This is a genomic window from Dietzia lutea (assembly GCF_003096075.1).
Classification (GTDB): domain Bacteria; phylum Actinomycetota; class Actinomycetes; order Mycobacteriales; family Mycobacteriaceae; genus Dietzia; species Dietzia lutea.
This window is the reverse complement of record NZ_CP015449.1, coordinates 513,934-629,276: the sequence shown is the minus strand read 5'-3', so window position 1 is coordinate 629,276 and position 115,343 is coordinate 513,934. Positions and strand designations below refer to the sequence as shown.

Here is a 115,343-nt window from a genome sequence, read left to right as displayed (position 1 = left end):
TCGGACGGCGCCCTGTGGGTGCTGGGCCGCGTCGACGACGTCATGAACATCTCGGGCCACCGCATCTCGACCTCCGAGGTCGAGTCGGCACTCGTCGGTCACCAGGCGGTCGCGGAGGCGGCCGTGGTCGGCGCGAACGACGAGACCACCGGCCAGGCGATCGTCGCGTACGTGATCCTGCGCGGCAGCGTGGGCGCCGAGGAGGACCACCAGAAGCTCATCGACGAACTGCGCGCCGAGGTGTCGCGGGAGATCTCCCCGATCGCCAAGCCCCGCGACATCACGATCGTGCCCGAACTGCCCAAGACCCGCTCCGGCAAGATCATGCGTCGACTGCTCAAGGACATGGCCGAGGGCCGCGAGGGCGGCGACACCTCGACCCTGGCGGACCCGACGATCATGGACCAGATCCGGGAGAAGGGCACGCGCGGATGACCGGGTAGCGGGTGAAGGCCGCCACGTGACGTGGCACGATGGACGACGGTGCAGCCGTCGCCGGACAATGGAGGAACAACCGTGAGCCACGCCCAGGGAACGCACAAGCCGACCGAGGCCTCGATCCCCCTGCACGACGCGGACTCGATCGGCCGGGGCGACGCCAGCATCGGCACCCTGGTCAAGAACGCCTCGACCCACGTCTCCACGCTGATGCGGGCGGAGATCGAGTTGGCGAAGACCGAGATCACCGAGCAGGTGAAGAAGGCCGCCACCGGGTCCGGGTTCTTCGTGGCCGCTCTCGTGTTCCTCCTGATGTCCTTCTTCCCGTTCGTGTTCATGTGGGCGAAGCTCATCTCGCTGTGGTTCGGCACCGAGAGCTGGGACTGGATGGGCTTCCTCATCGTGTTCGTGGTGCTCGTCCTGCTGGCCGCGGTGTGCGGACTGCTCGGGTACCGCAAGGTCAAGAAGATCCGTAAGCCGCAGCGCACCATTGACTCGGTGTCGGATCTCAAGCTGGCCATGCCCAAGGGCTCCGAGCCGCAGCGTCCCCACACGGTGCGGATCACCAGCACGCCTGAGCCCCCCGTCCGCAACTGAAAACGCCCGCTCACAGGCCGCCCGACCCGTCGATCGTCAGGATCGACGGGTCGTGGCGGCATCGTGACGTCTCGGCCAACGGCATCCGCCTTCACGTGGCCGAGGCGCTCCCCGCCGACGCCGACGCCGGGGAGTTGCCGCCGCTGGTCCTGCTCGTCCACGGCCTGAGCGGCATCTGGTGGACGATGCGCGCGCCCATGCTCGCGCTGGCGGAGGCGGGCTTCCACGCCGTCGCCGTCGACCTGCGGGGCCACGGCGACTCCGACAAACCGCCGCGTGGCTACGACGCCTGGACCCTCGCGTCCGACCTCACGAATCTCGTGCGGGCGCTCGGCCATTCCTCGGCCGTCATCGTCGGACAGGGCGAGGGCGGTTTCTATGCGTGGACCGCCGCGTACCGCCGGCCGCGCGCGGTGCGGGGCCTCGTCGTCGTCGGATCCCCTCACCCACTCGCCACACGCCGCGCCGCCCTGCGCGACCGCCACCAACGTCGCGCGCTCGTGCCCCGTCTGGTCGCGGACCAGGTGCCCCGACTGCCCGAACGGCGCCTCACCCGCGACGGGGCCGCCGACGTCGAGGAGATGCTCCGCAGCCGCTCCGCCCCGACGTGGCCGGAGACGGATGACTTCCGCGAGACCGCGGAGCTGCTCCGGCGGGCGATGCTCATCCCGAAGGTCGCGCATCTGTCGCTCGAGAGTCGTCGCTGGATGGTGCGCAGTCAGCTCCGGCCGGACGGCCGCGACTTCCGGCGGGCGGTCTCGGGTGTGCTCTCGCAGCCCGTGCTGGGGATCAGCGGCGCCGAGGACCGGTTCATCCTGCCGGAGACCGTCCGCTCGTCGTCCGCCTGGGCGCGTGACTTCAGCAGCGGACTCGTCCCCGGCGCAGGCCACTATCCGGTGATGGAGGCCCCGGCGGAGACGTCCCGCCTGATCGTCGACTTCGCCCGCCGCGTCACGCCGTCCTGAAGCTCAGCCTTGGGGCGCGGCCGAGGAGCGCGGCCGAGGGGCCGCGCCGATCGCCGTCATATCGGATTTGGTCGTAACCATCGTGGTAACACGCCGGAGCAACATGGCTACGTCCAAAATCTCCCTGATTACGTCCAGATCGCGGCGCGGGCCGGCGGGCTGGCGCGGGTGAGTCAGCGGACGCCGACGCAGGGGCCCGTCGGCACCGCGCCCGGCGCGTCGACCGCCGCCTGCAGCTGCGGGAGGACCTGCTCGACGGTCAGCGCGTACCCGGTGTCGGCGGCGTCCATCGCGGCACCGAACACCACTCCCGCGACCTGCCCCTCGGGCGTGATCAGCGGACCGCCCGAATTGCCCTCGCGGACACTGCCCCGCAGGATGTAGACCTCGCGCTCGACGGTCTGCTCACGGTAGATGTCCGGGCCGCGCAGGGTCACGCGCTCGCGGATCCGCGCCGCGTCCGGGCGGTAGGGCCCGTTGCCGGGATAGCCCACGACGATCGCGTTGTCGCCCGTGCGGGCGCGGGTCTCGGCGAAGGGCAGGACCGGCGCGTCCAGCCCGGGCACGCGTAGGACCGCCACGTCCACCGAGGAGTCGTAGACCACGACCTCGGCGTCTAGCTCGTCGTCGCCCGCGACCACGCTCACCGAGCCGGTGCCGGCCACGACGTGCGCGTTGGTCATGACGAGCCCCGGCGCGGCCACGAAGCCGGACCCTTCCAGCGCGCGGCTGCACGACTCGGCACGGCCACGGATCTTCAGCACCGACGGCTTCACCCGGGCGACGACCTCCGAACCCGCGAGCACGGGATCCGGCGGCGGCACCTCCTGCAGCGGGGTGGTGCCGAACGGGCCGAGGATGTCCGGGAACCCGGTCGTGCCGAGGACCTGGGTGAACGCGGCCGGGATCCGCTGCAGCTGCTCGGGGGCGACGTCGTCGATCTTCGCCAGCACCGACGAACCCCGCACCGCCTTACCGGGCCCCGGGCCCTCCTGGGCGGCGATGGGCACGGCCACCAGCCACGCCACCAGCAGCATCGCGGCGGATTGGAACACCGCGCCCAGCGTGCTGTCGAGGAGCCGGGCGCCGGTTCCGGAGATGTAGCGTCTGGCGGCGCGGCCGATCGTCACACCGGCGACCTGCCCGATGATGACCATCACCGCGATGATCGCCAGTCCCGCCACCAGGCGGCCCAGCGGCGAGTCGACCTCGCGGACCAGGTGCGGGGCCACGAGGAGCCCGGAGGTCGCGCCGATACCCACGCCGAGCAGGGCGAACCCCGAGGCTGCGGCACCGTTGATCCAACCGGAGATCGCGGCGGCGGCGGCCAGGGCGAACAGGGCGAGGTCGAGCCACTGTGAGCCCGTCACCGAAGTCCCCTCCGGGGGTTGTCGGCGGGGAGGTCGAGGGGCTCTTCGCCGTCGGTCCCCGCGGCACCGCCCGGAGCGTCCCCGTCGGTCTCCGCCGCACCGCCCCGAGCGCTCCCGTCGGCCCCGTCTGCGCGCCCGGCCGTCACCCCGGGCACTCCGGCGACGGTGCGGTCGGCCAGCGGATCCGCGGACTCACGCCGGGCCTCCTCCGCCGACATGCGGTGCTGCTCGCCGTTGGCAGACGCGGCCAGGGTCTTCTCGAGATCGCGGATGTCGTCGGTGTCCCAGTCCAGGTCCCAGCCGGCGGAGTGGAACATCGCGGCGAGGATGCCGGCGGTGAAGCCCCACACCACCAGGTCGTCGTGCTGGAAGGCGGGGCCGGTCCACCCGGTGGTGTGCCGCAGCAGGAAGCGGTTGGCCGGGTCGAGTAGCTCGTTGACCGGGACGGTCATCACGCGCGCGGTCTCGCCCGGGTCCACCACGCCGACCTCCATCGGCTCACGCCAGTACCCCAGCACGGGCGCGACCGAGTAGTTGGACACGGGGATGTACAGCTCGGGCAGCACGGCCAGGACGTCGACACCGGCCGGGTCCAGGCCGGTCTCCTCCCACGCCTCGCGCAGAGCGGCCTCGACGGGCCCGCTGTCGGTATCGTCGACCCCGCCGCCGGGGAAGGAGATCTGTCCGGAGTGGTTGCGCAGGGTCGGGGCGCGATGGGTGAGCAGGACCCGCGCGTCCTCGGGCGGCTGCGGGCCGGGCGCGTCCGGGGAGCCCGAGAGCAGCACCAGCACGGCGGCGTCGCGGTGCGGGCGGCCGACCTCGTTGGGGCCGCGGTCCTCGGGCGGGCGTCGCCGCGGCAGCAGCCCGTCGAAGCTGCCGTCGGTGCACGCCGACATCAGCGGGTCCATCCAGCCGGGGTGCGGGACGCCGGTGATGTCGCCGGGCCGGGGCGCCGGTGCGACCGTGGGATCGCCGAAGGCGGACGGGCGGGCGCCGGAGTCGCCCGGGCGGTCGTCTGCGCGGTCCTTCGCGGTCTCACTCACGCGGTCACCCCCAGGTGCTCGGCGACGGCGTCCAGCACGTCCTGTTCGCTGTCCATGGGCTGCACCAGCACGTGGGCGACCGTCCCGTCGGCCCGTACGAAGAGCGTCAGCGGCAGGACGGGCGGCGCGCCGAGCACGGTGGGAAGCTCCTCGTCGTGGTCGGAGACCGACACGAGCTCGTCGATCCCGAGCGCGCCGAGCGTGTCGAAGCCCTTGGTCTCGGAGGGATCGGTGTGCGAGAGGACCACCCGCACCTCGTCACCGAGCGTGGCGGCCGCGTTCCGGATCGCGGGCAGCTCGCGTCGGCACGGCTCGCACCAGTAGGCCCACATGTTGACGACCATGGGCGTGCCAGCCTGGATCTTGCCGAGCGTCGTGGTGGAGCCGTCGTCCATGCACCGCACCATGAGGCCCGCGACGGGGCCGGTCGTGGTGGCGGGCGCGGCGCTGTCGCGGCAGGCGGGCAGGTCGGCCGTGGCGCGGGTGTCGGCGTCCACGACGGTGTGGGGCTCGTCCGCGGGCGGCCCACCGACCGGCGGCGCGGCGGGGGCGCCCGCGGGGGGGACGGTGGGGGCGGCGGTGGGGTCGCCGGAACCGTCGCCGGAGTCACCGAAGGTGGTGAGGAGGGCGACGACGACGCCGACCAGCGCCACGAGCGCGACCAGCGACCAGCGGGTGGAGGCGCTCACGCGTGATCCCCCAGTCCCACCAGTTCGAGGAGGTGCTCACGCTCGGGTCCCGCCACGAGGCGGGCGGCCGCGACCGGATCGAGCGGGCCGGCCTCGCCCGCGGACGGGCAGTCGTCGGCCAGGACACACGCCCCGCAGGCCGCGGTCCGCGCATGGCACACCCGGCGACCGTGGAAGATGATCCGGTGACTGGCGTCGGTCCAGGAGGCCCGGGGCAGCATCTGCGACACCTCCCGCTCAATGCGGACCGCGTCGGTGGCGTCGGTCCACTTCCAGCGGTTAACCAACCGGATGAAGTGCGTGTCGACGGGCAGTCCCGGGATGCCGAAAGCGTTGCCCAGCACCACGTTCGCGGTTTTACGCCCGAACCCCGGGAGGGAGATCAGCTCCTCGAGCCGCTGCGGCACCTCGCCGTCGTACCTCTCCACCAGGGCCGCGCCGAGGCCCTGGATGCTCCGCGCCTTGTTGCGGTAGAAGCCCGTCGGGCGGATGAACTCCTCCAGCTCCTCGCGGTCCGAGCCCGCGTAGTCCTCCGCGGTCCTGTAGCGGCGGAACAGTGCCGGCGTGACCTCGTTGACCCGCTTGTCCGTGCACTGCGCGGAGAGGATCGTGGCGACGGAGAGCTCGAGCGGGGTGGTGAAGTCGAGCTCGCAGTAGACGTGCGGGAACGCCTCCTCGAGAGTGCGCAGCATGCGCCTCGCGCGCCGGGTGCGCCCGAGGTCGGTTTCCACCCCCCTCGCGGCCACCCCTCGTCTGCGGCGCTTCACGGCTGGAGCGGGGTCGGGCATGAGTCCACATTACGGCTCCGCGTGCACACGGCGCCGCGCCGCTCCGGACGGGCACGTGTGCGCCCGCGCGGTCGGCGGTGGATAATCATGGGCATGCAGGGAATCCTCGTCGTCCTCGTGCCGGTGCTCCTCGCCGGGTTCGCGCTCCTCATGGACCGCTTCGAGAACGCGGTCCTCGACGAACCCGAGCGGATCGAGGCCTGAACCATCCCGCTGACCGCGCGTTGACCACACCTCGACGCGCGAACGACTACAGTGGCTTTCGCCACACGCACGCCATGGCGCGGACGCGCATGTCCCCGCCCAGAACGGAGGGTCACAGACTGTGACGATTGATCGCCGCACGGACCAGTCTGCCGACGACGTCCTCACCCGGGCCGGAATCTTCCAGGGTGTGGAGACGGCGGCCGTCTCCGCTCTGCGTGCCGATCTGACCCGCGAGGAGTACTCGAAGGGTGACGTGATCATCCGCGAGGGCGAGCAGGGCGACAGCCTGTACATCGTCACCTCCGGGAAGGTGAAGCTCTCCCGCAAGGCGCCCGACGGCCGCGAGAACCTGCTGTCCATCCTCGGCCCGTCGGACATGTTCGGCGAGCTGTCCATCTTCGACCCGGGTCCGCGGACCTCCTCGGCCGTGTGCGTCACCGACGTCACCGTCCAGGCCATGGACCGCTCCGCCCTCAAGCGGTGGATCGCCGAGCGGCCGGAGATCTCCGACCAGCTGCTGCGCGTGCTGGCCCGCCGCCTGCGGCGCACCAACAACAACCTGGCCGACCTCATCTTCACCGACGTGCCCGGTCGCGTCGCCAAGGCCCTGCTCCAGCTGGCGCAGCGCTTCGGCACGCAGGAGGGCGGCAACATCCGCGTGACGCACGATCTCACGCAGGAGGAGATCGCCCAGCTCGTCGGCGCCTCCCGCGAGACGGTGAACAAGGCGCTCGCCGAGTTCGCGCACCGCGGCTGGCTGCGGCTCGAGGGCAAGAGCGTCATCATCTCGGACACCGAGCGCCTGGCCCGCCGCGCCCGCTGACGCGGACCGGACCCTCTCGGCCTCACCCGGCCCGGCCTCACCCGGCACCTTTTCCGAAATCCGCTACCCTGCCTCCGGATTCGCTAGCCCGATATGGGTAGCGAATCTTGGGTCGGAGTAGCGGATTTTCCGGATCAGGCAGCGTTCGGGCCCAGCCCGAGCCGTTCCTGCCGCCACATCTCCTCACGGACTCGACGCACGATCGCCCGGGGATCCCTGAGGTCCGCCCACGTCCACCGGATCACCACATATCCGGCGTCCTCCAACTGAGCCTGCCTGCGCCGCTCGGCCGCCCAGTTCCGGCGGATCTCCTCCGGTTCCGTCCCGTACTTGCCGAAGCCGTCCGCCTCGCCGATCAGGCGCCACTGCGGCCAGCAGAAGTCCACCCGGAATCTCTTGCCTCCGCGTACCGCCAGCCTCACCTGCAGCTCGGCCTCCGGCAGCCCTGCCATCACCAGGATGAGCCGGATCAGAGTCTCCAACACCGACTCGGCCGATCCGGAGGTCCGCTCAGGCAGGGCGCGCGCCCGAGCCACCCCCGTCCTGCCCTTCGCTGCATCGGCCTCCACCTGCAGGTCGAACCGGGTACAGAGGCCTCGGCGGATTGCCTGGTCCGCCGCGCACACCCCGCTCTCCAACCCGGACGTCCGGGCCACGTCGACGATCGTTCGGGCCGGCGAGGTCACCGGTATGCCGTCGAGCATCTGCACCACCCCGTCGAGCGGCAGGTTCGCGACTATGAGCGCGGAACTGCGACGACTCCCACCGCCCGCGCGGTGACGAGTGGCGGTGGGACGATCGAGAACCATCCCGTGAAGCGGTAGCCCTTGCAGGGCCAGCGCCGAGGCGTGCGAGAAGACCGTCCCCGGTTCCACCGCTCGCGCTGCGGCCGCCGTGCGTTCGACGACTATCCGGCGACGTCGCTCATAGGCGGGTTCGCCGGGCAATCGGCCGTCCGGACCGGCGTCGTCTGCGGCGTGAGCGTAGACCCCGGTGCGGACACGTCTGAGCTCGCCGCTCGCGAGCAGCCTTGCGATGTCGGCGTGGGTCAGACCGCCCCTCGCCAGATCGGCGTACGTCGACAGGCGGGTGGGGCGGTTCTGGGCGGGTATCGAAGTGTTCATGCGGACATCGTCCCGCCGGTGTTGCCACACCCCGGCGATTCAGGGCCTCGCGGGCCGGCCTCCTGTGGAGACGCCCGGCCCTGTGGACAACGCGAGTCGCCGTCCCGGCCCGTGACCCGCCCTCCCCCGGGATCCGCTACTCCCGCACGGAATCCGCTACTCCTGTGAAGGTAGCGGATCCGGAGGGTGGGTAGCGGATCCGGGGCGGGAGCGCTGGGCGGCGTGTGCGGGGGCCGCGGGAGGTCCGGGCCGGGTGCGCGGCGGGGCGGCGTGGGCGGCGCGTGGGGAGCGCGCCGGCGGGCGGGGCGGGCCGACGGGGCCGGCTCAGGCCTCGGCGTCGAGACGGTCGAGGTAGCGCAGCGCCACCTTCGTCGACTGCTCGGCCACCTTCAGCAGGAACGGCGTCACGTCGCGGTAGATGTGCTGCGTGATCGCCTCGGCGGAGGCGTCGCGGCCCAACTCGGCCCGCGCGGCGACGATCTGCTCGAGCCGATCGCGCCGGTGCTGCCCGAGGACCTGGGCGGCGAGCCCGGTGTTCTCGACGTCGGGCCCGTGGCCGGGGATGCCGATCACACCGTCGGCCCGCGCGGCGAGCAGGTCCATGCTGCCCAGGTAGTCGCCGAGATCGCCGTCGGTCGAGTCCAGCACGGTCGAATCCCTGCCGAGGATCGTGTCACCGAGGACCACGCAGTCCGGCCGGGCGGTGAACCCGGCGCCCGCGGGCCGCACCTCGAGGCTGACCGAATCGGCCGTGTGCCCCGGCGTGCCCAACACGGTGATGTCCAGTCCGGCGGCGTGGATCACCTCGTCGTCGTCCCCGTCCGTCACCAACGGCGCGGCGTCGCGACAGAACCGTCCCTCCGCGGCCCGCACGGGGGCGGTGGTGAAGGCGCGCAGGTGATCGATGCCGTCGGTGTGGTCACCGTGGCGATGGGTGACGACGACGAGCTCGACCTCCCCCACGATCGCCGCGATCCGCTCGGCGTGCGCGCGGTCGTCGGGCCCGGGATCCACCACCACACACGTGGGCGACCCGGGGGCCCGCAGGACGACCGTGTTGGTCCCCTCGAAGGTCATCTCGGAGGGGTTGTCGCAGAGGATGACCCCGGACAGGTCCGTGACGGGCCGGAGCGTCTCGTACGCCGGGAAACTGATCGGGGTCAGCCCTGCTGTCATGGCGGCTAGACCTCGACCTCGACGACCAGCTCGACCTCGACGGGCGCGTCGAGCGGCAGCTCGGAGACGCCGACGGCCGAGCGGGCGTGGACGCCGGCGTCGCCGAAGAGCTCGCCGAGGACGTCGGACGCACCGTTGACCACCGCGGGCTGCCCGTTGAAACCGGGCGCCGAGGCGACGAAGCCGACGACCTTGACGATCTTCACCACGGCGTCGATGCCGACGAGCGCGTCGACGGCGGCCAGCGCGTTGAGTGCGCACGTCCGGGCCAGGTCGGCGGCCTGCTCGGGGCCGACCTCGGCCCCCACCTTGCCGGTGGCGGCCAGGTCGCCGTCGACCATGGGCAGCTGGCCCGAGGTGTACACGAACGTGCCCGCCCGGACGGCGGGGACGTAGTTGGCGACCGGCGGGACGACCGTCGGCAGTTCCACGCCGAGCTGCTCGAGCTTGCGGCTCCAGTAGCCCCCGGACTCGGCCTCGGGCATCAGATCCGTCGCTTCATGTAGGCGACATGCTGCTCACCCGTCGGGCCGGGCAGCACGGAGACCAGCTCCCAGCCGTCGCCTCCCCACTGGTCGAGGATCTGCTTGGTGGCGTGCGTCAGCAGCGGCACGGTGACGTATTCGAACCGGTCTGTTCCGGTGGATTCGCTCATGGGCCCCACTCTAGGTAAGTGACGAGCGTCCCGCGCGCGGTGGTGTGAGCGCTTAGTGTGGGGACCATGCCGTCCACTGAGAACCCAGGTACGCGGTCGACACGGGCGACCATCGCCGATGCGCTGTCCACCGGATGGTCGGACAGCTCCGAGCGGGCCGAGTTGCACTACGTGTCCGGGAAGGGCGGGACGGGCAAGACGACGGTCGCCACGTCACTCGCGCTCGCCCTCGCCTCGACCGGGAAGCGCGTCCTGCTGGTGGAGGTCGAGGAGCGCCAGGGCATCGCCCGGACCTTCGACCGCGAACCGCTGCCCTACAGCGAGGAACTCGTCGCGCGGGTCGACGGAGGCGGCAAGGTGTTCGCGCTGGCCATCGACATCGAGGCGGCGATGCTCGACTACCTCGACACCTTCTACCGCCTCGGCGTGGTGGGCAAGGTGATGAAGTCGGTAGGGGCCATCGAGTTCGCCACCACGATCGCGCCCGGGCTCAAGGACGTGCTCCTCACCGGCAAGATCTACGAGGTCGTCACGCGCGAGCACGCCAAGCGCGAGGTCGTCTACGACGCGGTGGTCGTGGACGCACCTCCCACCGGGCGGATCGGCAAGTTCCTCGACGTCACCACCGCGATGGCCGACCTCGCCGGCGGGGGCGGGCCCATTCGTCGCCAGGCCGAGGCCGTGTCGGAGCTGGTCCACTCGCCGAGGACGGTCGTGCACCTGGTGACGCTGCTGGAGTCGCTGCCCGTGCAGGAGACGCTCGAGGCGATCGACGAGCTCAAGAGCCACGGCCTGCGCGTCGGCCAGGTGATCATCAACCGCGCCGAGACGCGGCACCTGGACGACGAGGCGCTCGGGCGGATCGCCGAGGAGGACATCGACGCCGAGTCGGTGCGCGCCGGCCTCGAGGAGACCGGGGTGGAGGTCGACGACGAGGGCTTTCAGGGACTGTTGGTACAGGCCATCGAGCACGCCCGCGTCGCCCGCGGACAGCTCCGAGCCGGCGAGACGCTCACGTCGGCGGCCTGCCCCACCCTCGTCCTGCCGGCCCTGCCCCACGGGGTGGAGGTCGCCGACCTGTACGACCTCGCCTCCGCCCTCGTCGACCAGGGAGTGCACTGACATGACTCGTCGTCTCGACATCACGGCCATGCTCACCGACCCCGCCACCCGCGTGGTGGTGTGCACCGGCGCCGGAGGCGTGGGCAAGACCACCACCGCGGCCGCGGTCGCGCTGCGGGCCGCCGAACTCGGCCGCGACACGGTCGTGCTGACGATCGACCCGGCCCGCCGCCTCGCGCAGGCCCTCGGCATCGACGAGCTCTCCAACGAGCCCGCGCCTGTCGAGCTGGGCGGCGCCGGGGCCGGTGGCGCGGGCGCGGACGGAATCGGGGCGGCCCGAAACGGGCCGACCGGCAGCGGCTCGCTCCACGCCATGATGCTCGACATGCGGCGTACGTTCGACGAGCTCGTCGTGGCCAACACCTCCGAGGAGAACGCCCGCGCCATCCTCGACAACCGCTTCTACAAGACCATGGTCACCTCGTTCGCCGGGACCCAGGAGTACATGGCCATGGAGAAGCTCGGGCAGCTGCTCGACGACTCGGCGTGGGACCTCGTCGTCGTCGACACTCCTCCCTCGCGCAACGCGTTGGACTTCCTCGACGCCCCGCGCCGCCTCGGCGCGTTCCTCGACAGCCGTCTCATGCGGCTGCTCTCGACTCCCGGGCGCGGGGTGGGACGCCTCGTCTCCGGCGCGATGAGCACCGCCATGCGCGGGGTGTCGGCCGTGGTGGGCTCGTCGATGCTCAAGGACGCCTCCGAGGTCGTGGTGGCGCTGGACTCCACGTTCGGCGGCTTCACCACGCGCGCAGCCCGCACCCAGGCGATCCTGCGTCGCAAGGGCACCGAGTTCCTCGTGGTCTCCTCCGCGGAGCGGCCCGCGCTGCGCGAGGCCGCGTACTTCGCCGAGCGACTGGCCGAGGAACGCATGCCGCTCGCGGGCGTCGTGGTGAACCGGACCCATCCGCGGCTGACCGATCTGAGCGCCGAGCAGGCCTGCGCGGCCGCCGACCGCCTGAGCGGCCGGAACGCGGAGGCCGAGGCGGTCCTGCGCACCCACGCCGACCGGGCCGGCACCGCGAAGCAGGAGCTGCGGCTGCTCGAGTCGTTCACCGATACGCATCCGGACGTGCGGATCGTCGGCGTGCCGTCCCTGCCGTTCGAGATCTCCAACCTCGAGGCGCTGCGCTCGGTGGGCGACCAGCTCTGCGGCTGAGCCGGGGGCCGGGTGGCCGTGTCCGCCCCGCCGGGTGCGTTGCGGTATCGGCACCCCGGCCGTCGCGAGGCGGGCCACCCGGCCGTCGCGGGTCGAGAGGCAGCACACCCGGCGGTAGATGCGCTGCCCCTCTGACCCGCGCTGCCGGAATGCTCGAACATCGCCGGGGTGCGCTGCGGGAACGGACCAGTCGGCCATCGCATGCCGAAGAGGCAGCACATCTGAGCGTGCGTGCGCTGGCGGTATGCCCGCGCGAGCCGGCGCGGGGCGGCGAGGGGCGGCGCGGGGCGGCGAGGGGCGGGTCATCGCACTCGACGGCCCGCGAGCCGGGAGGCCCCACCAAGCGGACTGCTCCGCGCCGGCCGCGAGACGCGAACCCGGATTCGCCGGGCGGACTGGTCCGCGCCGGCCGCGAGACGCGAACGCGGCCTCGCCGGGCGCACCGATCGGCTCCGGCCGGGATACGCGAACGCGGCCCGCGTCGGATGTCGCGGGCCGCGTCGGGAAGCCGGTTGGGGCCTGATGGGCGACGACGGGAAGGCGCGTCGGCCCGGCACTGAGAGGACTCAGTAGGCGGCGGAGTGCCGCTCGATCTGCTGGGCGAAGAAGTCGGCCCAGGACCGCACCTCGGGATGCTGCTTGAGCAGGGCGCGCCGCTGACGCTCGGTCATTCCGCCCCACACGCCGAACTCGACGCGGTTATCCAGCGCGTCCGCCCGGCACTGCAGGAGCACCGGGCAGTGGCGGCAGATGGAGGCGGCCTTACGCTGGGCGGCCCCGCGGACGAAGAGCTCGTCGGGATCGATGTCCTTGCAGCGGGCCTGGGCGACCCATTCCTGACGCCCCTCACCGACGATGACCTCCTCGGAGCCGAGGGGGTTGCTTGAGCCGGGGCGAACCCCGTTACCGGAGGAGCGGGTGGTCCCGGGGAGGGTAGCCGTCATCGAAAAACCCCTAGTCTGTGTGGAGGCGTGGGCGGGTTCACCGCACACGCCTCCGGCCTTCTGAGCCCGCCCGGCGCGGCGGGCTCACTGTGTACGCGGTGCGCCCGCACCGGGGCCGGAGGAGTGCGACCCCATTTCGGTCCGGAACGTCCCGCGTTCCCCCATATTGTTACCGCAGTCACACAACAGAAGTAAAGAGTTGACACCCGAACCCCGCTCTCCGGGTGGCCCTGCGGTGCCTGTCACGTACTCTGGGCGCGTGTCGGCTATGAGTTCGCTGGGAAAGCTGGTCGCGACCTGTGTGGCGGCCGGGGTGGTGGCGGCGGGCTCGCTGTTCCCCATCGCCGGCGCGGCAGGGCTCGCGTCCAACAAGATGGCCGACTCCCTGGCCGGGACGTCCGCCGATCTCATCAAGGGCGACCTGCCCTCGATCTCCACTGTCACCGACGCCGGCGGGCAACCCATCGCGTGGCTCTACGACCAGCAGCGTGTGCCGGTACCCAGCGAAGAGATCTCGCCGCAGATGAAGCTGGCGATCATCGCGATCGAGGACCGACGGTTCGCGGACCACAACGGCGTCGACTGGCGGGGCACCGTCCGTGCGGCCCTCACCAACGCCACCTCCGGAGAGGTCGAGCAGGGCGCGTCGACCATCGACCAACAGCTGGTCAAGAACTACCAGTTCCTCGTCTCCGCCAAGAACGACGCGGAACGTCGCGCCGCAGTGGAGACCACCCCCGCCCGGAAGATCAAAGAGATCAGGATGGCGCTCACCCTCGACGGGGAGCTGAGCAAGGAGGAGATCCTCACCAAGTACCTCAACCTGGTCTCGTTCGGCAACGGCGCGTTCGGCGTGCAGACGGCCGCCCAGACGTACTTCGGCGTCGACGCCGCGGATCTGACGGTCCCGCAGGCGGCGATGCTCGCGGGCATGGTGCAGTCCACCAGCCGCTTCAATCCGTTCACCAACCCCGAGGACACCAAGCAGCGCCGCGACACGGTGATCGACACGATGGTCCAGACCGGGGCGATCACCCCCGCCGAGGGCGAGCAGTACACGGCCGAGCCCCTCGGGGTGCTCGAGCGGCCCAACTCGCTCCCACGCGGGTGCATCACCGCAGGCGACAGCGGTTTCTTCTGCGACTACGCGCTGCAGTACCTCGACGAGAACGGGCTCAGCAGGGAAATGGTCGAGCAGGGCGGCTACACGATCCGCACCACGCTGGACACGACCGTCCAGGACAACGTCCAGCGCGCCGTCGACACCTATGGCAACCCCACCGCGCAGGGTGTGGCCGAGGTGATGAGCGTCGTCCGTCCCGGCAAGGACTCCCACAAGGTGGTCGCGATGGCCTCCAGCCGGCAGTACGGCCTCGAGCTGGGCGACAGCCAGACCGTCCAGCCGCAGCCGTTCTCACTGGTCGGCGACGGTGCGGGCTCGGTGTTCAAGGTCTTCACCGTGGCCGCCGCCATGGAGAAGGGCATGGGCACCAACACCTCCCTGCCGGTGCCGCGCCGCGTCCAGGTGGCGGGCCTCGGCTCCGGCGGCGCCGCGGGCTGCCCGCCCGGCCAGTACTGCGTGGAGAACGCCGGCTCGTACCCCTCGTCCCTGCGGGTGCCCGACGCCCTGGCCCAGTCGCCCAACACCACGTTCGTCAACCTCATCAAGGACGTCGGAGTCGCGCCCACCGTCGACATGGCCGTCCGGTTGGGCATGCGCTCCTATGACCGCAAGGGCACCGCGGCCGGTGGCGACTCGATCAGCGGCTTCATCAAGAAGAACAACCTCGGCTCGTTCACCCTCGGCCCCACCGCCGTCAACGCGTTGGAGCTGTCCAACGTCGGTGCCACCCTCGCGTCCGGCGGTGTGTGGTGCCCTCCCAGCCCCATCGAGTCGATCACCGACCGCACCGGGAAGTCCGTCGAGCTGAACGAGCCGCAGTGCGAGCAGGTGGTCGAGGAAGGGCTCGCGAACACCCTCGCCGTCGCCATGTCCAAGGACCACGTGGGCGCCGGCACGGCGGCCGGCGCCGCGGCGGGCGCGGGCTGGAACCGGCCCATGTCCGGCAAGACCGGCACCACCGAGGCCAACCGCTCGTCGGCGTTCCTCGGCTTCACCAACAACTACGCGGCGGCCGTCTACGCCTTCAACGACGGGACGACCACCACCGAACTGTGCACGAGCCCGCTGCGCCAGTGCTCCTACGGCAATCTCTTCGGCGGCCTCGAGCCGGCGCAGACCTGGTTCTCGGCCTTCTCCCCCATCGCGGACGTCTACGGCCCGGTCCAGCTGCCCGCACCCGACCGCGCCTACGAGGCCGGGACCAGCGGCGAGGGCACCCCGGACGTGGAGGGCATGAGCCAGTCCGCCGCCACCTCCCTGCTCACCAACGCGGGCTTCACCGTCAACACCCAGTTCGTCTCCGGCACCGGCCGCCCGTACGGCACGGTCATCGGCGTCGACGGCGGCACCGGCATCCCCGGCTCCCAGGTGACCCTTCGCGTGTCCGACGGGTCGGGCGGGGGCGGCGGGACCTCCGGCGCCTCGGGACAGGGCGCCTCCGGGCCCGGCGCCGCGGTCGGCGACCAGCCCCTCGTCCTCAACGTGCCCGGCCTGGCGCCCATCACCATCTCGCCGCCGCGGTAGGCGCGCCACACGCGGGCTCGCTCCCGGCGGCGACCCCGCGCGGCGTCGGTAGTCTGGGAAGATGCGTCGTCCCCCACGGAAGAACCAGGCTTCGCCGACCTCCCCCGCCCGTGCGGCCGCCGTCCTCGCCGGCGCCGCCGTGGCCGGGACCGTCTACGCCAGCGGCTGGGAGCGCAACGCCTTCACACTGCGCCGCCACACCCTGCCCCTGCTCTCCCCCGGCTCCGAGCCCCTGTCGATCCTGCACATCTCGGACCTGCACATGATGCCCGGCCAGAAGCGCAAGCAGCAGTTCGTCTCCTCGCTGGCCGAGCTGCGGCCGGACATGGTGGTCAACACCGGCGACAACCTCTCGAGCGACCGGGCCGTGCCCTCGGTGGTCCAGGCCCTCGGCCCGCTGCTCGACCGGCCCGGAGCCTTCGTGTTCGGCTCCAACGACTACTTCGCGCCCGTGCCCAAGAACCCCCTGTCCTACATCGGGCTCGGCGCCAAGAAGCACTCCGCCGTCCCCCTGCCGTGGCGTGACCTCAAGGCCGCCTTCACCGAGCGCGGCTGGGTCGACGCCACCCACCGCCGCGCCGAGATCACGGTGGACGGGCGCCGCGTGCTCGTGGCCGGCGTCGACGACCCCCACATCGGCCGCGACCGCTACGACGAGATCGCCGGACCCGCCGGGCCGGCGTTCGACCTGCGACTCGGGCTGCTCCACTCGCCCGAGCCGCGCGTACTCGACCGGTTCGACGCCGACGGATATGACCTGGCGGTGGCCGGACACACCCACGGTGGCCAGCTCTGCCTGCCCACCGGCGCGATCATCACCAACTGCGGCATCGACCGCTCGCGGGTCCAGGGCCTCTCCGCGTGGGGCCGGGACCTGGTCCTCCACGTCTCCGCCGGCCTCGGGACCTCGCCGTATGTGCCGATCCGCACGTTCTGCCGACCGGAGGCCACGCTGCTCGAACTGGTCGCCGTCCCCGGTGGTGGGGACGGCGGATCCGAGGTTCCCGTGACCCCGCAGCGGGAGAAGGTGCCCCTGCCCGCCTGACCCGGTTTCGCGATTCCGGCCACGGGGCGCTACAGTAATCCTCGTTGTCGACCGGGGTGTGGCGCAGCTTGGTAGCGCGCTTCGTTCGGGACGAAGAGGCCGTGGGTTCAAATCCCGCCACCCCGACAATGGGAGGGCCCGGATCACGTGAGTGGTCCGGGCCCTCCGCTCATTTCCCGGCCCGGCGGCGATCTTGCGGTGCACAGAGCGGACGACCCTCCGTATTCTCGTGGCATGACCTCCGAGACCGACGTCCAGAACGCCGCCACTTCCGGGGATTCCGCGCCCGAGAGCGGCGCGCCGGTGCACCCCAACTTCGGCCGCATCACCACCACCGGGGCAGGAGATCCGGCCCTCGCCGCCGCGCTGCAGAAGGTCCTCGACGGAACCTGGGCGGACGCGCGCGAGTTCACCCGCGACTCCATGACCCCGGACATGCTCAACCCGATCGGGCTGACCATGGAGGAGCACCGTGACCACGTCCTCGCACAGCTCCAGCGACTGGCGGACTCGGGGATGCCCAAGCTCGGCTTCCGCGAGGAGGACGGCGGCACCGGTGACACCGGCGGCGCGTTGACGTCGTTCGAGATGCTCGGCCACCTCGACCTGTCCCTGATGGTCAAGGCCGGCGTCCAGTGGGGTCTGTTCGGCGGCGCGATCGCCAACCTGGGCAATGCCGAGACGCGTAAGAAGTACCTGCCCGACGTCATGTCCCTGGACCTGCTCGGCTGCTTCGCCATGACCGAGATCGGTGGCGGCTCGGACGTCCAGAACCTCGAGACCACGGCGACGTACGACCGGGAGACCGGCGAGTTCGTCATCAACACGCCCACCCCCAGCGCCGAGAAGGCGTACATCGGCAACGCGGCCCGCGACGGCCGGATGGCCGCCGTGTTCGCTCAGCTCATCACCCATGAGGACGGCGAGGAGCTGCGCCACGGCGTGCACTGCCTGCTCGTGCCGATCCGGGACGAGTCGGGCAACGACCTGCCGGGCGTGAAGACCACCGACCACGGCCACAAGGGCGGCCTGCAGGGCGTGGACAACGGCCGCATCTGGTTCGACAATGTGCGCGTGCCCCGCGAGGCACTGCTCGACCGCTTCGGTGCCGTCGATGAGAACGGCACGTACTCCTCTCCCATCGATTCGGTGGGGGCCCGCTTCTTCACCATGCTGGGCACGCTCATCCGCGGGCGCGTCTCCGTGGGGGCGGCCTCCGGCGCGGCGGCCCGGACCGCGCTGGCGATGGCCGTGCGGTACTCGCTGGTCCGCCGGCAGTTCGACCACCCGGAGACCGGCAAGGGCATCCCGCTGCTCGAGTACCGCGAGCACCAGCGCCGTCTCATGCCGCGGGTCGCCCGCGCGTTCGCCTACGCGTGCGCCCAGAACGCGATCATCGCCGAGCTCGACGAGTTCGAGCGGAATCCGGAGGCGTTCGACGAGGTCAAGCGGCGTGAGATGGAGACCCACGCCGCGGGCATCAAGGCCACGGTCACCGCGTTCGCCAACGACACCATCGTCGAGGCCCGGCTCGCCTGTGGTGGCGCGGGGTACATGGCGGAGAACCGCATCACCGAACTGCGCAAGGACTGCGACGTCTTCTCGACGTTCGAGGGCGACAACGTGGTGCTCACGCAGCTCGTCGGCAAGGAGCTGCTCACCGCCTACGCGTCCGAGTTCGGGAACATGGACCAGCGCGAGACGGTGGCGTTCGCGCTGGGCACCGCCGTGGACGTGGTGCAGGAGAAGGCCCGCGCCTCGACCCTGTGGCAGAAGCTCGTCGACGCGGTGACCGACCGCGAGCACACCGACCTGCTCGACCGCGGTAACCAGCTGGAACTGCTCGTCGACCGCGAGGAGCACCTGCTCGAGACGGTCGCCCGCCGCCTGCGGAAGGCGCAGGGCCAGGACGGTTCGGCGGCGTTCAAGGTGTTCAACTCTGCGCAGGACCACCTGCTGCAGGCCGGCCGCGCGCACATGGACAGCTGGGTGTTCGCCCGCTTCGCCGAGGCCGTGGACGCCTGCGAGGACCCGGAGGCCAAGGAGGTCCTGGGGATGCTGTGCGATCTGTACGTGCTGGACATCGTCGACCAGGAGAAGGGCTGGTTCCTCGAGCACAACCGTCTCACCACCGAGCGCACCAAGGCGGCCACGGCAGCCCGTAACCGCCTGTGCACGAAGCTCGCCGGGCGGGCGCGCACGCTGGTCGACGCGTTCGCGATCCCCGAGTTCGTGTTCGAGGTCCCCATGCTCACCGACGGCGGCGTCGACACGCTGACCGATGAGCCGGCGGACGAGCACGAGGTCGCGGGCCTGGCCGACTGAGCCCCGCCGCGGAGCCTACCGGCGCGTGCGGGGCCCTACCGCCGCGGAGCCTACCGGCGCGTGCGGGGCCCTACCGCCGCGGAGCCTACCGGCGCGTGCGGGGCCGTCCGGCGAGGCGCACCGCCAGCAGCGAGCACACCGCGACCGCCGCCAGCACCGCCGCGCCGGTCCACGCCACCGACGCGGGCCCGGCCAGCAGCAGGGAGTCGAGCGCGGCGGTGGCCTGCCCGGTGGTGGTGGCGGAGGTCGCCGTGACGAGCGCCGACGGTGCGCCCCCGGCGACCCACACCCACCACGCCGCGCCGGCCGACGCGGCGGCGAGAAGGGCCGCCACGATCCGTCCGGGCCACGCGCCGAGCACCGCGACCAGTGCGCGCCACAGGGCGGAGGAGGCGACGACGACGAGGGCGACCACCGCCACGACCGCGGCCACCCCGGGCCCGGAGAGACCGTCCGCGGTGGCCAGCGCCCATGCGGACAGGCCCGCGGTGAGCAGGGTCAGGGCCAGGACGGACTCGGCGCGCGACGAGCCGGGCCGGCGGACGAGCTGGACGAGCAGGGCCCCGAGGACGGCCGCGGCGGCGACGCCGAGGATCCCCGCGGAGGTGCGCCGCTGCGCGTCGTCGGCGGCCGCGGCGGCGGCCGGCGCGGCCTCGCCCTGTTCGGCGGCCAGCGCGCGCCCGGTCCTGCTGACGGCGTCCTGAGTGCGGCCGGCGGAGTCGGAGACGCTCGCCGCCCCGTCGCGCAGGGCGTCGGCGCCGGTCGAGAGTTCCCCCGCCCCGGTTGCGAGTTCGCGGGCACCGCGGGTGGCCTCGTAGACGCCGTCGCGCAGGTCCGCCCCCGGCTGGGAGAGCTGGCGGGCGAGTTCGGCGGCGCCGGAGTCGAGCCGGTCGAGATTGCTCAGGGTGTTCTGGTCGAGCCCCTGCGCGGAGAGCTGGTCGCGCAGGCCGGTGAGCGCGTTGCGGGCCTGGACCACCTCGGGCGCGTCACCCTGGAGTCGGGACAGGGCGTCCTCGATCGCGGTGGAGACCTGCCCCTGGATTACGGCGACCCCGCGGACCGCCCCCACGACCTGCCGGACCCCGCCGGCCACCTCGTCGGCGCCCGTGCCGGCCTGGCCCATCCCGGCCTGCAACTGCTCCATCCCGGCGGCGAGCTCGGCCGAGCCGTCGCGGAGCTGCCCGGCCCCGTCGGCGAGTTCGGCCGAGCCGTCGCGGAGCTGCTCGGCGCCGGCGACGGTGAAGGACGAGTTGGCCGACGCCTCGGACAGCGCGGAGCGCAGGGGCCCGCCGGCTCCGGGGGCGGCCTCCTCCTGCTGGGGCGTCGGGCCGACCACCGCCCACAGCGCGGCGAGCACCAGTGGGGCGATGACGAGCACCAGGCCAGCGAGCCGGCGGAACAGTCCCGGCCCGCCCGCAGGCGCGGCGGGGGAATCGGACTCGGGGTCGGCGACACCGCCGCCGCCCGACCCGCGCCCGCGGGCGGACGGGGGGTCGCCGACCGGGGGGATGACGTCGGTGTCCGCTGAGGGCCCGGAGGGGGCATCCGAGGAGGTCATGGGCGGATCGTAACCCTCACGTGGCCGTGTTCCCGCAGGTCACTCGGCATGCCCCCGCATCGGTGTCCGAGGCGGTTGGTAGGATTCCAGAGGAACGCATGCCCCTCACGCACTGCTTCACCGAACCGCTTCACCGCACACCCCACCGCACTGCGACCTCTACCGCGCCGCGCAGGAAGGAGCCATGAGCCCCGTCCTCGCGATCGCTTCAGCAGGTCTGGCGACGCTCTTCGCGTGGCCGCTCACGAGGTGGCTCGGGCGTGGTGCGGGTTGGCCGCTCGCCGCGCTCTACCTCATCGGCGCGTTCGCTCTGCTGTCGCCGCTCTCGCTGGCCCTGTCGGGGATGCCCACCGAGGTCGTGCGCATCCCCTGGGTGCCGGCGCGCGACTGGACCCTGGACCTGTTCGCGGACCCCACGGGGCTGCTCTTCGCGATGCTCGCGCTGGTGATCGGCGCGGTGGTGTTGATCTACTCGTCGTCGTACCTGTCCGGCGGTGACACGCGCGGCGGCGGCCGGGCCCGCACGCGGGGCCCGCAGCACTACGGCTTCTTCCAGCTCATGACCCTGTTCACGGTCTCGATGCTGGGACTCGTGCTCACCGACTCCATGGTGCTGCTGTACGTCTGCTGGGAACTCACGTCGCTGGCGTCGTTCGCGCTGATCGCCAACTCCGGCCGGCCCGCGTACCCCGCCGCCCTGCGGACGCTCACGATCACGGTCGTCGGCGGGCTCGTCCTGCTCGTCGCGCTCGTGGCCATCTGGATCCGCACCGGCACCACCTCGATCTCCGAGGCCCTGTCCCACGACGTCTGGTACACCGATCCCGGGTTCACCGCGGCGGTCGCCGTGGCCGTGGCGGTGGCCGCGTTCACCAAGTCCGCGCAGTTCCCGTTCCATTTCTGGCTGCCCGACGCCATGGCCGCCGCGACCCCCGTGAGCGCCTACCTGCACGCCGCCGCGGTCGTGAAGGCGGGCATCTTCCTGTTCATGCGGTTCTCCCCCGCATTCCACGACGTCCCCGTCTGGAACGCCCTGCTCGTGTCCGTGGGCATGGGCACGGCCGTGATGGCGGCCGTGTTCGCGCTGCAGAAGACCGACCTCAAGCAGCTCATGGCGTACTCCACCGTGAGCCAGCTCGGCTGGATCACCGCGGCTATCGGCGTGGGGACGCAGGAGGCGCTCGCCGCCGCCGCGCTGCACACCGTCGCCCACGCGTTGTTCAAGTCCGGCCTGTTCATGCTGGTCGGCGTGATCGACCACGAGGCCGGCGCGCGCGACATCCGCGACCTGGGCCCGCTGTGGCGGCGCATGCCGTGGGCGTTCGGCGCCACCGTTCTGGGCGCGGCCGCCATGGCCGCCGTCCCGCCGACGCTGGGCTTCGTGTCCAAGGAGTCCATGCTCATCGCGTTCGGCGACGTCGCCGGCGGGCAGCCGGTCGCGGTGACCGCGCTGCTGGCCGGCGCCGTGATCGGGGCGATCCTCACTTTCCTCTACTGCGCGCGCATCGTGCTGGGCGGGTTCCTCGGCGCCTACCGCGATCCCTCGCGTCCCGCGAAGGACGTGGACGAGGTCCACGAGGCGCCGGTCCGCCTGTGGCTGCCCGCGGCCCTGCCCGCCGCGATCGGGCTGCCGCTCGCGCTGGTGGTGTGGATCTTCGACGTGCCGATGTCCGCGGTGGCGGAGGCCGCGGCCGGGCCGTTCGGCTGGCCGCCACACGAGCCGGGCATCGGCGTCGTCTATGGCACCCCGCCCGCCGGGACGATCGACGATCTCACCCACGAGGCCCACTTCGTCTTGTGGCACGGGCTGACCCTCGAGGTCGGGCTCACCGCCCTGATCCTCGTGGCCGGGGCCCTGCTGGTGTGGCGCCGCCGCCCGGTCGACCGCCTGCTCGACCGCGAGTTGCTGCCGTTCACCGGTGCGTCCGTGCTGGAGTCCCTGACCTCGGCCCTGACCCGGGCCGGCCGGGCTCTGGTGCGCCCCACCGCGTCGGATTCGCCCGCTCGTCACGCCGGCGCGCTGTTGGCCGTCCTCACCGTGTACGCGGTCGGGATCGGCGGCTGGGCACTGGCCGGCGGCACGACGATCCCCCCGCGCGTCGGGGGCCTCGACAGGTCGATCGACATCGTCCTGCTCATCGTCGTGATCGTCGGCGTCCTCGGACTGTGCACGGCCCACTCCCGACTCGCCGCGGCCGTGCTGCTGTCCGCGGTCGGTATCGCGGTGACCATCCAGATCTTCGGTCTCGGGGCGCCCGACGTCGGCATGACCCAGCTCCTGGTCGAGGCTCTCACCGTCATCATGTTCGTGCTGGTCCTGCGGCGCCTGCCCCGCGATTTCATCGCCGCCTCGCTCCCCAGGAACACTGCCGCCATCGTCCTCGCCGTACTCACCGGTGTCACGGCGACCATCGGCGTCCTGGTCTTCACCGGACGCCGCGAGCGGTCCCCGGTCGGCATGTACCTGCTCGAGAACGGGCCGGAGATCACGGGCGGGAGCAACGTGGTCAACACCATCCTGGTGGAGTTCCGTGCGCTCGACACCTTCGGCGAGGTCGCCGTGCTCGGCGTCGCCGGCATCGCGATCCTCGGGGTCCTCGGCTCGGTCCGGGCCACCGCACTGGCCATCGACCCGCCGCCCGCCGACGAGCCGCTGCCGGGCACCGTGCAGAGCACCGGGACGGCCGCGGAGGCGCTCGAGGACGCCACCCGCAACACCGTGCCGCTGAAACTGCTCGCTCGCGGCGTGACGCCGATTCTCGCGCTGGTCTCGGTGATGCTGCTGTGGCGCGGCCACAACGAGCCCGGTGGCGGGTTCATCGCCGCCCTCGTCGCCGCGTGCGCGTTCGCGCTGATCTACCTCGCCCGCGAGTCGGACCGCCCGGTGAGCCGGCCGTCCACCCCGGTCGCGCTCATCGGCGGCGGACTCGTCGTCGCGGGACTCACCGGCATCGGTGGTTACTTCCTCGGGCAGTTCCTCCAGCCCGCCCACTGGTACGTGGCGGGGCAGCACCTGTCCAGTGCCCTCATCTTCGACCTGGGCGTCTTCGCCGGCGTCCTCGGCCTGGTCATGACCGCGTTCAACACGCTCGGCGCCGGACGCGCACCCATCGAGGTCGTCCCCGGCCCGGATGAGCCCGACACCGGTCGGCGTGCGGCCGCGCGCGGGCGCCGCGGCCGGCGGGACGCGGACCTCGGCGGCGCTCGTGACGAGGGCCGCGACGTGGGTCGCGGTGCCGAGGAGGTCGCCCCGTGACCATCGCGATCATGATCGGCGTCCTCACCGCGGGCGGCGTCTACCTGATGATGCAGCGCGGGATGGTCCGGGTGGTGTTCGGGCTGTCGCTCATCAGCCACGCCGTCAACCTCACCCTGCTCAGCGCCGGCGTCGCCGCGTGGCGCGCCGAGCCACTGGAGGGCGTCAACGGCCTCGACGTCTCCGCCGACCCGCTCCCCCAGGCCTTCGTCCTCACCGCGATCGTCATCACCCTCGCGGTGACCGTGTTCATGCTCTCCCTCGCCGTGGTGAGTCGCGACGACGACACCCACAACGTCCCGCCGACCGGTGAGGAGCCCGCGCCGTGACCGCCCTGCTGCTGCCGCTGCTGGCCGCCATCCCGGTGATGGCCGCCGCCGTGACCGCGATCCTGCCGTCGCGCACGGCCGGGCGGCTCGTGACCCTGGCCGTCCCGGCGGCCACCGCGGTCGCGGGAGTCGCGCTCCTCGTGCTGCATCGCTCCGAGCCCGTCATCGCCGGCTCGGTCGGCGGGTTCGTCCCCGGCGTGGCGATCCCGTTCGTCTCGGACTCCTTCACCGCCCTGATGCTGGTCGCCACGGGCGTGGTCGCGCTGGCATCGCTGATCTTCTGTGACCGGACCGGGGAGTTCGGCCGCAGCCGCTACTTCGCGCCGCTCGCGCTGCTGCTGCTCGCGGGGGCCAACGGCGCCCTGCTCACCGGCGACCTGTTCAACCTCTTCGTCTTCGTCGAGGTCATGCTGCTGCCCTCGTACGCCCTCATCGCCATGACGGGCACGTGGCGGCGCCTCGGCGTCGGCCGGTTGTTCGTGGTCATCAATCTCCTCACCTCGACACTGCTGCTCGCCGGCGTCGGCTTCGTCTACGGGTCCGCGGGCACCGCCAACCTCGCCGTACTCGCAGGTGCCGCGCAGGAGGACGGACGCGTCGCCGCCGCGGTGGGCGTCGTGCTCATCGCGCTGTGCATCAAGGCCGGTGCCGTGCCGGTCCACGGGTGGCTGCCCCGCGCCTACCCCGGGACCTCCTCCGGCGTCATGGCGCTGTTCTCGGCACTGCACACCAAGGTCGCCCTCTACGCGGTGATCCGCATCTGGGCGACCGTCTTCGACCTCGACCCCGCGTGGGGGCGGGTCCTGCTGGTGGTCGCGCTCGTGACGACCCTGTGGGGCGCCGTCGCCTCGGCCTCCCCGGCCGGGGTCCGCGAGATCCTCGCGTGGCAGATGGTCTCCGGCGTCGGCGTCATCCTCGCCGCGCTCGCTGTGGCACAGGCGCCCGGCGGCGCGATCGTCTACATGATCCACCACATGGTGACCATCGGCGCGCTGGTGATGCTGTTCGGCGCCGCCGAGCATGTCTACCGCAGCGGGCAACTCGGCGCGCTGTCCGGGCTGTGGTACCGCGAGCGCCCGCTGGCCGTCCTCATCGTGATCGCGATCGCGGCCCTCGTCGGACTGCCCCCCACCTCGGGCCTGATCGGCAAGCTCGAGGTCGTCGACGCCGCCCTCGGGGCGGGCGGCGCGTGGGGGGTCGTCACCGTCGTCGTCGTCCTCGTCGCCTCCCTCATCGGCCTCGTCGCCATGCTCCGACTGTGGCGCGGCACCATGTGGGGCGGCCCGTCACTCGGACACACGGGTGACGCGGATCCCTGCGACGAGGACGAGCAGGGCGACGAGGACGGCGACGAAGCCCGCCCGGCTCCCCGCGTGCCCGCGGGACTGCTCGTGCCCGGCGGTGCACTCGCCGCCGTGTCCGTGGTGTTCTTCCTCGGCTACGGGGCGGTCGCGCCCGAGGTGGACCGGGCGGTCACCAGCCTCGTCGACACCGACGCCTACGTCACGGCCGTCCTCGACGGACCGGAGGCCGTGACGGAGTCGACGATCGGGGGCGCCTCGTGATCCGCCGCGTGCTCCGCGCCCCGCTCGTCCTGGGCTGGCTGCTGTGGAACGTCGTCTTGTCGTCGTGGGCGCTGGCCAAGGAGGCCGTCACCCCGGGCCCCATCGGCACCCCGGTGCTGGTTCGGTACCCCATGCGCTGCCGCACCAACGTGGAGATCACCGCGCTGGCCTGGGCCATCACCGTCACGCCGGGAACTCTCGTGACGGTCATCGGCGACGACGAGATGTGGGTCCACGTGGTGCTGGGCGGTCCACGGGAGGAGATGATCGAATTGCTCGGTCAGACGGAGAACCGGGTGCTGTCCGTACTGCGAGGTGATGACGCGTGAGTCCGCTTCTGACGGTTCTTCTGGGGGCGTCGACCGTGATCGTCGTCGCGAGCATGGTGGTCGCGGCCATCCGGGCCGTGCGCGGGCCCGGAGACGCCAACCGCGCCGTCATGGCCGATCTGAGCTACTTCTGCGCGGTGGCGCTGTTCGTGCTGTTTGTCATCCGCCAGGGGTCCGCGGTGGCGCTGGACGTCGTCATGCTCGGCTCCCTCATCGGGATCCTCTCGACCGTCGCGCTCGCGCGGTTGCTCTCCCGGGGACAACGGTGATCGCGGTGGACACCTCGATGATCACGGACCTGCTGATCGGCGTCCTGGCCCTGCTCGGGTCACTGTGCTTCCTGGTGGCCGCGGTGACCATGTCACGCGCCGGCGACGCGCTGACCCGCATCAACATCCTGTCCGTGGCGACGGGCCTGGGCATGATGCTGTTCATCCTGTCGGCGTACGTGCACGAGCTGACCACCGGGTTCACCTGGGTGGCGACCCTCATGGCACTGGTGGCGCTCGGCGCGACGGTGGTCGTCACCACGGTCGCCTCCGTCACCCTCGCCCGGGCCGCCTACCGCGCCGACGGCCGGCTCGACCCGCTGACCGCCTACGACGACATCGCCGACGAGGGGTGACATGACCGAGCCGGAGGACGCGCGCTCGACAGGAGCCGTGACCGTCCGCGACCCGGCCGAGGCCGCACGGCGGCTCGACGCCCTCATCGGCGCGGAGAATCTGCACGCCGCGGCCGACATGGTCGAGGCTCTGCCGCCGTCGCTGGTCGTGGACGTCCTCGAGCGCAGTGGCGCCAGGGACCGGGCCGTCGTCTTCCGGCTCCTGCCCAAGGGCACCGCCCTGGTGGTCTTCGAGGCGCTCGACCCGCCGCTGCAGTCCGAACTGATCCGGGAACTGCACGCGGATCGTGTCAACCAGCTCTTCACCGACCTCGACCCCGACGACCGCGCCGGGCTCGTCGACGAGCTCCCCGCCCACGTGGCCACGCGGCTCCTGCGGGAGCTCGACCAGGACGAACAGGCGCTCACCGCGGCGGTGCTCGACTACCCCACCGGCTCGGTGGGCCGACGGATGAGCCCGGAGTTCGTCTCCACCCACCCCGACGTCACCGCCGGCGAGACCCTCGAGCGGGTCCGGCGGCGTATCGACCACGCGGAGACGATCTACGCCATCCCCGTCACCGACGATCAACGGCGGCTGGTCGGGATCGTGGGGCTGCGCGCGATCATGCGCGCCGAGCCGGGCACGCCCGTGCGGGACCTCATGAACGAGGCGATCACCGCCCGCGCCCGCGAGTCCGCGGAGGCCGCCGCCCGCCGCTCCGCCGACGAGCGCCTCATCGTCTTGCCGGTCGTCGACGACGAGCACCGCCTGGTCGGGATCCTCACCTTCGACGACGCGCTGCGGATCCTCGAGGACGCCGAGACCGAGGACACCGCCCGCGCCGGTGGCTCCGAACCGTTGCGGCGCCCCTACCTCGCCACGCCCGTGCGGGCGCTGGTGCGTTCCCGCGTCGTGTGGCTGCTCGTGCTGGCGTTCGGCGCCGCGCTGACCGTGCAGGTCCTCGAGGTGTTCGAGGCGACCATCGAGCAGGTGGTGGCGCTGTCGTTGTTCGTCCCGCTCATCATCGGAACCGGAGGAAACACCGGCAACCAGGCCGCCACCACCGTCACCCGCGCGCTCGCACTCGGCGACGTGAGCCCCCGCGACGCGCTGCGGGTGCTCGGCCAGGAGATCCGCGCCGGGTTCACACTGGGTGTCATCCTCGGCGCCGTGGGCCTCGCGGTCACCGGGCTGGTCTACGACACCGACCTCGGCCTGGTCATCGGGCTCACGCTGCTGGCGCTGTGCACGATCGCGGCGACCGTCGGTGGGCTGATGCCGCTGCTCGCCCAGGCCGTCCGGGCGGACCCGGCCGTCTTTTCCAACCCGTTCATCACGACCTTCGTCGACGCCACGGGGCTCGTCGTGTACTTCCTGATCGCCCGGGCGGTGCTGGGCCTGTAGCGCCGATCTGCACGGCTCCCCACGGTCAGTGACGGGAACCGACCGCAACGCCCGCCCGGCCGCTAGTGTGACTTGCATCACCTGTTCCGGGGTGACGGTCCGCCGCCAGAGGGTGCCCATGCCGCACGATGCCACCGACCACCTGATGCCCGAGCTCGCCTGTTACGGACTGGCCGGTCACAGCGCCGCGCCCGCCGACCTCGTCGCCGAGGCCGCCCGCGCCGAGGAGCTGGGACTCGGGTCGATCCTGCTCTCGGAACGGTTCGCGCTCAAGGACGCGGCGGTGATGGCCGGCGCCGCCGTGGCCGCGACGAGTCGGATCGGCGTGGGCACCGCGGCGACCAACCACAACACCCGCCACCCACTGGTCACCGCCACCATGGCCGCCACGCTGCACCGCATGTCCGGCGGGCGCTACGCGTTCGGGCTGGGCCGCGGGATCCCGATGCTCTTCGACATCATGGGCCTGCCGCACGCGACGTCCGCGCAGCTCGAGGACGCTATCGGCATCTACCGCACCCTGTGGAGTGGCGGCGCGGTAGTCGGTCACGACGGGCCCGCCGGCAGCTACCCGTACCTCGTGCAGGACTCCTCGTTCGACGAGGACATCCCCGTGCTGCTCATGGCGATGGGCGACAACCAGCTGCGGCTGGCCGGGCGGATCGCCGACGGGGTCGTGCTGCACACCTTCATGTCCGATGCGGCGGTCGAGCGCTGCGTGCGCCTGGTGCGCGAGTCGGCCGAGCGTGCCGGCCGCGATCCCGCGAGCGTCCGCGTCTGGTCCGTAATGGCGACGATCGAGGACTCGCTCGACGAGGCGGCGCGCCTGCGCAAGCTCGTCGGCCGGCTGGCCACTTACCTCACCGGTTACGGCGACGTCCTGGTCCGCGTCAACGAGTGGGACCCGGCGGGGCTCGAGCGGTTCCGGGCCGACGAGCGGCTGTCAGCGCACTCCGGTGCGCTCGACGCGACCGACGACCTCGACCTGCTGCGCCACGCGGCCGACGTGCTGCCCGACGAGTGGCTCGCCACCGCCGCGGTGGGCACCGCCGCCCACTGCGCGGACCGGGTCGACGGGCAGCTCGCGCTCGGCGCGGACTCGGTGGTGCTGCACGGCTCCACGCCCGACGAGCTCGCACCGGTGCTCGCCGAGTGGCGGCGGCGGAGGGACGCCGACCGCTTCGCCCATCTCGACGCCAACCCGGGTCGGATCCGACCGCACCGTCGCGCGGCGGAAACGACCGTGTCGACACCGGCCGCCGCGCGAGCGGGTGCGCCGTCACCGGCCACCGCGCGACCGGACACCGCCTGCCTCCGAGAGGACCTGCCGTCATGACCAGCGTCGCGTCGAACCCCCGGGTGGCCTGTACGCCGGAGGAGGTGACGGCGCCGTGGCTGTCGGAGGCGCTGGGCACCGAGGTCCGGTCGGTGCGCACGGAACTGGTGGGCACGGGGCAGATCGGGTGCTGCGTGGTCGCGCACGTCGACGGCGACGGGCTCCCGCCGACGCTCTTCGTCAAGCTGCCGAATCCGGACGAGGGCATGCGCCCGCTGCTGCACGGCGTGTACCGCAGCGAGGTGCTGTTCTACCGCGACCTCGCGCCGACGGTGGCGGTGCGGGTCCCGCGGGCGCGGTTCGCCGAGCTCGGCGAGCAGGAGGGTGAGTTCACGCTCGTGTTGGACGACGTGGCCCCGCTGACCCAGGGCGACCAGCTCGCCGGCCTGCCGATCGATCAGGCCGTGGACTGCGCGACCAACCTAGCGTGCCTGCACGGGCCGCGGTGGTGCGACCCCGAGCTGCGACGCATCGAGGGCCTGTCGGCGCCGTCGGTCGAGGACAACGTCACCCTGCAGGAGCTCGGCGGGCCGGCGGTGGAGGCGTTTCTCTCCGAGCTCGGGGGAGGACTCGACGACGACGAGCGCCGCATCATGGCCGGGATCGCCCCGCTGATCGCCCGGTGGGCCAGCGGGCGGACCGAGCGGTTCGCTCTCCTGCACGCCGACTACCGGGCCGACAACATGCTGGTCGACCCGGTCGGGAGCCGTCCCTCGCTGGCGTGCGACTGGCAGACGCTGGCGGTGGGCCTTCCCGGGCGGGACCTGGGCGGCTTCCTCGGCTCGAGCCTCACGGTGGACGACCGCCGGTCCGCGGAGCACGAGATCGTCGCGGAGTACCACCGCGCGCTGCTCGGCCACGGGGTCACCGGCTACTCGGCGGACGAGTGTTGGGACGACTACGTCTACGGGCTGCTGCAGACTCCGGTGCTGGGGATCTTCGGGTGGATGTACGGGACGCGCACGCCCCGCGGCGACGAGATGTTCACCGTGCTCATGCGCCGGTCGTGCCGCGCGATCGCCGACCACGACGCGCTGGCGGTGGCCCGGTCCGGCTGACCCCGGGCGCCGCCGGGGTACGAGTCCACCTTGTCGTCGTCCCCGGCCGAAATGACGAAATCCGCTACCCCGCCGCGGGATCCGCTACCCGTGTGAGGGGCGCGGATCCGTAGGCGGAGTAGCGGATTTCGTGGGTGGGAGGGTCAGGCCACCCGGATCAGACCGACTGGGCCTGCCACATCCAGTGCAACTGCTCGAGCCGGGCGCTGATGCCGATGAGCAGGTCCTCGGTCACGGGGTCGTCGCCGACCTTGCCGATGTTCGACCGCAGTCGCTTGATGGCCGCCTCGAGAGCCTCGGTCATGACCAGCACGACCTTGTCGTCCGAGGTGAACTCGGCCGAGACCTCGTCGAGCGCGCTGTTGGCCGCGACCGTCGCGGAGCGGCCGTCCGGGCTTACGCCGACGGCGGTGGCGCGCTCGGCCACCTCGTCGACGAAGGCGCGGGCGTCCGTCACGACCTCGTCGAGCGCGAGGTGGATGCTCCGGAAGCGCGGGCCGACGACCGACCAGTGCGCCTGCTTGGCGACGAGCGACAGGTCGATCAGGTCGACGAGCGACTCCTGCAGGGCGTTCGTCACCGCCTCCTGAGCCTCGGCGGGGACGAACGAGGTGAACAGACCATTCGAATCAGCAGCCATCATGGCTCCCTTCTGACCCGGTTTTCCCGGGTCGTGGAAGTGAATCGGATCGTGCACTGGACGTTCCCAGTATGCCCGTTCTGTTGACTGTCGTCAGTCCTGCAGCCGGTGGTTGCCACGCGGGCCGGCCTCGACGCCGGCCTTCACGGCCTGGCACAGGCCCTCGTCGACGGCGGCCCAGTAGGCGTAGACGCGCTCGAGCAGCTCGGTCTCGTCCGGGTGGATCGCGGACACGTGGCCGGCGATGTTGGCCGCCAGCCGCTCGCGGGCCGCGTCGTCCATGACCTCGCGGTACAGGATGGCGGCCTGGACCTGGTCGGTGTCATCGGCGTGCGGGCTCACGTCGCCGCGGTAGATGTCCGAGCCCTTGGTGTCCCAGGAGCCGATGTCGAACGCCTTGGACGCGTCGGCGGACGGGCCACCGATGGTGTTGGGGTGGTACTCGGCCTGCGCGGGGTGCGGGAACTCGAACTGCATGGCGCCCTCCTTGGAGTAGGAGTTCACCGGCGAGAGCGGCCGGTTGACCGGGACCTGCTGGTAGTTGGCGCCGATGCGGTAGCGCTGGATGTCCGGGTAGGCGAAGACGCGGCCGAGCAGCATCTTGTCGGGCGAGAAGCCGATGCCCTTGACGATGTTGGTCGGCGCGAACGCGGCCTGCTCGATCTGCGCGTGGTGGTTCTGCGGGTTGCGGTTCAGCGTCATGGTGCCGACCTTGCGCAGCGGGTAGTCGCGCTGCGACCAGGTCTTGGTCAGATCGAACGGGTTGTAGCGGTAGGTCTCCGCCTCGTCGACCGGCATGACCTGCACGTGCAGGTCCCAGGACGGGTAGTCACCGTTCTTGATGGACTCGTAGAGGTCCTCGCGGTGGTAGTCGGCGTTCTCACCGGCCAGCTTGTCGGCCTCGGCCTGGGTGAGGAAGTCGATGCCCTGGTTGGTCTTGAAGTGGAACTTGACCCAGTGGCGCACGCCCTCGGCGTTGATGAACTGGTAGGTGTGCGAGCCGAAGCCGTCCATGTGGCGCCACGTCTTGGGGATGCCGCGGTCGCCCATGAGCCAGGTGACCTGGTGGGTGGACTCGGGGCTCAGGGTCCAGAAGTCCCACTGCATGGCGTGGTTACGCAGGCCGGAGGCGTTCTTGCGCCGCTGCGAGTGGATGAAGTCCGGGAACTTGATGGCGTCGCGAATGAAGAAGATCGGGGTGTTGTTGCCGACGAGGTCGTAGTTGCCTTCCTCGGTGTAGAACTTGAGCGCGAAGCCACGCGGGTCGCGCCAGGTGTCCGGGCTGCCCTTCTCACCGGCGACGGTGGAGAAGCGGGCCAGCATCGGGGTCTTGACGCCCTTCTGGAACAGGCCGGCGCAGGTGATGTCCGAGATGTCCTCGGTGGTGACGAACTCGCCGAACGCGCCGGAGCCCTTGGCATGGGGCAGCCGCTCGGGGATGTTCTCGCGGTTGAAGTGCGCCAGCTTCTCGATCAGGTAGAAGTCGTGGATCGGCTGGGGGCCCTGCTGGCCGACCTGGGCACTGAACTCGTCGTTGGGGACGGGCTGGCCGCTGTCGGTGGTGGTGTGCGAACCGGGCTGGAAGTCGCGAACGCCGCGGTCGGCGGGGTGAACGGTCACGTCGTGATGCTCCTCGGATGGAAGGTGTGGAGTGGATGTGATCTGGGTCTCAGTCTTAGACGAGCTCGGACTGCTTCGCCCGACATTCGGGACATGTGCCCCAGTAGTTGACCTCTGCTTCGTCGATCCGGAAGCCGTGGTCACTGTCGGCGGCGAGGCAGGGCGCGTGCCCGACCGCGCATTCGACGTCCTCGATGCGCCCGCAGTGCCGGCACACGAGGTGATGGTGGTTGTCCCCCGTGCGTCGCTCGTACCGCGCCGGCGAGCCGGCGGGTTCGATACGGCGCATGAGACCGACCTCGGTACACACCCGCAGCGCGTCGTAGACGGTCTGCGTGGACACCGCGCCCAGTCGTTCCCGGACGAGGGAGGCGACGTCCTCCGCCGCGATATGGGGACGACCGGCGACGACGTCGAGGACCGCAAGACGCGGCGAGGTGACCCTCAATCCGGCTTGTCGGAGCAGTGCTCCCTGTTCCCCTGCTGTCGTCATGGCACTCACCATAGCCCACTTTCTGGAACTAGTCCAAAAAGGGAACTCATCCCATATGGGATGCTCTCAATTCGAGTGGTCGGCCGGTGCCGGGCGGCCCGAGGAGAGGGCCGGGGCCGGGCGGCCCGAGGAGTGGGCCGGAGCCGGGCGGCGGCCGACTAGGCTGGCGGGCGACCCGAGAACGCGCAGGAGGACGCCATGACGGAGACCGCCACCGGACCGATCGTGTGCGGCTATGACGGCTCGCAGGACTCCCGTCGAGCCGTGGCCTGGGCCGTCGCCCGGGCCCGCGAGATGGGCACACCGCTCGAGGTGATCTCGGCCGACCGCGCCGTCGGCCGCGTGGTCGCCTTCGACGACACCGCCCGCGCCAACGTCGAGGGCGCCATGCGCGACCAGCTCGCCGATCTCGTCGCCGAGGTCCCCACCACCTACCGGGTGATCGCCGACAGCCCCGTCGGGGCACTGGTCGAGGCCGGCCGCGACGCGTCGGCGATCGTCGTGGGGAGCCGCGGGCTCACCGTGCGTGAGGACTTCGCCATGGGTTCGACGTCCGCCGGGGTCGTCGAGCACGCGACATGCCCGGTCATCGTCATCACGCCGCACACGCCCGCGGATCCCACCGGGGGCCCGGTCGTGCTGGCCGCCGACGGCTCGGAGGCCAGCGAGCCGGCCGTCGCCTACGCGTTCGCCGAGGCCGAGCGCCGCGGGACCGGACTGCGGGCAGTCCACTCAGTTGAGGTGCCCCGGCTGCCGGGGTCCTCGCTGTTCGACATCGACCGGCTGGCCGAGAGCGTGATCGCCGAGGACGAGAAAGAGATCCTCGACTCCCTCGCCCCGCACGAGGCCCGCCACCCGGGCGTGAAAGTCGAGCTCATCCTCGTCGTCGGCGAGCCCGCCGTCACGATCGCTGACGAAGCGGCCGGCGCGTCGTTGCTGGTCACCGGCTCGCGGGGCCACGGCGGTTTCGCCGGCCTGCTGCTGGGCTCGGTCAGTCGGCGGCTGCTGCAGACGGCGCCGTGCGCGGTCGCGGTCATCCGCCCCACCACCTGATCGATCACCCGCGAAGGCGGCGCAGAACGCCATGGACACCACCAGCACGACGCACGTACCGGCAGGCGACCCGGGTCGACTGTTCGAGGACCGCCGAGAGGCCGGCCGGGCGCTGGGCGAACTGCTGACCGCCTACCGCGACGACGACGTCGTGGTGCTCGGGCTCGCTCGCGGGGGTGTGCCCGTCGCGTGGGAGGTGGCGGCCGCCCTGGGCGCACCTCTCGACACCGTCGTGGTGCGAGAGATCGGCATCGCTCCCGACCGGGTCAACGACGTCGTCGACCGTGAAGCGCGGGAGCTCGCGCGTCGGGAGTCGGCCTATCGGGGCGGCCGGGCGCCGCTCGATGTCGCCGGGAAGGTCGTGATCGTGGTCGATGACGGCCTCGCGACCGGGTCCACCATGGTCGCGGCCATCAACGCACTGCGGCAGCGGCACCCGAGGCGGATCGTCGTCGCGGTCCCGGTCGCGCCCGCATCGACCTGTCGCGAACTCGCGGCGATGGTCGACGACGTCGTCTGTGTCACGACGCCGTTCCCGTTCCGGTCGGTCGGAGAGTCGTTCCGGGACTTCAGCCGGGTGGAGGACGCCGAGGTGCGAACGCTCGTCGACAGACCGACCGCGGCCGGCGATGCGGCCCGTGCTCGGGCACGTCACCTCCGCTCTGTCGTGGACCTCGTCCGCCCCACGTGCCGACGCGCCCCGGCGGGAGTGCCCGACCCGGCTGACCTCCGCGACCTCGTCGGCGACGCCCGGATCGTGTTGATCGGCGAGAGCTCCCACGGCACACACGAGTTCTACGCCGCCCGCGCGGAGATCACCCGCACCCTCATCGAGGAGATGGGGTTCACGGCGGTCGCGGCGGAGGCGGACTGGCCTGACGCCTACCGGATCAACCGGTTCGTCCATCACGAGGGCCCGGACTCCACAGCAGAGCAATCACTGCGCGGATTCGAGAGGTTCCCGGCCTGGATGTGGCGCAACACGGTCATGGTCGACTTCGTGTCCTGGCTCCGGCGACACAACGCGGACGCGGCCGCCGACGGCGGTTCCACGGCCGGGTTCTACGGACTCGACATCTACAGCCTGCACCGGTCGATGCACGAGGTCATCGACTACCTGGATCGGGTCGACCCCCGCGCGGCGGGTCGGGCCCGCGAACGCTACGCATGCTTCGACAGGTCCCCGAGCAGTGACGGACAGGCGTACGGGTACGCCGCCGCGTTCGGCGCCGGGGAATCCTGCGAAACCGAGGTCGTCGATCAGCTGCGCGAGCTACAGCGCCACGCCATCGACTATCTGCGGGCCGACGGCCTCGACGCCGAGAACGAGCAGTTCCACGCCGAGCGGAACGCGTGGAGTGTCCGGAACGCGGAGCACTATTATCGAGCGATGTTCCGCGGGAACGTCCGTTCGTGGAACCTCCGCGACGGTCACATGGCCGACACTCTCGACGCGCTGATCGACCACCTAGAACGCCACAATGACGACTCGGCGCGCGTCGTGGTGTGGGCCCACAACTCCCATGTCGGCGACGCCCATGCCACCGAATACGGTGCCCGCGGCCAACTCACCCTCGGCCACCTGGTCCGGCAGCGGAACAGAGACCAGTGCCGCCTCATCGGACTCACCACGCATCACGGAACCGTCACCGCCGCGAGAGAGTGGGGAGGCACCGCAGAACGCAGGATCGTCCGCCCGGCCCTCGCCGGCAGCATCGAGGAACTGTTCCACGAGATCGGCGAGGACTCGTTCTTCCTCCGCACGACGGCCGATGACACCGTCGCCGACGCCCTCCGGGACGTGCGACTCGAGAGAGCGATCGGCGTCATCTATCTACCCGAGAGTGAACGGGACAGCCACTACTTCCACGCGCGGCCTTCGGACCAGTTCGACGCCGTCATCCACATCGACACCACCCGCGCACTCGAGCCCCTCGAGACCACCGGCGTCTGGGTCGACGGAGAGCGACCCGAGACCTACCCCACGTCGCTCTGACGCGGTCCCGCCGTCGAGAGTCGCCACGACGGCCCGAGCACCCCGTCGGCGGCAGCGGAGTCGGGCCGCAGCGTGGTGGCGAACGCGGGCGCCCACGGTCGGCGTCCCGTCTGCCGAGCTGTCGGTCTCGTGGAGCCGCGGGGGTGGTGATCACCGACGCGCCTCCCGGCCGGGCCGTCAGCCCGTTCGAGATCTTCCTCCCTGCCGACAGGGTGAGGTGGCGGAGCTCGTCGTCGCCCTGGTGGTCGGCCCCCGCGCCGACCTCCACGCGACCTCCATCCGTCGGCGCGAGCGGGGTCCGCGGGGTCCGCGCCGGGCCAGCGCCGGGCAGGGAGGCCAGCGGAGGCGGCGTCGCCGTGGACGGTGGCTGTGCCGGCGGGGCCGCAGATCGCGATGCCGCCGACGGAGCGTGGATGACCGCCATACCCGCGACGACGACCACAGTCGCTACCGGAATCCGCCCCACCCCCCCACGGATCCGATCTCACCTCCTCGGAGTGCGCTCTGTCCGCGGCCCGCCCATCAGGAGACATGACTTCGCACGAGAGCGACCGGACGCGGCGCGCAAGTGGTCGAGTTCGCGCCTCTTGCTACGATCATCTGAGGTGTTACGTATGTAGTGATTGGCAGGGTAGACGCGTCTGTACCAGGAGCGGGCGTGAGGAGCTGGGTAAACGATGATCGCGCGTGATCGAGACGATCCCGGCTGCGCTTCGCGTCCTCCCGGTCGGGGTTCGGAACCCCAGTCGTTCAGCCCCATCGACGGTCCGGTCGATGGACGCCCGCCGGCGGCGCTACCACGCCGACGGTTGCTCTCGGCGCTATCCGGCGACGAACGGCTGGTCGTGGTCCACGGCCCGCGCCTGACTGGAAAGACCGCCCTTCTGAAGGCATGGCTCACTGACAACCCGGGCCGGACGGGCGCGATAGCCAGTGTCGTGGCGCCCGACCCACACACCTCCGAGGGCGACTACTGGGCCCGGGTGCTGCAGTCATTATCTCCGGCGGAACAGCGAGCCGGTGAGCAACGCACGGCAGCACGCGACTCTCGACCTGGAAGCTTCGAGGTCCTTCGTTCTGTCGTTGCGTCACAGCGCGGGCCTCTCAGCCTCATCCTCGACGACGTTCACCTGGTCGACGAACCGGAGGCTCGCATTCGGGACCTGTTACGACAGGCATCGCCCCACGGTCTACGCATCATCGCGACTACTCGCACTGCGGGAAATTGGTATCGGACCACCGATCTGGTCGGTGACCTCGTCCTCGTCACCCCGGACGAGCTCTTGGCCACCGCCGACGAGATCGCTGCGATGCTCGAAGGTGCGGGAGTCCCGTTGGACCGCCGCGCCCGAGCGGTGCTCGATACGGTGACCGGTGGAATGGCAGGGCTGGTCACCACAGCCGTCACTGATCTGCTGAGGTCCGGTCCAGCTCGTGAGTCATCGGGGGACCGCGTGCGGGGCGCAGTGGACCGTCTCATCGGCCGCCTCCTGACCATCGACCGCGACCTGGCAAGTGTGCGGGAATTCGCCCTTCTCTCGGCGGCGGCCGTGCCGCTCACCACGGAAGCCGCCGAGGTTCTGGCCGGCGGACGCTCGGCGAGTTCCCAACTCAGAATGCTCGAGCGACTCGGCATGGTGCTCCCCGACACCACCGCGACGGAGCCGACGTGGATCGTGCCGGTCCCCGTCAGAGCGTCCTTGCTCCGTCTGATGAAGTCCGAGGAGCCGGGACGCCTGTCTGGCGCGCTCCTCGCATTGGCGCAGCACTGGCTCGACCGAGGTCGGCCCCGCACGGCGTTCGTCCACGCCATCGACGCCGAGGAATGGGATCTCGTTCTCGACATCCTGCGTGAACACTGGCGAACCCTCTACACCACCGACTTCCTCCACATGGACGGTGACCTGGCACGGATTCCCCCGAAGGTACTCGAGAGTGAACCGCTCTTCGACACGCTCCGACGGATGCACCGGCAGTTCTCGGCGCCCAAGGACAGTCCGGCACCGCGCCCAGAGGTCGAGACCCTCGCGGACACGCCGGATGACGCCGAGCAGTTGATGCGAGCGATCGCGCTGCGCCTGGGGGGCGAGTTCGAGGCCGCCGCCGAGGAATGCGAGCCGTTGATGCGCTTACCGATACCGGACCCGGACGCCTCCACCGCGGCGGAGCGGGACGGCTTCGGTTTCGCCTGCCTGCACGTCGGCATCAGTTTCCTCGTGGCCGGTCGTTTCGATGACGCGATCCAGGTACTGCGCCGCGGGCACCGGGCGGGGGCCGGCACCTTCATCGAGCGGGACGCCGCCGGGAAGTTGGCGTTGGCACACGCTGTACTGGGGCATATGGCGGAAGCCGGGTTCTGGATCGATCAGGAGAGTCGCCACCCGGCGCTTCCGACAGAGTCGGAGTTGGTCGTCCGTCCCGCCGGTATGATCGCCGCCGCACTCAGCAGCCTCGACCGCTTCGACACCGACTCAGCACTGCACCTGATCACCGAACTGGGACCACCTGACGACAAGGAGGAGTTCTGGGGCTTCGGGCTCTACGCCTACGGCCAACTCGCCCTGACGACCGGCACGCCCGCGGACGGACTCCGCTACATCGACTTCCAGATGCGGCGGTTCCCGACAATGCACGGCAACGGCGCCGTGGTGGGCCATCTGCTCTCCTCGATACGAGCGGATCTGCTGCTGGCACTCGGCCGTACCGGGGCGGCGGAGGACCTCGTCGGCGAGTCCACCAACCCGCATTCCGCGGCGGCCCGAGCGCGGATACGCCTCCACATAGGTGATCTCCCCGGGGCGCTGGCGATCGTCGACGAGTACGACACGGACCTCGGATGCACCGTGCGCGACTGCATCGAACTGTCGCTGGTCGGCGCCGCCGCATCGTTGGCGGGGGGCGCGCCGGACACAGCGCGGCAGTATCTGAACCGCGCCGTCACGTTGTCGCGCCTCACGGGACTGCGCCGCCCGTTCATGATGCTTCCCGGCGACATGCTGCGTCAGTTGGCCGCACTGGGTCCGGAGCTTCCGGTCGACCCGGACGGCACCGTGTCGGCTTTCCCGGCTTCCCGGGCGTCCGCGCCTCCGGTCCGTCTCACGGACAGAGAACTCGTCATTCTCCGGAGCCTGGCAACCGGCGCCACGATCAGCGCCATAGCCAGGCAGCACGTCGTCAGCGTGAACACGGTCAAGACCCAAGTTCGTTCGATCTACCGAAAGATGTCGACACGCTCCCGCGCCGACACCGTCGAGATGGCCCGCCGACTCGGCCTCGTGTGAACCCGCTTCCGCGAATCCTGACGCCGGAGGGTCTCGTCCGAGGCAACGAAACCTCCCGCCCGCGTTGCCCGTGAGCTTTCGCCCCCTTTTCACCCGCGCATCACCCGCACTGACATAGCAATTTCTAAGACAGAGAAACTACTGTCCATACGGTTGCCCCATCGCCGAACAGAACACCTGCGGTAGCTCCAGCCGGGCCCCGCCGCGCCTCGTCCGCACCGATAGCGGGCATCGCGACCATGCTTTCGGCCTCTGACCGCGGGTAACGCCACGACGTCCAGGAAGGACCCAGAAACGTGACACCGGACGCCCTACGGACGGGCGGGCGATTCCTTGAGCGGGGGGCGCCCTTGAACTTCTGCGACTCGGTCATCCGATAAAAGCCCTCTTCACGGGTTCCTGAACCAGCATCCCGGTTTCTTACGCCCCTCTCAGCTGAGTCGGATCATCCGCTCGCCCACCGAAATGGCGCGTCTCCGCCGATCGCGCCCGCCTCTCCCGGCTGTTCGCCGAACCACAAGCCACATCGAAAGGACCACAATGCGTAATCTCGTCCTCCCACATCGCCACGGGGAGGGGGTGGTTCGGTGGATCGCCCTCCCGGTGATCTTCGCTGTGCTCGCGCTGATTGCCACCTCGTTGACCTTCCCGTGGGCGGCGTCCGCGCAGGAGACGTCCGCGACGCCAACCACTTCGGCGACCACCCAGACCACATCGGCAGCGCCGTCCGCCCGGAGTGACGGACCCACCGGAGCCACGTCGTCGGGCACGGCGACCACCTCGGCCCAGCCGCGCACCAGCACCTCGGCGCGGACGACGCCGTCCTCGGTGCCGTCCGCGGAGGCGCTCCGCCAGGCGCCCCGGGTGGGCACCCGGAACGTCGAGCCGTTCGCCCTCAATCCGGGCATCGTCGTGACGATCGAGGAGCTCGAGCGCTACCCGGATGCCGTACCTCCCGGGGAGACCCTCCTGATCGGAGACACCGTCGGGGTCCAGGGCACCTGGACCGCGCCGGACGATGCCGTGGGCGGCGACCAGTTCACCATCGCGTTCCCGGACGCCCTCGAGGTCGAGACGGAGGGCTTCCCGCTCAACGGCGACGGCGGCACTGTCTGGGGCAACTGTGCGATCGCGAACAACACGGTGACGTGCACGCTCACCGACACCGTCAACGACCTCTCCGACGTCGGGGGGACCTTCTACCTGTACTCCACGGCCACCGAGCGCGTCACCTCCGAGACGGTGGAGTTCCGCTTGAGCGGCGAGGTCACGGTCGTGGACCTTCCCGGCGACGGCGGCATCGGTGACGGCGTGACGATCGGCGACGCCGAGAAGTCCGGCGCGTTCACGCCGGACAAGCAGGCCATCACCTGGACCATCGACATCCCGGGTAGCGAGCTGGCCGCGCTGGCCGACGAGAACGGCGCGGTGACCCTCGAGGACACCCTGTCTCCGAACATGCAGCTCTGCGTGGACCGGTCCGCCCCGTCCCTGCGGGCCGGCCGCGGGGACGACATGCCGGTGGTTCCCGGTGGCGTCAGCGTCACCCAGGGCGGGGCCGGGTCCCCGATCTCCATCGTGATCGACACCGGTGAGGCCTTCGACGAGGACTTCCTCTACCGGGTCCAGTACATGACCTGCACCACGAGCGGCGAGGTCGACCCCTCCGGAACCCAGTACACCAACTCCGTGGACATCGGCGGCACGGTCGTCGGCGAGGGCATCGGTCAGACCTGGACTCCGACCACGTCCCCGTCCAAGTCGGGATCCTGGGCGGGTGGCTCGCGGTACTCGCGGCTCAACTGGGACGTCTTCGTCCCCGGCACGGTGTTCACCGCCGATGGATCGGTCACGATCGACGAGTCCCTGAGCACCAACCACGGGGTGTGCGCCGACGGACTCGGGCTGACCGTCACGATGCGCGACCACCTGCCGCTTCCCGGTGAGAACAGCTCCGCGTCGACCCGCGTGACGGACCGGTTCACGATCACCGGTCAGCCCGCCGACGGGGCAACGAGCTTCACTCTCGGTCTGACCTGGAATGACGGCGAGTTCGACCCCGAGAAGTACTACATCATCGAGTTCCCGACGTGTGTGACGGGCGACGAGGTCCCCGACTCGACAGTCGAGTTCACCAATACTGCGACCATCAACGGCGCGGTGGTCAGCAACTCCGTGAAGGGCCACACCTTCCCCGGCAACAAGGGCGGCACCTACAACCAGGAGCCGCGGGTCGTGAACGGTGAGGAGCAGCCGGCGGGTACGACCATCGACTGGCGGATCGACGTGCCGGGACACGACTTCGAGGAGCTGTCCGAAGCCGTCATCGAGGACACGTTCTCGGAGTCCCAGGCGGTGTGCGAGGTCGGAGACGATCTCAAGGAGAACCTCAACCTCACGGTGACCGCCCGGGACTTCCAGAACAACGCCGACGAGAACGCGACCCGGGACCTCACCGAGGGCACATCGGTCACGCTCGAGGGCAGGACACTGACCTTCACCCTTCCGCGGGAGGAGGGCGACTACAACCGCGAGATCACCTACGACATCGACTACACGCTCTGTACCTCCAGCGGCGGCGTGGATGCCCGCGGCACCGTCTACTCGAACGACGTGGCCGGGGGCGGCTTCGAGGAGGGCGCCTCCCAGAGCCGCAGCTCGGGCGCCGGCGGCACGGGCCGCGGCGTGGCCCGCGGCTCCTTCTCCCTGGACAAGGTCATCGCCCCGTTCTCCGAGGAATTCGCGCGGGACACCCCGTTCACAGTGCAGGTCGAGGAGTTCGCCCCGGGTACCGACCCGGCGACCGCCACGCCCGATGAGAAGTACACGGTCGAGGTGACGGCCGACGGGCCGGCGGTCAGCGGCCACTTCACCCGCGGTGCCGGCTGGCAGATCCGACTCACCGAGATCAACCTCCCGCACGGCAACGGCGTCTACTTCGAGCCCGGCGTCTTCCTGCCCGCCGATGGTGTCCAGCTCAGCGAGGACCGCACCCAGGCGCTGGTCACGATCCAGCCGCGCGTCAACGTCGAGGTGCAGCTGGAGAACAACGCGCAGTACGGCTCGGCGCGGGTGACCAAGAACGTCGTGGACAACACCGCCGGCGGACTCACCGGTGACGAGAGGTTCGTCGTCCGGGCGAGCATCGACACCGGCGTCGAGGGCTCCGGCACGGAGCTCCGCGAGTTCACCCTCGGTGACGGTCAGTTCTACGACCTGGGCGACCTGCCCGTCGGCACCGAGGTGACGTTCACCGAGGTCGAGCCGGTCGACACTGATCGGGTCACCTGGTCGGAGCCGGTCATCGAGCCGCAGCGGCTGGTGATCGGCCAGGACGCGGCGGCCAACGTCGTCGTCGTCACCAACGAGGCCTCCATCACGCAGGGCACCTTCGAGATCTCCAAGGCCCTCACCGGCCCCGAGGCCTTCAGCGACGCGGTGCCCGAGACGTTCCAGGTGATCGCCGCCTGGACCGACGGGTCGGGGGCGCAGCGGAGGACCCTCACGCTGCCCGCGGACGGTACCCCGGTTCCGTTCGGCGAGGATCTGCCCGGCGGCACCGAGGTCACCCTGACCGAGGTCCCCCAACCCGACGGCAACGGCCTGGCCTGGGGCGTGCCCTCCTTCAGCGGGGACGTCTCCGGCGCCACCGCCGGTTCCGCGGTGGTGACGATCGGCCGGGAGCCCGCCGAGGTGACCGTGACCAACCACGTCGACAGGAACGACGGCACGCTGCGTCTGACCAAGCAGGTCAGCGGAGAGGCCGCCGAGGCCGTGGGCGACGAAACGGGGTTCACGGTCGAGGCCCGGTGGCGCGACGGAACCACCTACCGCACCGAGGAACTGACCGTCACCCAGGGTGAGTCCACGCCTCTCGGCGTCGACCTCCCGGTCGGCACCGAGGTGACCTTCACCGAGGTCGCGCGGCCGGAGATCGCCGGCGTCGAGTGGGGCGACGTCTCGTGGGGCACCGACCCCTCGGGCGAGTCGTGGCTGGTCACAAACCCGGGTGGCACCGCCACCGGCATCGTTTCCGACGACCCGACCGACGGCCGTCTCATCACCCTCACCAACGAGGCGAAGTGGCTGAACGGTTCGGTCGGCTTCCAGAAGTTCGTCTTCGACGGCGAGGACCCGGTCCCCGCGACCGACGCCGGTCTCCCCGCCGGCGCCGAGTTCGAGGTCCGGATCGACGGCATCGACCCGGCGCTGCCGGCCGACGTCGACTTTCCGGCCGTTGGTGATCGCATCACCCTCGACGCCGCGAACGACTGGAGCTGGGAGTCCGGTGACGTCCTGCCCAGGAACACGGTGATCACCTTCTCCGAGGTGGACCCCGCTCCCCTGGCGGGCATGGACTGGGCGCGGCCGTTCTACTACGTGGCCGCGGATGCGGGTGAACCGGGCGACCGGGACACCGTGCAGATCGTGCCCGGCGACCACGCCGAGGTCGAGATCCGCAACCGTCCGATCCCGACCACCGAGGTGAAGATCGACAAGATCGTCACCGGTCCGAAAGGCGACCAGGTTGCCGGCGACGAGTCGACGACCTTCCAGGTGACCGCCACCTGGACGGACCCCGACGACGAGGAGCGGTCCTGCATCGTCGATGTCACCCCGACCGGTGGGATGACGCCGACCTCCGAATGCGAGGCGGCAGTGGTCGACGGCAGCGTCCAGTTCCCTCTGGACACCGAGATCACGTTCATCGAGACCGGTGCCCACACCGACGTGAGCAACGTCAACTGGGGCGCCGTGTCGTGGAGCGTCGCCGACGGTGACGCGGACATCGAGCAGATCGAGGGCGAGCCCACCGGCGTCGTCGTCACCCTCACCGGTGACGCGGGCGATCCGGTGAGCCTGGAGCTGGAGAACGAGACCAGCAGCAGAGGGCTCATCTTCCTCCCGATCCCGATCCCGCTTCCTCCGTTCGACGGTGGCTCGTCGACCCCGCCGGGGCCGGGCTCGTCGACTCCTCCGGGACCGGAACGTCCGGGTGGCCCCCATGGACCGCAAACGGGTGATCAGGCAGGATCCGATGACCCGTCGACCCCGGGGGACCCGGCGCGACCGGATCGGCCCTCTGTGGCCGGGACCGCCGGTCATGCCGGAGCACCGGGCAAGCCGGCGCCGGCGACCGCCGCGTCGGGGAAGAACAGTGGTGCGTCCACCCTGGCCGTGACGGGCACGAACGTGGCCTGGCTCGGCGGGGCCGCGCTCGCGCTGATCGCGGGCGGTGCGTGGCTGGTGCTGCGCAACCGCAGGAACCTGGCCGACACGGAGTAGTACCCGGCGGTGTGCCCCGCCTCCGGGAACGCCGGAGGCGGGGCACACCGTCCCGGGAGTCCCACCACACTCATCCTCGAGGAGAGAACATGTTCAGTATCCCGCTCGGCAGCGTCATCGACGATGTCCAGACCACCGGGTCCGCCGCGGTCGACCTGCTCGGCAGTCTGTCGATCTTCCTGTACGACCTCATCGGCGGCGACGTCGGCAGCTCCGACCTGGACTGGTCCGACCTGACCGGGAGTCTCTTCAACTAGTAACAGCAACTACCGGCGGTTCCGGCCCGCTGCGCAGCACTACGCTGCGCCGCGGGCCGGTGCTCGTCGTGAGACCATTCTCGAGGCCTGCCGGCAGCGACCACCAGGAAGGAACCACGCCGATGATCGAACCCGTCACGACAGGCTCGACGCCCCGGCGCGCGCCCACCATCGGTCAGGTCGCCGGGGAACTGCTACTGACCGTCGGCGCCCTCCTCCTGCTCTTCGTCGTCTATGAGGCCTTCTGGACCAATCTCGCCGCCGGCCGGCTCCAGGACGAGGCCGCCGCAGAACTCGACCGACGGTGGGACGACTCCCCCGTCGCTACCAGCGAACCGGTGCCCCCGAAGGTTCCCCAGCTCGGCCATGCGTTCGCCCGCGTGCACCTGCCAACGCTCGGCCCCGATGCCACCTACGCGGTCGTGGAGGGCACCCGGAACGAGGACCTGCGCACCGGCCCCGGCCACTACGTCGACACGCAGATGCCGGGCGAGCCGGGCAATTTCGCCCTCGCCGGGCACCGCAACGGATCAGGCGCCGTCTTCGAGCGCTTGGACCAGCTCGACTCGTGCGATGCGGTCGTGATCGAGACCGAGACCCAGTGGATGACCTACCGGCTACTGCCGGTCGAGGCCGACGGGCCGCAGCGGCGGGACACGGCGCAGGACTGCCTCACCCCGCAGCAGGTCGAACGGGTCACCACAGGTGACTACTCGCACGTCCGCGGCCGCCACATCACCACCCCGGACGCGGTGGAGATGATCGCGCCCGTACCCGGCGCGGCAGGAACGCCCGAGGCCCCCGAGCGACTGGTGACCCTCACCACATGCCACCCGATGTACTCGAACGCCGAGAGGCTGATCGTGCACGCCGTGCTCACCGAGACCACCGCCAAGGCCGACGGCCGCCCGGCCGCGTTGGAGGACTGACAGATGTACGCCTACCTCTGGCGATCCCTGCCCGGCCCGCGGCCGGTGAAGGCGCTGATCGCAGTGGCCCTGCTGGTGGCGGTGTTCCTGCTGCTCATGGAAGTGGTGTTCCCGTGGGTCTCACAGCAGCTACCGCACAACGACGTGACCGTGTAGGCGCTGCCCGCCGGGCGCGCCAGCTGGCAGCGGTCGACAGGTGGCGGCCTACAGGTGGACGGTGACGTCCGCGTCAGCGCGCAGCTCCTGCGACAGCTCCTCCATCGCGCCGGCCTCCTTCTGGACCCGCACCTGCTCGGAGACCTCGCCGCGGACCTGCTCCAGCGGCGGCAGTCCGCCCCCACCGGCCGCGCCGCCGGCACCGCCGCCGGCCATCGCCTGCTGCTGACCGATCTGCTCGTAGGCGGCCTCGACCTCCTCGTCGGTCACCTCGAACTCGCCGAACTCGGACGTGATGAGCTTCTCGACGCGCAGCTGTTTGTCGATCTGCTCCATCACCGCGTCGCGGTCGAGCCCCTGCTCCCCCATCGCAGCGATGAACTCGTCGGTGCTGACCTGGTTGGTCTCGGCGAACTCCTCGAGCTCCGCCTGGATCTCCTCGTCGGAGACCTCAATGCCCCGCTTCTCGGCCTCCTGCGTGAGCAGCTCGGTGCCGACCAGACCGTCGGTGGTGAGCTTCTTGAGCTGCGCCTCGTCGACGGGCTGGCCCGTCATCTGCGCCTGCATGCTCATCTGCTGGTACTGGTTCTCGAACACCGACAAGAACTCGTCACGCGAGATCTCGGTGCCGTTCACCTCGGCCACCGGGTCAGGGACGTCCGACGTATCGGGCCCCTCGGGCGACTGCTCGCCACCCTGATCCGGCCCGGCCGCCTGTCCGGACTGCTCGGCGGCTGCGGGCGCGGCCGTGGCGCCGCCCTCGTCGTCGTCGCCCCCGGCGCCGCACCCCGCGACCACCAGTGCGAGTCCCGCGGCGGCGACGGCCGCCCTCCATGTCCTCGTGCGCACTCGATCTCCTCACGTTGTTCGTGTGCGTGAAGACGCCGACGCTACACATCCGAGTTGAGCGAGAGCTGTGCGCGCGGAGGGCGGCGCGGGGCGCCGGGGCGCCGGACAGCGCGGCGTGCGCGGGCACGAACAGCGCGGCGGGCGGCGCGGAACCTCACCCGCGCCGCCCGCCGACTGGTGCGTCAGAACCGCAGGATCGCGCCCTCCGACACGTCCTGCGGCAGCGAGTCCACCACGATGACCGACCCGGACGTCGCCAGGACCTGGCCGATCGCCGAGTCCAGGTCGTCGGGCCCGTGATCGGCGCCGCAGCGGCGGCGGGTGATGAGCAGCCGCTCGATACGCGCCTCCTGCGCGGCCTTGAGGATGTCCGATCCGCCGCCGGCGATCGCTCGGCCGGCGCCGATCGCGTCGCCGAATCGCTCGGCGTCGCGCTCGGCGAGACGGCCGAACGCGGGCTGCACGACCTTCCAGGCCCGATCGTGGAGATCACCGGGCGACAGCGCATCCGGGTTGCCGGCCGCGACCTCGTCCACCAGATTCTCGTACTTCAGGAACTCGCGGAACCGCGGCATGTACTCGGCGACGGCCGCCAACACCACGAGGCGGCGGTCGTTGGGCTCGAGCACCTCCTCGACCCCGTGCGCGACCTGGCGCAGGAACTTCTCCAGCTGCACGTCGCCGACCTCGGCGCCGGTGCCGTGGCTGTGCACGACGCCCCCACCCGCGGTGCTGCCCGCGTGTCCGGCGCCGGCCCCGGCGCTGAAGCGCTGCTGCTGGTGCGGCGGCGGCTGCGTGTCACCCGCCATGTCGTCGACCGACGCGGGGATCGAACCCAGGTCGAGCTCGCGGATCGTCGACGCGGTGCCCTCGAGGAGCCGGACCTTGTTCTGGCTCACCGCGACCACCAGGAACGTACGGTCGCCGACCGCCGCCGGAACGATCGGGCGGAGCGCGAACCGATCGCTCACGTGGACCGCCTCCGGCAGGTCGGTGGTCAGGCGGTACGCACGCCAGATGCCCTTGGCGGCGAACATCGCGAGGCCGTCGGCCATGGAGTTCCAGTAGGGGTCGTCCTCGAGGAGGGTGACCAGCGGCCCGAGGATCTCGTCCGTCTCCTCCCCCGTGGCGCCGTGGGCGCGGAGCTGGGCCTCGGCCTCCTTGATGAGCGACTTGGCGCGGATGGGGTTCTCGCGGACCTCCGCGCCCCCGCGGGCCGTGGGCAGGAAGATGGACACGGCCCGGCCGGTGGTGCCGCCCAGCTCGGTGAGGTCGGCGTACGGGATGGGATCTGCTTCTGCGGTGCGGATTGGATCAGCCATGACCTGACGTTACCGACGACTCAGGTGTGGGTGAAGGTTGTGACCGGGTTGTTGTGGGGCTGTGACATCCGGTGCGCGCCAGACGGTGCCGGGGGCCGGACCGCTGGCGCCGGGGCCGGGCCGCTGGCGCCGCGGCGCGTGTCCGCGCCGGGGATACCATCGCGGGAGTGACCGATCAACGTGTGGAGACCGCGACCCTCCGGCCGGTGAGCACGGCGAAAATCCTCACGCCGCTGATGGTGCCGTTGTTCATGGCGCTGCTGGCGCTGTCGGTGATCAACGTGGCCCTGCCGGTGATCGGCACGACGTTCGACGCCGAGTCCAGCAGCCTGCAGTGGGTGATCTCGGGGTACGCCCTGGCGTTCGGTCTGCTCCTGGTGCCGTCGGGACGCCTCGGTGACGCGACCGGCCGCAAGCGGATTTTCCTCGCCGGCGTCACCGTGTTCATCGTCGGCGCGCTGATCGCGGGCTTCGCGCAGTCGATCGAGATGCTCAACCTCGCACGCCTGGTGCAGGGCGTCGGCTCGGGGATGCTCAACCCGCAGACCTTCGGCCTCATCCAGAAGTACTTCCGCAAGGAGGCGCGCGCCCGGGCCTTCGCGACCATGGCCACCACCGTCTCCATCGCCACCGCGTCGGGGCCGCTGGTGGGCGGGCTGCTCATCGAGGCCCTCGGTGAGGACCTGGGCTGGCGGGCGATGTTCCTGGTCAACGTGCCGTTGGGCGTGCTGGCCCTGGTGTTGGGGCAGCGCTGGCTCGCCGACGACCGCGCCCTCCCCCACGCCGACGAGGCCGGGCCGGACGTGGGCGGGTCCAAGGCGCGCGCGGCGGCGATGGCGCGCCAGGAGCGGGTCACCGCCCGACGGGACGACGACAACGACGACGACAACGCCGGCGGCTCCGCCACTGGAGCGGACGCCCCGGGCGCGCGAGGGCCGTCTGCGACCGGGCCGGTCCCCGGGCGTCGGCGGCTCGATCTGGACCCCATCGGTATCGCGCTGCTGGGTGTGGCCGTGCTGGCGGTGATGCTGCCGTTCCTCGGCCGCGACCTGCACCCGGCGTACTGGGCGCTCGTGCCCGCCGGTCTGGCCCTGCTTTGGGCGTTCGCGTGGTGGGAGCGGCGCTACGAGCGGCTCGGGCGGCCGCCGCTGGTCAACCCGGACATCTTCCGCGACGCGGGCTTCCGCAACGGCATGATCATCGTGTCCATCTACTTCGTGGGCGGCACCAGCCTGTGGGTCATCATGCCGCTCTACCTGCAGTTCCACCTGGGCTACGCACCCATCGACTCGGCGTTCATCAGCCTCCCGGCGTCGGTCTGCGCGGCCATCTCCGCGCAGGTCGCGGGGCGGTTCGTCCTGCGCCTGGGCCGGCGGATGGTCATCACCGGCTTCTCCATCACGATCACCGCACTCGTGACGTTCATGGTCCTGGCAGGGTTCGTCGAATCGGGCGCGCTGCACTACCTGGTGTTCATGGCCCCGGCGGCGTTCGTCGGCATCGCGCAGGGCATGACCATATCGCCCAACCAGACCCTCACCCTGCGGGCCGTGGATCCGGCCTACGGCGGCGTCGCGGGCAGCATCATCTCGCTCGGCCAGCGCATGGGCACGGCGGTCGGCACGGCGATCGTGCCCGGGGTGCTCTTCGGGATCGTCGAGACGCAGGGCGACTGGCTGCTGGCGTTCCGCGCGGCGCTGGGCATCATCGCGGTGCTGGCCGCGGGAGCGTTGGCGTTCAGCGTGGTGGACCGCCGCCGCGAGAAGCGCTGGGCCTGACACCCTGCACCCACGGGGACGGGGGGCTCGGCGAGAGCAGAGTCGACTCACCCTTCTCACCCGCCCTCACCCGCGATTCACCCTCTTTTCACCCCCCGATTTGCCTGCTCAGGGCCCTGGTCTTGGGTCGGTGACGACTAGCCTCCAGACCGTTGGCAGTGAACACGTCGTTCCGATCCGAGGAGGAACATGGACGCGTGGGAGGACTACGTCGAGTGGTCGGGGTTGGACGAGTCCGCGTTGGGCGGGGCCCGTCCTGCCGGGAATGCGAATCGGTTCCCCCTGTCCGACCTCTCCCCGGCCGCTGGGCCCCGGCGACGCCGCCCCGTCACTGAGTCGTCGCGATGCGGGCGCGCGCTGTTCTCGGCGCTTCGCCGGCGCACGGGATAGCGCCCCCGGGTCACCGGATCCGGCATTGATTATCGGGCGGGCGAGCCCGGCGCTGCAGCAGGATCGACACCGTGATCGCCGCACTGAACGCCCTCGTCGACCGGCTCGAATCCGCCCTGGTCGGCGGTGACCCCGCCGCCGAGGTCGCCGCGACCGCCGCGGATCACGGGACCACCGAGTACCACCTGCGCCGGATGTTCGCCTCGCTCGCCGGCATGCCGGTATCCGAGTACGTGCGGGCCCGCCGGATGACCCTCGCGGCCGCCGAACTCGTCGCCGATCGCGCCGACCTGCTCACCGTGGCGGTCCGCTACGGCTACTCCTCCGCCGAGGCATTCACCAGGGCCTTCCGGGCCGTCCACGGCGTGTCGCCCACTGAGGTGCGGGTGGCCGGCGGCCCGGTCCGGTCACAACACATCGTGGGGTTCCGCCTCACCGTCGAAGGGAGAGATCCGATGGACGTCCGCATCGTCCACACACCGACACTGTGGTTCGCCGGGCATTCCGCGCGGGTGCCGCTCCTCTACACCGGCGTCAACCCGCACATCGCGGCGCTCGTCGAGTCCGTCACCGAGGCGCAGAACGCCCGGCTGCTGGAACTCAGCCGGGGCACCGACGGCGCCGACCCCCGCGGCATCCTCGCCGTGAGCGGTGAGCCCGAGGGCGAGCTGGGACAGGCGAGCCCCGAGGGATCGATGCTCACCTACCTGCACGGGGTCGCGCTGAGTGCGCCACCGCCGGATGACCTCGACAGCATGGAGGTCCCCGCGGGGGCGTGGGCCGTATTCTCCAGCGAGGGCCCCTACCCGGAGACCCTGCAGACGACCTACGCCGCCACGGCCACGGACTGGTTCCCGTCCAACCCGTGGCTTCTGCGTCCCGGGCCGTCAGTTCTGGCGATCATCCGGATGGACGACGCCTGCTCATGGGCGGCGACCGAGATCTGGATGCCCGTCGAACCGCAGCCTCGCTGACCTGGTCCCGGCCGGCACGTGGCGGGTGTCGGCCGGGTGAGTGTCGGCAGGGTGAGTGTCGGCCGGGTGGCCACGGGGCTGATTCGACCGGGCGTGGGACCTGGTGTGTCGATCATCTCAGCGCGCAGACGGCGAAAAATCGCTCATCGAGGATTGACCGGCCCGGGGGCCGCGAGCCGGGTCAGGGCCGCCTTTCGTGGGCCCGCCGGGCCGCACCCACCGCTCCTGGACGTCCGTCTAGACGACGGGGCGACAAACGGCGCGCCGACCTGGCCTTTCCGCGAGGCGACGCCGCGAGCGGCGGGGGTGGGTTCCGCCGCGGTCGCGGAGACGTGACCTTATCCTCAGGTTGTGGCAGCCCCTCCGCCACCCCTCACATCCCCCATATCCCCTCAGGATCCCCTCATGAGAAGCACTGTCCGGCTCCGCGTACGCGCTGTCGCCATCGCCGCCGCCACTTTCACCGTCCTGGCCGCCCCGATCACCGGCGCCCAGTCTCTCGAATTCACCATGGCCGCGCCGACGCCGTGCGAATCCGCGACCGCCACGGAGCTCGAGCAGGTGATCGAGGACATCCACGAGCACACCAACCGCGAGCGCGCCGCCGTGAAGGCGGCCCCCGTCAAGCGGCTCGAGAGCCTGGACGGGATCGCCCAGGCCTGGAGCGAGCGGATGGCCGCCGAGGACCGGATGTACCACAACCCCGGCATCCGCGCCCAGGTCACCGCGACCTACCCGGGACAGTGGCGCAGCTACGGCGAGAACGTCCTGCAGAACTGGTGCGGCGCGAGCGGCGAGACCCTGGTGCGCCAGTGGATGAACTCGCCCCCGCACCGCGTCAACCTGCTCAATCCCGCCCACACCCACCTCGGCGTGGGCGCGGACGTGGCCGACAGCAGCAAGCTGTACTCCACCCAGAACTTCGTCAGCCTGCGCTGACCCCACCGGCCCGCGCGGCCGCAACCTCCCGGCGACGCCCCTGCTCTGACGCGGGGGCGTCGCCGTTGTCGTCGGTCGGCCTGTTCGACACCCGGCGTCGCGGCGATCCCTGGGCGAACGAATCGCACGCCGTGTAACGCGTGTGACTAGAGTGGCGATAGTTACAGAAGTGAACGCGCGGCAAGCCCGCCGTGCCGTCCACTTCCCCCACGCAAGCCCGGCGCGAGCCGGGGCCCGAGGAAAGGACCATCGCGTGCGTCACCACTTCCGCTCCGCTGTCGCCACGGGCGCCGCAGCCCTTCTGCTCGTCTCCGGCACGGGCACCGCGGCCGCCCAGGGATCGCTGGAGTTCGCCCTGCCGTTCGGCCTGGCGATCCCCGGCCTGTCCTCGCTCGCCGCGGCCGGCCCCCAGCCCGGCGGCGCCGCGGCATCCGACCCCGGCACCGCCGATCTCCTGCCGGAGGAGGTTCGGCTGATGGCGTTCGAGGGCAGCGTGGTGGCGGCGGTCAACGACGCCCGTCTCGTGGTGGGCGCGGACCGGCTGGTCACGGACCCGGTGCTCGAGGCCTCGGCCCGTGAGCGCGCGGCCGACCTCGCCGCGGGCGATCCCACCACCGGTGACGTCCCCGTTCCCGCCGACGCCCGTACCGCTGAGGACGCCGACGACGAGGAGGCTCCGGCGGGTGAGGACACCGGCGACCGCACCGTGCTGACCCTGCCCGCCGGCGCGACGCCGCAGAAGACGCTGTCCGCGCTGCTCACCGACACCGGGATGCGGGAGCGCATGCTCGACGGCGAGTTCACGCGGGTCGGCGTGGGAGTGGTCACCGCGGAGGACGGCACCGTGCACGTGGTCCAGGACTTCGCTCGCGACTGACTTACGAACACCCGTCCAGAGCAGGGCCGCGCCCGGCTGCGCGGCCCTGCTCACTGCGGCTGAGGGCGGGTGACCGGTGGCTTAGCCTCGGAGCCGGTTCTTAGGGTGGCGCCCGTCGGCCCGAACGCCGGGCCGTGTCAGGCGAAAGGCATACGCATGACCCGAGCCAACACCCCCCTACGCCGCGGCCTCGTGATGGTCGCCGCCGCCACGACCACCCTCGCGCTGGGCGCAGCCCCGCAGGCCTCGGCCCAGGGATCGCAGATCCAGGTGCCGGACATCCAGGCGCCGCAGATCGAGCTGCCCGGGCTGACGATCGGCGGAGCCGAGCCGGCGCCCGCCGCGGCCGACGACGCCCCCGCCTCGGGGCCGGAGTCCGCCGCGTACCGCGCGCAGCTGGAGCAGGCCACCAACGCCGCCCGCGCGGCCAACGGAGTGGGCCCCCTCGCGGTACACGCCGGACTGACCGAGGTCGCGGTCCAGTGGAGCAACGTCCAGGCCACGCAAAACCGGATGTTCCACAACCCGAATGTGCGCACCCAGATCCCCGGGGGCTGGCGCTCCTTCGGCGAGAACGTGCTGCAGAACTACGAGCGCGCCACGCCGCAGCAGCTGGTGGATCAGTGGATGCGCTCGCCGAGCCACCGCGACAACATCCTTGACTCGCGGCACACCTCGATGGGCATGGGCGCCGCCGTGGCTGCGGACGGCAAGCTCTACGCCACCCAGGTCTTCGCCCGCTACTGACGCCGCCCCTCCCCGGCCGGCCTTCATCCGCCGGCCGCAGGAGCCGAGCCGAGCGGGGCCGCGCGTCAGGCGGGCACGCCCGCGAGCAGCGCGTCCAGGCCCTGCTCGAACCGCGCCTCGAACTCGACCGGCGGCGTCGCGGGATCGGCGACGGTGAGGTTGTTGTGGGTCTGCTCCTCCAGGCTCAGGCCCACCACGTAGGAGGTCAGAGCCGTCGTCAGGCCCGCGGCCCGACCCTCCAGGCCGTGGCGGGCGCAGGTGGCCTCGACCGCCCCGGCGACCGGGTTCACCGCACCCGCCGCGAGGCCGAGCGCGACGATCTCCGCGCCGTCCGGCACGCCCGTGACCGCCGCCCGCAGGGCCGCGCCCACTTCCCGCAGCTCGGCGGCCGCCGACGCCCCGGAGCCCACCGGCCCCATGGCCGCGAGGATCCGCTCGGAGACCGAGGCGAGCAGCGCCTGCTTGGACGACACGTGCCAGTACAGCGCACTCGGCTGGACGCCCAACCGCGTCGCCAACGTGCGCATCGACATACCGGGCAGCCCGGACTCGCGGAGCAGGTCGAGTGCGGTATCGACGACCGTTGTCGTTGTCAGGGCCACGATCGACGATCCTACCGCCCGACCCCGATTTCCCTGAACGCTGTACAAGTCGGAGCAGCTGGGTTAGCTTGAACACCGTTCAATGAACGGCGTTCAGGAGGAAGCCATGCCCGTCCCCACCCCCCGCTGGCACGAGCTCGCGGACCACGTCCTCGCCGGCGGAGCCGTCACCCCGGCGGACGCCCTGGCAGTCCTCGACTCGCCGGACTCCGAGCTCATGAATGTCGTGGCCGCGGCGTCCCGGCTGCGCTTCGAGTACTTCGGCACCACCGTCAAGGTCAACTACCTGGTCAACCTCAAGTCCGGCCTGTGCCCGGAGGACTGCTTCTACTGCTCGCAGCGCCTCAACTCCACGGCCGGCATCCTGCGCTATACGTGGCTCAACACCGACGAAGCCGTCACCGCCGCCAGGGCGGGCATCGCGGCCGGAGCCTCGCGCGTGTGCCTGGTCGCCAGTGGCACCGGCCCCAGCAACCGCGAGGTCGGCAAGGTCACCGACATCATCGAGGCCATCAAGTCCGACACCCCGGGCGTCGAGGTGTGCGCGTGCCTCGGCGCGCTCAAGGACGGGCAGGCCGAGAAACTCTGCGCGAGCGGCGCCGACGCCTACAACCACAATCTCAACACGGCCGAGAGCCATTACGAGGACATCTGCACCACGCACACGTACGCCGACCGCGAGCACACCGTCGCGCAGGCGCACGGCGCGGGCCTGTCGGCGTGCTCGGGCTTCATCGCCGGTATGGGCGAGTCCCGCGAGCAGCTCGTGGAGCTGGCGTTCGACCTGCGCGCGAAGGAGGTCGACTCGATCCCGGTGAACTTCCTCCTGCCCTTCGACGGAACCCCGCTCGAGGGCGTCGACACGCTCAACCCGCGCGACTGCCTGCGCATCCTCGCGATGGTCCGCTTCGTCGCCCCCGACACCGAGATCCGCGTGGCCGCCGGCCGCGAGCGGCACCTGGGCCACCTGCAGGGCATCGCCCTGTACGTGGCGAACTCCCTGTTCCTGGGCGACTACCTCACCAGCGAGGGCCAACCCGGCGCCGAGGACCTGCAGATGATCGCCGACGCCGGCCTCGAGGTCCTGCGGATGGACCAGCCCGACCACGCCGACGAGCACCCCGCCGAGCACGCCGAGCCCGCGACCGCGGCGCCCGCCACGGCCCCCGGAAGGCGGGACGAGAAGGTGGCCATCCGCACGCGCGGAGCCGGCACGAGCGAGCCCGCGAACGCCTGACATGTCGGCCTCGGTTCACCTTCCCCGGACAGACGGCCTCGTCGTCGACACCCCCACCGCCGCGCCCACCGCCGCGCCCACCGCCGCGCTCCTCGCCGCTGACGCCGAGCACGTGTGGCACCCCTACGGCGGGTTCCCCGCGAGCACGGAACCGCTGCCGGTCGTCTCGGCGCGGGGCACCCGGCTCCAGCTGGCCGACGGGCGCGAGCTCGTCGACGGCATGAGCTCGTGGTGGGCGGCGATCCACGGCTACCGGCACCCGCACCTCGACGCGGCCGCGCACCGCCAGATCGACACGATGAGCCACGTGATGTTCGGCGGGCTCACACACGAGCCGGCGGTCGAGCTCGCCGCCCGGCTCGCCCGCCTCGCCCCCGGCGCGCTGAACAAGGTCTTCCTCGCCGACTCGGGCTCTGTGTCTGTAGAGGTCGCGGCGAAGATGGCGATCCAGTTCCAGCGCTCGCTCGGCCGCCCGGAGCGGACGCGGCTGGCGACGTGGCGCGGCGGCTACCACGGCGACACCCTCGCGCCGATGAGTGTCTGTGATCCTCAAGGCGGCATGCACGCGATGTGGCGGGGCGTCGTGGCCGAGCAGGTCTTCGCGCCCGCACCGCCCGCGCATTACGACGCGGCGTACGTCGCCGAGTTGGAGCGGGTGATCCGCGAGCACGCCGATGAGCTGGCCGGGATCATCGTGGAGCCGGTCGTCCAGGGCGCCGGCGGGATGCGCTTCCACCACCCCGACCACCTGCGCGATCTGCGGCGGTTGGCCGACGAGACCGGCGCGCTGCTCATCTTTGACGAGATCGCCACCGGCTTCGGCCGCACCGGCGAGCTGTGGGCGGCCGACCACGCGGGCGTCGCGCCCGACGTGATGTGCGTCGGCAAGGCCCTGACCGGCGGGTATCTCACCCTCGCCGCGACGCTCACCACCGATCGCGTGGCCGAGGTCATCAGCGCCGGCGAGGCGGGTGGCCTGGCGCACGGGCCCACGTTCATGGGCAACCCGCTGGCGTGCGCGGTGGCGTGCGCGTCCCTGGACCTGGTCGAGGCCGGCGAGTGGCGCGAGCAGGTCGCGCGCATCGAGGCGGGTCTGCGGCGCGGCCTCGCGCCCGCGCGCGAGCTGCCGGGCGTGGTGGACGTGCGGGTGCTCGGCGCGATCGGTGTGGTGCAGCTCGATCGGCCGGTGGAGATGACGACGACGACGAGCGCGATCACCTCCCACGGAGTGTGGCTACGCCCCTTCCGGGACCTCGTCTACACGATGCCGCCGTTGATCTCTACGGATGAGGAGATCGACCTGATCTGTGCGGCCGCGGTGGCCGGGGCGGCGGCCGCGGGGGCGGGCCGATGACCGCGCGCGCCTGCTGCGGCGGGCCCGCCGGGGCCGGGGCGGGTCCGGCCGGTGCGGCTCCGGCCGGGCGCTCCACCGCGCTGGACTGGCTCGACGACGCGGCCGCCGACCGCGCCGCCCGGGGCCTGCATCGCGTCCTGCGCCCGCGGCCCGCCGACGACGGGGTGATCGACCTGGCCTCCAACGACTACCTCGGCCTGGGCCGCCACCCCGAGGTGGTCGAGGCGGCCGTGGCGGCGACCCGCCGCTGGGGCGCGGGTGCGACCGGATCGCGCCTGGTCACCGGTACCACCGAGGACCACCTCGCGCTGGAGAGTGAGCTCTCGGGGTTCTGCGGCCAGCCCGCCGGGCTCGTGTTCTCCTCGGGCTACACCGCCAACCTCGGCGCGGTGGTGGCGCTGTCGGGGCGGGGATCGCTCATCGTCTCCGACGGCGGCTCCCATGCGTCGCTCGTGGACGCGTGCCGCCTGTCGCGGGCGCGGGTCGTGGTCGTCGACCGCGGTGACGTCGCCGCGGTCGCCCGTGCCCTGGCCGAGCGCACCGAGGAGCGCGCGTTGGTCGTCACCGACTCCGTGTACAGCGCCGACGGCGAGCTCGCCCCGCTGCTGGCGTTGCACGGCGCGAGCCGCGCCCACGGGGCCGTGCTGCTGGTCGACGAGGCCCACGGGCTCGGTGTGCGTGGCACCGGCGGTCGTGGGCTCGTCGAGGAGCTGGGGCTGAGCGGGCACGAGGGCGTGGTGGTCACGGCGACGCTGTCCAAGGCGCTCGGCTCCCAGGGCGGGGTGGTGCTGTGCTCGGAGCGCGTCCGCGACCACGTGGTGGACACCGCGCGCACGTTCATCTTCGACACCGGCCTCGCGCCATCCGCAGTGGGCGCGGCCCGCGCGGCGCTCGGCGTCCTGCGCCGCGACCCCGCGCTCGCCTCGCGCGTGGTGAAGGTGGCCGAGCACCTGGCCGCGGTCACCGGCGCCGACCAGCCACGGTCGGCGGTGGTGTCGGTGATCCTCGGCGATCCGGCCTGCGCCGTCTCGGCGGCCGTCCGGTGCCTGGAGCTGGGTGTGCGCGTGGGCTGCTTCCGGCCGCCGTCGGTTCCCGAGGGCACCGCCCGGCTGCGGCTCACCGCCCGCGCGGATCTGTCCGAGGCCGACCTCGCGCGCGCGAGCGATGTGCTCGCGCGCGTGCTCGACGAGCACGGCCACCGGGCCACGGTCTCCGCGCGGCTCGACGGGGCGTCGGCGTGACAGGCGCGCCGGTGGTCGTCACCGGCACCGGCACGGACGTCGGCAAGACGGTGGCCACCGCGGCGCTGGCCGCGGCAGCCCGGGCCGTCGGCCTGGACGTGGGCCTCTGCAAGCCGATCCAGACCGGCCTCGCCGCCGGCCAGCCCGGGGACGCCGACGAGGCCGCGCGACTGTCGGGAGCGCGCCGCGTGCTGGAGGTCCGGCGGCTGCCCGATCCACTCGCGCCCGAGACCGCCGCGCGCGTGGCCGGTCTGCCGCAGTCCACGCTGGCGGAGCTCGTCGATCCGATCCGGGGCTGGCTCGCGGAACCCGTGCCGGGCGACGCGCAGCTCGCAAGCGCATCCAACTGCGAGGCGGACGTCGGGCCCGCGTGGACCGACGGGCGCCTCGACCTCATCGAGGGCGCCGGCGGCGTGCTCGTGCGACTCGGCACCGACCTCACCGTCCTTGACCTGGCCGCCGCACTCGACGCCCCGGTGATCGTGGTGGCCCGAGCCGGTCTGGGCACCCTTTCGGACACCGAGTTGGCTGTACGCGCGGTCGAGGCGGCGGGCCTGCGGTGCGCGGGGATCGTGATCGGGTCGTGGCAGTACGATCCGAACCTTGCCGAACGCCTCAACCTGGAAGACCTCCCGCGCCTGACCGGTGTGCCACTGCTCGGCCGGGTCCCCTGCGGTGCGGGTGGCCTCGGCCCGGCGGAGTTCGCGCGCCTCGCGCCGGGATGGCTTGAGACCGACGTCCTCGGCATCCTGTGAAGGGCAGATCCGCGACTACAAAGGGTAAGAATCGACGAGTCGCGCACCATCACGGGATCAGGCTGCGGGGTGTCGTCCGAGATACTCCTCAATCGCCGAGCGGATAATCGTACTCATCGGCTGCCCGGTCCGCTCGGCGTAGTCCGCGAGCCTGCGCCGGTCCGACGCGTTCAACCGGACAGCCAAGGGTCGAGTTTCTTCTGCTACGACACCTGTACGCGGCCGGCCGGGCCGATAGTCCGGTCGCACCTCAACAGTTCCGGAGTCGATCTCATACTCACCGGCTTCCACCGCGTCGGCCAGGCGCGCATAGCGCGACTCGCGGTCATCGGCAGTACTCATGTTTCCTCCAATCGAGTTCTCTGCTTGCGAGTGACCTGATCTGTCAGATCAACCGCCCCTCCGGTTGCGTCAAAAACCTCGCGAGCCACCGCGACGGTGAGCAGCATCGCGTGGAACACATGCAGCTCGTCTGGCTCGATCTGATCGGCGACCACCTCGATCAACGGACCGCCGTTCGTGTCGCCGACCAACCTGATCAGCTTCGCCTCGGGTTCCGCCCGCGGCACCACGCCGTAACGCACTATCGGGTGCGCCACCACCGTCCTGATCTCCGCATCCGCCACGCCATGGCGCCGCGCGGACCCGTAGATCACCACCTTCACAGCCAAAACCGTATCACGGTTAATCTCGCCCAGGTAGGTTCCGATTTCCACTTGCTGAGCAGCAGCCCATTGGCTGGGCCGAGTCGAGCGCATCAGTGAGCCGGTAGAATCAGGCCGACGTCGACGCAAGGAGGACATCCTGTCCACCCGCATCCGCCCGACCACCGACCAGGCCCTCGCCGGGGCGACCGCCGGCCACCGCATGGCCGGCATGGAGCCGTCCCCGGAGGCCACCGACATCACGCGACGCTTCGCCGACAGTCTACTCAGCCGCGACGAGGCGCTCGCCGCGATCCGCGCCGCGGCGCACGAGCGCACCGCCGGCTGACCGCCACCCTGACGGCGGTGAGTACGCATGACCTCCCGGGATCCGTATCGGGAGCCCTCGGGGGTCCTGCGTAACCTACTCGGCGTCAGCGACCCGGCCGTCCTCGCCGAGTACGAACGCGACCTCGCCTTCTTCCGCGTCGTGGAGCTGGAGCTCCACCCCGTCGACGGGCGCTTTGACTTCGCCCACCTTCGGGCGATCCACCGCTACATCCTCCAGGACATCTTCGACTGGGCCGGGGAGCTCCGCACCGTCGAGACCCGCGCGCTCGGCATCCCTCACGCCCGACCGCAGTTCCTGGCCGACGAACTCGACCGGGTGTTCCGCCGGATCGCCGACGACCCGCCCAGCACCACCGACACCGACGCGGCCACCGACACGATCGCGTCGCACTGGTCGGAGCTCACGCTGGTCCACCCTTTCCGCGATGGCAACAGCCGCACCCAGCGGGTGTTCTTCGACCGGATGTTCCGGCTCGCCGGGTGGGCGGTCGACTGGGCCGCCGTCGACGCCACCGCAGCGCACGCCGCGCGACATATGTCCGTGTACGGGCGGCCGGACTACCTGGCGGACCAACTTCGTCACGCAGTGCATCCCGCGACCGAGCTCGCCGACGGCGGACTGTCGAGCACGCTGGGATCGTGCTCTGTCGTCGACGCTGTCGAGCACTTCCACGCCATGCGGAACCACCATGCGTCGGGCTCCACCGCCCCTTACCCGTGCCCGCGATGAGCATCTACCGCTCCGCTCGCCTAGCGTTTCGGAGTAGAAACCCGCCGATCTGAGGAAGTCCCGCCCTGATGAGCACACCCACGACCGCGCCGTCCGCGGCGCCGGTCGCCAAGGAGATGTCCTTCCTCGACCGCTGGCTCGCGCTGTGGATCCTCGCCGCGATGGGCGTCGGCCTGCTTCTGGGCCGCTTCATCCCCGGACTCGACCGCGCGCTGGACGCGGTTAAGGTCGGCGGGATCTCCGTGCCTATCGCCGTCGGCCTGCTGGTGATGATGTACCCGGTGTTGGCCAAGGTCCGCTACGACGAGACGCACCGGGTCACCGGCGACCGCAAACTCCTCACCCTCTCGCTGCTGCTCAACTGGATCGTCGGCCCGGCGTTCATGTTCGCCCTGGCGTGGATCTTCTTGCCCGACCTGCCGGAGTACCGCACGGGGCTCATCATCGTGGGCCTGGCCCGCTGCATCGCGATGGTCTTCATCTGGAACGACCTCGCCTGCGGTGACCGCGAGGCCGCGGCCGTCCTGGTGGCCATCAACTCCGTCTTCCAGGTGGTGGCCTTCGGCGCACTCGGCTGGTTCTATTTGCAGGTGCTGCCGTCGTGGCTGGGGCTCGAGACCGTGTCCGCGGAGTTCTCCGTATGGGCGATCGTGGCCTCGGTGCTGGTGTTCCTCGGCATCCCGCTGCTGGCCGGCTTCCTCACCCGCGTGCTGGGCGAACGCGCGCGCGGCCGCACGTGGTACGAGGAGACCTTCCTCCCGCGGATCGGCCCGTGGGCGCTCTACGGTCTGCTGTTCACCATCGTGCTGCTCTTCGCCATGCAAGGCGAGGCGATCACCTCCCAGCCCCTGGACGTGGCGCGGATGGCGGTGCCGCTGCTGCTGTACTTCGTGCTGATGTTCTTCGCCAGCCTGCTCGTCTCGCGGTCCGTCGGCCTGAACTACGCCAAGTCCACGTCCGTGGCGTTCACGGCGTCCGGCAACAACTTCGAACTCGCGATCGCGGTGTCCATCGGCACGTTCGGCATCGCCTCCGGCCAGGCGCTCGCCGGCGTGGTCGGCCCGCTCATCGAGGTCCCCGTCCTCATCGGACTGGTCTACGTCGCCCTCTGGCTGGGCCCGCGCCTCTTCCCCGGCGATCCGACCCTCCCCGCCCACTCGGCCCGATCGACCGGATCGGCGGCCAGCTCGGCGACCGGCTCCACGCCCGGAGCCGCCTCATGAGCCGCGACTCCCCCGCGCCCAGCGTCCTGTTCGTCTGCGTGAAGAACGGCGGCAAGTCGCAGATGGCGGCGGCGCTCATGCGGCTGCGCGCGGGCGACGCGGTCGAGGTCCACTCGGCGGGCACCCGCCCCGGCTCGGCCGTCAACGCGCTGTCCGCCGAGGCGGTGGCCGAGCTCGGCGCGGACATGACCGGCGAGACGCCCACCGCCCTGGACCCCGACCTGGCGCGCCGGGTGGACCGGGTGGTGGTGCTCGGCGAGGAGGCCGCCGGGGAGATGGACGACGACGACGAGGTCGGCTCCCTCGACGTGTGGCGGACCGATGAGCCTTCGCACCGGGGCATCGAGGGGCTGGAGCGGATGCGTCTGGTCCGCGACGACATCGACCGCCGGGTCCGCGCGCTACTCGGCGAGCTCCTAGCCGAGGAGCTCGCCGGGTCCGCGCGCTACTCGGCGAGCTCCTCGGCTAGGAGCGACGGGCCCCCCGGCACGGCGTCACACCTCGATAGCGGGCTACCGTCTCCCCGGCCGGGGCTCCCGCTCCAGAGCCCAGATGGTTGCAGCCGTCGCGATCCCGGCGGCCACCCCGATCCGGGTATGCGCGCCACGCACACCGCGGGCCGCGCGCCGCTCGCCCCACTGGTGGATCGCCCGCTCGGCCGCGACCGACCCAAGGGTGCCCAGTACCGCCAGCGCGACGACGGCCGCCCGGACCACGGAGAGGCGACCCGGCCGCGCACTGCTCAGTCCCAGCGCCTCGGCATCGATGACGGGCGCGACCACCGCGAGTTCCGCCAGCCCGCTGAGGTCCACCTCGGACTCCGGAGCGTTCCCGCGGTCCGCCGATGCGTCTACGTGGTGGGCGCCCAGGTCGCCGTCGTTGTTGTTGTCGTCGTCGTTGTCGTCGTTGTCGTCGTCGTCGCCCCTCGTCGCCCACCCGGCCACCGCCCCGTTGGCGAGCAGCAACCCCGCCTTGATCCACCCCCGCGCCCGCCGCGACGTGACGACGTCGGGCAGGGAGTACCAGACGCCGATCACCGCCCCGCTGGTGGCGGCGTCGACCGCGACCCGGTGCTCACGTCTCTCGCCCAACCCGTGCCTCCTGATGTCGTCCTCAGGTGGCTCAACGGCCCCACCGCCGCCGGGGTTCCCTGGCGGACCCGCCGTCGCGCGGGCGCGAGCGGACCGCCCGCCGATCCTCAGCCCGCCATGTGCCGCGCGGCGAGGTGACTGAACAGCACCGACGTCCCGATCGGGTTGCCACCGCCGGGGTACACCTCGCCGCTCGGCGCGGCCATCGTGTTGCCCGCCGCGTACAGGCCGGGGATGGCCTCGCCGGAGGTGCCCAGGACGCGGGCGTGCACGTCGGTCCGGAGGCCGCCCTTGGTCCCGAGGTCGGAGAACCCGAAGGCCGCCGCGTGGAACGGCCCCTTCTCGATGGGCGCGAACGGCGCGGCGCCCTCGCTGAACAGGCGGTCGTAGGCCTCGTCGCCGCGCCCGAAGTCCTCGTCCCGACCCGCCGCGACGAACTCGTTGAAGCGGCAGACCGAGGCGACGAGGGACCCCTCGGGCACGCCGATCTCGCGGGCCAGGTCCTCGAGGGTCTCCCCGCTGCGCCAGAGCCCGGCCTCCTGGTACTTCTCCGTCTCCACCATCGAGACATTGGGCGCCAGGACGGGGGGCCTACCGTCGCCGGTGTTGTCGTAGACCAGCCAGTACGGGGCGGTCAGCCGGCGCGCCGCCACCTGGTCGAGCATGGTGCGCGCGAGCGAGTCGTAGGGCGCGGACTCGTTGGCGAAGCGCTCCCCGTCCTGGTTGACGAAGATGCCGCCGACGATCCCGAGCGCGAACGCGGAGCGGCCGTCGGGGTGGGTGAGGCCGGGCGACCACCACGCCTGGTCCAGCAGGTCGGTGTCGGCGCCCACCGCCAGCGCGGCCTGCAGCGCGGACCCGTCGTTGGTGGGCGGCCCCATGGTGTCGTTGGCGTCGCCGGGCACGCCGTACTCGGTGCGCAGGTCCTGGTTGGCCTCGAAGCCGCCGGCGGCGAGCAGGACGCCGCGGTCGGAGCGGATGTGCAGTCGGGCGCCGTCGCGCTCGACCACAGCGCCCACGACGCGGCCGGAGTCGTCGGTGAGGAGCTCGCGCAGCGTCGTGTTGAGGTGCACGGTGGCGTTGGAGTACGCCTCGATCGCCGTGAGGAACCGCGCGACCATGGCCCGGCCGCCGATGAACAGGTCGTCGGGATGGGCGGCCCCCAGGCGGTCGGTGTCGAGCGGCCCGCGGATCACCTCGCGCAGGTGCGGCGCCTCGGCGACCGGCATCGGGGTGGGGATGATGTGCCGCTTGCCGTCCAGGCGGGCCTTGGGGGCGCTGCCGAAGTAGTCGATCCACGGGTAGGCCATGAACGACAGGTGCGGGTCCTGCTCGAGGTACTCGATGAGCGGGGCGCCGCCGCGGACGTAGGTCTCCTGGAGCTCGGCCGGGGTGCGGTCGCCGACGACCGAGCGGTAGTACTCGAGCGCGTCCTCGATCGTGTCGTCGATCCCCTCGCGCTGGTAGACGGGGTTGACCGGATACCACACCCCACCGCCGGCGGAGTAGGCCGTGGTGCCGCCGAAGCGGTCGCTGGCCTCGATCATCATGACGGTCAGGCCCTCGCGGGCGGCGGTGTAGGTGCCGCACAGGCCACCGCCCCCGGACCCGACGACCAGGACGTCTACGACCTCGTCGAAGCCTGCTGCGGTCTGCGCCATCGCCTGTCTCCTCACTCCCGGCGCCCGTGAGCAGGGCGCACGTCCGGCGGGCCGAAGCCCGTGGACGCCGACCCTAGATCGGACGGGAAGGTCGGAGCCGGGCCGGTTCCGATGAGCGGGAACCGGCACTCCTCGAGCGGCGGAACGCCCTCGTCGTCGTCGTCCCGGCCGCTCCGGCGGCCCCTCCGGCGGCCCGCGTCAGCCGACGTGCCAGTGACGGCGGATGAGCTCCTCATGAATGGCCTCGTCGCTGCCGGGCTCCCCGTCCGACGCGGGATCGTCGGTGCCGCGGAGGCCGTCGAGCACGGCGTCGATGAGCGCGGCCGGGAACACGCCGTCGGCCTCGAAGAGCTCGCGCTCGTTCTCAAGCGCGTCGGCCGACTCCGCGCACGAGGTCGGAAGTTGCTCGAAATCGTCGTGGGCGTCGGCCCTGAGCCGCTCGGCCAGCTCCAGACTGCCGTCATCGCTCAGCCCGCGCCTCGCTGCGGCGGCCATGCCGGCCAGGAGCAGGTGCACGTCGGCGGAGCCGTCCGCGAGTCGGAACTCGACGGTCTGCGGGTGCACCGCGGGTTCGGGGATCGGCTCGCTGGTGCCGGGGTTGGCGTGGGCGACCATGCCGGCGAGCACGTCGCCGCCCCAGGCCAGCGGGACTCGGACCAGGCCGGTGCGGTCCTGCTCGCCCCAGCAGATGTCCTCGGGAGACTCGTCGCCCTCGGCGAACCGCAGGTAGGACGTCGGCACGGTGTTGCCGACCGCGGACAGGGCCCTGGCCGCCGAGAGGTAACCGGCGATCAGGCGTCGCCCGGTGTCGTTGATCCCGTCCTCACCGGCGATGGCGTTGGCGCCGTCGCGCACGAGCCGACTGTGGATGTGCAGTCCGTTGCCGGCGCCCTCGCTGCTGACCAGCGGGGCGAAGGTGGCTTCGAGGCCGTGGGCGTAGGCGACCTCGCGGACGACCCACTTGGTCAGGACGAGATTGTCGGCCGCCTGCTCCAGCGGCACGGGCTGCAGCTCGATCTCGTGCTGGACCATCTGCCGGTCGCCGGTGAGGATGTTGCCGACCTCACCGTGCGCGTACTTCAGCGGTATCCCCTTGGCGGCGAGGTGGCCCAGCACCTGCTCGCGGATCCGCTCGTGCTTGGAGAAGGGCGCCGACTCCTGGTAGCCGCGCTCCTCCTCGACCGGGTAGATCGTCTCGGGCGCGTCGACGAGGTAGTACTCGAGCTCGCCGAACGCCTCGAGCGTCATACCGGTCTCCCGCGTCAGCGCCTCGGCGGCACGGCGCACCACCTGCTCACGCGCGTAGGGCAGCGGCGTCCCGTCGGGCGCGTAGAACGCGCAGAGCACGTCGAGCGAGCATCGTTCGCCGAAGGGGTTGAGGAACGCGGTGCGGTGCCGGGGCACGATGTAGACGTCGCTGGCGTCGGTGTCGGTACCGGGGAAGACGCTCGAGCCGTCCACGCGCTCGCCGCGGGTGAGCACCTCGGCGAGGTGCTCGCGGGAGTTGATGGGGAACGCGACGGTCTTGAGGCGCCCGTCGCCGCCGACGTAGCGCAGGTTGACCTGGCTCAGCCCCAGTTCCTCGACTGCCCGGACGAGGTCGCCTGCGGTGAAGTCGTCCGTGGGCTTACCGAGCAGCCGGACGAGGGGGTGCGGTTCGAACGCGTCGATGGCCATACCCCGTTCTACAGCGTCGAGGCGAGTGCCACCAACGTCGCGTCCCGGGCGCCCGAGTGAGCGACAGGACCTGCGAGCGCCGCCGACGCGTGTCTAGAACCAGAGATCGGCGAGCAGCTCGATCGACCGGTTTCGCACCGCCGGGTCGTAGGCGTAGGTCACGGTGATGAGCTCGTCGGCGCGGGTGCGCTCGACGAACTCCTGCAGCTGCGCCTTGACCGTGTCGGGCGAGCCGACCGCGCTGATGTCGAGCATCGGGTTGGTCGCGCCGGCGAACTGGGCGGGGTCGACGGGCGGCTGGATCTTGCGGCTGCGCCCGGCGCGGAGGTCGAGGAACATCTGCTGCAGCGTGGTGAACTCGCGCTGGGCTTCCTCGTCGGTGTCGGCGACGACCACGTTGATGCCCGCCATCACCTGCGGCTTCTCGATGCGCGCGGTGGGCGCCTCGGTGCTGAAGGTCTCGCGGTACACCCGGATCGCGTCGTCGATCTGGTCGGGCGCGAAGTGCGAGGCCAGCGAGAACGGCAGGCCCAGCTGGCCGGCGATCGAGGCGCCGTTGACGGTGGAGCCGAGCACCCAGATCGGCACCTCCATCCCCTGCGAGACCGCGGAGAAGATCGGGACGCTGTGGGCGGTGCCGGACTCGCCGAACCAGCCCTGTAGGTCGTAGATGTGCCGGGCGAACGCCTGCGGCTCGGCCGACGAGCGGCTCAGGGCCTGCGCGGTCGTGCCGTCGGTGCCGGGCGCGCGGCCCAGGCCCAGGTCGATCCGGTCGCCGTGGATGTTCGCGAGGGTGCCGTACTGCTCGGCCACCATGAGCGGCGCGTGGTTGGGGAGCATCACGCCGCCGGAGCCCACGCGAATCCGCTCGGTCACCGACGCCGCCTGGGAGATGAGCAGCGAGGTGGCGCTGGAGGCGAGGTTGGGGGTGTTGTGGTGCTCGGCGAACCACAGCCGCGAGTAACCCAGCCGGTCGGCGAGGCGGGCCGACTCCATCGACGCGGCGATGCCGTCACGCGCGGTGGCCCCCTCGGAGATGGAGACCAGGTCGAGAATGCTCAAGGGGACCGACACAACACACCTTTTCGTAGCTCACCGTTACCGCCGCGAACATCCGCGGCTCGTGTGTCGAGGCTACCGACGCGGCGAGGTCGGTGACGGGTCACGGATCCGGGAGGGGTAGGTGCCGACGACGACGAGATGCCGGTCCCCACATCCGGTGGCCGCCTGCGGGCGTCGGCGTTTCAGACCTCCACTCATGTGCTGTAGGTCACACTGGGCTCGTCGCGGGGTCCCGCCCGCGTATCAGGTCCGCACGAAGGGTCCGAGCGCCATGACGCACATTCGCTCCGATGAGCCGCTTCACCAGCGGGTCACCTCGGGAGAGGCAGATCTGGGCGAGTTCCGCGAGCGCCTCACGGCCTGGTTAGCCGAGCGCGATGAGGTCGACGCCGCGGGGGTCGAGGTCACGGCGGTGAGCCGGCCGGAGAGCTCGGGGATGTCCAACATCTCGGTGCTCTTCGACGCCACGTGGACCCCGGCCGAGGCCGGCGTACGGGCGGGCCCGTCCGAACGGCGGTCTGCGCACCTGGTCGCGCGGATGTGCCCGCTGGAAGACGCGTTCCCGGTGTTCCTCGCCTACGACCTGCAGCGGCAGTTCGACGTGATGCGGGTGGTCGGCGAGGCGACCGGCCTGCCGGTGCCGCGAGTGCGCTGGCTCGAGCAGGATCCGGCCGTCCTGGGCACGGCGTTTCTCGTGATGGACCGCGCCACCGGTCGGGCACCGGTCGACAATCCCCCGTACGTCTTCGACGGCTGGCTGCTCGAGATGGCCCCCGAGCAGCGGGCCGAGCTCCAGCGCGAGTCCGTGGCCGTGCTCGCGGAGATCCACCGCATCCCCGCGCCGGCGGATCTCCTGCCGACGCTGGCCCCGGCCCCCGGGCTGAGCGCGCTGCGAGCACACGTTGACGAGCAGCGCGCCTACTACGAGTGGACGACCCGCGAGGACGGGCTGCGGATCCCGCTCATCGAGCGCGCCTTCGACTGGATCGAGGAGCACTGGCCCGCCGAAACCGGCCCCGACGTGCTGAGCTGGGGCGACGCCCGCATCGGCAACATCCTCTACGAGGGCACCACCCCGACCGCCGTCCTGGACTGGGAGATGGCGGCCATCGCGCCGGCCGAGGTCGACCTGGGCTGGTTCCTGTACTTCCACGACCTGTTCCAGGACCTCGCGGTGTCCTTCGGCTTCCCCGGGATCCCGGACACGACCGCACCGGCGACGTGTTCCTCGTGACGGGGTTCGGTGCGTACCCCAATCTCGGGGTCGTGGACGCGTTCGTCACCGTGCGCCACGGCGACACCCAGCGGTCGGTGCGGTTCTCCGACGCCCTCGACGCCCGGTCGCTCGCGCCCACAGTGGGTGGGTTCCGGATCGAGGTGATCGAGCCGCTGCGCACCCTGCGGCTGGTGTGCGAGCACCCGAACCTGTCGGTGGACATGACGTGGGAGGGCTCGTTCGACGCGGTGCTCGAGGACCGGCACGTGCTGCTCGAGGGCACCCGCGCGATGCTCGACGCGAGCCGGTTCGCGCAGGTGGGCAGCTGGTCGGGCACGCTCTCGGTCGACGGACGCGACTTCGCCGTGGACCCCGACGTGTGGCTGGGAACGCGGGACCGCTCGTGGGGCATCCGGCCGAGCGGCGAGTCGGATCCCGCCGGCCGGTGGGCGGCCGAGCCGCGCGAGGGCTTCTGGTGGACCTACGTTCCGCTGCGCTTCGACGACTACGCGATGGTCGTGATCCTTCAGGAAAGCCCCGACGGGCACCGCACGCTCAACCACGCGAGCCGCGTGTTCGCCGACGGGCGGATCGAGCAGCTGGGCTGGCCGCGGCTGGAGGTCGACTACCGCAGCGGCACCCGTCACCCCGACTGCGCTCGTCTGCACCTGACCACGCCCTGCGGCGAGCCGCTGCTGCTGGAGGTCGAGACCCTCGGCGGCGTCCCGCTGAGCATGGGCTCCGGGTACGTGGGCGACCCGGGGTGGTCGCACGGCCGCTGGATGGGCCGCGACTGGAGCGAGTCGGTCGCCTACGACATGACCTCTCCCGACGTGGTGGCGATGCTGCCGTTCAACACCGTCGACCACGTGGCCCGGGCGACCTGCAACGACGACGTGGGCTGGGGCCTGTTCGAGCACGCGACTCTGGGCCGCCACGACCCGTCGGGGTTCACCGACTGGGGAGATATGGCTAAGTAGCGCCAGGGGCAGTGGATAAGCTCTACTTCCGAATGTGAAGTCTGCTGACAAGGGAGCCCCATTGCCGCGTATTGAAGTAGTAGCGGCAGTGTTCGTACGGGGAGGCGAGGTGCTCGCGTGCAAGCGAGCACCGGGCAAGCCTGCAGCTGGGAAGTGGGAGTTTCCGGGCGGAAAAATCGACGACGGCGAGACTCCCGAGCTCGCCTTAGTTCGCGAGATTCGGGAAGAACTCGGCGTATCCGTCTCGGTGGGTGATCTCGTCGACAGATCTGTCACCTCCGTCGGCGATGCCGAGATTGATCTGGCGTGCTACCTCGTCTCGTCTCTGGATATCCCCACCACGAGCACCGACCACGATGAGTTGCGCTGGCTGCCCCTCGACTCTTTGGCGTCTCTGGACTGGGCGGCTCCTGACCTCCCTGCGGTAGCGGTCCTTTCCGCTCCGAGCCTCAATTCCGTCTCGGAGCAATTGTGAGTGCACCACTGCCCGAAGGGCTCTACGAGTCGGTCATCACCCCGCGCCTTCAGAAGCGTCTCGACGCGACATCGGGGTCACGACGGATCGTCGATCTGGATCCGACTCTCGCCCCCGAGATCCTGGGGCGACACATCGGCGACGCAGTTCGTAGACACCTAGAGTCAGTAAACCAAGAGAAGCGGCTCGAGGTGGTTGAGCGGTTTCTCGATGTTCTCGACTCCGATGGCGACGACCTCGCAGGTGGGTCAGTCCTTCAGTCCATCTATCCCGCTGGGCGAACCGAACCGCGCCGCCCTTCGACCCCACTATCGGAAGGTGCGCTTCTTACCAACGCCCGGGATGAGCCCGGCCTCGGCAACGAACTCGCACTCGAGATGGAGTCGGCTGACGAAGTCGACCTCTTGTGCGCTTTCGTAAAGTTCACGGGCGTGACGGTCCTCGCGCCGCAGTTTGAACTGCTCACCGAGCGCGGGATAACTCCGCGCGTTCTCACGACCACTTACATGGGCGCAACAGATCGCCGGGCGCTCGATGTTCTTGTTAAGGACTACGGCGCCCAGGTCAAGGTGCGGTTTGAGAAAGCCTCGACTCGCCTACATGCGAAGGCATGGCTGTTTCGCAGACATTCAGGCTTCGACACCGCCTACGTCGGGAGTTCGAATCTGTCTCGATCGGCCCTTGTAGATGGGCTCGAGTGGAACGTCCGCCTGTCGTCGGTCGTGCATGCGGCTCAGATCGCAAAGTTCCGGACAGTCTTTGACTCGTATTGGAACATGGCTGACTTCGAGTTATACGACCCGGAACGCGATACCGAAAAGCTAGACCGCGCGCTCGAGGAAGCGGGTGGCCGCAAGTCCAACTCGGTCCTCGTCACTCTGTCGGGGCTGGAGGTACGACCGTTCGGCCACCAGCAGCTGATGCTTGACGCGCTAGCAACCGAACGGGAAGTGTTTGACCACCACCGCAACCTTCTAGTCGCAGCCACTGGAACTGGCAAAACCGTCGTTGCGGCACTCGACTACAGAGCGTTATCCGAACAGGCCGGCGGGAAGCTGCCGTCCCTGCTCTTCGTAGCCCACAGGAAAGAAATCCTCGTCCAGGCCATCCGCACCTATCGCGCCGTGCTCGGTGACGGGTCATTCGGCGAACTATTCGTCGGCGGCGAGCGGCCTCGCCATTGGAAACATGTCTTTGCCAGCGTCCAATCACTGGATCGAGACGAGCACGCTCCTGACGAGTGGGACGTCCTCGTTATCGATGAGTTCCACCACGCAGAGGCTGCGAGTTACAGACGCCTCCTGTCTCGATTCGACGCGTCGGAAGTGCTCGGGCTAACAGCAACTCCGGAGCGCGCCGACGGCGTGGACGTACGAAAGCTATTCGACGGTCGGACCGCGTACGAGCTCCGCTTGTGGGACGCACTCGAACAGGACTTACTGTGCCCATTTCACTACTACGGCATCTCTGACAACACGGATCTCCGCGATGTGGAGTGGACGGCCGGCCAGTACAGCCCAGGAGCGCTCTCCGCGCTTTACACCGGCAATGACGCCCGTACCCTGCTCATCCTCAAGGCTCTCCGCGAGAAGGTTCTCGATCCGAGTCGCATGAGAGCGCTGGGATTCTGCGTTTCAGTGGAACACGCTCAGTACATGGCCGAGGCATTTACTGCCCGCGGCCTCCCATCGGCCGCGATCGTTGGCACTACCGATCTCGATGAGCGCCGCGCCGTTGTCGAACGACTCAAGTCCGGGGAACTGCGGTGCGTGTTTACTGTCGACGTCTTCAATGAGGGCGTCGACATTCCCTCCGTCGACGTGGTCTTGATGCTTCGTCCGACAGCCAGTTCCACGATCTTTATTCAGCAGCTCGGAAGAGGTTTGCGCCGCTCCCCTGGCAAGGCCGTACTGACCGTCCTGGACTTCGTGGGACAGCATCGAGCGGACTTCGACCTGGCCGGCCGTTTTCATGCGATGACTGGCTTGTCTCGCCGCCGCCTCGAGTCCGACCTCGAGGTGGGTTTCCCGTCTCTTCCAGGGGCCTCACGCATCGTCCTGGATGAGGTATCCCGCGATGAAGTCATTCGATCGATCAAGGAGGCGGTGAAGGCCAACACGAAGAACGCTCTGGCAAGAGACCTGCGGTCACTCGGTGCCGTCCCCATGCTTGCTGAATTTCTTAACGAGACTAACCGCGACCTAGACGACATTTATCGCGCCGATCGCTCTTGGACGACCATCGTGTCGATCGCAACGGGGAAGCCGGAGCCCGAGGGCCAAGAGAAGAAGCTCCTCAAGAGACTTCAAAGACTGAGGACGGTCGACGACCTCGACCGGATTCGGGAATACACGCGGGTCAGCGAAGGCATCTTGGCTGGCCAGGCCTTCGCCCGCGATGACGTGTGGGCGTCGATGCTCGTCGACTACCTCCTACCCTCGCAATCGACGCCTGACTTCACTCAGACAGTCGCCGAACTTGCCGAGTACCCGCGCTTGTTCGAGGAACTCGTCCAGCTAATGGAGGCGTCTACACGGAATATTCGTCACGTTCCGCTGCCGCTGGACGGCGACCTTGCAGATCTGCCACTGCGCTCCCATGCGAGCTACAGCCGCGAGGAGTTGCTGTCAGCGCTGGACTGGCGCGGGAAGGACGGAAGGCCGCAGGGATCACGCGAGGGCGTCGCCTGGTCCGAGGCCCACCAGACAGACATATTCTTTATCAATCTGCATAAGGACGAGAGGGTATTCAGCCCTTCAACGATGTACCGGGATGTCCCCGTGTCTCCCACGCTATTCGACTGGGAGTCTCAATCGAGCACGTCGCAGTCATCAGCAACTGGAAGGCGCTACCTGTCCCAGCGCGAATCGGGAACCAACGTGCTGCTGGCAGTCCGCAACTCACCCAAGGATGACGTCGCCACCGCACCTTTCATGCTGCTGGGAAACGCGGACTACGTTTCCCACTCCGGCGAGCGGCCGATACAAATTCGTTGGGAACTCCGCCGACCAATGCCAGCAGACGTCCTCGCCCAGGCATCGGTGCTCGGCATCTGACCTGAGTTGGACCTCCTTAGTGCCCCGCTGAAATGGCGCTGGTGATGGCTTGGGCCTCGTCGTCCAGCGGAGTTCGGACGGTGAGTTCGTGGCCGTCGACGTCGATGATGACGGTGTGGATCCGACGCAGGATCCGCACGATTTTCTTGATCGACATGCCGGTGCGGTTCTGCAGGTGGCGGGCGATCGCGAGGGCCGCGAAGACGATGGTCAGGTGTGCTTCTATCGAGTCGCGGGTGCGGTGAAAGATCGGCCGTGCTTTCAGATCCGATTTGGCCATTCGGAACGACTGCTCGACCTTCCACAAGTCGTGATAGGCGGCTACGACGGCGTGGCCATCCATGGTCTTCGGGTCGATGTTGGTGACGTAGCCCTTGTAGCCAGCGGACTGTCGGGCTCGTTCGATGAGCGCCTCGTCCAGGGCGACGGTTTGGCCGGTGACCTTCACGAATCGCTGCTTCTTCAGCGGTTCCGCCCGGTCAGCGACCCTTTGGGCGCGGTCGATCTGCGCGTTGAGCGTGCGGCGATCCCGCTGAGCGCGTTGCCACTTGTAGTGCCACACCGCCCTGCGGTCGCGCCGATCCCGACCTTGGCCCATCGGGCGGGTCAGCTCCACGACCTCGCCGTCATCGATGGCGTTGCCACGGCGGCCGAAGTGGTCCTCGAGCTCTTTCGGGGCCTTCGAGGTGCGGGAGGCGACGATGAACGACAGACCGGCATCCTCTAGGGCGTTGAGGTTCGCCGCCGACAGCATGCCCGCATCGGCGACGACAACCATGTCGGCTATGTCATGGCGCTGCTGAAAGGCCGTGATGACCGGGATCAACGTCTTCGTCTCGGCCTTGTTGCCCTCGAAGACGTGAATATCCAGCGGAAACCCGTCCCGGGCCACCAGCAGACCGACGGTGATCTGCGGGTCGACGCGGCGTTCCTTGCTCATGCCGACCTTGCGCAGGCCGTCTTCCTTCTCGGCCTCGAAGTACAGCGTGGTCAGGTCGTACAGCACCAGGGCGACGCCCGGGCCGCCGGCGGCGGTGACATGCTCCCAGCACGCGGTTGCCAGCACAGTACGGTAATCGCGTTCGACGCAACGAGCCAGTGCCCTCTTGATGCTCGACAGATGCGGAGCATCAACGCCGATGTCGTCCAGGACGCGAGGTGTATCGAGCTTGCTGGTCGGCTCGACCAGCCGGACGCACACCAGCGTCTTGAACGTCTCGTCGGCAACGGCATCGAACCCGAGTGCGTCGAAGGTGCTGGTCAACGTCTGCCACAGCAGTTCGCTGGAGTGTCGGCGCACTACCGCATCCCCGCCGGAACGAACTTGCGCCTCCGGTCCCAAGCCCAGGTCCAGGGACTGTTGACCGGCGTGGATTTTGCCCCTGGCCACCGCGATCAACGCCGCCAGCTCGCCCTCGGTGTGCGCGGATCCGATGTGCTCCAAGATCCTGCGCTGACCGCGGACCTTCTCCACGATCTGCACAGCCGTCGCTCCCGACGACGTCTTCACCTTCCGCACGAACGGGCTCACACCCCCAAACTACAGCCCGGCTAGTGCCCCGAACCTCCGACCTGAATTCCGCTGACCAGCAACGATGAACACCGGTGGCCCCGAAACCCCATCAAGAGGTCCAACTCAGGTCTGAGCGCGTAAGCGGCTCGGTGGGTATGCGCACTCGGCGGCCGCCGCCGCGCGCCCGCATCCGGCGTGAGCAGGCCGGTTGAACATCCGACCGGCCACACCCGGCGTGGTGAAAGGCCCCGGCCGGCACGCTCCGCTCGCGAACACCCCGCCGATGTGGCGCACCACCGGGTCGGCGAAGTCGGCCGAGAGGGCGAGCACCTTGTTGTCGTCGTCGCCATAACACCCGCCACCCCACCTGGGCATTTCCCACCCGCTGGGGAATCGCCCGGTGACGCGCGCCATAACGCGGTCACAGTGTCCTCATCCCTCCCCCGGACGCGCGCGGCGCGGCGGACGGCGGCACCCCCGGCACGCCGAGACCCTTATCGGCGAAAGGACACTCCATGGGCGACATCCGGGCCCTCGGCTACCTCACCATCGACACCACCGACCTCGACCGCTGGCGCACCCTCGCCCACGACGTCCTCGACCTGGGCGAGTGCGCCGGCGGCGACGACGACACCCTCTACCTGCGCCTCGACGAGCGCGCCCGCCGCATAACGCTGCGCCGCGCCGAGAAGGACACCAGCGCTTGGGCTCCGGGTTCACGCCGACGCCATCCTGGACCGCATCTTCCACACCACGATCTGGATCGACGCCGGCACCCACAACCTGCGCGAGCACGCCGCCGCGAGCCAGTAGGTCAATCCCTGACACGGGGCCGGTGGTCCCCATGAACGCGATCACCGGCCCCCAACGGCAACTGCTGCCCCAGAGGAAATATTCGGTGGCCCCCAAGCCTCCAACGACTCAGAGAACCTCCGGGTGGATGGGCACCTCGTCGTCGTCGCCCCTATCGTTTCCGCGCCACCACGCGCAGACATGCCCGGTGCCCGCCACGCGGTCGGCGCGTCGACGAACGCCCCGCGCGGCGGGGCCGGCGGTGAGATCATTCGGGCGTCCGGCGCACCCACCGAAAGGCCCCAGATGCCCCCTCGCCACGACATGGTCGCCATCCCTGGCGGAGAGTTCGTCATGGGCAGCGACCGGAACTACCCGGAGGAACGGCCCGCCCACACCCGCCGGATCGAGGGGTTCCGGATCGACCGCACGCCGGTGACCAACGCCCAGTTCGCCGAGTTCGTCCGCGAGACCGGGCACGTCACCACCGCCGAGATCCCGCCGGACCCCGCCGACTACCCCGGCGCTGACCCGACCCTGCTCGTCGCCGGGTCGCTGCAGTTCACCCCACCTGCGCAGCCCGTGCCGTTGGACGACTTCCGGCGCTGGTGGAACTACGTCCCCGGCACCACATGGCGCCACCCGCAGAACGACGGCGCCCCCGCCCACCCGGATCATCCGGTCGTGCACGTCTCCCACGCCGACGCCCACGCCTACGCCCACTGGGCCGGCCTGGAGCTCCCCACCGAAGCCGAATGGGAATACGCCGCGCGCGGCGGCGCCGACGGCACCCGGTTCCAGTGGGGAGACGAGCTCTCGCCGGGCGGCCGCGTCATGGCCAACACCTGGCACGGCGAATTCCCCCGGCAGAACCTCGACCCGCACGGACACGCCCGCACCAGTCCCGTCGGCAAATACCCCGCCAACGGCTACGGCCTGCTGGACACCATCGGCAACGTGTGGGAGTGGACCGACTCCCCCGCCACCGACTCCCACCACGCTGCGGCCCGGCAGGCCGGGCCCACCGCAACCCCCGGTGCCGGATCCTGCTGTAACCCGGGGACCTCCACCTCGCGAAGCTCGCACACCCGCAAGGTCATCAAGGGCGGGTCTCACCTGTGCGCACCGAACTACTGCCGGCGATACCGACCGGCCGCCCGGCAGGCCGAGGACGTGGACTCCTCGACCTCCCATCTCGGTTTCCGCTGTGTCCAGCGCTTCTAAAGATTCTTCGGTTTTTCTCATCCGGCGCCACTCGGTGTCTTAGGTTGGAACCGGTGGCGTCTCCTCCACGCCGCCCACCTTCCCCAGGACAGGAAAAGCCGCGATGGCCGATGCCGATCCCACCCTGACCACCGCCCGCGAGACCATGGGCGCCCTCCCCCGACGAGACTTCCTCGCAGGCACCGCCGCCACGGTTGCCGGCGTCATGACCAGCGCCGGCCTCGGCAGCGCCAACGGCAGCACCGGAACGCCGCCGTCGACCGAGCCCGGCGGGCCGGACGCCCCCGACGACCAGCCCGCCGGACAGATGATCCGGCGCCCCAACATCATCCTGTTCATCACCGACCAGGAGCGCGCCCCCATGCACTGGCCCGCCGGCTGGGCCGACGAGAACCTGCCCAATCGTCGCCGGCTCGTCGACAACGGGCTGAGCTTCGAGAACGCCTTCTGCTCCACCGCCATGTGCTCGCCGAGCCGCAGCACGTTCTTCACCGGCAAGTTCCCCGCCGAGCACGGGGTCACCGCCACCCTCACCGAGGGCGGCACCCTCTCCGCAGGCGAGGCCACGCTCTCCACCTCCGAACAGAACATGGCGCGCATCCTCGGCTCCGCCGGGTACCGCGTGCACTACCGCGGCAAGTGGCACATCAGCAAGGGCGCCGACGGCGGCAGCCCGACCCCGGAGGACATCGCCGAATACGGCTTCCTCGGCTGGGAGGGCCCGGACTTCGGCGGCGACACCGCCGTGAAAAACTTCGGCGGCGGGTGCGCGGACAACGACGGCCACGTCACCGACCAGGCCGTGGAGTTCCTGTCCACCGTCGAGCAGAGCGAGGACCAGCCCTTCGCGCTCATCATCTCCCTGGCCAACCCGCACGACATCCTGTCCTTCCCCAAGACGTGGGACGAACAGGACGGCGACTGCGGCAACTACGGCCCCGCCGCCCCCGGAGCCTTCCTCCAGGGCATCGAACTGCCGGCGACCTACACCGAACACCTCGCGCTCAACCACAAGCCCAGCGCCCAGGTGCAGTCCCAGCTGCTCATCGCCGGCGCGCTCGGCCCCCTACCCACCGAGCGCGGGGCCCGCGACTACGCCAATTTCTACGCCTACCTCCACACGATCGTGGACCAGCACCTCGGCACCGTCCTCGACACCCTCGACGCCCGCCCCGAGGTCCGCGACCGCACCGTCATCTTCCGCATCTCCGACCACGGCGAGATGGGCATGTCCCACGGCGGCCTGCGCCAGAAGGCCTTCAACGCATACGAGGAGACGCTGCGCGTCCCGCTCATCGTGAGCAACCCCGTGATGTTCCCGGCACCCGTCACGACCCCCGCACTGGCCTCGCTCGTGGACCTCATGCCCACCATGGCGGGTCTGGCCGAGATCCCCGACCCCGACGCCTTCACATTCCGCGGCGCCAGCCTCGTGCCGGTGATCGAGCAGGCCGTCACCTCACCGTCCGCGCCCGTCGCCGACGTCCAGGACACGGTCATGTTCACCTTCGACGACGAGAACGCCGCCGCCGCCGACGGCCAGGACATCGTGAAGAGGCCCAACCACATCCGGGCCGTCCGCGACCACCGCTACAAGTACGCCGTCTACTTCGACCCCGCCGGAGTCGCCCCGACGCAGGCCGAGCTGTACGACCTGCACGTGGACCCCCACGAGCTGAGCAACCTCGCCAACCCGTCCGCGCCGCTGCAGTTCCGGCCCGAGCTCGTGGCGACTATGCACGCCAAGCTCGTGGAGAAGATGGCGGGCACCCACACCACCCCGGACGTCCCGATCCCCGTGCCCGAGCCGCTCCCGTCGGGATCGCTGGGGGCGGGGTCCCTGGGGTCGGTAGCGATGTCCTGAGCTGGCGGCATGCACAGGCGGCCTTACCCGGCAGCTTGCGCGGGCTAACCCTCCAAGGTCTGCTTCGCGATCCTGAAGGCGGTGTTGGCGTCGGGCACGCCGCAGTAGATGGCGGTCTGTAGTAGCAGCTCGCGGATCTCGTCCGGGCTCAGCCCGTTCGTGCGGGCCGCGCGCGGATGCATCGCCAGTTCCTCGTGGTGGCCGCGAGCCACGAGAGCCGTGAGGGTGATCATCGAGCGCGCCCGACGGTCCAACCCGGGCCGCGTCCAGATACCGCCCCACGCGTAGTCGGTGATGAACTGCTGGAACTCGCGCGTCAGGTCGGTCGCGGCGGCGGTCGCCCGGTCCACGTGGGCATCGCCCAACACCGCCCGGCGCACGGCCATGCCAGCGTCGGTGCGCTCGGCGATCGTCGCGAACCCCGGCGTGGGCGCCAGTCGGACGAGCTCAGCGGCCACCAGCTCGGGAGCCTCGAGCGGCGCCGGCCCACCGACCCGCTCCAACACCACCAACCGCCCGTCCGGCGCGCCGTGGGCGAGGGCGGCGACATCGGCGATCGCCACGTCGGCGTCATAGACCCCGGCCATCGCGATGACCGGCGCGGCGATGCCCACCGGGTCGACGTCACCCGCCGGAACACCGCACAGCACGGCCGCGGTCACCCGCTCCGGCTGCCGCACGAGCAGCGCCGGCCCCACGTCCGACCGGCCGCACCCGGCATAGTGAAAGGCCCCGGCCGGCTCGCCACGCTCGGCGCACACCCCGTCGATGTACTGCACCACCGATTCGAGGAGATCGGCCGGGCGATCGGGCAGCTCGTCGTCGTCACACTCCGGTCCGCTAGCCTCGTCGTCGTCATAAGACCCTCCGCCCCACCTGCACCTTTCCCACCCACCGGAATCAACCGGTGACGCGCGCCACAGCGCGGTCACAGTGTCCTCATCCCTCCCTACGGCGCGCGCGGCGCGGCGGACGGCGGCACCCCGGCACGCCGGGACCCTCATCGGCGAAAGGACACTCCATGGGCGACATCCGGGCCCTCGGCTACCTCAGAATCGACACCACCGACCTCGACCGCTGGCGCACCCTCGCCCACGACGTTCTCGACCTGGGTGTGGGCGCCGGCGGCGACGACGACACCCTCCACCTGCGCCTCGACGAGCGCGCCCGCCGCATCACGCTGCGCCGCGCCGAGAAGGACAACCTCGCCGCGGTGGGCTGGGAGGTGCGCGACGAGATCGCCCTGGACCGCGTCCGGGCCACCCTCGCCGAGCACGGCATCGCCTACCGCGACCTCACCCACGACGAGGCGCAGGCCATCAAGGTCGACGGCGCCCTCACCCTGGAGGACCCCTGCGGTCAGCGCCTGGAGATCTTCCACGGCGCCGAGCTGGACCACTCCAAGGTCTCCACCAAGTACCGCACCGAGTTCGTCACCGACGAGCTGGGCCTGGGCCACCTCGTGGTCCCCACCACCGACTACGACGCCACCATCGGCTCCTACCGCGACGTGCTGGGCTTCCACACCCGCGGCGCGTTCCCGTTCCCGGCCGCCCCCGGCATGCCGCCGCTGCGCATCCAGTTCATGGGCGTCAACCCGCGCCACCACAGCTTCGCCGTGATGCCCGCCCCGCACATGGGCCCGGGGATCGTGCACATCATGCTCGAGGTGGCCGAGATGGACATGGTCGCCCAGGCCATGGAGCGCACCACCGAGCACGGGTTCGGCATCTCCTCCACCCTCGGCCGCCACACCAACGACAAGATGGTGTCCTACTACCTGCGCGCGCCCGGCGGCTGGGACATCGAGTACGGCTACGACGGCCTCATGGTGGACGAGGACCAGTACCTGCCGCAGAACATCACCGCCGACAGCTACTGGGGCCACGACTGGCCCGGCAGCGAGCCCCTGGCCTGCACCATCCCGCTCGAGGAGACCGTCGCCGAGGCCGTGGCCGACTCCCTGTCCGAGCCGGTGTTCGAGCCCGCCTGATCGGTGCTCGAGAAGACGGTTCGGCCCGCGTTTGCCCAGGAACGTCCGGGCGAAACTGCCTTTTCGATGCAGGTCGGCAGGGCCTCCTCGGCGCAAATGAGAGCCGCCGCCCGGTACGTCCAACCGGGCGGCGGCTCTCGTGTCGAGCAGGCGCGGGGCCTCGTCGTCGTCTCCGACGGCCAAGGTCAGGCGGCGGTCGTCGTCCCCGCCCGCGGGGCCCGTGCGGCCGCCGCATCGTCGGTGCGCGTGATCAGCGCGTAGCCGATCACGGCGATGCCGACCACGAGGTGCGGCACCCACACGTTGGCGTCGTTGTCCGCGAAGCCGAAGATCCACGGCGACACCGCCAGAACGAGGCCAACCAGAACGTCCATCCACACATGGATCCGCATGGGCACGAGCTTGACCGGGCTCGCGGGGCTGGTGGTCGTGAGCTCACTCAACACGATCACCACGCCGATGACGATCGCCGTCCACATGGCCGCGCCGACGTCAGCGAAGCCGAAGATCCACGGAGCCGCGATGAGGACCACGCCCACGAGCAGGCCGATGATCGTGTGGATTCTGCTGGGAAGTACGTGCATTGTTGTCACCTATCCCTTCTCCGGGCGCCCGAGGCCCCCGGTCAGACGTCACGGTTTACCCCCAACCGTAAGAGCCGCCCTCCCGGCTGGCCACCGCAGAGTGCGGGGATCGCCACGTCAGTTTCCCCGATCAAAAGCCCTCGGTGCCGGGTCGCCCGCCGCGTCGTGGCGCGTCACCCCTCGCGGATGCCGAGGAGCTCCCACTCTCTGACCGGGCCGGGCCTGCGCGCCTGGCACATCGTGAAGATCGGCTCGCTCCACGTCTCGCGCAGCCGCACCTCGATCTGCCCACGCGGCCCGTCCAGGATCACCTCGGCGCGGCCGTCCGATTCGACGACGTCGAGCGGCGCCAGCGCGTCGATGCGGTCGTCACCCACGAGTTCACGGGCGTGGTGCTGCGCGACCTGCACAACCGCCGGCAGACTGCTGCGTCCGCGCAGGTGCCGCGGGTCGACGCGGCCCTCCAGGTAGCGGTCGACGAGGCCGGCCGGGTCCTCCGCCAGGTCGACGCGGCCGTAGTAGAGCCCGTGCGGCAGGACGATCATCGTCGCAGCGAACCGGTCCCCGCCCAGGTGCGAGCACTCCCACGTGGCGTCGGGGTACCGCTCGGCGATGCGCGCCGTGGCGCGTCGGCCGCGGACCGCGCAGCACTGGTCGTGCCGGCCGTGCGCGCAGACCGCGACGAGCGGCTCCGGCGGGCCGGTCGGCGTGCTGGCGGCGGTGGGACCCGGCGCGGCGGGGTCGGTGGGGTCCGCGCCGGCGGTGGGGGCGGCGGGGTTCGTCGCCGTGTCGTCCAGGGGGATCTCGAGGTAGCCGGCGGGGCCGTCCGCCTCGCCCCAGCGCACCGCCTCCCGGCCGGGGCGGGAATCGGCCAGCGCCCAGCGCCACCGGCGCTCATCGGGGTGACGACGACGACCCGGCCTGCGGATCGCCGCAACCCTCACGTCCGCCGCCTGGGCTCTGCGGGCGATCTGCCGACCGAGATCGGCGGACAGCAGGGACGGCGACTCGAGCAACGCCGAATGGCCCCACGGCCCGGCGAGCTCCAGCATCAACCACCGCATCCCCCGCGAGCCCGAACCCTCCAGCGAGTCGCCCCGACGCAGCGAGGAATCGCTGCACGGTTCCCAGCCGTCGGGCTCGGATCCGGACGCGCGATCGGTCTCGCTCACAGCGCCACCAGCACTGCCTCCCGCACCAGTCTGCGCAGCACCACCAGGCCGTCGGCCGCGTCGAGGCCGGGCAGCGACGCCGCGGTGACGGGCTCGCCGGAGATCATGGCGTGCAGGGCGGGCTCGCACTCCGCCGGGAAGCTGATCGACTTCGTGGGCAGTCTGAGGACCACGCCGGATGGGGTCGTCTTCACCGAACCGTGCAGTCCTTCGCGCCAGCGCAGCCGCGTGTTCTCGGCGAGCGAGGCGACGGCGTCGAGGGTCGCGAGCGGGCGGACCGCCTCGGGCCGTACCTGCTCCAGGTAGTTCGCCGCGACCCGACGCCCGGCGCGCCCGACCAGCTCGTCGCGGTTCTCGGTGGCCATTCGGGTGATCGTCTCGAGCGCCGCGCGGGCGTGCGGCTCGACGCGGGCGGCCTCCGCGGGCGCCAGCCCGAGCGGCAACGACGCGCGCAGTTGCTCGTCGGACCCCAGCGCGTCGAGCGCCGCGCGCGCCACATCGACGCCGGTCAGGGGTGCTACGCCCACGGTGAGGTGGATGGAGGTCTCACCCTGCGCCTCGGCCGAGTGGATCCAGCCGCGTGGCAGGTAGAGGCAGTCGCCCGGTTCGAGCACCGCGTCGATCACCGGCTCGTCGGCCGCTCGGGCGGCGATCGCCTCACGATGGTCGGTCCACGGCTGGTCGGGAAGCGGGTGCCGGTGGACGGGCTCGTGCACCAGCCACCGCTTGGTTCCGGAGGTCTGCAGGACGAACACGTCGTGGACGTCGTAGTGCAGGTCGAACCCGCGGCTGGCCGGCGGAGTGATGTAGGCGTTGGTCTGCACCGGGTGGCCGACATCGGCGATCATGTCGCGCACGAAACCGATGATGGGCGGCCAGAACCGGTGCAGACCCTGCAGGACGATCGTCGCGCCCTCGGCGAACTGCGTGAGCATGCCGTCGGGATCGATCTGGTCGGCGATCTGCGCGCCGAATCCCCCGGCGCCGGTGAAGCAGGCCCGGTCGACGAGCTTGCCCTCCCGCGCCATCCGGACGAAGGGCGTGCGCACGCCTCGTTCGGTGATGATCTCGTCGACCATCTCGGGGCCGAGGAGATCGGAGAAGTCGCGTGGCAGCTGGGCCGCCCGGCTCAGCAAGGGCCGCCGACCCCAGATGTCCGACGCGAACTCCTCCCTCTCACATGCGACGCACCGCTGGAGCACCAGCGATCACTGCGTGCCGTCAGCGCCGCCGTCGGCACCGTCCGGGTTCGAGCCGCCGTCGGCCGGGCCCTCGCCGGCATCGGCCGCCCCGTCGGCTCCGCCGTCGTGGCCCTCCGCGTTCGTGCCGCCGTCGGCCAGGCCCTCGCCCTCGCCCTTGGTGGCCGAGCCGTCGGCTCCGCCGTCTCGACCCTCGGGGTTGGAGCCCCCGTCGGCGGTGCCCTCGCCCTGGGCCGGAGTGGTGGTCATGTCGTCGTCATTGATGGCCATGTGCGTTCCTCTCGCCCGCGCAGGCCGCTGACCTGCGCGATCATTCGGTGTCGCCGCTCGGACCGCCAGTGAGTCGGACCACAGCGGCGCTTCCGCCCGCCACGATGCCAGACAACTGCTTTCCGCACGACCGGACGACCACTCCGACCGGCGTAGCGTTGAGCATGCGGAACCACCGCACGCATCAGCGTGAACGAGAGGAGCTGCACCCACCTTGACCGACATCACCAACGTGACCGTCTTCGGGACCGGCGTACTCGGATCCCAGATCATCATGCAGGCCGCCTACCACGGCAAAACCGTCACCGGCTACGACATCTCCGACGACCTGCTGGCCGAACTGCCCGATCGCTGGGAGTGGATGCGCGGCTACTACCGCCGCGACCTCGCCGACTTCGACGAGGCGAAGTTCGACGCCGCCATCGGCTCCATCAGGACCACCACGGACATCGCCGAGGCGGTCGCCGACGCCGACCTGGTGATCGAAGCCATCCCGGAGAACCTCGACCTGAAGAAGCAGGTCTGGGCCCAGATCGGCGCCCACGCGCCGGAGAAGACCATCTTCACCACCAACACCTCGACGCTGCGGCCCAGCGACTTCGCCGCCGACACCGGCCGCCCCGAGAAGTTCCTGGCCCTCCACTTCGCCAATCTCGTCTGGCGCTACAACACCGGCGAGGTCATGGTCACGCCGCAGACCGACAAGAAGTACTTCGACGCGGTCCTCGAATTCGCCGGCGAGATCGGCCTCGTCGCCGTGCCCATCCACAAGGAGACGCCGGGCTACCTCCTGAACAGCCTGCTCGTCCCGTGGCTCAACGCCGGTGCCGCCCTCTACGTCAACGGCGTCGCCAACCCCGCCGACATCGACAACGTCTGGCGCACCGCCACCAACTCGCCGCACGGCCCGTTCCAGGTCTTCGACACCGTCGGCTTCAACGTCGCCGCCAACATCTCCCGCGCATCCGGCGACCCCACCAGGATCAAGTTCGCCGACATGCTCCAGAAGGGGATCGACGCCGGGAAGGCCGGACTCGGCGACGGGCAGGGCTTCTACCGCTACGACTCCGAGGGGAACGTCGTGGAGCCCGTGGAGGACTGGAACCTCGACTGAGCGGCAGACCGAGGCGGCGCGGCCGAGCCCACCCCGCCCCTCGGCACGACGCAAGCCGCCGCCCGGCGCGAACACCGGGCGGCGGCTCTGTCGTTGCAGCCGCGGACCTCGTCGTCGTACTCCCGACGGCGTACCCCGCGACCGCCTACGTGACCAGCGGCTGCGTTACTTGACCAGCAGCTCCGCGATCTGGATGGTGTTGAGCGCCGCGCCCTTGCGCAGGTTGTCGCCCGCGACCATGAGGTTCAGGCCCTTGTTGCCCTCGATCGACTGGTCCTGGCGGATGCGGCCCACCAGCGACTCGTCGATGCCGGCGGCCTCGAGCGGCGTCGGCACGTCGACGACCTTGACTCCAGCCGCCTTACCCAGCAGCTCGCTGGCCTGCTCCGGGGTGATGTCCTTCTCGAACTCGGCGTTGATGCTCAGCGTGTGGCCGGTGAACACGGGCACGCGCACGCAGGTGCCCGCCACACGCAGCTCGGGCAGGTCGAGGATCTTGCGCGACTCGTTGCGCAGCTTCTGCTCCTCGTCGGTCTCCTCGGTGCCGTCGTCGACCAGCGCGCCCGCCATCGGCAGCACGTTGAACGCGATCGGCGCGGTGTACGGGCCGGTGTCGTCGACCTTGAGCGCCGAACCGTCGTGCACCAGCTCGTGCCCCGCGCCGACGTTGCCCGTGATCTGGTCGTTGAGCGTGTCCACGCCGGCCAGGCCGGACCCGGAGACCGCCTGGTAGGTCGACACGACCAGGCGCTTGAGGCCCGCCGCGTCGTGCAGCGCCTTGAGGACCGGCATCGCGGCCATCGTGGTGCAGTTGGGGTTGGCGATGATGCCCTTGGGCGGGTTCTTCGCCGCGTCGGGATTCACCTCGGAGACGACGAGGGGGACGTCGGGGTCCTTGCGCCACGCGCTGGAGTTGTCGACGACGACAGCGCCCGCCGCCGCGAACCTGGGCGCCTGCTCCTTGGACATGGTGCCGCCCGCGGAGAACAGGGCGATGTCGATGCCCTTGAGCTCCTCGTCAGTGGTGGCCGCCGTGTCCTCCACGACGATGTCCTCCCCGCGGAACGGCAGCGTGGTCCCGGCGGAGCGGGCGGAGGCGAAGAACCGGACCTTGTCGGCCGGGAAGTCCCGCTCCTCCAGCAGGGCACGCATCACGCGCCCCACCTGGCCCGTGGCTCCGACTACGGCGACAGTGGTCATCTGTGAGGTCAACTCCTGGAAGTCTTGGCGACCCGGCCCGCCGCGGACGGGTTCTCCGCCCTGCGCTCGACCGACCGGTGTGACGTCCCAGTCTACCGAGGCCCGTGAGGATAGACAGCGGCCCACGTCACACTCCGCCGAGCCCCTGGCCCCGCCGTCCAGAGGAATTCGCCTGTATCGCTCGAGTGGATCGGCGCCAGATCCTCTTCTCGGCGCGGGGCGTTCGCCGCGGGAAGAAGCCCGTCGCTCAGCCGCTGCGCTGTGGCCGCTGCGTCGTGGCCGGGATTTCACACCCCTCGTGCCCCTCCACAGGGCGGCACTCAGACATCGTCTGAGCGGCTGCCAGCCGACGCCCGCTTGGCAGAGTCACGACCCGTGAGCGCAGAACCCCGCAACACCCCGATCCGAACCCGCGATCTACGACCCCTGACCGGAAGCCGAGTCACGAACCGCGGGTACGCCCGCCTGCATCACGGTCTGTGGGTCCGGGACACCGTCCGCGTCGACGCCTGGACGCGTGCCGAAGCGCTGATGACGCTCTACCCGGACGCGACGCTGACCGGGTGGCTCGCGGCGACGCTCTACGGGCACGACTTCCCACCGCGCGTCTTCGCGGACGATGTGGTGGCGCCGGGCCGGCGGATCGAGCGGCCCGGACTGGCGGGCTGGCAGTACCGGATCCCGCCCGAGCACATCCATGTGCTGACGTCTGGGCACTCCCCCGATATCCGCATCGCTAGCCCCGAATGGGTCCTGTTCGACATCGCTCGGCGCGAACCACGCGTCGAGGCGATCTGCGCGCTCGACACCTCCACCACCATGGGTGTCCTGCCGATCAGCCGCCTACCGGCCCTGGTGGAGGGCGCGCGTGGCGTCCGCGGTCGTCGGACCGTGCTGGACCGACTCGCAGAGGTCGACACAGAGGCCGAGTCGCCCTGGGAGACCCGGACGCGACTGTTCCTACTCGAGAACGGGCTGACCGGATTCGCTCTGCAGCACTGGGTGCCCCAGTTCAGGTATCGCCTCGACATCGCCTGGCCGGAACTGAAGGTCGCCGTGGAATACGACGGCGAAGACCATCGGACGAAGGAGCAGCAGGCCAGGGACGAGATCCGGCGGAACCGGCTCCGTGCGGCCGGCTGGTACATCGAAGTGGTGACCGCGACCTCGCTCGTCCGTACGCCCGGTGAGATCCTGGCGCACGTGCGTGCGGCCCTCACCAGGCGCGGTTACCGGAACCTGCCCGGCTGAACTACTCGAGCCGCGCGGGGCGGGGCGCGGGGCGTGAGGCCAATCGCCGAGCAGAGGAATTCGCACAGGGCCACTCGGGCGTTCTCAGGTGGCTAGCGCAACACCGGCGATTAGTTCGGTCATCTTCGCATGGGGACTGTGGAAGCCGTGGATGGCTCGGGGGCGGATGTTGAGGAGGCGTTCGGTTTCGGCGAGTTCGTCGTCGCTGATGGTGTTGAAGTCGGTGCCTTTGGGGTAGAAGTCCCGGATCAGTCCGTTGGTGTTCTCGTTGGATCCGCGCTGCCAGGGCGAGTGCGGATCGCAGAAGAAGATCGGGCAGCCGGTCTTGACGGTGAACGCGGCGTGCGCTGCCATCTCGGTGCCCTGGTCCCAGGTGATCGTGGATACCAGCCGGGAGGGCAGCGCCTCGATCATCTGGGCCAGTACATCGGTGACGGTGGCGCTGTCCCGGCAGCCGGGCAGGCGCCCGATCAGTACGTAGCGGGTGTGGCGCTCGACCAGGGTGACGATCCCGGAGTTGTTCGGCCCCACGACCAGATCGCCCTCCCAGTGCCCGGGCACGGCGCGGTCCTCCACCTCGGCCGGCCGGTCGCTAAGGCGAGCTCCTTGCAGCCACGGACGCGAGGTTCGCGGCGGCAGGGCGGACGTGGGCACGCGGCTCTTGCGCCCGGAGCGCAAGGCCTTTTCGACCTTGAGCTCGTGCCGCAGCGCGCCCTTGCCCTGGACGTATAGCGCCTGGTAGATCGTCTCGGGGGACACGTTCATCTCCGGCTGATCGGGGAACATCACCCGCAGCTCCCCGGCGACCTGCTCGGGTGAGAACCGCTGGTTTAACCGGGCGATGACCTCGCCGCGCAGCTGCGTGGCCTCCAGCTTGCCCGGCCGGCAGCGCTTGCGCTTGTCCAGGGCCAGCAGATGGGCCAACCGGGCGTCGTAACGCCGCTTGCCCCAGTGCTCGAACGAGTGGGCAGCCAACTCCCTCGAGATCGTCGAGGCGGCCACCTGCAGACCCCGGGCGATCGCCCGGACCCCGGCCGGGGTCGGCAGGTCGAACATGGCCTGGATGTAGACCCGGTCAAACAGGGTCAACCGGCGATAACTCGCCGACTCCTTCAGCGGCCGCTGGGATACGGCCGTTGCCACACCGGAGCCCACGCCGCCGCGTCGTCCCACCTCAAAGGTCATGCCCGCAAGCTTGGCCCACCTCCACGCCGTGGCCATGCTGACACCCCACAGCGTCGCCGCCTCGATCCCGGTCATGCCCTCCAGCAAGGACCGACACACACCCGCCCGCAGTCTCCAGTCCAGCTGTTTAGCCACCACACACCCCGATCAGTCAGGGTGTTGCGCTAACTCCTAGAGACCACCTCGGGCGATACAGGCGAATTCCTCTGCTCGGCGGGCGCGCGGGACGGCGACGGCGGGGCGGGCGACGGGCGGTGCGCCCGGCGCCGGCGAGGTTGAAGCCGGCCTCGGGCCGGGGGCGTGGGTCAGCGGCCGGTGCCGGCGTAGACCTGCGCCTCCTCCTCGCCGCCCAGCTCGAACGCCGCGTGCAGCGCGCGGACGCTGTCGGGCAGCTCGTCCTCGCGGACCAGCGCCGAGATGCGGATCTCCGAGGTCGAGATGAGCTCGATGTTCACGCCCGCCTCGGACAGCGACTCACAGAACGTCGCCGTGACGCCCGGGTGCGACTTCATGCCCGCACCGACGAGGGAGACCTTGCCGACGTTGTCGTCGTAGAGCACCTGGTCGATGCCCAGCTCGTCCTTGGCCTTGGACAGCACCTCGGTAGCCTTGGCGCCGACCTCGCGCGGGCAGGTGAAAGTGATGTCGGTCTTGCCCTCCGCCTTGGAGACGTTCTGCAGGACCATGTCGATGTTGATCTCGGCATCGGCGACGACGCGGAAGATCTTGGCCGCGTACCCCGGCTGGTCGGGGATGCCGACCACCGTGATCTTGGCCTCCGAGGCGTCGTGAGCGACTCCGGTCAGGACTGCGTCTTCCACGGGGATGTCCTCCACATTGCCGGCGACGAGCGTGCCGGGGTTGGTCGAATACGAAGAGCGGACGCGCAGCGGCACGTGGTAGCGGCGGGCGAACTCGACGCTGCGCAGGTTGAGGATCTTGGAGCCGACCGCCGCCATCTCGAGCATCTCCTCGTACGAGATGGTGTCGAGCTTGCGGGCGTTCGGGACGATCCGCGGGTCGGAGGTGTAGATGCCGTCGACGTCCGAGTAGATCTCGCACACGTCGGCGCCCAGCGCCGCGGCCATCGCGACCGCCGTGGTGTCGGACCCGCCGCGGCCGAGGGTGGTGACGTCGCGGGTCTCCCGCGACACGCCCTGGAAGCCCGCGACCAGCGCGATCTTGCCCTGGTCGAGCGCCTCGCGGACACGGCCCGGGGTGATGTCGATGATCCGGCTGTTGCCGTGCCGGGTGGTGGTGATGATGCCGGCCTGCGACCCGGTGAACGAGTAGGCCTCCATCCCGAACGAGCTGATAGCCATGGCGAGCAGCGCGTTGGAGATGCGCTCACCCGACGTCAACAGCATGTCCATCTCGCGCTGCGGCGGCGAGGGACAGACCTGGTCGGCCAGATCCAGTAGCTCGTCGGTCGTGTCACCCATGGCCGAGGCGACGACCACGACGTCGTTGCCCGCCTTCCTGGTCTCCACGATCCGTTCCGCCACCCGACGGATACGTTCTGCGGACTCCACGGAGGAGCCGCCGTACTTCTGCACTACGAGTGCCACGCGGTCACACCCTTCCGGTGTTGATCGGCTTAACGCAGACCTACTTTACGGGAGGTGTTTACTCATGAGTGATGACTGAAACCTGGGCGGCAGTACTCCTCGCCCTCGCCTCCGCCCTCAGCCAGGCATTCGGCACCGTGATGCGGCACCGTTCACCGCGCCGCGCGAGGGGCCGACGCGAGGGCGACTTCCATATCCTCACCAGCAGGTACTGGTGGACCGGCATGGCCATCAGCCTCGCCGGCTTCGTGTTCCAGGGGCTGGCGCTGATCTACGGTTCGCTCATCCTGGTCCAGACGATCACCGTTCTCTCACTCACCTTCGCCCTCCCGTTGGGCGCATGGGTGACCGGGCGGCGGGTCACCAAGACCGAACTGTTCTGGGGGCACGTCCTGGCGGGGTGCGTGGTCGTGCTGGTGATCTACGGCCGGCCGACGGGTGGCGAGACACACCCGCCCTGGTGGCAGTGGGCACTGGCCTGTGCGGCGGGCGTCCTCGTCGTCGTCGTCCTCCTCCGTCTCTCCCGCGCGCTCCGCGCCGACGGCAACCGTGCCCTGCTGCTGGGCGTGGCCGGCGGCACCGCGTTCGCCTACGTCGCACTCCTCACCAAGGGCGTCGCCGACCGGTTCTACGAGGGCGGACCGCTGCTCGTGGCCACCACCGGCGAGGTGTACGGGCTCGTCGTGGCCGCCGTCGTCGCGCTGACGCTGCAACAGATGTCGTTCTCCGTCGGCGCCGTCCATCAGGCCGTCCCCGCCTCGACAGTCACCACGCCGGTGGTCTCGCTCGCGTTGGGCGTGGTCGTCCTCGGCGAGTGGTTCGCGGTCGACGGCCCCGAGCTGGCGCTCCTCGCCGCCACGCTGATCGTCATGGTCGTGGCGACGGTGCGGCTCGCCCACAAGGAGGTCGACCCGGCGTCGACGGAAAACGGGTCGGACGCGTCGGCGGACTCGTCGGGCCCGTCGCCGGGGGCGCCGGCCGAGACCTCGTCCGGGACACCGTCGGAGACACCCCCCGACACGCGCGCGGAACCACCCTCCCGGTAACGCGGGCACCGGCCGTCGCGACTTTCCTGCCATGAGCACTCTCGCCGAGCGGCCCGACGCCGCCTCACGATCGCCTAAGCTGAGTCACATGCGCCTCACACGTCACATGGGTCGGCTCGTCGCGGCGATCGGCACGGCCGTCGGGACGGTCGCCGCCACCCTCGCGGTCGCGGCCCCCACCGCCGGCGCCGTGGTCGGCGGCGCGCCCTCCGGCCCGGCGCCGTGGGCCGTGCAGATCACCACCTTCGGGGGCGTCCTCGGCGCGCCCTGCTCGGGCGTCGTCATCCACCCGCGCTGGGTCGCCACCGCCGCCCACTGCGGCCCCACCGACCCCAACGCGTACACCCTCGGGTTCGGCAACTGGGCCACCGTGCCGGGCGGCTTCGCCACCACCGCCTCGCTCGCCACCCCGCAGGTCGTCGGCGCCTTCGGTTCCCTCGACACCGGCAGCTTCGGCCGCCACACCCCCGAGGCCGTCTACAAGGCCCCCGCCGGGGATTTCATGCTCATCAAGCTCCGCCACCCCGCGCCGTCGCCGTCCGTCCTGCGCGCCGGCGTCGACCCCGCCCCGGGTGCCGTCCTGCGCTTCCACGGCTTCGGCGAGACGACGCCCCGCGGCCTACGCTCGGCCGACCTGCGCACCGGGCTCACGCGCCTCGACCGGATGGAGCCCCGCGACGGCTCCCGGATCGGCCGCTCACACACCATCGAGGGCGGCTACGGCCTCGGCGACTCGGGCGGGCCCGTCTTCCAGGGCGACCGCCTCGTCGGCATCCACTCCGGCTCCGACCACGGCCGCCGACAGGCCGACGGCACCAACCCCGCGTGGTACGAATCGATCCCCGCCCAGAACGGGTGGATCGACTGGATGATCACCCACCGGTGACCGCCGCCCCCTCCCCCAGACGAGACGCCGACCGATGCGCCGACCGACCCGCCGCCCCGAGCCCCGCGACGTGCCCCGCCCCGCACCCCGCGACGTGCCCGTGCCCGTGCCGAACCAGGGCGCTATTTGCCACACTGGACGAATGACCCCGCCGGAGCTCGTGATCCGTCGCGCCTCGCGCGCAGACCTGGACCTCGTGCTGTCCGCGGGCGACCTGTTCGACACCCCGCCCACCGCCGAGTGGACGCAGGACTTCCTCGACCGCGGCTCCAACCTGCTCCTGCTCGCCCTCCACGACGAGGTCCCGGTGGCGATGCTCGTCGCCGTGGAGACCGGCCACCTGGGCTCCAGCCCCGACCTGTTCGTCTACGGCATCCGCGTCCGCGAGGACCTGCGGCGCCAGGGCATCGCGCACAGGCTCGTCGACAAGGCCGTCTCGGTCGCGGAGGAGGCCGGCTGTCGACGCGTGTGGGGATCGATGCACGACGGCGACGTCCAGGACCTGGGCCCCGACTCGCCGCTCCACACCCCGATCGACGTCACCGCCGAACCCACCACGTTCGTCATTCCGATTCCGTGACGTCCGGCGGGAAGGTGTATGGTGGCCCGCATGCAGCGCGTGCTCCTTCTTGGATGCCGCGGCGGGGCCCGCTAGAGCGGACCGGCTCCCCGTCGCGGGATCTCGTCGCGCCGGTCCGATCCTGAAAAGATCGCACTCCACGGAAGTTGAGCCCCCGCAATGAATCCCGCTGATGCCTTCGTCTCGTCGTCGTCGACCCTGACGCCCCCCTCCAAGCCCGGCCGCCCCGACCAGCCGTCGTGGAACAACCAGCGCGGTTCCTCCATGCCGTGGCACCGGTACCGGCCGTTCGCCGAGGAGGTCGAGGACGTCTCGCTGCAGAGTCGCACCTGGCCCGACAAGGTCATCACCCACGCCCCCCAGTGGTGCGCCGTGGACCTGCGCGACGGCAACCAGGCCCTGATCGACCCCATGAGCCCCGCCCGCAAGCGCCGCATGTTCGACCTGCTGGTGCGCATGGGCTACAAGGAGATCGAGGTCGGCTTCCCGTCCGCGTCCCAAACGGACTACGACTTCGTCCGCGAGATCATCGAGGACGACGCAATCCCGGACGACGTCACCATCCAGGTGCTGGTCCAGTGCCGCGAGGACCTCATCCGCCGCACCTTCGAAGCGTGCGAGGGCGCGTCCGACGTGATCGTGCACTTCTACAACTCCACGTCGATCCTCCAGCGCAAGGTCGTCTTCCGTAAGGACCGCGACGACATCAAGAAGATCGCCACCGACGCCGCCGAGCTGGTCAGGACGATCTCCAAGGACTACCCCGACACCAACTGGCGCTGGGAGTACTCGCCCGAGTCGTTCACCGGCACCGAGCTGGGCTTCTCCAAGGAGATCTGCGACGCGGTCACCGAGGTCGTGGGCGCGACGCCGGCGAACCCGATCATCATCAACCTGCCGGCGACGGTCGAGATGGCCACGCCCAACGTCTACGCCGACCAGATCGAGTGGATGCACCGCAATCTGGCGCACCGCGACTCGACCATCCTGTCGCTGCACCCGCACAACGACCGCGGCACCGGCGTGGCCGCCGCCGAGCTGGCCTTCCAGGCCGGCGCCGACCGCATCGAGGGTTGCCTGTTCGGCAACGGCGAGCGCACCGGCAACGTGTGCCTGGTGACGCTGGGCATGAACATGCTCACCCGCGGCGTCGACCCGCAGATCAACTTCTCGGACATGGACGAGATCCGCCGCACGGTCGAGTACGCCAACCAGCTGCCCGTCCCCGAGCGTCACCCGTACGGCGGCGACCTGGTCTTCACCGCTTTCTCCGGCTCTCACCAGGACGCCATCAACAAGGGCTTCGACGCCCTGCAGGCCGAGGCCGACGCCCGCGGCGAGGACATCACCGACATCACGTGGGAGGTCCCCTACCTGCCCGTCGACCCGAAGGACGAGGGCCGCACGTACGAGGCCGTCATCCGCGTGAACTCGCAGTCCGGCAAGGGCGGCGTCGCCTACATCATGAAGAGCGACTACGGCCTGCAGCTGCCGCGGCGCCTGCAGATGGAGTTCTCGCAGCTCGTGCAGAACGTCACCGACTCCGAGGGCGGCGAGGTCACGCCCAAGGCCATGTGGGACATCTTCTCGCTGGAGTACCTGGACCGCGTCTCGCCCATGGAGCGGATGTCGCAGGTGCTGTCGCCGGCCGAGACCGACGACGGCGAGGACTTCATCGAGGCCGTCATCAAGTGGAAGGGCGAGACGCGCGAGTTGACGGGGTCCGGTAACGGCCCCCTGGCGGCGTTCGTCGCCGCCCTGAACGAGATGTTCGACGACGAGGTACGCATCCTCGACTACTCGGAGCATGCGATGACCGCCGGGGATGACGCGACCGCAGCCGCGTACGTCGAGGTGCAGTTCGGCAACCGGGTCTTCTGGGGTGTCGGCAGAGCCGGTTCCATCACCACCGCATCCCTGCGCGCCGTGGTCTCCGCCGTGAACCGCGCCTACGCCGACGAGGCCGAGGGTGCCGAGGCCGTGGGTTCGATCGAGGGCGCGCGCACCTGGGCCCCGTGACGGGCTGAGGCCCGGCGGGCTGGCGGTCGCGCAATACGCCGGCCCCGCCCATCGAGACGACCGTTCCGCACACATCGCCCGAGTGGAGGTGTGCGGAAGGGTCTTTTCGTGTGCCCGCGACACCGAGAAGGACGGTCGGCCACTGTGAGTCGCTTCAGGCGGCGGCTCGCGCGCCCCTGTCAGGACCGGCGACGGCGTCCCCTGAACCTCATTCTTCACATGTAGCACTCCGGTAACGATGGTCTCGATTCGATTACAGCAAGCGCGTAATGTGGCGTCGGGTCGCGTCGATAGGTATGGCGTCTGCCCTCCGTAAACACCAGTCTGGAGCCGTTATGTCCGTGACACGCCGTGGTTTTCTCACTGCCGCATCGGTCGGCGTGGGCGCCGCCGTCGCCTCCTCCGTTCGCGGTCCCGTAGCCGGGGCCAACCCGTTCACCACCGGCTCCCTCGGCGTGGCCCAGGACCTCATGCAGTCGATCTCCACCGGCAGCGGCATGATCCAGCCGAACGGCCCGCTCGGCTTCGTGGGCGTCACGTTCCCGAGCCCGGAGGAGATCGCCGGCCGCATCCGGTTCGCGTTCCCCGACGGCTCCGTGGGCGACTGGCTCCCGCTCGAGGCGATGGACTCCGCTCCGGATGCCGGCAGCACGCCCGCCGCCGAGCTCGTCGCCGCGCCCGATGGCGCCGTCGGCTACGAGGTGGACGCCCCCGCGGGCTCGGAGGCCACCGTCTTCGACGACGGCCGGGGCACCCCGCGCAACTACAGCCTCGGCAGCATCGGTCTGGCCGGCCTGCCGATCATCCCGCGTGCCGCATGGGGCGCCGGAGACGTCACCGGATTCCGGTGGGCGCCGACCTACTTCCCCGCGCAGTCGATCACGATCCACCACACCGCGGTCGTGCCGGGACCGGACCGCGCCGCGAGCGTTCGGGCGATCTACAACTACCACGCCAACACACTGGGCTGGGGCGACGTCGGGTACCACCTGCTCATCGACCCCGAGGGCCGGATCTACCAGGGCCGCGGCGGGACGCCGGTGGGCAACCCGGTGTTCCAGTTCCCGCCCGTCGCGGGCATCGCTCCCCCGGTGGTCACCGCCGGTCACGTGGGCGGCTTCAACAACGGCAACATCGGCATCAGCCTGCTGGGCGACTTCACCGGCGCCCCGCCGACCGCCGCCGCCGTCGGCGCGACCATCGACTGCGTCCGCGCACTGTGCAACGCGACGGGCATCAACCCGCGGGCTGGCATCACGTACCGCAACCCGCAGGGCGGCGCGACACGACCGATGATGGCGGTCTCGGGGCACCGCGACTGGGGCGGCACCGCGTGCCCGGGCAACTCCTTCTACCCGCAGATGCAGTTCATCCGCGACCACGCGGCCAACGGCTGGACGCCCACCGCGATCTCGTCGGCGGCCTTCGGCTCCTGACCGCGGCCGGGCCGGGCGAGCCGGGCCGCGCGGGGCCGGGCAGGGCGGGTCGGGCCGAGCCGAGCCGAGCAGGCCCGCCCGGGCGGTCCGCCGGACCCGGCCCGAGCACGTCGGCCGCCCATTCGCCGAGCAGAGGAATTCGCCAGCATCGCCCGAGAGGCGCGTGCACGAATTCCTCTGCTCGGCGCGTGGTCGCGGCGCGCGGACCCGGCGCGCTGTCGCAGCGCGGTCAGTCGCGGGCGCGCGTGGGCAGGAGCATTCCGAACACCCAGTTCACGAGGCCGACCACGATCGCCCCGAAGAAGGCCGCCCAGAACCCGCTGACCACGTACTCGGCGCCGAACGGCTGGAACGTCGTGGTGATCCAGCCGGTGAGCATGAGCATCAGCGCGTTGACGACCAGCAGGAACAGCCCCAGCGTGATGATGGTCAGCGGCAGGGACAGCAGCTGCACGATCGGCTTGACCACCGCGTTGACCAGTGTGAATACCACCGCCACGATGAGCAGTGCGGTGATGGTCGGGACGTTCACCTCGTTCTCGATGGCGCCGGCACCGGGCGCGTAGATGCCGGTGGTGTCGTGCAGGGCGATCCCCGGCACGATCAGCGTCGCCACCCACAGGGCGACGGCATTGACTATCAGCCGCAGTACCAGCGCCATCGGAAGAGTCAGCTCCTCACATACTCATCGGCCACGTCGAGCGCGCGGTCGAAGATGTCCAGGCCCTCGTTGGCCTCGTCGGGTGTGATGATGCACGGTGGCACCACGTGGAAGCGGTTGTAGTTCATGAACAGCAGCAGCCCGTCCTTCTTCGCGGTCGCGAAGGTGCGCGCCATGGCCTCCGAGGATCCACCGTAGGGGGCGAGGGGCTCGCGTGTCTCGCGGTCGGCCACCATCTCCACCGCCCAGAACACGCCGAGGCCTCGGACCTCGCCGATCGACGGGTGCTTCTCGGCGAGTTCGCGCAGGCGCGGGCCGATGACGTCCTCGCCGATCATCTTCGCGTTCTCGACGATCTTCTCGTCGCGCATGAGGTTGATGGTCGCGACGACAGACGCGCAGGCCAGCGGGTGCCCGGCGTAGGTCAGACCACCGGTGTACGGCGTGGTCTCGAACGACGCGGCGATCCGGTCGTGGAGGATGACGCCGCCGAGCGGGACGTACCCGGAGTTGGAGCCCTTCGCGAAGGTGATGAGGTCGGGCGCCCAGTCGTCGTCGCCGGACCGGAAGTTGTCGAGGGCCATCCACTCGCCGGTGCGGCCGAAGCCGGACATGACCTCGTCGCAGATCATGACGATGCCGTACTTGTCGCAGATCTCGCGCACGCCGCGCAGGTAGTCGGCCGGCGGGACCATGATGCCGACGGTGCCGGGCACCGACTCGATGATCAGCGCGGCGAAGTGGTCGGGCCCCTCGAGTCCGATGAGCGAGTCGAGATGCTCGAGCGCGCGGTCGCACTCCTGCTTGTCGTTCTCGGCGTAGAACTGCGAGCGGTACAGGAACGGGGCGTGGAAGTGCACGGCACCGGTGTTGCCCATGTCGTTGGCCCAGCGGCGGGTGTCGCCGGTGAGGTTCATCGAGGTGGTGGTGGCCCCGTGGTAGCTGCGGAACGCCGAGAGGGTCTTGTGGCGGCCGGTGTGGCGGCGCGCCATGCGGACGGCGTGCTCGACGGCCTCGGTGCCGGCGTTGGTGAAGAACACGCGGTTCATCCCGGCGGGCGCGACCTCGGCGATGAGGCGGGCGGCCTCGGCGCGGGCGGCGTTGGCGTGCGCGGGGTTGATGGTGCACAGCTCGGCGGCCTGGTCCTGGATCGCCTTGACGACCACCGGGTGCTGGTGGCCGATGTTCGTGTTGACCAGCTGGGACGTGAAGTCGAGGAGGCGGTTCCCGTCGCCGTCGGTCAAGTGGCAGCCCTCGGCGGCGGTGACGACCATCGGATCGGTCGTGCCCCAGGCCGACCACGGGGTCAGGACGTGGGCGCGTTCCTTCTCGTAGACCTCTCGGGCGGCGGCGTTCTGGGGTGCGGGCACGGGGAAGTACTCCTGTGGTCGGCGGCGTTGTCCACGGCCATCATGTCAGTTCCGCGACGCCCTCCCGGGCGAGCGCTCCACGATGCGGAATTCGCCGCTGCGGCCGCGGGCGCCCGGCGCGCGGACCGCCGGCCATCGAACCGGCCGCCGCCGCCCGGTGCGCGGACCGACGCCGTCAGAACAGCGCCTCCTGCGCGCTGTCCACGGCCTGCGCGCCGGCGACGGGCCGGCCGGGGGCGACGTCGGTGAGCATCTCCTCGAACCGGGCGTACGGCACCAGCTCGAGCCCCTTCTTCCGCGCGAACGCGGTGCGTCCGCGCACCGCGCCGGGTGCGTCGCACACCGCGAGTGAGGTGCGGGAGGAGATGCGGTCGGCCACGTAGAGACCGGCGTCGACGACGAGGGAGACGATCTCCTCCGGGTCGCGATCCACGTCCTGCGTGAAGACCACCTCCATGCCCTGCACCAGCCCGCCGCCGCGCTTCAGCCTCCCGGCCGGCCGCCACAGCCTGGGTGCGGCGAGGGCCTCCGCCCACACCGTGGACACCAGATACCCGGTCTCGGGGTGGGCCACCATCGCGTCGAGTTCGCGGACCGAGGGGCGCACGTCCTTCGCGGCGGCCACCTCGAGCAGACCGGCGAACACCCCGGCCAGCACGAGGGCGTCGTCGTGGGCGTCGTGCGCGGCCCGCTGGTGCACGCCGAAGTGGGCGGCCAGCGTGGACAGTTTGAGGTCGGCGGTCGACAGGTGGAGCCGGCCGGCGAAGTCGAGGGTGCACACGAACCGCTCGAGCGGCGGCGCGAGCCCGGCCCGCCTGGCCTCGGCGGCGAGGAACGACGCGTCGAAGGCCGCGTTGTGGGCGACCACCGTCCTCCCGTCCAGCACCCGGCCCAGCTCGGCGGCCACGTCCGAGAAGCGTGGTTTGCCCGCGAGGAGGGCCGGGGTGAGGCCGTGCACGTGGACGGGCCCCGGGTCGACCCCGGGGTTCAGCAAGGTCGCGAACTCCTCGACCACCTCGCCGTCGTCACCCATCACCACGGCGGCGACCGACAACACCCGGTCGACCGCCGGCGTCATCCCCGACGTCTCGACGTCCACCACCACCCAACCCGACATACACCCATGGTCGCAGACCCCTCCGACATCCCGAGCGCCACCGTCGCAGGTCATGGCGTTCACACGCCCGTCATCACGGTGTCGGAGCGCCGCGCTAGGGTCTACCCGTTTCGATCAGCGCCGGCCGCCACGGTCCGGCCCCCGACCCAGGAGGCCCCGTGCCGCGGTACCGGCCCTACACCCCCGCGGCGCGGCTGCGTGACGCGCCCGCCCGCGCGCGGCGTCGTACCCGCCGCCGGGTCGGTGTCGCGCTGGCGTCGTACCTCGCGGTCGGGGTGGCGGTGGTCGTGGGGCTGGCCCACACCGCACCGGGTGGGTCCCCCGGCGGACGTCTCGATCCCGGCGCCGAGTCCCACGCCGCCGTCTTCCGGGACGGCACCGCTGAGGCCGGCGGCGCGGCGGGCGGCGCGGCGCGCAGCGCGGAGGCCGGCGGCGCGTCCTCCCCCGCCCCGGCGAGCTCGGCGGACGGCCACGTCGCGGACCCGGATCGGCTCGTGCGACCGGTGCCCGCGGGCTGGGTGCGGGTGGGACCGCTGCTGAGGAGCGCGGTCGCCGACGCCGCGAGCCAGGGGCACGAGGTCGCGGCGTGCGTGCTGGCGATCGACTCGCCCGACGAGCGGCTCGTGTGCGCGGGCGACGACGAACCGCGCTACGCCGCGTCGGTCATCAAGGTGGCCTTCGCCGTGGGCGCGCTCGAGGCGTGGGAGGGCGACGCGGAGGCGCGGACCCCTCACGGGCGGCTCGGCGACCTGCTCGACGCGGCCCTCACCGTCTCGGACAACGACGCCGCGAACCTCCTCTACGACCTCAGCGTCACCGGCCCGGACGCGCCCGCGACCGACGACCCCGTGGCCGCGCTCAACGCCATCGCCGACCGCGTGGGCCTGGCCGAGCGGTTCCACACCGGCGGCGCGTTCCGCTTCGAGTGGACCGGCGACTGGAGTCGGGTCAGCGCCCGCGGGAGCGTCGAGTACCTCACCGAGCTGGTGCGCGCCGCCGACGACAGGGCACCCCGCGGCGCCGCCCTGACCTCGCCCGCGGTAGCACGGACGGTGCTGGACACGATGCTGCGGCAGGAGCGGCGGTGGAAGTTGCCCGGCCTGCTGCCCGAGGGCACGGTCGCCAACAAGACCGGCGAGACCGACACCGAATCGCACGACGTCGCCGTGGTGAACACCGCGTCCGGCCGGTACGCGATCGCGGTGATCGGCTCGGCGTCGGGGATGTACGCCGGGCCCGACGAGGTGATGATGAACCTGGGGTCCGGCGTGGTGGCCGCGCTCGGCGGTGCGGCGCGGTTCTGACCGGGCGGCCTGCCTAGACTCGTCGCATGACCTCCCGCGCGATCACCGCACTCACCCCCCGCGGCCGGGCGGCCGTGGCCGTCTCCCGTCTCGCGACCTGGGCGTCGCGGGTGTCGGGGCGCGGGTCGGGCGGGATGATCGGCGGCCTGGTGGCGCTCAAGCTCGACCCGCGTCTCATGCGCCAGCTCGCGGCGGGCCGGCGAACGGTGCTGGTCACGGGGACAAACGGGAAGTCGACGACGACGAGGATGGTCGCCTCCGCCCTGTCGACCGTGGGCCGGGTCGCCTCGAACACCGGCGGCGACAACATGGACGCCGGGATCGTCTCTGCCCTCGTGGCCGACAGTGTGGCCGGGTTGGCGGCCATCGAGGTGGATGAACTCCACACGCCGGCCGTCGCGGAGAGCACTTTCCCGGAGGCGATCGTGCTGCTCAACCTCAGTCGTGACCAGCTCGACCGGGTCGGCGAGATCAACGCGATCGAGCGGCGTCTGCGGGCCGGGGTGGCCGCGCAGCCGCAGGCGACGGTGGTGGCGAACTGCGACGACGTCATGATCACCTCGGTGGCCTACGACAACCCGGCGGTCGTGTGGGTGGCGGCCGGGTCGGCGTGGGCGGGTGACTCGGTGAGCTGCCCGCGCACCGGGGAGCCGATCACGCGGACGGTCGACGAGACGGGTGCGGTGCGGTGGCGGTCGACCGGCACGCTGCCCGACGGCCGGGAGTTCGCGCGGCCCGAGCCGGACTGGTGGGTCGACGACGAGGCGATCCACGGCCCCGACGGGTTCACCGCTCCCCTGTCCCTGGCGATCCCGGGCCGGGCCAACCGCGGCAACGCGGCCCAGGCCGTGGCCGCCGCGGTGGCGATGGGCGCCGACCCGGCCGCCGCGGTCCGGGCGGTCGAGCAGGTCGACGACGTGGCGGGCCGCTACTCGACGGTCGACGTGGACGGGCGGTCCGCGCACCTGCTGCTGGCCAAGAACCCCGCCGGTTGGCAGGAGGCGCTGGGCATGATCGACACGTCCGCCGACGGCCTGGTGATCGCGGTGAACGGGCAGGTCGCCGACGGTGTGGACCTGTCATGGCTGTGGGACGTGCGGTTCGAGAGCTTCGAGGGCGTGACCGTGTACGCCTCGGGCGAGCGGGCCGCGGATCTCTCGGTGCGGCTCACCTATGCCGGGGTGCGCCACGAGCTGGAACCGGATCCGCTGGCCGCGATCCGGCGCTGTCCCCCGGGGCGGGTCGAGGTGCTGGCCAATTACACGGCGTTCCGTGACCTCGGGCGGGCCATGGCCGCCGCCGGGCACCGTCCCGTCGACGCGGGGCCCGGTTCCGCGAGCGCAGAAACCGGTTCCCCGGCCGCCCGGAAGGAGCAGTGACGATGAGCGAGCATCACGCCGGCGAGAGCAATCCGGATCCGCGCGACGCGGGGGCTCGCCGGGAGGGGGCGTCCGCCTCCCCGCTGGACACCGTCGCCCCGGACTCGGCCCGGCCCACGGAGTCGACGGTGCGGATCGGGCTGGTCCTGCCCGACGTCATGGGCACCTACGGCGACGACGGCAACTCGCTGGTCCTGCGTCAGCGGCTCATGTGGCGCGGCTACGACGCCGAGATCGTGCGGATCACCCTCGAGGACGCCGTCCCCGACTCCTGCGATGTCTACACGGTGGGCGGGGGCGAGGACGCGGCGCAGAAGCTGGCGTCCCGTCACCTGTCTGCGTCGCCGGGTCTGCAACGCGCGGTGGAGCGCGGGGCGCCGGTGCTGGCGATCTGCGCCGGCATGCAGGTGTTCGGTGAGTGGTTCGTCGTCTCGGACGGCTCGCGCGCGCCCGGGCTCGGGCTGCTGGATGTCACCACGTCTCCGCAGGCGACCCGCTCGATCGGCGAGTTGGTGGTCGCGCCGCAGGTCGACGGCCTGACGCAGCCGCTCACGGGCTTCGAGAACCACATGGGCGCCACCGTGTTGGGCCCGGACGCCGCTCCCCTGGGCCGCGTCACCTCCGGTGTAGGCAACGGCGTGCCGGCCGGCCAGTCGGTCCCCGCGGGCGGGCTGGGCGAGGGCGTGGTGCAGGGCTCGATCATCGCCACCTACATGCACGGGCCGGTGCTGGCCCGCAATCCGGAGCTCGCCGACCTGCTGCTGTGCCGCGCGCTGGGCGTGGACTCGCTGCCGCCGGTCGAGGTGCCGGCGGTGGAGCGGCTGCGCCGGGAGCGGATCGCGGCCGCCCGGCGCTGAGCAGCTTCTCCGCCGAGCGCCCGCCACCTATCGGATGAAACTCCACCTATGGGGCCCCGAAGGCGTAGCGCGATCCGATAGGTGGCGTTGCGGGTTGAGGTGGCGTTGCTGGACCAGGTGAACGCACCGCGGCTCGTGGCCGAGGTCCGCCCGGCTCTCGGCCGGCTTGCGCCTCGGGGGTGGCGCCGGAGTCCGCGCAGCGAATCCCGGGCGGGCCGGGTTCGCTGACATACTCTCGGACGCATGTGTGAACACCACGGCGCCGCCGCCCTCACCGGGTCCGTGACCCCTCCCGATCCCGCCGTCGAGGCGGCGCAGGTCCGCGCGATGTGGGAGCCACTCGGACTGCCGGGCATCATCGACGTGCACACGCACTTCATGCCCCCGCGCGTGATGGCCAAGGTGTGGGACTACTTCGACGCCGCCGGCCCCAAGATCGGCCGCCCGTGGCCCATCACCTACCGCGAGGCCGAGGACGAGCGCGTCGAGCGGCTGCGGTCGTACGGGGTGCTGGCGTTCTCATCGATGCTGTATCCGCACAAGCCCGAGATGGGCGCGTGGCTCAACGCGTGGTCCGCGGAGTTCGCATCCCGGCACCCCGATTGCCTGCACACGGCGACCTTCTTCCCCGAGCCGACGGCGGGCGACTACGTCCGGGATGCCGTCGATGCCGGGGCGCGGGTGTTCAAGTCGCACATCCAGGTGGGCGAGTACGACCCTCGGGATCCGCTGCTCGACCCGGTGTGGAGCGTGCTGACCGAGGCGCAGGTGCCGACGGTCATCCACTGCGGTTCCGGCCCGGTGGCGGGCGAGTTCACGGGCCCCGAGCCGGTGGCCGCCGTGCTCGAGCGCTTCCCCGAACTGCCGCTGATCGTCGCCCACATGGGGATGGGCGAGTACTCGGAGTTCCTCGATCTGGCCGAGCGGTACGAGAACGTCTACCTGGACACGACCATGGCCTTCACGGATTTCGTGGAGGAGACCATGCCGTTCCCGCGCACCGAGCACGCCCGGATGGCCGACCTGGGCCACAAGGTGCTCCTGGGTACTGATTTCCCGAACATCCCGTACCCGTACGCCCATCAACTCGAGGCACTGGCCGGGCTCGGGCTGGGCGATGACTGGCTACGGGCGGTGTGGCACGGAAACGCCGCGCGACTCTTCGGCCTCTGACTCCGTGCCCGGGTAGCCGATCTCCGGCCCCGCGGCGGGATCGGCCGGGGCCGAGGCGCTCGCACCCGGTGCGGGCACGGCCGGCTGCGCGGGGTCGACCTGCTCGGGCCGCAGCACGCCGCCCGAACGCGCCGCCTGAGCGGGGCCGCCGGAGAGGATGCGACGCCCGGACAGCGCGCTGCCCAGGGTGAGCTCGTCGGCGAACTCCAGGTCGGCGCCCATGGGCAGGCCGGAGGCAAGGCGACTCACGATGAGATCGGGGAACGGTCGCAGGAGACGGGCCAGGTAGGTGCTGGTCGCCTCGCCGGTGGTGTTGGGGTCGGTGGCGATGATGATCTCGGCGATCTCCTCGCCGTCGACCTCGCCACCGACCCGCCGCATGAGTCCGGCGATGCGCAGTTCGTTGGGTCCGATGCCGTTGATCGGGTCGAGCGCGCCGCCGAGCACGTGGTAGAGCCCACGGAACTCCCGGGTGCGCTCGATGGCCTCGATATCCTTGGGCTCCTCGACCACGCAGATGAGGGTGGGGTCGCGGCGGGGATCGGAGCAGATGCGGCAGCGTTCGGAGGCCGCGACCGTGCCGCAGACCTCGCAGTAGGTGACGCCCTCCACCACCGCCTGCAACGCGGAGCGGAGGCGTTCGACCGACTCGGGCTCGGCCTGCAGCAGGTGGAAGGCCAGGCGCTGCGCGGACTTCGGCCCGATGCCCGGCAGCTTGCCGAACTCGTCGATCAGGTTCTGGACCGGTCCCTCGTACATCGCGCTTTCCTGTGTTCTTGCTGGCCCGGCGACGGCTGCGTCGTCGGGTGGCGGGTCCCGGGGCGCCCGGCCCCGGGTGGCGGGACCCGGCGCTACACCGGGCCCCGCGGGCTCACATGCCCAGGCCGCCCATCATGTCGCCGAGGCCGCCGCCGGAGGCGAGCGGGCCGAGGCGGGACTCCGCGAGCTCCTGCACCTTGGTGTGGGCGTCGCCGAACGCGCCGACGAGCAGGTCCTGCAGCGTCTCGACGTCCTCGGGGTCGACGACCTTCGGGTCGATGGTCACGCCGGTGACCTCACCGGTACCGCGCATGGAGACGGTGACGAGCCCGCCGCCCGCCTGGCCGTCGACCGTGCTCGCGGCGATCTCCTGCTGCGCCTCGGCGAGCTGGGCCTGCATCTGCTGGGCCTGCTGGAGCAGGGCGTTCATGTCGGGTCCGGGCTGCATGGCTGGGGTCCTTTCGGCGGTGTGCGGGCGGTGTTGCGGTCGTGCCTGTTCCTGCCGGGGCGGCCCCGGTCGGTCAACGTCCAGCGTAACCGTCAGCTGGGACACCGTGCCCCGGCGCGCGGCGGGCCGGGTGGGTCAGCGCTCGAGCGGACGGGCCCCGAGGTGCTCCTTGAGCAGGGCCAACGCGATGTCCTCGCCGGTGCGGTGGTCGAGATTCTGGGGGCCGCTCCGTGCCTCGTCGACCATCTCGTCCTCGCTGACCGGCGGCGGGGGCGGGCCGTCCGGTTCACCCGGCTCGGGGTCGGGCTCCTCGGGCGGAGGCGGGATGTCGTCGTAGCCACCTCGGTCGCCGCTCTCGCCCTGCGCGGCGTCCGCGGCGCGGAGACGACGTTCCCAGCCCCGCGGCTCACCCTGTCGGGGAGAACCGGGGGCGTCAGTAGGGCCCGCGGTGGACCCCCGCCCGGGCGCTGGTGGAGCCGCCTCCGGGGCGGCCGGGGCGCCCCCGGCGCCAGCGGGCGCGCTTCCGGAGGTGCAGCGGATGGTCCAGTCGCCGCCCACCACCTCCGTGATCGAGTCCGTGATCGCGGTCGCGTTGTGCGGCTGGGACAGTCGCTTGGCCAGTGGCGCGTAATCGTGGACCAGATGGATCACCCGGCCGTCCACGCCCGCGACCGTCGCGCCCGCGAGCATCACCTCGACCGTGCGGGTACGCGTACAGACGGCCTCGCGGATCGCCGGCCAGGCGCGGCGGATGTCCTCGGCCTCGATGCCCGGAGCCGAGGCCGCAGCCGCCGACTGTCCGGCCTCGGGCGCGGCCTCTGGGCCCGGCTCGGGATCGGTGGGCGCCGGCGACTGCGAGACCGGGGCGGAGGGCTGCTGCGTGGGCTGCGACGGGGCCCCCGGCTCGAGCTGCTGAGCGGGTCGGTCCCGCCACGGGTCGTCGGTCTCCGCCGCCGATCCTGCGTCGGCCGCGGGAGTGGATGCCGGCTCCGCCGACGGATTGGTCGGCGCGGTCGGGCCCTGTTGGACGCTCGGCGCTCCGGCGGGCGGCGCGCTGGCCGCGGCGGCTGACGGGCTGCCCGAGTCGGGACGGGCCGGGGCCTGGGCCTGCGGCTCCGGGGCGGACGCCGCGGCACCCGCGTCGGGCGCGGGCGCAGCAGCGGACGCCGACGACTGCGGCTCCGCCGGGGACGGCTCCCGGGAACCGGTGTCCTGAGACGGCTGGTGGGCCGCCTGCTGCTCGGCGACGGACTCGCCGGGCACGGCCGGCGCGGCGGGATCGGCGGCCACGGCCGGTTGGCTCGGCGCCGGATCAGCCGCGGCGGGTGGCGCGGCAGGCGGCATGCCCTGGCCGGCGGACGCGGGCGGAGCAACCGCCGACGCACCCTGGCCCGCCGGCGCGGCGGCGGGCGGCGCCGGCTGCGCTGCTGCCTCCGTGGCCTGCTGCTGCGACCGGCGGACGAACTTGGGTCGCCCCTCCGGCGGCGCCGCGGACTGCGGTGCGGGTCCGCCGGCGGGGGCGGTGCGGGCTTCGTCGTCGTCGCCCCCGACCCCGCCACCCGACGCGGGCGCGCCACCTGCGCCACCCGCGGCGACCGGCGCGGCGCCTGGGCGCACGGCCCCCGACTCCAGCGACTCGACGCGCTGGAGCAGGGCGGCCATGGAATCGTCGGCCGACGGCAGCAGGAGCTTGGCGCAGAGGATCTCCAGCAGCAGCCGCGGCGAGGTGGCCCCGCGCATCGACGCCATGCCCTCGTGCACCATGTCGGCACAGCGAGCGAGTGTCGCGGAACCGATCTGCTCGGCCTGACGACGCATGGTCTCGGCCTGCTCGACCGGTGCGTCGACCAGCCCGCGCTCGATCGCCTGCGGCACGGACTGCACCATGATGAGGTCGCGCAGCCGCTGCAACAGGTCGGCGGCGAACCGGCGCGGGTCGTGCCCGGCCTCGACCACCTTGTCGACGGTCCGGAACAGCGTGGCGCCGTCGGAGGCGGCCAGGGCGTCGACCGTGTCGTCGATGAGCGCGACCTCGGTGGCCCCCAGCAGGCTCACCGCGCGGGGATAGGTGATGCCCTCCTCGCCGGCGCCGGCCATGAGCTGGTCGAGCACACTGAGCGTGTCACGCGGCGAGCCTCCGCCCGCGCGGATCACCAGCGGGAACACGGTCGGCTCGACCTTCACGCCCTCCTGGTCGCAGATCCGCTCGAGCAGCCCGCGCATCGACGACGGCGTGAGCAGCCGGAACGGGTAGTGGTGCGTCCGCGAGCGGATGGTGGGCAGCACCTTCTCCGGCTCGGTGGTGGCGAAGATGAAGATGAGGTGCTCCGGCGGCTCCTCCACGATCTTGAGCAGCGCGTTGAAGCCCGCGTTGGTGACCATGTGGGCCTCGTCGATGATGAGCACCCGGTACCGCGACGACGCCGGCGCGAAAAAGGCCCGCTCGCGCAGGTCACGCGTGTCGTCGACGCCACCGTGGCTGGCCGCGTCGAGTTCGGTGACGTCGAGCGTCCCGTTGCCGCCGGGCGCGAGCGCCACGCACGAGTCGCACTCACCGCACGGGGTGGCCGTGGGTCCGTGGACGCAGTTGAGTGAGCGCGCGAGGATGCGGGCGGACGAGGTCTTGCCGCAGCCGCGCGGCCCGGAGAAGAGGTAGGCGTGGTTGATACGACCGGAGGACAGCGCCACCGACAGCGGTTCGGTGACGTGCTCCTGGCCCACGACCTCGGCGAAGGAGGCGGGGCGGTACTTCCGATAGAGAGCCACGCCTAGAGGGTACCCAGGGGGTACGACGACGATGAGATCGATCGCGTCCCACCGGGCGCCCGCGGGGTGTGCGCGCACATGAGCAGAAATGACCGGAGGGGCCGCGACCTGCGCAGCCCCTCCCGACGTCCCTCGCGCGCGGATCGGGCCCCCTCAGACCCCCGCAGCACGGTTCCCGAACCGATACCTGACACCGGCCCCTCACAGCCCCTCAGCTGTACTCCGATGTCCGCATCCCTCTGGCCCGGACGAAATAGATACAACCAGATAACCCGCGCAGGAGACAAGGCGTTCCTGTTGCTGACAAGTGCTCAACAAACGCCCCGTCGAGCGTTTGTGCATGTCACAGGGTCACCTAACCGGCGATACGCCCTGCCCGGAATGCGGGAACGTGTCAGAGATCACGTGCAGGCAGATGCGCTGGTCACTTCGGGGTTGAGCGCCGAGCCGAACCGAGAACGGAGTCCACTCCGGTAAGAACTCGGATTAACGTTGGCGAGGCAACTGTTACAGCGGCCCCGCCCACCGGGACGTCAGCCGGCGAGCGCCGCGCGGCACGCCGCGAGCAGCGCGCACAGACCCACCACGTCCATGGCGGTCTCGACCTCGGCGAGCGGCGGGAGGGTGGGCGCCAGGCGGATGTGCCGGTCGTCGGGATCCTGCCCGTAGGGGTAGGCCGAGCCGGCGGGGGTCAGCGCGACCCCGACTTCCTTGGCCAGGCGCACGGTCTCGGTCGCGGTCCCGTCGACCACCTCGAGGTCGATGAAGTACCCACCCTCGGGCCGGGTCCAGCGGGCGACGTCGTACTCGCCGAGACGGCGGGTCAGCGCGGCGGTCGCGGCCTCGAACTTCGGCGCGATCACCTCGCGGTGGCGGAGCATGTGGGCGCGCACCCCCTCGGCGTCGCCGAAGAACCGCGCGTGCGCGAGCTGGTTGACCTTGTTCGGGCCGATCGTGCGCACGGAGGTGTGGCCGAGGTACCAGTCCAGGTTCGCCGAGGACGACGACAGGAACGACACGCCCGCGCCGGCGAAGGTGATCTTGGAGGTCGAGCAGACCTGCCAGAAGCGGTTGGGGTGCCCGGCCTCGGCGGCCAGGGCGTCCACGTCCGGCACCTTGGGGAAGTCCTCGGTGAGCGTGTGGACGACGTAGGCGTTGTCCCACACCACGCGGAAGTCGGGGGCGGCGGTGGCCATGCGCGCCAGGCGGGAGACGGTGTGGTCGTCGTAGACCGCGCCGGTGGGGTTGGCGAAGATCGGGACGCACCAGATGCCCTTGATGGACGGGTCGGCGGCCACGAGGCGCTCGACCTCGTCCATGTCCGGACCGGTGGGTCCGAGCGGCACGGGGATCATCTCGATGCCGAGGGCCTGCGTGATGGAGAAGTGGCGGTCGTACCCGGGCACCGGGCACAGCCAGCGCAGGGCGGGCTCGTCCTTCCAGGGCCGCTGCGAGTCGGGCGTGCCGAACAGCACGGAGAACACGAGCAGGTCGTACATGATCGACAGGCTGGCGTTGTCCTGGGCGATCACCCGGCCCGTCTCGACGCCCAGCAGCTCCGCGATGATCGACCGCAGCTCGGGGAGTCCGGCACCGCCGCCGTAGTTACGCACGTCGGTCTTCCCGGCCAGGTGGTCCCCCTCCCCGGGCAGGGACAGCAGGCCCTCCGAGAGGTCGAGCTGCTCGGGCGAGGGCTTCCCGCGGGTGAGGTCCAGGGCGAGACCCTTGTCCGCGAGCGTGTCGTACTCGGCGGCCAGTCGCGACTCGAGGCGAGCGAGATCGTCGGCGGGGAGATCGGACAGCGCCACGGTGGCCTCCGGCGGGGGTCGACTACATCGGTGGTGTTGGTGCCCTAAGACATGTCCCAAGACATAAGGGGACCCCGCGCACCCGCCAGAGCCCGCTGACCCTTGCTGCCTTCCGGCCCTGGGGGAGTTCACAGGATGGACGCCGCGCGGGGTCCGGGTACGAGTCTAGCCGGGCGAACCCCGGGCCCGCACGCCACCCACCCCGGAGGACGACGGTTTGCCTCCGCTCGCCCTTCCTCGGTATTGTCCTCCACGGAGGATTCGCCTAGTGGCCTATGGCGCTCGCCTGGAACGCGGGTTGGGGTTTATAGCCCCTCAGGGGTTCAAATCCCCTATCCTCCGCCGCAGACGCGGCCCGGAGCTCCCGAGCACCGGGCCGCGTCGCTCATTTCAGCCCGGCACTGGCCCGACCCCTGGGTAGAGTCGCAACGTGACCGAGACCGCAGGCCACGACGTCGCCCTCCGGGTGCTCGTCTACAGCAACGACGCCACCACCCGCGGACGCGTCATGTCCGCCCTCGGCACCCGCCCGCACCCGGACCTGCCCCGGCTCGACTACGTCGAGGTCGCGACGGCACCGGTCGTCGTCGAGCACATGGACGCCGGCGGCATCGATCTGGCGATCCTCGACGGCGAGGCCGCCCCCACCGGCGGTCTGGGCCTGGCCAAGCAGCTTCGCGACGAGCTCGACCGCTGCCCGCCCCTGCTGGTCCTCATCGGCCGTGCGGACGACCGCTGGCTCGCCGACTGGTCGCGGGCCGACGCCTCGGTGCCGCACCCGATCGACCCGCTGCGCCTCCGCGACACCGTCAACGCGCTCCTCGCCCCGGCCTGAGCGCCGCCGCGCGCCCGCCGGGCTTCCGCCGCGCGCCCACCACGCGGCCGACGCGCGCCCACCACGCGGCCGCCGCGCGCCCCGTCGCACCCGCCTGACCAGCCCCGACACGCCGTCTGGCCGAACTCCGGACATACGTCAACACGGTGTGAGTAGAGTCACACTCAGGGGCCGGGAAGAGACCGGCCCGCCGGGGAGTCGGACGGCCGGAACCCCACATCCGGACGCCCGACCTCCCACAGCGGTTGCCTGCAGAGGCGCGCCCACCGGCGGCCTCTGACGCTCAAGCGCGAGGAGTGATGCGGTCATGAACGAGTACGTGCCCATCCTGGTCCTGGGGGCCCTGGCCGTCGCCTTCGCCGTCTTCTCCTCGGTGGTGTCCTCGGTGGCGGGGCCGAGACGCTTCAATCGCGCGAAGCTCGAGGCCTACGAGTGCGGCATCCAGCCCACGCCGCAGCCGGTCGGCGGCGGCCGCTTCCCGGTGAAGTTCTATCTCACGGCGATGCTGTTCATCATCTTCGGCATCGAGATCCTCTTCCTCTACCCGTGGGCCGTCCACTTCGACCAGCTGGGCGTGTTCGGCCTGGCCGCGATGGCCCTGTTCGTCGTCAACGTCTCCGTCGCCTACGCCTACGAGTGGCGGCGCGGCGGGCTGAGCTGGGACTGACCCGGGAAGCGTCGGAAGGAGAGCGGTCATGGGACTCGAGGAGAAACTGCCGGCCGGCTTCCTGCTGACCACGGTCGAGCAGCTCGCGGGGTACATGCGCAAGGGTTCGCTGTGGCCGGCGACGTTCGGCCTGGCGTGCTGCGCGATCGAGATGATGGCCACGAGCGGCGGGCGCTACGACCTGGCCCGGTTCGGCACGGAGATCTTCCGCGCCTCGCCGCGGCAGGCGGATCTCATGATCGTCGCGGGCCGCGTCAGCCAGAAGATGGCCCCGGTGCTGCGGCAGGTCTACGACCAGATGGCCGAGCCCAAGTGGGTGCTCTCGATGGGCGTGTGCGCGTCGTCGGGCGGGATGTTCAATAACTACGCGATCGTCCAGGGCGTCGACCACATCGTGCCCGTCGACATCTACCTGCCCGGATGCCCGCCGAGGCCGGAGATGCTCATGCACGCGGTCATCACGCTGCACGACAAGATCCAGAACATGCCGTTGGGTGCCAACCGGGCGGAGGCGATCCGGGCCGCCGAGCGGGCCGCGCTCGACGAGCGTCCGCTCATCCCGGTCGAGGGGATGTTCCGATGACCGAGCGCACCCCCGGCCGTGCCGACGACGGCGCCCCCGAGCGCACCCCGGACCGCTCCCCCGCCGCGCCCGACCGCACGGACGCCGCCGGCCGACCGGTCACCGCCGACCCCCGCGACGCCGCGGGCCCCGACACCGTGGGCGTCCGGCACGGCATGTTCGGCGTGCGGGGCTCCGGGGACACCTCCGGGTTCGGTGGCCTCGTGCGCCCGACGGTCCTGCCCCGCAGCACCCCACCGCCGTACGGGGACGACGACGAGGTCGTCCGCGCGCTCACCGCGGCCCTGCGGCGGCGGGGCGGGGCGAGCTTCGCCGAGGCGGTCGAGAAGGTCGTGGTCCACTGCGGGCAACTCACCCTGCACGTGGCGCGGGAGCATCTACCGGCGGTGGCGCTGGCCCTGAGGGACGATCCCGACCTGCGCTTCGAGATGTCGCTGGGCGCGAGCGGGGTGCACTATCCGGACGCCACCGCCCGTGAGCTGCACGTGGTGTACCCGCTGCAGTCGATCACCCACAACCGCCGGGTGATGCTGGAGACGTGGGCACCGGACGCGGACCCGCACGTGCCGACGCTGACCCGCGTCTATCCCACGACGGACTGGCACGAGAGGGAGACGTACGACTTCTTCGGCGTGATCTTCGACGGGCACCCGTCGCTGACCCGGATCGAGATGCCGGACGACTGGGAGGGCCACCCGCAGCGCAAGGACTACCCGCTCGGCGGGATCGCGGTGCAGTACAAGGGCGCGACCATCCCGCCGCCGGACCAGCGCAGGGCGTACTCGTGACCGCCGACCGCACGCGCGTGCCACGGGCCGCCGACTCCGACACGATCCTCACCGCCTCCGGGCGGGACTGGGACGCGATCAGCGAGGCCGCGCGCAACGCCGACGACGACCGCATCGTGGTGAACATGGGCCCCCAGCACCCGTCCACGCACGGCGTGCTGAGGCTCATCCTCGAGATCGAGGGCGAGACCGTCACCAGGGCCAGCTGCGGGATCGGCTACCTGCACACGGGCATCGAGAAGAACCTCGAGTACCGCTACTGGACGCAGGGCGTGACGTTCGTGACGCGGATGGACTACCTCTCGCCGTTCTTCAACGAGGTCGCCTTCTGCCTGGGTGTGGAGAAGCTGCTGGGGATCAGCGAGCACGTGCCCGAGCGGGCGTCGGTCATCCGGGTGATGCTCATGGAGCTCAACCGCATCGCCTCCCACATGGTCGCGTTGGCCACCGGCGCACTCGAGCTGGGCGCGAGCACGCCGATGCTGTTCGGGTTCCGCGAGCGCGAGCTCGTGCTGGACGTCTTCGAGGTCATCACCGGGCTGCGGATGAACCACGCCTACATCCGCCCCGGCGGGGTGGTCCAGGACCTGCCCGACGAGGCCGTGCCCAAGGTGCGGGAGCTGCTCGAGGTGATGCCGGGGCGGATCCGCGAGATGGAGCTGCTGCTGCGCGAGAACCCCATCTGGCGGATGCGCCTGCAGGACGTGGGCTATCTCGACCTCACCGGCTGCATGGCGCTCGGCGTCACCGGCCCGGTCCTGCGGGCGACGGGCCTGCCGCACGACGTCCGCCGCTCCGATCCGTACTGCGGGTACGAGACCTACGAGTTCGACGTCGTCACCGGCTCGGCGAGCGACTGCTACGACCGGTTCGTCGTGCGGGTCGACGAGATGAAGGAGTCGCTGAAGATCGTCGAGCAGTGCCTGGACCGGCTCGAACCCGGCCCGGTGATGGTCGACGACCCCAAGATCGCCTGGCCCGCCCAGCTCAAGGTGGGCCCCGACGGCCTGGGCAATTCCGCCGAGCACATCCGCCACATCATGGACAGCTCCATGGAGGCGCTGATCCACCACTTCAAGCTGGTCACCGAGGGCTTCCCCGTGGCACCGGGCCAGGTGTACGTGCCAGTGGAGTCCCCGCGCGGCGAGCTGGGCGTGCACATGGTCTCCGACGGCGGGACCCGGCCGTACCGCGTGCACTACCGCGACCCGTCGTTCACCAACCTGCAGGCCGTGGCCGCGATGTGCGAGGGCGGGATGGTGGCCGACGTCATCGCCGCCGTGGCCAGCATCGACCCCGTGATGGGAGGTGTGGACCGATGAGCAGCACGGAACGAACCGACAGCCCGCCGCCGGCGAATCGGGGCGAGGCGGTGTTCCTGCAGTTCGGCCAGCAGCCCGACGAGCCGGGCGCGATCGTGCGGCCCGACGCCCGGAGGACCTACCCCGACGACGTCCTGGAGCGACTGCGGGCCGACGCCGACCTGATCGTCGCCCGCTACCCGCAGGCCCGCTCGGCACTGCTCCCGCTGCTCCACCTGGTCCAGGCCGAGGACGGTCACCTCACGCCCGCCGGCATCGAGTTCTGCGCTCTCGTCGTCGACCTGTCCCCCGCCGAGGTCATGGCCGTGGCCACCTTCTACTCGATGTACCGGCGCACGCCGACCGGCGACTACCTGGTCGGGGTGTGCACCAACACCCTGTGCGCGGTGATGGGCGGCGACGAGATCTACGCCGACCTGCGCGATCACCTGGGGCTCGACGGGCCCGGCACCACCGACGACGGACGCATCACGCTCGAGCGCATCGAGTGCAACGCGGCCTGCGACTACGCGCCCGTCGTGATGATCAACTGGGAGTTCTTCGACGACCAGACCCCCGACTCCGCGCGGCGGGTGGTCGACGACCTGCGCGCGGGCCGGCCCGTCACCCCGACCCGCGGCGCCCCGCTGTGCACGTTCCGCGAGACCGCCCGGATCCTCGCCGGCTTCCCCGACCCCCGCCCCGGCGCCAATGACGGTGCCCCCGGCGAGGCGACGCTCGCCGGGCTGCGCGTCGCCCGCTCACGCGACATGCGCGCGGCCGAGCCGCCCGCCGCCGCCTCGGCGTCCGCGCCAGCCCCGGACTCTTCGACCGCTCCGGACGAGGAGTCCTGACATGCCGCTCGCGCCGTACCTCAGCCGCTACTGGGACGCCCCCGAGAGCTGGATGCTGGACACGTATCTGGACCACGGCGGCTACGTGGGCCTGCGCAACGCCCTCGCCGCCGGGCCCGACGAGGTGATCTCGACCGTGCTCGATTCCGGCCTGCGCGGCCGCGGCGGCGCGGGCTTCCCCACCGGGCGCAAGTGGGGGTTCATCCCGCAGGACACCAGCGCCGACGCCGCCGATCCATCCGCCGCGGCCAGGCCCCACTACCTCGTGGTGAACGCCG

The 115,343-nt window shown here is 71.0% G+C and carries 98 protein-coding genes, 2 tRNA genes, 1 other RNA gene and 4 pseudogenes (2 of these 105 only partly in view); 67 read left to right on the top strand and 38 right to left on the bottom strand.

The annotated features are described in order from the left end of the window. The 3 genes from acs to A6035_RS02810 all read left to right on the top strand — a co-directional run. Positions 1-435: the end of an acetate--CoA ligase gene (gene acs, locus A6035_RS02820; protein WP_108846522.1), read on the top strand. Its footprint begins 1,533 nt before the window's first position; only the last 435 of its 1,968 coding nucleotides appear in the window; the start codon falls outside the window, past its left edge; it ends in the stop codon at positions 433-435. A gap of 81 nt (positions 436-516) precedes the next feature. Next, positions 517-1,035 carry a phage holin family protein gene (locus A6035_RS02815; RefSeq protein WP_108846521.1) on the top strand — a complete coding sequence of 173 codons (519 nt, stop codon included), beginning with the start codon at positions 517-519 and terminating at the stop codon, positions 1,033-1,035. 95 nt (positions 1,036-1,130) lie between these two features. Next, positions 1,131-2,000, top strand: coding sequence for an alpha/beta fold hydrolase (locus A6035_RS02810; protein WP_208635556.1), 870 nt, complete (start codon positions 1,131-1,133; stop codon positions 1,998-2,000). 173 nt (positions 2,001-2,173) lie between these two features. Here A6035_RS02810 and A6035_RS02805 read toward each other — a convergent pair whose 3' ends face one another. The 4 genes from A6035_RS02805 to nth are packed head-to-tail and all read right to left on the bottom strand — an operon-like array spanning position 2,174 to position 5,890. Next, on the bottom strand, positions 2,174-3,370 hold the full coding sequence (locus tag A6035_RS02805; RefSeq protein WP_108846519.1) for a MarP family serine protease: 1,197 nt from the start codon (positions 3,368-3,370) through the stop codon (positions 2,174-2,176). Continuing rightward, a complete protein-coding gene (locus tag A6035_RS02800; RefSeq protein ID WP_244192516.1) occupies positions 3,367-4,413 on the bottom strand; it encodes an NUDIX hydrolase in 1,047 nt (348 codons plus the stop codon). Before A6035_RS02800 ends, A6035_RS02805 begins: the two co-directional genes overlap by 4 nt. Next, positions 4,410-5,102, bottom strand: a complete 693-nt coding sequence (locus A6035_RS02795) for a TlpA family protein disulfide reductase (RefSeq protein ID WP_108846518.1) — start codon at positions 5,100-5,102, stop codon at positions 4,410-4,412. The genes A6035_RS02800 and A6035_RS02795 overlap by 4 nt, the downstream gene beginning before the upstream one ends. Further along, a complete protein-coding gene (gene nth, locus A6035_RS02790) occupies positions 5,099-5,890 on the bottom strand; it encodes an endonuclease III (protein WP_412523647.1) in 792 nt (263 codons plus the stop codon). The genes A6035_RS02795 and nth overlap by 4 nt, the downstream gene beginning before the upstream one ends. Positions 5,891-6,215: 325 nt before the next feature. On the opposite strand from nth, the gene A6035_RS02785 reads away from it, so the two are divergent. Further along, positions 6,216-6,920 carry a Crp/Fnr family transcriptional regulator gene (locus A6035_RS02785; RefSeq protein WP_108846516.1) on the top strand — a complete coding sequence of 235 codons (705 nt, stop codon included), beginning with the start codon at positions 6,216-6,218 and terminating at the stop codon, positions 6,918-6,920. A 134-nt stretch (positions 6,921-7,054) separates the two neighbouring features. Here A6035_RS02785 and A6035_RS02780 read toward each other — a convergent pair whose 3' ends face one another. From A6035_RS02780 to A6035_RS18420, 4 genes are all read right to left on the bottom strand, one after another. Continuing rightward, positions 7,055-8,044, bottom strand: coding sequence for a type IV toxin-antitoxin system AbiEi family antitoxin domain-containing protein (locus A6035_RS02780; protein WP_108846515.1), 990 nt, complete (start codon positions 8,042-8,044; stop codon positions 7,055-7,057). 324 nt (positions 8,045-8,368) lie between these two features. After that, positions 8,369-9,220 (bottom strand): MBL fold metallo-hydrolase, encoded by an 852-nt coding sequence (locus tag A6035_RS02775; RefSeq protein WP_108846514.1) that lies wholly within the window; start codon positions 9,218-9,220, stop codon positions 8,369-8,371. Between the two features lie 5 nt (positions 9,221-9,225). Beyond that, positions 9,226-9,705, bottom strand: a complete 480-nt coding sequence (locus tag A6035_RS02770; protein ID WP_108846513.1) for a RidA family protein — start codon at positions 9,703-9,705, stop codon at positions 9,226-9,228. Further along, on the bottom strand, positions 9,705-9,875 hold the full coding sequence (locus tag A6035_RS18420; protein WP_108846512.1) for a DUF4177 domain-containing protein: 171 nt from the start codon (positions 9,873-9,875) through the stop codon (positions 9,705-9,707). Before A6035_RS18420 ends, A6035_RS02770 begins: the two co-directional genes overlap by 1 nt. A 66-nt stretch (positions 9,876-9,941) precedes the next feature. Between A6035_RS18420 and bagA the strand changes: the two genes are divergently transcribed. Both bagA and bagB read left to right on the top strand, forming a co-directional pair. Then, a complete protein-coding gene (gene bagA / locus A6035_RS02760; protein ID WP_108849037.1) occupies positions 9,942-10,997 on the top strand; it encodes an ATPase BagA in 1,056 nt (351 codons plus the stop codon). Between the two features lies 1 nt (position 10,998). Beyond that, a complete protein-coding gene (bagB, locus tag A6035_RS02755; RefSeq protein ID WP_108846511.1) occupies positions 10,999-12,153 on the top strand; it encodes an ArsA family ATPase in 1,155 nt (384 codons plus the stop codon). Between the two features lie 566 nt (positions 12,154-12,719). Here bagB and A6035_RS02750 read toward each other — a convergent pair. Further along, entirely contained in the window at positions 12,720-13,097 is a 378-nt protein-coding gene (locus A6035_RS02750; protein WP_244192515.1) for a WhiB family transcriptional regulator, read from the bottom strand. Between the two features lie 268 nt (positions 13,098-13,365). On the opposite strand from A6035_RS02750, the gene A6035_RS02745 reads away from it, so the two are divergent. The 4 genes from A6035_RS02745 (at position 13,366) to A6035_RS02730 (ending at position 19,114) form a co-directional block, all read left to right on the top strand. Then, positions 13,366-15,744, top strand: a complete 2,379-nt coding sequence (locus tag A6035_RS02745; protein WP_108846510.1) for a transglycosylase domain-containing protein — start codon at positions 13,366-13,368, stop codon at positions 15,742-15,744. 61 nt (positions 15,745-15,805) lie between these two features. Further along, positions 15,806-16,789: a metallophosphoesterase gene (locus A6035_RS02740; RefSeq protein WP_108846509.1), complete on the top strand. Its 984-nt coding sequence runs from the start codon at positions 15,806-15,808 to the stop codon at positions 16,787-16,789. 52 nt (positions 16,790-16,841) lie between these two features. Further along, positions 16,842-16,915, top strand: a tRNA-Pro gene (locus A6035_RS02735). A gap of 108 nt (positions 16,916-17,023) precedes the next feature. Next, positions 17,024-19,114, top strand: coding sequence for an acyl-CoA dehydrogenase family protein (locus A6035_RS02730; protein WP_108846508.1), 2,091 nt, complete (start codon positions 17,024-17,026; stop codon positions 19,112-19,114). Between the two features lie 85 nt (positions 19,115-19,199). Here A6035_RS02730 and A6035_RS02725 read toward each other — a convergent pair whose 3' ends face one another. Beyond that, on the bottom strand, positions 19,200-20,672 hold the full coding sequence (locus A6035_RS02725) for a hypothetical protein (RefSeq protein WP_108846507.1): 1,473 nt from the start codon (positions 20,670-20,672) through the stop codon (positions 19,200-19,202). Between the two features lie 184 nt (positions 20,673-20,856). Between A6035_RS02725 and mbhE the strand changes: the two genes are divergently transcribed. The 9 genes from mbhE to A6035_RS02680 all read left to right on the top strand — a co-directional run bounded on the left by mbhE (position 20,857) and on the right by A6035_RS02680 (position 30,557). Further along, on the top strand, positions 20,857-23,928 hold the full coding sequence (gene mbhE, locus A6035_RS02720) for a hydrogen gas-evolving membrane-bound hydrogenase subunit E (RefSeq protein WP_108846506.1): 3,072 nt from the start codon (positions 20,857-20,859) through the stop codon (positions 23,926-23,928). Continuing rightward, complete coding sequence (locus A6035_RS02715) at positions 23,925-24,257, top strand: sodium:proton antiporter (RefSeq protein ID WP_108846505.1); 333 nt, start codon at positions 23,925-23,927, stop codon at positions 24,255-24,257. The genes mbhE and A6035_RS02715 overlap by 4 nt, the downstream gene beginning before the upstream one ends. Continuing rightward, entirely contained in the window at positions 24,254-25,822 is a 1,569-nt protein-coding gene (locus tag A6035_RS02710) for a proton-conducting transporter transmembrane domain-containing protein (RefSeq protein ID WP_200836399.1), read from the top strand. The genes A6035_RS02715 and A6035_RS02710 overlap by 4 nt, the downstream gene beginning before the upstream one ends. After that, on the top strand, positions 25,819-26,151 hold the full coding sequence (locus tag A6035_RS02705) for a Na+/H+ antiporter subunit E (protein ID WP_108846504.1): 333 nt from the start codon (positions 25,819-25,821) through the stop codon (positions 26,149-26,151). The genes A6035_RS02710 and A6035_RS02705 overlap by 4 nt, the downstream gene beginning before the upstream one ends. Beyond that, positions 26,148-26,420 (top strand): monovalent cation/H+ antiporter complex subunit F, encoded by a 273-nt coding sequence (locus tag A6035_RS02700; RefSeq protein ID WP_159149578.1) that lies wholly within the window; start codon positions 26,148-26,150, stop codon positions 26,418-26,420. Before A6035_RS02705 ends, A6035_RS02700 begins: the two co-directional genes overlap by 4 nt. A gap of 5 nt (positions 26,421-26,425) precedes the next feature. After that, complete coding sequence (locus tag A6035_RS02695; protein ID WP_159149577.1) at positions 26,426-26,776, top strand: cation:proton antiporter; 351 nt, start codon at positions 26,426-26,428, stop codon at positions 26,774-26,776. Between the two features lies 1 nt (position 26,777). Continuing rightward, a complete protein-coding gene (mgtE, locus tag A6035_RS02690) occupies positions 26,778-28,163 on the top strand; it encodes a magnesium transporter (RefSeq protein WP_108846501.1) in 1,386 nt (461 codons plus the stop codon). Positions 28,164-28,281: 118 nt separating this feature from the next. Continuing rightward, positions 28,282-29,499: a TIGR03857 family LLM class F420-dependent oxidoreductase gene (locus tag A6035_RS02685; protein WP_244192514.1), complete on the top strand. Its 1,218-nt coding sequence runs from the start codon at positions 28,282-28,284 to the stop codon at positions 29,497-29,499. After that, complete coding sequence (locus A6035_RS02680; protein WP_108846500.1) at positions 29,496-30,557, top strand: phosphotransferase family protein; 1,062 nt, start codon at positions 29,496-29,498, stop codon at positions 30,555-30,557. Before A6035_RS02685 ends, A6035_RS02680 begins: the two co-directional genes overlap by 4 nt. 157 nt (positions 30,558-30,714) lie before the next feature. Here the strand turns inward: A6035_RS02680 and A6035_RS02675 are convergent, their stop codons facing one another. The 3 genes from A6035_RS02675 to A6035_RS02665 form a co-directional block, all read right to left on the bottom strand. Next, positions 30,715-31,200, bottom strand: a complete 486-nt coding sequence (locus A6035_RS02675) for a Dps family protein (RefSeq protein ID WP_070722339.1) — start codon at positions 31,198-31,200, stop codon at positions 30,715-30,717. A 90-nt stretch (positions 31,201-31,290) separates the two neighbouring features. Next, complete coding sequence (locus tag A6035_RS02670; protein ID WP_108846499.1) at positions 31,291-32,817, bottom strand: catalase; 1,527 nt, start codon at positions 32,815-32,817, stop codon at positions 31,291-31,293. 55 nt (positions 32,818-32,872) lie between these two features. Next, complete coding sequence (locus tag A6035_RS02665; protein ID WP_108846498.1) at positions 32,873-33,310, bottom strand: Fur family transcriptional regulator; 438 nt, start codon at positions 33,308-33,310, stop codon at positions 32,873-32,875. Positions 33,311-33,508: 198 nt separating this feature from the next. On the opposite strand from A6035_RS02665, the gene A6035_RS02660 reads away from it, so the two are divergent. The 7 genes from A6035_RS02660 to A6035_RS18410 all read left to right on the top strand — a co-directional run bounded on the left by A6035_RS02660 (position 33,509) and on the right by A6035_RS18410 (position 46,268). Next, entirely contained in the window at positions 33,509-34,363 is an 855-nt protein-coding gene (locus tag A6035_RS02660) for a universal stress protein (protein ID WP_108846497.1), read from the top strand. A 31-nt stretch (positions 34,364-34,394) separates the two neighbouring features. Then, the gene (locus A6035_RS02655) at positions 34,395-36,359 is read left to right on the top strand and encodes an erythromycin esterase family protein (RefSeq protein WP_200836345.1); all 1,965 of its coding nucleotides are present in this window, start codon (positions 34,395-34,397) and stop codon (positions 36,357-36,359) included. 677 nt (positions 36,360-37,036) lie between these two features. Continuing rightward, positions 37,037-39,640 (top strand): LuxR C-terminal-related transcriptional regulator, encoded by a 2,604-nt coding sequence (locus A6035_RS02650; protein ID WP_108846496.1) that lies wholly within the window; start codon positions 37,037-37,039, stop codon positions 39,638-39,640. A gap of 540 nt (positions 39,641-40,180) precedes the next feature. Then, positions 40,181-44,926: a DUF5979 domain-containing protein gene (locus A6035_RS02640; protein ID WP_235026635.1), complete on the top strand. Its 4,746-nt coding sequence runs from the start codon at positions 40,181-40,183 to the stop codon at positions 44,924-44,926. 89 nt (positions 44,927-45,015) lie between these two features. Further along, positions 45,016-45,183, top strand: coding sequence for a hypothetical protein (locus A6035_RS18415; protein ID WP_167400695.1), 168 nt, complete (start codon positions 45,016-45,018; stop codon positions 45,181-45,183). Positions 45,184-45,305: 122 nt separating this feature from the next. Continuing rightward, positions 45,306-46,112 (top strand): class E sortase, encoded by an 807-nt coding sequence (locus tag A6035_RS02635; RefSeq protein WP_108846493.1) that lies wholly within the window; start codon positions 45,306-45,308, stop codon positions 46,110-46,112. Between the two features lie 3 nt (positions 46,113-46,115). Next, positions 46,116-46,268, top strand: coding sequence for a hypothetical protein (locus tag A6035_RS18410; protein WP_167400694.1), 153 nt, complete (start codon positions 46,116-46,118; stop codon positions 46,266-46,268). Between the two features lie 48 nt (positions 46,269-46,316). Here A6035_RS18410 and A6035_RS02630 read toward each other — a convergent pair whose 3' ends face one another. Further along, the gene (locus A6035_RS02630; RefSeq protein ID WP_244192513.1) at positions 46,317-47,117 is read right to left on the bottom strand and encodes a SurA N-terminal domain-containing protein; all 801 of its coding nucleotides are present in this window, start codon (positions 47,115-47,117) and stop codon (positions 46,317-46,319) included. A 182-nt stretch (positions 47,118-47,299) separates the two neighbouring features. After that, a complete protein-coding gene (locus A6035_RS02625) occupies positions 47,300-48,439 on the bottom strand; it encodes a baeRF3 domain-containing protein (RefSeq protein WP_108846492.1) in 1,140 nt (379 codons plus the stop codon). Between the two features lie 167 nt (positions 48,440-48,606). Here A6035_RS02625 and A6035_RS02620 point away from each other — a divergent pair, with 167 nt between their 5' ends. The 5 genes from A6035_RS02620 (at position 48,607) to A6035_RS02600 (ending at position 54,144) form a co-directional block, all read left to right on the top strand. Continuing rightward, positions 48,607-50,217 (top strand): MFS transporter, encoded by a 1,611-nt coding sequence (locus A6035_RS02620; RefSeq protein WP_244192512.1) that lies wholly within the window; start codon positions 48,607-48,609, stop codon positions 50,215-50,217. 461 nt (positions 50,218-50,678) lie between these two features. Continuing rightward, positions 50,679-51,581, top strand: coding sequence for an AraC family transcriptional regulator (locus A6035_RS02615; protein WP_108846491.1), 903 nt, complete (start codon positions 50,679-50,681; stop codon positions 51,579-51,581). A 405-nt stretch (positions 51,582-51,986) separates the two neighbouring features. Beyond that, on the top strand, positions 51,987-52,520 hold the full coding sequence (locus tag A6035_RS02610; protein WP_108846490.1) for a CAP domain-containing protein: 534 nt from the start codon (positions 51,987-51,989) through the stop codon (positions 52,518-52,520). Positions 52,521-52,773: 253 nt separating this feature from the next. Next, positions 52,774-53,397, top strand: coding sequence for a CAP domain-containing protein (locus A6035_RS02605; protein WP_108846489.1), 624 nt, complete (start codon positions 52,774-52,776; stop codon positions 53,395-53,397). Between the two features lie 156 nt (positions 53,398-53,553). Beyond that, entirely contained in the window at positions 53,554-54,144 is a 591-nt protein-coding gene (locus A6035_RS02600; RefSeq protein WP_108846488.1) for a CAP domain-containing protein, read from the top strand. Positions 54,145-54,209: 65 nt separating this feature from the next. Here the strand turns inward: A6035_RS02600 and A6035_RS19120 are convergent, their stop codons facing one another. Beyond that, the gene (locus A6035_RS19120; protein WP_108846487.1) at positions 54,210-54,746 is read right to left on the bottom strand and encodes a TetR family transcriptional regulator; all 537 of its coding nucleotides are present in this window, start codon (positions 54,744-54,746) and stop codon (positions 54,210-54,212) included. Between the two features lie 106 nt (positions 54,747-54,852). On the opposite strand from A6035_RS19120, the gene bioB reads away from it, so the two are divergent. Genes bioB through bioD form a run of 4 tightly spaced genes read left to right on the top strand, consistent with a single transcriptional unit; the run spans position 54,853 to position 59,333 of the window. Further along, complete coding sequence (gene bioB, locus A6035_RS02590) at positions 54,853-55,983, top strand: biotin synthase BioB (protein WP_108846486.1); 1,131 nt, start codon at positions 54,853-54,855, stop codon at positions 55,981-55,983. 1 nt (position 55,984) lies between these two features. After that, positions 55,985-57,337: an adenosylmethionine--8-amino-7-oxononanoate transaminase gene (locus A6035_RS02585; RefSeq protein ID WP_108846485.1), complete on the top strand. Its 1,353-nt coding sequence runs from the start codon at positions 55,985-55,987 to the stop codon at positions 57,335-57,337. Further along, positions 57,334-58,578, top strand: coding sequence for an 8-amino-7-oxononanoate synthase (locus A6035_RS02580; RefSeq protein WP_108846484.1), 1,245 nt, complete (start codon positions 57,334-57,336; stop codon positions 58,576-58,578). The genes A6035_RS02585 and A6035_RS02580 overlap by 4 nt, the downstream gene beginning before the upstream one ends. Beyond that, positions 58,575-59,333: an ATP-dependent dethiobiotin synthetase BioD gene (bioD, locus tag A6035_RS02575; RefSeq protein ID WP_162533974.1), complete on the top strand. Its 759-nt coding sequence runs from the start codon at positions 58,575-58,577 to the stop codon at positions 59,331-59,333. The genes A6035_RS02580 and bioD overlap by 4 nt, the downstream gene beginning before the upstream one ends. A gap of 57 nt (positions 59,334-59,390) precedes the next feature. Here bioD and A6035_RS18170 read toward each other — a convergent pair whose 3' ends face one another. After that, the gene (locus tag A6035_RS18170) at positions 59,391-59,675 is read right to left on the bottom strand and encodes a ribbon-helix-helix protein, CopG family (protein WP_159149533.1); all 285 of its coding nucleotides are present in this window, start codon (positions 59,673-59,675) and stop codon (positions 59,391-59,393) included. Continuing rightward, a complete protein-coding gene (locus A6035_RS02570) occupies positions 59,672-60,049 on the bottom strand; it encodes a hypothetical protein (RefSeq protein ID WP_108846483.1) in 378 nt (125 codons plus the stop codon). Before A6035_RS02570 ends, A6035_RS18170 begins: the two co-directional genes overlap by 4 nt. A gap of 151 nt (positions 60,050-60,200) precedes the next feature. On the opposite strand from A6035_RS02570, the gene A6035_RS19115 reads away from it, so the two are divergent. From A6035_RS19115 to A6035_RS02550, 4 genes and pseudogenes are all read left to right on the top strand, one after another. Further along, positions 60,201-60,326, top strand: a complete 126-nt coding sequence (locus tag A6035_RS19115; RefSeq protein ID WP_279629902.1) for a hypothetical protein — start codon at positions 60,201-60,203, stop codon at positions 60,324-60,326. A 27-nt stretch (positions 60,327-60,353) separates the two neighbouring features. Next, the gene (locus tag A6035_RS02560; protein WP_108846481.1) at positions 60,354-61,058 is read left to right on the top strand and encodes a Fic/DOC family protein; all 705 of its coding nucleotides are present in this window, start codon (positions 60,354-60,356) and stop codon (positions 61,056-61,058) included. 68 nt (positions 61,059-61,126) lie between these two features. Then, positions 61,127-62,281, top strand: a complete 1,155-nt coding sequence (gene arsB, locus A6035_RS02555; RefSeq protein ID WP_200836376.1) for an ACR3 family arsenite efflux transporter — start codon at positions 61,127-61,129, stop codon at positions 62,279-62,281. Next, a pseudogene (locus A6035_RS02550) lies at positions 62,278-62,703 on the top strand (arsenate-mycothiol transferase ArsC); the annotation flags it as partial. The gene arsB and the pseudogene A6035_RS02550, both read left to right, overlap by 4 nt. A gap of 776 nt (positions 62,704-63,479) precedes the next feature. On the opposite strand, the gene A6035_RS02540 reads toward A6035_RS02550, so the two are convergent. From A6035_RS02540 to A6035_RS02530, 3 genes are all read right to left on the bottom strand, one after another. Beyond that, a complete protein-coding gene (locus tag A6035_RS02540) occupies positions 63,480-65,033 on the bottom strand; it encodes an FAD-binding protein (protein WP_108846480.1) in 1,554 nt (517 codons plus the stop codon). Positions 65,034-65,231: 198 nt separating this feature from the next. Next, a complete protein-coding gene (locus tag A6035_RS02535) occupies positions 65,232-66,710 on the bottom strand; it encodes a glutamine synthetase beta-grasp domain-containing protein (RefSeq protein WP_108846479.1) in 1,479 nt (492 codons plus the stop codon). 93 nt (positions 66,711-66,803) lie between these two features. Next, the gene (locus A6035_RS02530) at positions 66,804-67,772 is read right to left on the bottom strand and encodes an LLM class flavin-dependent oxidoreductase (RefSeq protein ID WP_235026696.1); all 969 of its coding nucleotides are present in this window, start codon (positions 67,770-67,772) and stop codon (positions 66,804-66,806) included. 271 nt (positions 67,773-68,043) lie between these two features. Between A6035_RS02530 and A6035_RS02525 the strand changes: the two genes are divergently transcribed. Genes A6035_RS02525 through A6035_RS02510 form a run of 4 tightly spaced genes read left to right on the top strand, consistent with a single transcriptional unit; the run spans position 68,044 to position 73,499 of the window. Next, on the top strand, positions 68,044-69,006 hold the full coding sequence (locus tag A6035_RS02525) for a phosphotransferase family protein (RefSeq protein WP_235026697.1): 963 nt from the start codon (positions 68,044-68,046) through the stop codon (positions 69,004-69,006). Continuing rightward, the gene (locus A6035_RS02520; RefSeq protein ID WP_412523628.1) at positions 68,907-69,968 is read left to right on the top strand and encodes an Rv3169 family protein; all 1,062 of its coding nucleotides are present in this window, start codon (positions 68,907-68,909) and stop codon (positions 69,966-69,968) included. The genes A6035_RS02525 and A6035_RS02520 overlap by 100 nt, the downstream gene beginning before the upstream one ends. A gap of 34 nt (positions 69,969-70,002) precedes the next feature. Further along, positions 70,003-70,443 (top strand): (deoxy)nucleoside triphosphate pyrophosphohydrolase, encoded by a 441-nt coding sequence (locus A6035_RS02515; protein WP_268817660.1) that lies wholly within the window; start codon positions 70,003-70,005, stop codon positions 70,441-70,443. 8 nt (positions 70,444-70,451) lie between these two features. Beyond that, positions 70,452-73,499, top strand: coding sequence for a DUF3427 domain-containing protein (locus A6035_RS02510; RefSeq protein ID WP_200836378.1), 3,048 nt, complete (start codon positions 70,452-70,454; stop codon positions 73,497-73,499). Between the two features lie 16 nt (positions 73,500-73,515). On the opposite strand, the gene A6035_RS02505 is transcribed toward A6035_RS02510, so the two are convergent. Then, on the bottom strand, positions 73,516-75,030 hold the full coding sequence (locus A6035_RS02505; protein ID WP_244192482.1) for an IS1634 family transposase: 1,515 nt from the start codon (positions 75,028-75,030) through the stop codon (positions 73,516-73,518). 497 nt (positions 75,031-75,527) lie between these two features. On the opposite strand from A6035_RS02505, the pseudogene A6035_RS19500 reads away from it, so the two are divergent. From A6035_RS19500 to A6035_RS02490, 4 genes and pseudogenes are all read left to right on the top strand, one after another. Then, positions 75,528-75,677: pseudogene (locus tag A6035_RS19500) on the top strand (VOC family protein); the annotation flags it as partial. Between the two features lie 17 nt (positions 75,678-75,694). Next, positions 75,695-75,825: pseudogene (locus A6035_RS19495) on the top strand (ATP-binding protein); the annotation flags it as partial. A gap of 285 nt (positions 75,826-76,110) precedes the next feature. Then, complete coding sequence (locus tag A6035_RS02495; RefSeq protein WP_235026577.1) at positions 76,111-77,028, top strand: formylglycine-generating enzyme family protein; 918 nt, start codon at positions 76,111-76,113, stop codon at positions 77,026-77,028. 103 nt (positions 77,029-77,131) lie between these two features. Continuing rightward, entirely contained in the window at positions 77,132-78,892 is a 1,761-nt protein-coding gene (locus A6035_RS02490) for a sulfatase family protein (RefSeq protein ID WP_235026576.1), read from the top strand. Positions 78,893-78,936: 44 nt separating this feature from the next. Here the strand turns inward: A6035_RS02490 and pcaC are convergent, their stop codons facing one another. Next, a complete protein-coding gene (gene pcaC / locus A6035_RS19410; protein ID WP_235026575.1) occupies positions 78,937-79,674 on the bottom strand; it encodes a 4-carboxymuconolactone decarboxylase in 738 nt (245 codons plus the stop codon). A 239-nt stretch (positions 79,675-79,913) separates the two neighbouring features. On the opposite strand from pcaC, the gene A6035_RS02480 reads away from it, so the two are divergent. Beyond that, complete coding sequence (locus A6035_RS02480; protein WP_108846474.1) at positions 79,914-80,885, top strand: VOC family protein; 972 nt, start codon at positions 79,914-79,916, stop codon at positions 80,883-80,885. Positions 80,886-81,070: 185 nt separating this feature from the next. On the opposite strand, the gene A6035_RS02475 is transcribed toward A6035_RS02480, so the two are convergent. The 4 genes from A6035_RS02475 to A6035_RS02460 form a co-directional block, all read right to left on the bottom strand. Continuing rightward, positions 81,071-81,469, bottom strand: coding sequence for an SPW repeat protein (locus tag A6035_RS02475; protein ID WP_108846473.1), 399 nt, complete (start codon positions 81,467-81,469; stop codon positions 81,071-81,073). A 173-nt stretch (positions 81,470-81,642) separates the two neighbouring features. Then, a complete protein-coding gene (locus tag A6035_RS02470; protein ID WP_108849028.1) occupies positions 81,643-82,533 on the bottom strand; it encodes a sucrase ferredoxin in 891 nt (296 codons plus the stop codon). A gap of 104 nt (positions 82,534-82,637) precedes the next feature. After that, on the bottom strand, positions 82,638-83,843 hold the full coding sequence (locus A6035_RS02465; RefSeq protein ID WP_108846472.1) for a cupin domain-containing protein: 1,206 nt from the start codon (positions 83,841-83,843) through the stop codon (positions 82,638-82,640). 6 nt (positions 83,844-83,849) lie between these two features. Further along, a complete protein-coding gene (locus A6035_RS02460; protein ID WP_108846471.1) occupies positions 83,850-84,110 on the bottom strand; it encodes a BatC protein in 261 nt (86 codons plus the stop codon). 214 nt (positions 84,111-84,324) lie between these two features. Between A6035_RS02460 and A6035_RS02455 the strand changes: the two genes are divergently transcribed. Further along, positions 84,325-85,224 (top strand): 3-hydroxyacyl-CoA dehydrogenase, encoded by a 900-nt coding sequence (locus tag A6035_RS02455; protein ID WP_108846470.1) that lies wholly within the window; start codon positions 84,325-84,327, stop codon positions 85,222-85,224. A 165-nt stretch (positions 85,225-85,389) separates the two neighbouring features. On the opposite strand, the gene A6035_RS02450 is transcribed toward A6035_RS02455, so the two are convergent. After that, positions 85,390-86,424 carry an aspartate-semialdehyde dehydrogenase gene (locus tag A6035_RS02450; protein WP_108846469.1) on the bottom strand — a complete coding sequence of 345 codons (1,035 nt, stop codon included), beginning with the start codon at positions 86,422-86,424 and terminating at the stop codon, positions 85,390-85,392. Between the two features lie 375 nt (positions 86,425-86,799). Here A6035_RS02450 and A6035_RS02445 point away from each other — a divergent pair, with 375 nt between their 5' ends. Continuing rightward, the gene (locus tag A6035_RS02445) at positions 86,800-87,675 is read left to right on the top strand and encodes an endonuclease domain-containing protein (protein ID WP_108846468.1); all 876 of its coding nucleotides are present in this window, start codon (positions 86,800-86,802) and stop codon (positions 87,673-87,675) included. Positions 87,676-87,759: 84 nt separating this feature from the next. Here A6035_RS02445 and A6035_RS02440 read toward each other — a convergent pair whose 3' ends face one another. Together A6035_RS02440 and A6035_RS02435 are read right to left on the bottom strand one after the other, a co-directional pair. After that, positions 87,760-88,995 (bottom strand): IS30 family transposase, encoded by a 1,236-nt coding sequence (locus A6035_RS02440; RefSeq protein ID WP_425267503.1) that lies wholly within the window; start codon positions 88,993-88,995, stop codon positions 87,760-87,762. A gap of 170 nt (positions 88,996-89,165) precedes the next feature. Then, positions 89,166-90,428 (bottom strand): aspartate kinase, encoded by a 1,263-nt coding sequence (locus A6035_RS02435; RefSeq protein ID WP_108846466.1) that lies wholly within the window; start codon positions 90,426-90,428, stop codon positions 89,166-89,168. Positions 90,429-90,499: 71 nt separating this feature from the next. Between A6035_RS02435 and A6035_RS02430 the strand changes: the two genes are divergently transcribed. The 5 genes from A6035_RS02430 (at position 90,500) to A6035_RS02410 (ending at position 96,395) form a co-directional block, all read left to right on the top strand. Then, entirely contained in the window at positions 90,500-91,474 is a 975-nt protein-coding gene (locus tag A6035_RS02430; protein WP_108846465.1) for a DMT family transporter, read from the top strand. Between the two features lie 88 nt (positions 91,475-91,562). Further along, complete coding sequence (locus A6035_RS02425) at positions 91,563-92,360, top strand: trypsin-like serine protease (RefSeq protein ID WP_244192511.1); 798 nt, start codon at positions 91,563-91,565, stop codon at positions 92,358-92,360. 142 nt (positions 92,361-92,502) lie between these two features. Continuing rightward, a complete protein-coding gene (locus A6035_RS02420; protein ID WP_108846464.1) occupies positions 92,503-92,940 on the top strand; it encodes a GNAT family N-acetyltransferase in 438 nt (145 codons plus the stop codon). Positions 92,941-93,099: 159 nt separating this feature from the next. Beyond that, entirely contained in the window at positions 93,100-94,959 is a 1,860-nt protein-coding gene (leuA, locus tag A6035_RS02415) for a 2-isopropylmalate synthase (RefSeq protein ID WP_108846463.1), read from the top strand. 335 nt (positions 94,960-95,294) lie between these two features. Beyond that, positions 95,295-96,395 (top strand): peptidoglycan recognition protein family protein, encoded by a 1,101-nt coding sequence (locus tag A6035_RS02410; RefSeq protein ID WP_108846462.1) that lies wholly within the window; start codon positions 95,295-95,297, stop codon positions 96,393-96,395. Between the two features lie 229 nt (positions 96,396-96,624). Here A6035_RS02410 and A6035_RS02405 read toward each other — a convergent pair whose 3' ends face one another. From A6035_RS02405 to A6035_RS02395, 3 genes are all read right to left on the bottom strand, one after another. Next, complete coding sequence (locus tag A6035_RS02405; RefSeq protein WP_061229682.1) at positions 96,625-97,056, bottom strand: phage holin family protein; 432 nt, start codon at positions 97,054-97,056, stop codon at positions 96,625-96,627. 8 nt (positions 97,057-97,064) lie between these two features. Further along, on the bottom strand, positions 97,065-98,426 hold the full coding sequence (locus tag A6035_RS02400) for an aspartate aminotransferase family protein (RefSeq protein ID WP_108846461.1): 1,362 nt from the start codon (positions 98,424-98,426) through the stop codon (positions 97,065-97,067). Positions 98,427-98,601: 175 nt separating this feature from the next. Continuing rightward, the gene (locus A6035_RS02395; RefSeq protein ID WP_108846460.1) at positions 98,602-99,543 is read right to left on the bottom strand and encodes an exonuclease domain-containing protein; all 942 of its coding nucleotides are present in this window, start codon (positions 99,541-99,543) and stop codon (positions 98,602-98,604) included. Positions 99,544-99,701: 158 nt separating this feature from the next. Here A6035_RS02395 and A6035_RS02390 point away from each other — a divergent pair, with 158 nt between their 5' ends. From A6035_RS02390 to A6035_RS02375, 4 genes are all read left to right on the top strand, one after another. After that, positions 99,702-100,847: a serine hydrolase gene (locus tag A6035_RS02390; protein ID WP_108846459.1), complete on the top strand. Its 1,146-nt coding sequence runs from the start codon at positions 99,702-99,704 to the stop codon at positions 100,845-100,847. 26 nt (positions 100,848-100,873) lie between these two features. Continuing rightward, on the top strand, positions 100,874-102,226 hold the full coding sequence (locus A6035_RS02385; protein ID WP_108846458.1) for a MurT ligase domain-containing protein: 1,353 nt from the start codon (positions 100,874-100,876) through the stop codon (positions 102,224-102,226). Continuing rightward, positions 102,223-103,083 carry a type 1 glutamine amidotransferase gene (locus tag A6035_RS02380; RefSeq protein WP_108846457.1) on the top strand — a complete coding sequence of 287 codons (861 nt, stop codon included), beginning with the start codon at positions 102,223-102,225 and terminating at the stop codon, positions 103,081-103,083. Before A6035_RS02385 ends, A6035_RS02380 begins: the two co-directional genes overlap by 4 nt. A 243-nt stretch (positions 103,084-103,326) precedes the next feature. Beyond that, complete coding sequence (locus A6035_RS02375) at positions 103,327-104,256, top strand: amidohydrolase family protein (protein ID WP_200836430.1); 930 nt, start codon at positions 103,327-103,329, stop codon at positions 104,254-104,256. A 153-nt stretch (positions 104,257-104,409) separates the two neighbouring features. Here the strand turns inward: A6035_RS02375 and recR are convergent. The 5 genes and pseudogenes from recR to ffs all read right to left on the bottom strand — a co-directional run. Next, a pseudogene (recR, locus tag A6035_RS02370) lies at positions 104,410-105,015 on the bottom strand (recombination mediator RecR); the annotation flags it as partial. Positions 105,016-105,127: 112 nt separating this feature from the next. After that, positions 105,128-105,463 carry a YbaB/EbfC family nucleoid-associated protein gene (locus tag A6035_RS02365; protein WP_007632582.1) on the bottom strand — a complete coding sequence of 112 codons (336 nt, stop codon included), beginning with the start codon at positions 105,461-105,463 and terminating at the stop codon, positions 105,128-105,130. A 135-nt stretch (positions 105,464-105,598) separates the two neighbouring features. Next, positions 105,599-108,229: a DNA polymerase III subunit gamma and tau gene (locus A6035_RS02360; RefSeq protein ID WP_108846455.1), complete on the bottom strand. Its 2,631-nt coding sequence runs from the start codon at positions 108,227-108,229 to the stop codon at positions 105,599-105,601. Between the two features lie 533 nt (positions 108,230-108,762). Then, a complete protein-coding gene (locus A6035_RS02355) occupies positions 108,763-110,037 on the bottom strand; it encodes an aspartate aminotransferase type Ic (RefSeq protein ID WP_108846454.1) in 1,275 nt (424 codons plus the stop codon). 63 nt (positions 110,038-110,100) lie between these two features. Then, an RNA gene (gene ffs / locus A6035_RS02350) (signal recognition particle sRNA small type) lies at positions 110,101-110,195 on the bottom strand. 96 nt (positions 110,196-110,291) lie between these two features. Here ffs and A6035_RS02345 point away from each other — a divergent pair. The 8 genes from A6035_RS02345 to nuoF form a co-directional block, all read left to right on the top strand. Continuing rightward, positions 110,292-110,379 (top strand) — tRNA-Ser (locus A6035_RS02345). 88 nt (positions 110,380-110,467) lie between these two features. After that, positions 110,468-110,872 carry an Rv3143 family two-component system response regulator gene (locus A6035_RS02340; protein WP_108846453.1) on the top strand — a complete coding sequence of 135 codons (405 nt, stop codon included), beginning with the start codon at positions 110,468-110,470 and terminating at the stop codon, positions 110,870-110,872. Positions 110,873-111,179: 307 nt separating this feature from the next. Then, positions 111,180-111,539 (top strand): NADH-quinone oxidoreductase subunit A, encoded by a 360-nt coding sequence (locus A6035_RS02335; RefSeq protein ID WP_108846452.1) that lies wholly within the window; start codon positions 111,180-111,182, stop codon positions 111,537-111,539. A gap of 28 nt (positions 111,540-111,567) precedes the next feature. Continuing rightward, positions 111,568-112,122 (top strand): NuoB/complex I 20 kDa subunit family protein, encoded by a 555-nt coding sequence (locus tag A6035_RS02330; protein ID WP_108846451.1) that lies wholly within the window; start codon positions 111,568-111,570, stop codon positions 112,120-112,122. Further along, entirely contained in the window at positions 112,119-112,910 is a 792-nt protein-coding gene (locus A6035_RS02325; protein ID WP_108846450.1) for an NADH-quinone oxidoreductase subunit C, read from the top strand. Before A6035_RS02330 ends, A6035_RS02325 begins: the two co-directional genes overlap by 4 nt. Then, on the top strand, positions 112,907-114,232 hold the full coding sequence (gene nuoD / locus A6035_RS02320) for an NADH dehydrogenase (quinone) subunit D (RefSeq protein WP_108846449.1): 1,326 nt from the start codon (positions 112,907-112,909) through the stop codon (positions 114,230-114,232). Before A6035_RS02325 ends, nuoD begins: the two co-directional genes overlap by 4 nt. Further along, the gene (gene nuoE, locus A6035_RS02315) at positions 114,229-115,065 is read left to right on the top strand and encodes an NADH-quinone oxidoreductase subunit NuoE (protein ID WP_108846448.1); all 837 of its coding nucleotides are present in this window, start codon (positions 114,229-114,231) and stop codon (positions 115,063-115,065) included. The genes nuoD and nuoE overlap by 4 nt, the downstream gene beginning before the upstream one ends. A gap of 1 nt (position 115,066) precedes the next feature. Next, positions 115,067-115,343: the beginning of an NADH-quinone oxidoreductase subunit NuoF gene (gene nuoF, locus A6035_RS02310; RefSeq protein WP_108846447.1), read on the top strand. It continues 1,124 nt past the right edge of the window; the window shows 277 of its 1,401 coding nt (coding positions 1-277); the start codon lies at positions 115,067-115,069; its stop codon lies beyond the right edge, outside the window.

Bases quoted from the DNA above. Each gene is read 5' to 3' on its own strand.
- nth (WP_412523647.1), bottom strand. From the start codon at position 5,890: ATGCCCGACCCCGCTCCAGCCGTGAAGCGCCGCAGACGAGGGGTGGCC.
- A6035_RS02780 (WP_108846515.1), bottom strand. From the start codon at position 8,044: ATGAACACTTCGATACCCGCCCAGAACCGCCCCACCCGCCTGTCGACG.
- A6035_RS02775 (WP_108846514.1), bottom strand. From the start codon at position 9,220: ATGACAGCAGGGCTGACCCCGATCAGTTTCCCGGCGTACGAGACGCTC.
- A6035_RS02770 (WP_108846513.1), bottom strand. From the start codon at position 9,705: ATGCCCGAGGCCGAGTCCGGGGGCTACTGGAGCCGCAAGCTCGAGCAG.
- A6035_RS18420 (WP_108846512.1), bottom strand. From the start codon at position 9,875: ATGAGCGAATCCACCGGAACAGACCGGTTCGAATACGTCACCGTGCCG.
- bagA (WP_108849037.1), top strand. From the start codon at position 9,942: ATGCCGTCCACTGAGAACCCAGGTACGCGGTCGACACGGGCGACCATC.
- bagB (WP_108846511.1), top strand. From the start codon at position 10,999: ATGACTCGTCGTCTCGACATCACGGCCATGCTCACCGACCCCGCCACC.
- A6035_RS02750 (WP_244192515.1), bottom strand. From the start codon at position 13,097: ATGACGGCTACCCTCCCCGGGACCACCCGCTCCTCCGGTAACGGGGTT.
- A6035_RS02745 (WP_108846510.1), top strand. From the start codon at position 13,366: ATGAGTTCGCTGGGAAAGCTGGTCGCGACCTGTGTGGCGGCCGGGGTG.
- A6035_RS02740 (WP_108846509.1), top strand. From the start codon at position 15,806: ATGCGTCGTCCCCCACGGAAGAACCAGGCTTCGCCGACCTCCCCCGCC.
- A6035_RS02730 (WP_108846508.1), top strand. From the start codon at position 17,024: ATGACCTCCGAGACCGACGTCCAGAACGCCGCCACTTCCGGGGATTCC.
- A6035_RS02725 (WP_108846507.1), bottom strand. From the start codon at position 20,672: ATGACCTCCTCGGATGCCCCCTCCGGGCCCTCAGCGGACACCGACGTC.
- mbhE (WP_108846506.1), top strand. From the start codon at position 20,857: ATGAGCCCCGTCCTCGCGATCGCTTCAGCAGGTCTGGCGACGCTCTTC.
- mgtE (WP_108846501.1), top strand. From the start codon at position 26,778: ATGACCGAGCCGGAGGACGCGCGCTCGACAGGAGCCGTGACCGTCCGC.
- A6035_RS02685 (WP_244192514.1), top strand. From the start codon at position 28,282: ATGCCGCACGATGCCACCGACCACCTGATGCCCGAGCTCGCCTGTTAC.
- A6035_RS02680 (WP_108846500.1), top strand. From the start codon at position 29,496: ATGACCAGCGTCGCGTCGAACCCCCGGGTGGCCTGTACGCCGGAGGAG.
- A6035_RS02675 (WP_070722339.1), bottom strand. From the start codon at position 31,200: ATGATGGCTGCTGATTCGAATGGTCTGTTCACCTCGTTCGTCCCCGCC.
- A6035_RS02665 (WP_108846498.1), bottom strand. From the start codon at position 33,310: ATGACGACAGCAGGGGAACAGGGAGCACTGCTCCGACAAGCCGGATTG.
- A6035_RS02660 (WP_108846497.1), top strand. From the start codon at position 33,509: ATGACGGAGACCGCCACCGGACCGATCGTGTGCGGCTATGACGGCTCG.
- A6035_RS02655 (WP_200836345.1), top strand. From the start codon at position 34,395: ATGGACACCACCAGCACGACGCACGTACCGGCAGGCGACCCGGGTCGA.
- A6035_RS02650 (WP_108846496.1), top strand. From the start codon at position 37,037: ATGATCGCGCGTGATCGAGACGATCCCGGCTGCGCTTCGCGTCCTCCC.
- A6035_RS02640 (WP_235026635.1), top strand. From the start codon at position 40,181: ATGCGTAATCTCGTCCTCCCACATCGCCACGGGGAGGGGGTGGTTCGG.
- A6035_RS18415 (WP_167400695.1), top strand. From the start codon at position 45,016: ATGTTCAGTATCCCGCTCGGCAGCGTCATCGACGATGTCCAGACCACC.
- A6035_RS02635 (WP_108846493.1), top strand. From the start codon at position 45,306: ATGATCGAACCCGTCACGACAGGCTCGACGCCCCGGCGCGCGCCCACC.
- A6035_RS18410 (WP_167400694.1), top strand. From the start codon at position 46,116: ATGTACGCCTACCTCTGGCGATCCCTGCCCGGCCCGCGGCCGGTGAAG.
- A6035_RS02625 (WP_108846492.1), bottom strand. From the start codon at position 48,439: ATGGCTGATCCAATCCGCACCGCAGAAGCAGATCCCATCCCGTACGCC.
- A6035_RS02610 (WP_108846490.1), top strand. From the start codon at position 51,987: ATGAGAAGCACTGTCCGGCTCCGCGTACGCGCTGTCGCCATCGCCGCC.
- A6035_RS02600 (WP_108846488.1), top strand. From the start codon at position 53,554: ATGACCCGAGCCAACACCCCCCTACGCCGCGGCCTCGTGATGGTCGCC.
- bioB (WP_108846486.1), top strand. From the start codon at position 54,853: ATGCCCGTCCCCACCCCCCGCTGGCACGAGCTCGCGGACCACGTCCTC.
- A6035_RS02585 (WP_108846485.1), top strand. From the start codon at position 55,985: ATGTCGGCCTCGGTTCACCTTCCCCGGACAGACGGCCTCGTCGTCGAC.
- A6035_RS02580 (WP_108846484.1), top strand. From the start codon at position 57,334: ATGACCGCGCGCGCCTGCTGCGGCGGGCCCGCCGGGGCCGGGGCGGGT.
- A6035_RS18170 (WP_159149533.1), bottom strand. From the start codon at position 59,675: ATGAGTACTGCCGATGACCGCGAGTCGCGCTATGCGCGCCTGGCCGAC.
- A6035_RS19115 (WP_279629902.1), top strand. From the start codon at position 60,201: ATGGCCGGCATGGAGCCGTCCCCGGAGGCCACCGACATCACGCGACGC.
- A6035_RS02560 (WP_108846481.1), top strand. From the start codon at position 60,354: ATGACCTCCCGGGATCCGTATCGGGAGCCCTCGGGGGTCCTGCGTAAC.
- arsB (WP_200836376.1), top strand. From the start codon at position 61,127: ATGAGCACACCCACGACCGCGCCGTCCGCGGCGCCGGTCGCCAAGGAG.
- A6035_RS02540 (WP_108846480.1), bottom strand. From the start codon at position 65,033: ATGGCGCAGACCGCAGCAGGCTTCGACGAGGTCGTAGACGTCCTGGTC.
- A6035_RS02535 (WP_108846479.1), bottom strand. From the start codon at position 66,710: ATGGCCATCGACGCGTTCGAACCGCACCCCCTCGTCCGGCTGCTCGGT.
- A6035_RS02525 (WP_235026697.1), top strand. From the start codon at position 68,044: ATGACGCACATTCGCTCCGATGAGCCGCTTCACCAGCGGGTCACCTCG.
- A6035_RS02495 (WP_235026577.1), top strand. From the start codon at position 76,111: ATGCCCCCTCGCCACGACATGGTCGCCATCCCTGGCGGAGAGTTCGTC.
- A6035_RS02490 (WP_235026576.1), top strand. From the start codon at position 77,132: ATGGCCGATGCCGATCCCACCCTGACCACCGCCCGCGAGACCATGGGC.
- A6035_RS02480 (WP_108846474.1), top strand. From the start codon at position 79,914: ATGGGCGACATCCGGGCCCTCGGCTACCTCAGAATCGACACCACCGAC.
- A6035_RS02475 (WP_108846473.1), bottom strand. From the start codon at position 81,469: ATGCACGTACTTCCCAGCAGAATCCACACGATCATCGGCCTGCTCGTG.
- A6035_RS02470 (WP_108849028.1), bottom strand. From the start codon at position 82,533: ATGCGGTGGTTGATGCTGGAGCTCGCCGGGCCGTGGGGCCATTCGGCG.
- A6035_RS02460 (WP_108846471.1), bottom strand. From the start codon at position 84,110: ATGGCCATCAATGACGACGACATGACCACCACTCCGGCCCAGGGCGAG.
- A6035_RS02450 (WP_108846469.1), bottom strand. From the start codon at position 86,424: ATGACCACTGTCGCCGTAGTCGGAGCCACGGGCCAGGTGGGGCGCGTG.
- A6035_RS02430 (WP_108846465.1), top strand. From the start codon at position 90,500: ATGACTGAAACCTGGGCGGCAGTACTCCTCGCCCTCGCCTCCGCCCTC.
- A6035_RS02425 (WP_244192511.1), top strand. From the start codon at position 91,563: ATGCGCCTCACACGTCACATGGGTCGGCTCGTCGCGGCGATCGGCACG.
- A6035_RS02420 (WP_108846464.1), top strand. From the start codon at position 92,503: ATGACCCCGCCGGAGCTCGTGATCCGTCGCGCCTCGCGCGCAGACCTG.
- leuA (WP_108846463.1), top strand. From the start codon at position 93,100: ATGAATCCCGCTGATGCCTTCGTCTCGTCGTCGTCGACCCTGACGCCC.
- A6035_RS02410 (WP_108846462.1), top strand. From the start codon at position 95,295: ATGTCCGTGACACGCCGTGGTTTTCTCACTGCCGCATCGGTCGGCGTG.
- A6035_RS02405 (WP_061229682.1), bottom strand. From the start codon at position 97,056: ATGGCGCTGGTACTGCGGCTGATAGTCAATGCCGTCGCCCTGTGGGTG.
- A6035_RS02395 (WP_108846460.1), bottom strand. From the start codon at position 99,543: ATGTCGGGTTGGGTGGTGGTGGACGTCGAGACGTCGGGGATGACGCCG.
- A6035_RS02385 (WP_108846458.1), top strand. From the start codon at position 100,874: ATGACCTCCCGCGCGATCACCGCACTCACCCCCCGCGGCCGGGCGGCC.
- A6035_RS02375 (WP_200836430.1), top strand. From the start codon at position 103,327: ATGTGTGAACACCACGGCGCCGCCGCCCTCACCGGGTCCGTGACCCCT.
- A6035_RS02365 (WP_007632582.1), bottom strand. From the start codon at position 105,463: ATGCAGCCCGGACCCGACATGAACGCCCTGCTCCAGCAGGCCCAGCAG.
- A6035_RS02335 (WP_108846452.1), top strand. From the start codon at position 111,180: ATGAACGAGTACGTGCCCATCCTGGTCCTGGGGGCCCTGGCCGTCGCC.
- A6035_RS02330 (WP_108846451.1), top strand. From the start codon at position 111,568: ATGGGACTCGAGGAGAAACTGCCGGCCGGCTTCCTGCTGACCACGGTC.
- A6035_RS02325 (WP_108846450.1), top strand. From the start codon at position 112,119: ATGACCGAGCGCACCCCCGGCCGTGCCGACGACGGCGCCCCCGAGCGC.
- nuoE (WP_108846448.1), top strand. From the start codon at position 114,229: ATGAGCAGCACGGAACGAACCGACAGCCCGCCGCCGGCGAATCGGGGC.